General features: G+C 61.1%; 109 protein-coding genes and 5 pseudogenes (1 of these 114 running past the window's edge). 63 read left to right on the top strand and 51 right to left on the bottom strand.

Translation table 11 applies throughout. The features are described from left to right. The 3 genes in view from U1739_RS18765 to U1739_RS18755 are tightly spaced (each overlapping or abutting the next) and all read right to left on the bottom strand, a layout consistent with a single transcriptional unit that may run on beyond the window. Positions 1–1,410: the beginning of an error-prone DNA polymerase gene (locus U1739_RS18765; protein WP_332710126.1), read on the bottom strand. Its footprint begins 1,923 nt before the window's first position; 1,410 of the gene's 3,333 nt are visible here — the first part of the coding sequence; it begins with the start codon at positions 1,408–1,410; its stop codon lies beyond the left edge, outside the window. Then, a complete protein-coding gene (locus U1739_RS18760) occupies positions 1,407–2,960 on the bottom strand; it encodes a DUF6504 family protein (protein WP_332710125.1) in 1,554 nt (517 codons plus the stop codon). The genes U1739_RS18765 and U1739_RS18760 overlap by 4 nt, the downstream gene beginning before the upstream one ends. Next, positions 2,881–3,612, bottom strand: a complete 732-nt coding sequence (locus U1739_RS18755) for an ImuA family protein (RefSeq protein WP_332710148.1) — start codon at positions 3,610–3,612, stop codon at positions 2,881–2,883. Before U1739_RS18755 ends, U1739_RS18760 begins: the two co-directional genes overlap by 80 nt. A 381-nt stretch (positions 3,613–3,993) precedes the next feature. On the opposite strand from U1739_RS18755, the gene U1739_RS18750 reads away from it, so the two are divergent. Then, the gene (locus U1739_RS18750; protein ID WP_332710124.1) at positions 3,994–4,251 is read left to right on the top strand and encodes a hypothetical protein; all 258 of its coding nucleotides are present in this window, start codon (positions 3,994–3,996) and stop codon (positions 4,249–4,251) included. A 30-nt stretch (positions 4,252–4,281) separates the two neighbouring features. Here U1739_RS18750 and U1739_RS18745 read toward each other — a convergent pair whose 3' ends face one another. The 5 genes from U1739_RS18745 to ligD all read right to left on the bottom strand — a co-directional run bounded on the left by U1739_RS18745 (position 4,282) and on the right by ligD (position 8,965). Beyond that, on the bottom strand, positions 4,282–5,301 hold the full coding sequence (locus tag U1739_RS18745; RefSeq protein WP_332710123.1) for an ATP-dependent DNA ligase: 1,020 nt from the start codon (positions 5,299–5,301) through the stop codon (positions 4,282–4,284). Between the two features lie 219 nt (positions 5,302–5,520). Beyond that, positions 5,521–5,763, bottom strand: coding sequence for a DUF6582 domain-containing protein (locus U1739_RS18740; RefSeq protein WP_332710122.1), 243 nt, complete (start codon positions 5,761–5,763; stop codon positions 5,521–5,523). Positions 5,764–5,788: 25 nt separating this feature from the next. Then, positions 5,789–6,268, bottom strand: a complete 480-nt coding sequence (locus U1739_RS18735) for an NUDIX hydrolase (RefSeq protein WP_332710121.1) — start codon at positions 6,266–6,268, stop codon at positions 5,789–5,791. Further along, positions 6,265–7,065, bottom strand: coding sequence for an exodeoxyribonuclease III (gene xth / locus U1739_RS18730; protein WP_332710120.1), 801 nt, complete (start codon positions 7,063–7,065; stop codon positions 6,265–6,267). The genes U1739_RS18735 and xth overlap by 4 nt, the downstream gene beginning before the upstream one ends. Before the next feature lie 10 nt (positions 7,066–7,075). Further along, positions 7,076–8,965: a DNA ligase D gene (gene ligD / locus U1739_RS18725; RefSeq protein WP_332710119.1), complete on the bottom strand. Its 1,890-nt coding sequence runs from the start codon at positions 8,963–8,965 to the stop codon at positions 7,076–7,078. A gap of 136 nt (positions 8,966–9,101) precedes the next feature. Between ligD and U1739_RS18720 the strand changes: the two genes are divergently transcribed. The 3 genes from U1739_RS18720 to U1739_RS18715 all read left to right on the top strand — a co-directional run bounded on the left by U1739_RS18720 (position 9,102) and on the right by U1739_RS18715 (position 10,227). Then, positions 9,102–9,278, top strand: coding sequence for a DUF3606 domain-containing protein (locus U1739_RS18720; protein ID WP_332710118.1), 177 nt, complete (start codon positions 9,102–9,104; stop codon positions 9,276–9,278). A 669-nt stretch (positions 9,279–9,947) separates the two neighbouring features. Then, positions 9,948–10,046, top strand: a complete 99-nt coding sequence (locus U1739_RS21290; protein ID WP_443025610.1) for a hypothetical protein — start codon at positions 9,948–9,950, stop codon at positions 10,044–10,046. Beyond that, complete coding sequence (locus U1739_RS18715; protein WP_332710117.1) at positions 10,036–10,227, top strand: hypothetical protein; 192 nt, start codon at positions 10,036–10,038, stop codon at positions 10,225–10,227. Before U1739_RS21290 ends, U1739_RS18715 begins: the two co-directional genes overlap by 11 nt. A 916-nt stretch (positions 10,228–11,143) precedes the next feature. Here U1739_RS18715 and U1739_RS18710 read toward each other — a convergent pair. After that, entirely contained in the window at positions 11,144–11,662 is a 519-nt protein-coding gene (locus U1739_RS18710) for an RcnB family protein (protein ID WP_332710116.1), read from the bottom strand. A gap of 499 nt (positions 11,663–12,161) precedes the next feature. On the opposite strand from U1739_RS18710, the gene U1739_RS18705 reads away from it, so the two are divergent. The 3 genes and pseudogenes from U1739_RS18705 to U1739_RS18695 all read left to right on the top strand — a co-directional run bounded on the left by U1739_RS18705 (position 12,162) and on the right by U1739_RS18695 (position 13,818). After that, positions 12,162–12,449 carry a hypothetical protein gene (locus tag U1739_RS18705; RefSeq protein ID WP_332710115.1) on the top strand — a complete coding sequence of 96 codons (288 nt, stop codon included), beginning with the start codon at positions 12,162–12,164 and terminating at the stop codon, positions 12,447–12,449. Between the two features lie 947 nt (positions 12,450–13,396). Continuing rightward, a pseudogene (locus tag U1739_RS18700) lies at positions 13,397–13,573 on the top strand (transposase domain-containing protein); the annotation flags it as partial. Next, positions 13,573–13,818, top strand: coding sequence for a hypothetical protein (locus U1739_RS18695; RefSeq protein WP_332710114.1), 246 nt, complete (start codon positions 13,573–13,575; stop codon positions 13,816–13,818). The pseudogene U1739_RS18700 and the gene U1739_RS18695, both read left to right, overlap by 1 nt. A gap of 190 nt (positions 13,819–14,008) precedes the next feature. Here U1739_RS18695 and U1739_RS18690 read toward each other — a convergent pair whose 3' ends face one another. Next, positions 14,009–14,587 (bottom strand): TetR/AcrR family transcriptional regulator, encoded by a 579-nt coding sequence (locus U1739_RS18690; protein ID WP_332710113.1) that lies wholly within the window; start codon positions 14,585–14,587, stop codon positions 14,009–14,011. A 148-nt stretch (positions 14,588–14,735) separates the two neighbouring features. Between U1739_RS18690 and U1739_RS18685 the strand changes: the two genes are divergently transcribed. After that, the gene (locus U1739_RS18685) at positions 14,736–15,098 is read left to right on the top strand and encodes a darcynin family protein (RefSeq protein ID WP_332710112.1); all 363 of its coding nucleotides are present in this window, start codon (positions 14,736–14,738) and stop codon (positions 15,096–15,098) included. Positions 15,099–15,313: 215 nt separating this feature from the next. Here the strand turns inward: U1739_RS18685 and U1739_RS18680 are convergent, their stop codons facing one another. Both U1739_RS18680 and U1739_RS18675 read right to left on the bottom strand, forming a co-directional pair. Continuing rightward, a complete protein-coding gene (locus U1739_RS18680) occupies positions 15,314–16,228 on the bottom strand; it encodes a sensor histidine kinase (protein ID WP_332710111.1) in 915 nt (304 codons plus the stop codon). After that, positions 16,122–16,427 (bottom strand): hypothetical protein, encoded by a 306-nt coding sequence (locus tag U1739_RS18675; protein WP_332710110.1) that lies wholly within the window; start codon positions 16,425–16,427, stop codon positions 16,122–16,124. Before U1739_RS18675 ends, U1739_RS18680 begins: the two co-directional genes overlap by 107 nt. Positions 16,428–16,577: 150 nt before the next feature. Here U1739_RS18675 and U1739_RS18670 point away from each other — a divergent pair, with 150 nt between their 5' ends. Then, complete coding sequence (locus U1739_RS18670) at positions 16,578–16,964, top strand: response regulator (RefSeq protein WP_332710109.1); 387 nt, start codon at positions 16,578–16,580, stop codon at positions 16,962–16,964. A gap of 249 nt (positions 16,965–17,213) precedes the next feature. Further along, entirely contained in the window at positions 17,214–17,501 is a 288-nt protein-coding gene (locus U1739_RS18665; RefSeq protein ID WP_332710108.1) for a DUF6894 family protein, read from the top strand. Positions 17,502–17,553: 52 nt separating this feature from the next. Here the strand turns inward: U1739_RS18665 and U1739_RS18660 are convergent, their stop codons facing one another. After that, entirely contained in the window at positions 17,554–18,321 is a 768-nt protein-coding gene (locus U1739_RS18660) for a Crp/Fnr family transcriptional regulator (protein ID WP_332710107.1), read from the bottom strand. 258 nt (positions 18,322–18,579) lie between these two features. Here U1739_RS18660 and U1739_RS21285 point away from each other — a divergent pair, with 258 nt between their 5' ends. Continuing rightward, complete coding sequence (locus U1739_RS21285) at positions 18,580–19,080, top strand: BLUF domain-containing protein (protein WP_443025605.1); 501 nt, start codon at positions 18,580–18,582, stop codon at positions 19,078–19,080. A 1,257-nt stretch (positions 19,081–20,337) separates the two neighbouring features. Further along, positions 20,338–20,523, top strand: a pseudogene (locus tag U1739_RS18655) (D-glycerate dehydrogenase); the annotation flags it as partial. 1 nt (position 20,524) lies between these two features. Here the strand turns inward: U1739_RS18655 and U1739_RS18650 are convergent. The 3 genes from U1739_RS18650 to U1739_RS18640 form a co-directional block, all read right to left on the bottom strand. After that, complete coding sequence (locus U1739_RS18650) at positions 20,525–21,016, bottom strand: hypothetical protein (protein ID WP_332710106.1); 492 nt, start codon at positions 21,014–21,016, stop codon at positions 20,525–20,527. An 11-nt stretch (positions 21,017–21,027) separates the two neighbouring features. Next, positions 21,028–22,008: a M15 family metallopeptidase gene (locus U1739_RS21310; RefSeq protein WP_503647080.1), complete on the bottom strand. Its 981-nt coding sequence runs from the start codon at positions 22,006–22,008 to the stop codon at positions 21,028–21,030. A gap of 220 nt (positions 22,009–22,228) precedes the next feature. Further along, a complete protein-coding gene (locus U1739_RS18640) occupies positions 22,229–23,008 on the bottom strand; it encodes a M48 family metalloprotease (RefSeq protein ID WP_332710104.1) in 780 nt (259 codons plus the stop codon). 627 nt (positions 23,009–23,635) lie between these two features. On the opposite strand from U1739_RS18640, the gene U1739_RS18635 reads away from it, so the two are divergent. From U1739_RS18635 to U1739_RS18615, 5 genes are all read left to right on the top strand, one after another. Continuing rightward, entirely contained in the window at positions 23,636–25,045 is a 1,410-nt protein-coding gene (locus U1739_RS18635; RefSeq protein WP_332710103.1) for a serine hydrolase domain-containing protein, read from the top strand. A 337-nt stretch (positions 25,046–25,382) separates the two neighbouring features. Continuing rightward, positions 25,383–25,805: a VOC family protein gene (locus U1739_RS18630; RefSeq protein ID WP_332710102.1), complete on the top strand. Its 423-nt coding sequence runs from the start codon at positions 25,383–25,385 to the stop codon at positions 25,803–25,805. Between the two features lie 170 nt (positions 25,806–25,975). After that, positions 25,976–26,821: an arginase family protein gene (locus U1739_RS18625; RefSeq protein WP_332710101.1), complete on the top strand. Its 846-nt coding sequence runs from the start codon at positions 25,976–25,978 to the stop codon at positions 26,819–26,821. A 964-nt stretch (positions 26,822–27,785) separates the two neighbouring features. Further along, a complete protein-coding gene (locus tag U1739_RS18620) occupies positions 27,786–28,373 on the top strand; it encodes a hypothetical protein (protein WP_332710100.1) in 588 nt (195 codons plus the stop codon). A 167-nt stretch (positions 28,374–28,540) separates the two neighbouring features. Further along, the gene (locus U1739_RS18615) at positions 28,541–28,927 is read left to right on the top strand and encodes a hypothetical protein (protein WP_332710099.1); all 387 of its coding nucleotides are present in this window, start codon (positions 28,541–28,543) and stop codon (positions 28,925–28,927) included. A 230-nt stretch (positions 28,928–29,157) separates the two neighbouring features. Here the strand turns inward: U1739_RS18615 and U1739_RS18610 are convergent, their stop codons facing one another. After that, on the bottom strand, positions 29,158–30,282 hold the full coding sequence (locus U1739_RS18610) for an alpha/beta fold hydrolase (RefSeq protein ID WP_332710098.1): 1,125 nt from the start codon (positions 30,280–30,282) through the stop codon (positions 29,158–29,160). A gap of 577 nt (positions 30,283–30,859) precedes the next feature. On the opposite strand from U1739_RS18610, the pseudogene U1739_RS18605 reads away from it, so the two are divergent. Continuing rightward, a pseudogene (locus tag U1739_RS18605) lies at positions 30,860–31,333 on the top strand (transposase); the annotation flags it as partial. A gap of 473 nt (positions 31,334–31,806) precedes the next feature. Here the strand turns inward: U1739_RS18605 and U1739_RS18600 are convergent. Together U1739_RS18600 and U1739_RS18595 are read right to left on the bottom strand one after the other, a co-directional pair. Then, entirely contained in the window at positions 31,807–32,220 is a 414-nt protein-coding gene (locus tag U1739_RS18600) for a hypothetical protein (RefSeq protein ID WP_332710097.1), read from the bottom strand. Between the two features lie 136 nt (positions 32,221–32,356). Then, a complete protein-coding gene (locus tag U1739_RS18595; RefSeq protein WP_332710096.1) occupies positions 32,357–32,692 on the bottom strand; it encodes a hypothetical protein in 336 nt (111 codons plus the stop codon). 386 nt (positions 32,693–33,078) lie between these two features. Between U1739_RS18595 and U1739_RS18590 the strand changes: the two genes are divergently transcribed. From U1739_RS18590 to U1739_RS18580, 3 genes are read left to right on the top strand one after another with little or no spacing between them, the layout of a single operon-like run. Further along, positions 33,079–33,903, top strand: coding sequence for a chromate resistance protein ChrB domain-containing protein (locus tag U1739_RS18590; protein ID WP_332710095.1), 825 nt, complete (start codon positions 33,079–33,081; stop codon positions 33,901–33,903). After that, positions 33,900–35,297, top strand: coding sequence for a chromate efflux transporter (chrA, locus tag U1739_RS18585; protein ID WP_332710094.1), 1,398 nt, complete (start codon positions 33,900–33,902; stop codon positions 35,295–35,297). The genes U1739_RS18590 and chrA overlap by 4 nt, the downstream gene beginning before the upstream one ends. Continuing rightward, positions 35,297–36,643: an alginate export family protein gene (locus U1739_RS18580; RefSeq protein ID WP_443025604.1), complete on the top strand. Its 1,347-nt coding sequence runs from the start codon at positions 35,297–35,299 to the stop codon at positions 36,641–36,643. Before chrA ends, U1739_RS18580 begins: the two co-directional genes overlap by 1 nt. Here the strand turns inward: U1739_RS18580 and U1739_RS18575 are convergent. After that, complete coding sequence (locus U1739_RS18575) at positions 36,640–36,951, bottom strand: DUF3147 family protein (protein ID WP_443025609.1); 312 nt, start codon at positions 36,949–36,951, stop codon at positions 36,640–36,642. The genes U1739_RS18580 and U1739_RS18575 overlap by 4 nt on opposite strands. Before the next feature lie 478 nt (positions 36,952–37,429). On the opposite strand from U1739_RS18575, the gene U1739_RS18570 reads away from it, so the two are divergent. After that, the gene (locus U1739_RS18570; protein WP_332710093.1) at positions 37,430–38,083 is read left to right on the top strand and encodes an SOS response-associated peptidase; all 654 of its coding nucleotides are present in this window, start codon (positions 37,430–37,432) and stop codon (positions 38,081–38,083) included. A gap of 304 nt (positions 38,084–38,387) precedes the next feature. On the opposite strand, the gene U1739_RS18565 is transcribed toward U1739_RS18570, so the two are convergent. Continuing rightward, on the bottom strand, positions 38,388–38,876 hold the full coding sequence (locus tag U1739_RS18565) for a hypothetical protein (RefSeq protein WP_332710092.1): 489 nt from the start codon (positions 38,874–38,876) through the stop codon (positions 38,388–38,390). 312 nt (positions 38,877–39,188) lie between these two features. On the opposite strand from U1739_RS18565, the gene U1739_RS18560 reads away from it, so the two are divergent. Genes U1739_RS18560 through U1739_RS18550 form a run of 3 tightly spaced genes read left to right on the top strand, consistent with a single transcriptional unit; the run spans position 39,189 to position 42,086 of the window. Beyond that, positions 39,189–39,881, top strand: coding sequence for an HAD family hydrolase (locus U1739_RS18560; RefSeq protein ID WP_332710091.1), 693 nt, complete (start codon positions 39,189–39,191; stop codon positions 39,879–39,881). Between the two features lie 31 nt (positions 39,882–39,912). After that, positions 39,913–41,139: a ferritin-like domain-containing protein gene (locus U1739_RS18555; protein ID WP_332710090.1), complete on the top strand. Its 1,227-nt coding sequence runs from the start codon at positions 39,913–39,915 to the stop codon at positions 41,137–41,139. Continuing rightward, complete coding sequence (locus tag U1739_RS18550) at positions 41,136–42,086, top strand: alpha/beta hydrolase family protein (protein WP_332710089.1); 951 nt, start codon at positions 41,136–41,138, stop codon at positions 42,084–42,086. Before U1739_RS18555 ends, U1739_RS18550 begins: the two co-directional genes overlap by 4 nt. 582 nt (positions 42,087–42,668) lie before the next feature. Here U1739_RS18550 and U1739_RS18545 read toward each other — a convergent pair. The 5 genes and pseudogenes from U1739_RS18545 to U1739_RS18525 form a co-directional block, all read right to left on the bottom strand. Then, positions 42,669–43,175 (bottom strand): Ros/MucR family transcriptional regulator, encoded by a 507-nt coding sequence (locus U1739_RS18545; protein ID WP_332710088.1) that lies wholly within the window; start codon positions 43,173–43,175, stop codon positions 42,669–42,671. A gap of 387 nt (positions 43,176–43,562) precedes the next feature. Continuing rightward, positions 43,563–44,150 (bottom strand): annotated as a pseudogene (locus U1739_RS18540) (IS630 family transposase); the annotation flags it as partial. A 512-nt stretch (positions 44,151–44,662) separates the two neighbouring features. Then, entirely contained in the window at positions 44,663–45,010 is a 348-nt protein-coding gene (locus U1739_RS18535; RefSeq protein WP_332710087.1) for a hypothetical protein, read from the bottom strand. Positions 45,011–45,183: 173 nt separating this feature from the next. Then, positions 45,184–45,993 carry a MipA/OmpV family protein gene (locus U1739_RS18530; RefSeq protein ID WP_332710086.1) on the bottom strand — a complete coding sequence of 270 codons (810 nt, stop codon included), beginning with the start codon at positions 45,991–45,993 and terminating at the stop codon, positions 45,184–45,186. Positions 45,994–46,218: 225 nt separating this feature from the next. Further along, complete coding sequence (locus U1739_RS18525; RefSeq protein WP_443025608.1) at positions 46,219–46,467, bottom strand: winged helix-turn-helix domain-containing protein; 249 nt, start codon at positions 46,465–46,467, stop codon at positions 46,219–46,221. Positions 46,468–46,601: 134 nt separating this feature from the next. On the opposite strand from U1739_RS18525, the gene U1739_RS18520 reads away from it, so the two are divergent. Both U1739_RS18520 and U1739_RS18515 read left to right on the top strand, forming a co-directional pair. Further along, a complete protein-coding gene (locus U1739_RS18520; RefSeq protein ID WP_332710084.1) occupies positions 46,602–46,934 on the top strand; it encodes a helix-turn-helix domain-containing protein in 333 nt (110 codons plus the stop codon). Beyond that, on the top strand, positions 46,931–48,217 hold the full coding sequence (locus U1739_RS18515) for a type II toxin-antitoxin system HipA family toxin (RefSeq protein WP_332710083.1): 1,287 nt from the start codon (positions 46,931–46,933) through the stop codon (positions 48,215–48,217). The genes U1739_RS18520 and U1739_RS18515 overlap by 4 nt, the downstream gene beginning before the upstream one ends. A gap of 557 nt (positions 48,218–48,774) precedes the next feature. Here the strand turns inward: U1739_RS18515 and U1739_RS18510 are convergent. From U1739_RS18510 to U1739_RS18495, 4 genes are all read right to left on the bottom strand, one after another. Beyond that, positions 48,775–48,900, bottom strand: a complete 126-nt coding sequence (locus U1739_RS18510; RefSeq protein ID WP_332710082.1) for a hypothetical protein — start codon at positions 48,898–48,900, stop codon at positions 48,775–48,777. 410 nt (positions 48,901–49,310) lie between these two features. Further along, a complete protein-coding gene (locus U1739_RS18505) occupies positions 49,311–49,835 on the bottom strand; it encodes a hypothetical protein (RefSeq protein ID WP_332710081.1) in 525 nt (174 codons plus the stop codon). Then, a complete protein-coding gene (locus U1739_RS18500) occupies positions 49,832–50,350 on the bottom strand; it encodes a T6SS effector amidase Tae4 family protein (protein ID WP_332710080.1) in 519 nt (172 codons plus the stop codon). Before U1739_RS18500 ends, U1739_RS18505 begins: the two co-directional genes overlap by 4 nt. 1,374 nt (positions 50,351–51,724) lie before the next feature. Continuing rightward, a complete protein-coding gene (locus U1739_RS18495) occupies positions 51,725–52,615 on the bottom strand; it encodes a DUF2279 domain-containing protein (protein WP_332710079.1) in 891 nt (296 codons plus the stop codon). Positions 52,616–53,347: 732 nt separating this feature from the next. On the opposite strand from U1739_RS18495, the gene U1739_RS18490 reads away from it, so the two are divergent. The 4 genes from U1739_RS18490 to gmhB are packed head-to-tail and all read left to right on the top strand — an operon-like array spanning position 53,348 to position 55,935. Continuing rightward, positions 53,348–53,989, top strand: coding sequence for a D-sedoheptulose-7-phosphate isomerase (locus U1739_RS18490; protein ID WP_332710078.1), 642 nt, complete (start codon positions 53,348–53,350; stop codon positions 53,987–53,989). Then, positions 53,982–54,935, top strand: a complete 954-nt coding sequence (rfaE1, locus tag U1739_RS18485; protein ID WP_332710077.1) for a D-glycero-beta-D-manno-heptose-7-phosphate kinase — start codon at positions 53,982–53,984, stop codon at positions 54,933–54,935. The genes U1739_RS18490 and rfaE1 overlap by 8 nt, the downstream gene beginning before the upstream one ends. Further along, positions 54,932–55,411 carry a D-glycero-beta-D-manno-heptose 1-phosphate adenylyltransferase gene (gene rfaE2 / locus U1739_RS18480; RefSeq protein WP_332710076.1) on the top strand — a complete coding sequence of 160 codons (480 nt, stop codon included), beginning with the start codon at positions 54,932–54,934 and terminating at the stop codon, positions 55,409–55,411. Before rfaE1 ends, rfaE2 begins: the two co-directional genes overlap by 4 nt. After that, positions 55,408–55,935, top strand: a complete 528-nt coding sequence (gene gmhB / locus U1739_RS18475) for a D-glycero-beta-D-manno-heptose 1,7-bisphosphate 7-phosphatase (RefSeq protein ID WP_332710075.1) — start codon at positions 55,408–55,410, stop codon at positions 55,933–55,935. The genes rfaE2 and gmhB overlap by 4 nt, the downstream gene beginning before the upstream one ends. 49 nt (positions 55,936–55,984) lie before the next feature. On the opposite strand, the gene U1739_RS18470 is transcribed toward gmhB, so the two are convergent. The 7 genes from U1739_RS18470 to U1739_RS18440 form a co-directional block, all read right to left on the bottom strand. Beyond that, positions 55,985–57,238, bottom strand: a complete 1,254-nt coding sequence (locus tag U1739_RS18470; protein ID WP_332710074.1) for a glycosyltransferase family 4 protein — start codon at positions 57,236–57,238, stop codon at positions 55,985–55,987. 32 nt (positions 57,239–57,270) lie between these two features. Further along, positions 57,271–57,951, bottom strand: a complete 681-nt coding sequence (locus tag U1739_RS18465) for an ABC transporter ATP-binding protein (RefSeq protein WP_332710073.1) — start codon at positions 57,949–57,951, stop codon at positions 57,271–57,273. Beyond that, positions 57,948–58,742, bottom strand: coding sequence for an ABC transporter permease (locus U1739_RS18460; protein ID WP_332710072.1), 795 nt, complete (start codon positions 58,740–58,742; stop codon positions 57,948–57,950). Before U1739_RS18460 ends, U1739_RS18465 begins: the two co-directional genes overlap by 4 nt. A gap of 6 nt (positions 58,743–58,748) precedes the next feature. Next, positions 58,749–59,879, bottom strand: a complete 1,131-nt coding sequence (locus U1739_RS18455) for a KpsE/RkpR family capsule polysaccharide export protein (protein WP_332710071.1) — start codon at positions 59,877–59,879, stop codon at positions 58,749–58,751. A 168-nt stretch (positions 59,880–60,047) separates the two neighbouring features. After that, on the bottom strand, positions 60,048–61,256 hold the full coding sequence (locus tag U1739_RS18450) for a polysaccharide biosynthesis/export family protein (protein ID WP_332710070.1): 1,209 nt from the start codon (positions 61,254–61,256) through the stop codon (positions 60,048–60,050). A gap of 84 nt (positions 61,257–61,340) precedes the next feature. Then, positions 61,341–62,480 carry an FkbM family methyltransferase gene (locus U1739_RS18445; protein ID WP_332710069.1) on the bottom strand — a complete coding sequence of 380 codons (1,140 nt, stop codon included), beginning with the start codon at positions 62,478–62,480 and terminating at the stop codon, positions 61,341–61,343. A 123-nt stretch (positions 62,481–62,603) separates the two neighbouring features. Further along, positions 62,604–64,307 carry a glycosyltransferase family 9 protein gene (locus tag U1739_RS18440; protein ID WP_332710068.1) on the bottom strand — a complete coding sequence of 568 codons (1,704 nt, stop codon included), beginning with the start codon at positions 64,305–64,307 and terminating at the stop codon, positions 62,604–62,606. 602 nt (positions 64,308–64,909) lie between these two features. Here U1739_RS18440 and U1739_RS18435 point away from each other — a divergent pair. Next, positions 64,910–66,136 (top strand): glycosyltransferase family 9 protein, encoded by a 1,227-nt coding sequence (locus U1739_RS18435; protein ID WP_332710067.1) that lies wholly within the window; start codon positions 64,910–64,912, stop codon positions 66,134–66,136. A gap of 161 nt (positions 66,137–66,297) precedes the next feature. Continuing rightward, on the top strand, positions 66,298–67,047 hold the full coding sequence (locus tag U1739_RS18430) for a class I SAM-dependent methyltransferase (RefSeq protein WP_332710066.1): 750 nt from the start codon (positions 66,298–66,300) through the stop codon (positions 67,045–67,047). Between the two features lie 30 nt (positions 67,048–67,077). Here U1739_RS18430 and U1739_RS18425 read toward each other — a convergent pair whose 3' ends face one another. Beyond that, a complete protein-coding gene (locus U1739_RS18425; protein ID WP_332710065.1) occupies positions 67,078–67,782 on the bottom strand; it encodes a fatty acid desaturase CarF family protein in 705 nt (234 codons plus the stop codon). 95 nt (positions 67,783–67,877) lie between these two features. Here U1739_RS18425 and U1739_RS18420 point away from each other — a divergent pair, with 95 nt between their 5' ends. Next, the gene (locus U1739_RS18420) at positions 67,878–69,104 is read left to right on the top strand and encodes a glycosyltransferase family 4 protein (RefSeq protein WP_332710064.1); all 1,227 of its coding nucleotides are present in this window, start codon (positions 67,878–67,880) and stop codon (positions 69,102–69,104) included. Here U1739_RS18420 and U1739_RS18415 read toward each other — a convergent pair. From U1739_RS18415 to U1739_RS18390, 6 genes are all read right to left on the bottom strand, one after another. Then, complete coding sequence (locus tag U1739_RS18415; RefSeq protein WP_332710063.1) at positions 69,090–70,340, bottom strand: capsule polysaccharide biogenesis protein; 1,251 nt, start codon at positions 70,338–70,340, stop codon at positions 69,090–69,092. The two genes, U1739_RS18420 and U1739_RS18415, sit on opposite strands and share 15 nt — an antisense overlap. Further along, positions 70,327–70,947: a hypothetical protein gene (locus tag U1739_RS18410; RefSeq protein ID WP_332710062.1), complete on the bottom strand. Its 621-nt coding sequence runs from the start codon at positions 70,945–70,947 to the stop codon at positions 70,327–70,329. The genes U1739_RS18415 and U1739_RS18410 overlap by 14 nt, the downstream gene beginning before the upstream one ends. Before the next feature lie 101 nt (positions 70,948–71,048). Next, positions 71,049–72,656 (bottom strand): capsular polysaccharide export protein, LipB/KpsS family, encoded by a 1,608-nt coding sequence (locus U1739_RS18405; RefSeq protein ID WP_332710061.1) that lies wholly within the window; start codon positions 72,654–72,656, stop codon positions 71,049–71,051. Then, entirely contained in the window at positions 72,649–73,269 is a 621-nt protein-coding gene (locus U1739_RS18400) for a histidine phosphatase family protein (RefSeq protein WP_332710060.1), read from the bottom strand. Before U1739_RS18400 ends, U1739_RS18405 begins: the two co-directional genes overlap by 8 nt. Then, the gene (kdsB, locus tag U1739_RS18395) at positions 73,266–74,111 is read right to left on the bottom strand and encodes a 3-deoxy-manno-octulosonate cytidylyltransferase (protein WP_332710059.1); all 846 of its coding nucleotides are present in this window, start codon (positions 74,109–74,111) and stop codon (positions 73,266–73,268) included. The genes U1739_RS18400 and kdsB overlap by 4 nt, the downstream gene beginning before the upstream one ends. Beyond that, positions 74,083–75,045 (bottom strand): KpsF/GutQ family sugar-phosphate isomerase, encoded by a 963-nt coding sequence (locus U1739_RS18390; protein ID WP_443025607.1) that lies wholly within the window; start codon positions 75,043–75,045, stop codon positions 74,083–74,085. The genes kdsB and U1739_RS18390 overlap by 29 nt, the downstream gene beginning before the upstream one ends. A 190-nt stretch (positions 75,046–75,235) precedes the next feature. Here U1739_RS18390 and kdsA point away from each other — a divergent pair, with 190 nt between their 5' ends. From kdsA to U1739_RS18350, 8 genes are all read left to right on the top strand, one after another. Then, positions 75,236–76,066 (top strand): 3-deoxy-8-phosphooctulonate synthase, encoded by an 831-nt coding sequence (gene kdsA, locus U1739_RS18385; protein ID WP_332710057.1) that lies wholly within the window; start codon positions 75,236–75,238, stop codon positions 76,064–76,066. A gap of 871 nt (positions 76,067–76,937) precedes the next feature. Further along, entirely contained in the window at positions 76,938–77,354 is a 417-nt protein-coding gene (locus tag U1739_RS18380; RefSeq protein ID WP_332710056.1) for a BLUF domain-containing protein, read from the top strand. 378 nt (positions 77,355–77,732) lie between these two features. Further along, the gene (locus U1739_RS18375; RefSeq protein WP_332710055.1) at positions 77,733–79,262 is read left to right on the top strand and encodes a tyrosine-type recombinase/integrase; all 1,530 of its coding nucleotides are present in this window, start codon (positions 77,733–77,735) and stop codon (positions 79,260–79,262) included. A gap of 742 nt (positions 79,263–80,004) precedes the next feature. Continuing rightward, positions 80,005–80,925: an ArdC family protein gene (locus tag U1739_RS18370; RefSeq protein WP_332710054.1), complete on the top strand. Its 921-nt coding sequence runs from the start codon at positions 80,005–80,007 to the stop codon at positions 80,923–80,925. Then, on the top strand, positions 80,922–81,266 hold the full coding sequence (locus tag U1739_RS18365; RefSeq protein WP_332710053.1) for a sigma-70 region 4 domain-containing protein: 345 nt from the start codon (positions 80,922–80,924) through the stop codon (positions 81,264–81,266). The genes U1739_RS18370 and U1739_RS18365 overlap by 4 nt, the downstream gene beginning before the upstream one ends. 68 nt (positions 81,267–81,334) lie before the next feature. After that, positions 81,335–82,258, top strand: a complete 924-nt coding sequence (locus U1739_RS18360; protein ID WP_332710052.1) for a HEPN domain-containing protein — start codon at positions 81,335–81,337, stop codon at positions 82,256–82,258. Positions 82,259–82,490: 232 nt separating this feature from the next. Then, entirely contained in the window at positions 82,491–84,371 is a 1,881-nt protein-coding gene (locus U1739_RS18355) for an acyltransferase family protein (RefSeq protein WP_332710051.1), read from the top strand. 398 nt (positions 84,372–84,769) lie between these two features. Continuing rightward, positions 84,770–84,964: a hypothetical protein gene (locus U1739_RS18350; protein WP_332710050.1), complete on the top strand. Its 195-nt coding sequence runs from the start codon at positions 84,770–84,772 to the stop codon at positions 84,962–84,964. Positions 84,965–85,013: 49 nt separating this feature from the next. Here the strand turns inward: U1739_RS18350 and U1739_RS18345 are convergent, their stop codons facing one another. Next, entirely contained in the window at positions 85,014–86,036 is a 1,023-nt protein-coding gene (locus U1739_RS18345) for an EpsG family protein (protein WP_332710049.1), read from the bottom strand. 139 nt (positions 86,037–86,175) lie between these two features. On the opposite strand from U1739_RS18345, the gene U1739_RS18340 reads away from it, so the two are divergent. Continuing rightward, positions 86,176–87,372, top strand: coding sequence for a glycosyltransferase family 4 protein (locus U1739_RS18340; protein ID WP_332710048.1), 1,197 nt, complete (start codon positions 86,176–86,178; stop codon positions 87,370–87,372). A 59-nt stretch (positions 87,373–87,431) separates the two neighbouring features. Here U1739_RS18340 and U1739_RS18335 read toward each other — a convergent pair whose 3' ends face one another. The 3 genes from U1739_RS18335 to U1739_RS18325 are packed head-to-tail and all read right to left on the bottom strand — an operon-like array spanning position 87,432 to position 90,624. Then, positions 87,432–88,544, bottom strand: a complete 1,113-nt coding sequence (locus tag U1739_RS18335; RefSeq protein ID WP_332710047.1) for a glycosyltransferase family protein — start codon at positions 88,542–88,544, stop codon at positions 87,432–87,434. Next, the gene (locus U1739_RS18330; protein ID WP_332710046.1) at positions 88,541–89,245 is read right to left on the bottom strand and encodes a hypothetical protein; all 705 of its coding nucleotides are present in this window, start codon (positions 89,243–89,245) and stop codon (positions 88,541–88,543) included. Before U1739_RS18330 ends, U1739_RS18335 begins: the two co-directional genes overlap by 4 nt. Before the next feature lie 2 nt (positions 89,246–89,247). Then, positions 89,248–90,624: a lipopolysaccharide biosynthesis protein gene (locus U1739_RS18325; RefSeq protein WP_332710045.1), complete on the bottom strand. Its 1,377-nt coding sequence runs from the start codon at positions 90,622–90,624 to the stop codon at positions 89,248–89,250. A gap of 1,652 nt (positions 90,625–92,276) precedes the next feature. Between U1739_RS18325 and U1739_RS18320 the strand changes: the two genes are divergently transcribed. The 5 genes from U1739_RS18320 to U1739_RS18305 all read left to right on the top strand — a co-directional run bounded on the left by U1739_RS18320 (position 92,277) and on the right by U1739_RS18305 (position 98,343). Continuing rightward, the gene (locus U1739_RS18320) at positions 92,277–92,795 is read left to right on the top strand and encodes an LbetaH domain-containing protein (protein ID WP_332710044.1); all 519 of its coding nucleotides are present in this window, start codon (positions 92,277–92,279) and stop codon (positions 92,793–92,795) included. Next, entirely contained in the window at positions 92,792–94,024 is a 1,233-nt protein-coding gene (locus U1739_RS18315; protein ID WP_332710043.1) for a glycosyltransferase, read from the top strand. The genes U1739_RS18320 and U1739_RS18315 overlap by 4 nt, the downstream gene beginning before the upstream one ends. Before the next feature lie 35 nt (positions 94,025–94,059). Next, on the top strand, positions 94,060–95,145 hold the full coding sequence (locus U1739_RS18310) for an NAD-dependent epimerase/dehydratase family protein (RefSeq protein WP_332710042.1): 1,086 nt from the start codon (positions 94,060–94,062) through the stop codon (positions 95,143–95,145). Continuing rightward, positions 95,124–96,056: a glycosyltransferase family 2 protein gene (locus U1739_RS21275; protein ID WP_443025601.1), complete on the top strand. Its 933-nt coding sequence runs from the start codon at positions 95,124–95,126 to the stop codon at positions 96,054–96,056. Before U1739_RS18310 ends, U1739_RS21275 begins: the two co-directional genes overlap by 22 nt. 394 nt (positions 96,057–96,450) lie before the next feature. After that, the gene (locus U1739_RS18305; protein ID WP_332710041.1) at positions 96,451–98,343 is read left to right on the top strand and encodes an acyltransferase family protein; all 1,893 of its coding nucleotides are present in this window, start codon (positions 96,451–96,453) and stop codon (positions 98,341–98,343) included. Between the two features lie 2 nt (positions 98,344–98,345). Here the strand turns inward: U1739_RS18305 and U1739_RS18300 are convergent, their stop codons facing one another. Further along, positions 98,346–99,335 carry an acyltransferase family protein gene (locus U1739_RS18300; protein ID WP_332710040.1) on the bottom strand — a complete coding sequence of 330 codons (990 nt, stop codon included), beginning with the start codon at positions 99,333–99,335 and terminating at the stop codon, positions 98,346–98,348. A 342-nt stretch (positions 99,336–99,677) separates the two neighbouring features. Between U1739_RS18300 and U1739_RS18295 the strand changes: the two genes are divergently transcribed. From U1739_RS18295 to U1739_RS18260, 8 genes are all read left to right on the top strand, one after another. Beyond that, positions 99,678–101,627 carry an acyltransferase family protein gene (locus U1739_RS18295; RefSeq protein WP_332710039.1) on the top strand — a complete coding sequence of 650 codons (1,950 nt, stop codon included), beginning with the start codon at positions 99,678–99,680 and terminating at the stop codon, positions 101,625–101,627. A 505-nt stretch (positions 101,628–102,132) separates the two neighbouring features. Next, the gene (locus tag U1739_RS18290; RefSeq protein ID WP_332710038.1) at positions 102,133–102,492 is read left to right on the top strand and encodes a hypothetical protein; all 360 of its coding nucleotides are present in this window, start codon (positions 102,133–102,135) and stop codon (positions 102,490–102,492) included. A gap of 563 nt (positions 102,493–103,055) precedes the next feature. Next, positions 103,056–103,796, top strand: a complete 741-nt coding sequence (locus tag U1739_RS18285; RefSeq protein WP_332710037.1) for a DNA -binding domain-containing protein — start codon at positions 103,056–103,058, stop codon at positions 103,794–103,796. A gap of 120 nt (positions 103,797–103,916) precedes the next feature. Further along, positions 103,917–104,192 (top strand): helix-turn-helix transcriptional regulator, encoded by a 276-nt coding sequence (locus U1739_RS18280; RefSeq protein WP_332710036.1) that lies wholly within the window; start codon positions 103,917–103,919, stop codon positions 104,190–104,192. Continuing rightward, entirely contained in the window at positions 104,189–104,719 is a 531-nt protein-coding gene (locus tag U1739_RS18275; protein ID WP_332710035.1) for a DUF2840 domain-containing protein, read from the top strand. The genes U1739_RS18280 and U1739_RS18275 overlap by 4 nt, the downstream gene beginning before the upstream one ends. Next, positions 104,716–105,312, top strand: a complete 597-nt coding sequence (locus U1739_RS18270; protein WP_332710034.1) for a S26 family signal peptidase — start codon at positions 104,716–104,718, stop codon at positions 105,310–105,312. Before U1739_RS18275 ends, U1739_RS18270 begins: the two co-directional genes overlap by 4 nt. Beyond that, positions 105,296–105,640 carry a DUF736 domain-containing protein gene (locus tag U1739_RS18265; RefSeq protein WP_332710033.1) on the top strand — a complete coding sequence of 115 codons (345 nt, stop codon included), beginning with the start codon at positions 105,296–105,298 and terminating at the stop codon, positions 105,638–105,640. Before U1739_RS18270 ends, U1739_RS18265 begins: the two co-directional genes overlap by 17 nt. Next, positions 105,640–106,347 (top strand): lytic transglycosylase domain-containing protein, encoded by a 708-nt coding sequence (locus U1739_RS18260; protein WP_332710032.1) that lies wholly within the window; start codon positions 105,640–105,642, stop codon positions 106,345–106,347. Before U1739_RS18265 ends, U1739_RS18260 begins: the two co-directional genes overlap by 1 nt. Before the next feature lie 193 nt (positions 106,348–106,540). On the opposite strand, the gene U1739_RS18255 is transcribed toward U1739_RS18260, so the two are convergent. Continuing rightward, positions 106,541–106,999 carry a hypothetical protein gene (locus tag U1739_RS18255; RefSeq protein WP_332710150.1) on the bottom strand — a complete coding sequence of 153 codons (459 nt, stop codon included), beginning with the start codon at positions 106,997–106,999 and terminating at the stop codon, positions 106,541–106,543. 468 nt (positions 107,000–107,467) lie between these two features. Between U1739_RS18255 and U1739_RS18250 the strand changes: the two genes are divergently transcribed. The 7 genes from U1739_RS18250 (at position 107,468) to trbE (ending at position 115,276) form a co-directional block, all read left to right on the top strand. Next, complete coding sequence (locus tag U1739_RS18250; protein WP_332710146.1) at positions 107,468–108,331, top strand: DUF3363 domain-containing protein; 864 nt, start codon at positions 107,468–107,470, stop codon at positions 108,329–108,331. Between the two features lie 9 nt (positions 108,332–108,340). Continuing rightward, the gene (locus U1739_RS18245) at positions 108,341–110,320 is read left to right on the top strand and encodes a conjugal transfer protein TraG (protein ID WP_332710031.1); all 1,980 of its coding nucleotides are present in this window, start codon (positions 108,341–108,343) and stop codon (positions 110,318–110,320) included. Then, positions 110,317–110,736 (top strand): CopG family transcriptional regulator, encoded by a 420-nt coding sequence (locus U1739_RS18240; protein ID WP_332710030.1) that lies wholly within the window; start codon positions 110,317–110,319, stop codon positions 110,734–110,736. Before U1739_RS18245 ends, U1739_RS18240 begins: the two co-directional genes overlap by 4 nt. Positions 110,737–111,320: 584 nt before the next feature. Then, positions 111,321–112,247, top strand: a complete 927-nt coding sequence (gene trbB / locus U1739_RS18235) for a P-type conjugative transfer ATPase TrbB (RefSeq protein ID WP_443025600.1) — start codon at positions 111,321–111,323, stop codon at positions 112,245–112,247. Then, on the top strand, positions 112,244–112,573 hold the full coding sequence (locus U1739_RS18230; protein WP_332710028.1) for a TrbC/VirB2 family type IV secretion system protein: 330 nt from the start codon (positions 112,244–112,246) through the stop codon (positions 112,571–112,573). The genes trbB and U1739_RS18230 overlap by 4 nt, the downstream gene beginning before the upstream one ends. Beyond that, complete coding sequence (locus U1739_RS18225) at positions 112,573–112,851, top strand: VirB3 family type IV secretion system protein (protein WP_332710027.1); 279 nt, start codon at positions 112,573–112,575, stop codon at positions 112,849–112,851. Before U1739_RS18230 ends, U1739_RS18225 begins: the two co-directional genes overlap by 1 nt. Before the next feature lie 7 nt (positions 112,852–112,858). Further along, positions 112,859–115,276 (top strand): conjugal transfer protein TrbE, encoded by a 2,418-nt coding sequence (trbE, locus tag U1739_RS18220; protein WP_332710026.1) that lies wholly within the window; start codon positions 112,859–112,861, stop codon positions 115,274–115,276. Here trbE and U1739_RS18215 read toward each other — a convergent pair. Continuing rightward, positions 115,248–115,343 (bottom strand): annotated as a pseudogene (locus U1739_RS18215) (IS5/IS1182 family transposase); the annotation flags it as partial. The gene trbE and the pseudogene U1739_RS18215 sit on opposite strands and share 29 nt — an antisense overlap.

Here is a 115,343-nt window from a genome sequence, read left to right as displayed (position 1 = left end):
TCGGTCGCCGAGATCGAGGTTCAGCTCCTGGGCGTGCTTGATCTCCACGCCTTCCCGGCTCCAGCCCCACACGGACGACGCAAGCCCCTTGGTCATGTCGTCGGACAGGCCGAGCGCCTTGCCGACCTCGTGCACCGCGCCGCGCGCGCGGTAGCGCGTCACCACGGCCGTCAGCGCGCTGTGGTTGCGGCCGTAGGTCTCGTAGATCCACTGGATCACCTCCTCGCGCCGCTCGTGTTCGAAGTCGACGTCGATGTCGGGTGGCTCACGGCGCTCGGCCGAGACGAATCGCTCGAACAGCAGTTCGGAGCGGACCGGATCAATTGAAGTGATGCCAAGGACATAACAGACTGCAGAATTGGCAGCCGATCCCCGTCCTTGGCACAGGATGTCTCGGCTGCGCGCGAACGCGACGATCGAATGGACAGTCAAAAAGTAGGGCGCGTAGTCGAGCTGAGCGATTAGGCGCAGTTCGTGCTCGAGCTGTTCCCGCACCCTGCCGCCGATCCCCTCGGGATAGCGGTCGGGCGCCTTCTCCCAGATCAGGCGCTCAAGCTCCTGCTGCGGCGTCCGGCCGGGCACGCGGATCTCGTTGGGATACTGGTAGTCGAGGTCCTTAAGGCTGAACCTGCACAGAGCCGCGATCTCCACGCTGCGCGACACCGGCGTCGTGTCCTTCAGGTAGCGGCGGAACAGCCGGTGCATCTCGGCGGCATGCTTGAGGTGGCGGTCGGCGAACCGCTCGCGCCGGTCGCCCAGGGCGTCGATGGTGCACTTCTCGCGGATGCACGTCACGACGTCCTGCAGCAGCCGCCGGTCCGGCGAATGGTAGAGGACATCGCCGGTGGCCACGGTCGGCACGCGCGCCGCAGCGGCGATCCCCGCCATGTCGCGCAACCGCACTGCGTCCCGCGGATGCCGGCGGATCGACAGGGCGAGATGGGCGCGGTCGTCGAAGATGCGCTTCGTCCGGGCCAACGCGGCTTCGGTCGTGGCGTCGGCCCGATCCGGGCTGAGGATGGCAATGATGCCTTCGTTCCATTCCTCGACGTCGGTCCAATCGAGGTGGCACGCGCCCTTGCCGGCCCGAGCCTTGCCGACGCTCAGCAGCCGGCACATCCGACCGTAGGCGGCGCGGTCCGTCGGATAGAGCAGGAGTGCAGTGCCGTCGGTCAGGTCGAGGCGGCAGCCGGTGATGGCCCTAACGCCGGTCGTCTTCTCGGCATCCCAGGCGCGCACGATCCCCGCCACCGAATTGCGGTCGACGACGCCTAGTGCGGGGAGGCCGAGCAGCGCCGCGGCGGCGAACAGCTCCTCGGGAGACGACGCTCCGCGCAGGAAGCTGAAATGCGTCGTCACCTGGAGCTCGACGTAGCCCCCGCCGTCACTAGCTCGGTCTGGGCGGGTCATGCGAACGCGCCATGGATGAACCAGCGCATCGATCCGCTCGCCGCGTTCTCGCCGTCGCCGAGGCGGAAGATCCAGTAGCGCCCGCCATCAGTCGTCTCGACCTGGAAGTAGTCCCGCACGGTATAGGGACGCTCGGCCTCGACGCCGGCATCGCGCCACCATTCACCGTGAATCCGTTCCGGCCCGTCGGCCTGGGTAACCCGGTGGCGCTCCCGCCGCCAGATGAACATGGCGGGCGGGTGGTCGGGCAGCATCGCGGTGACGTCGATCGGTTCGGGCGCGCTCAGCATGCGGCACGGACGCGGCAGGTCGACGTTCCAGCCACCGTCGCCGACGGCGGACAAAGCGGGCGCCGGCGCCACGGATCGTTCGGGCATCGCGCTGGGCACGGATGCCGCGCGGTAGAGCTGGAGATGCCCGAAACGGTTGGCGAGCGTATCGACCAGCCCAGATAGGTCGGGACCGCGCCGAGTGAGGTCGGCCAGGCCTTCGCCTTGGTGGCCGCCGAGAGCCTCCACGAGCGGCGCGACCAGCGTCATCGCCTCGATCCCGAGCCCGGGATCGATCGTCTCGATCTTCGTGGCGAGCAGCTTGGCCATGTGGGCCGCGTCACGGGTGGGCGCGGCGGTCCCCACGCGGATCGCCTGGTTGTGCCCGTCAACGCGGTGGAAGTGGCAGTCGAGCCGTCGGGCGCCCTTTCCGATGCCGGTCAGCTGCCGTGCGATGTCCGCCGTGAGGTCGGCGATGACCTGCGCGAACGCCTCCGCGGTGGCGAGCGGTTCCATGAACCCGAGCCGGGTGCGAGGCTGCTCCTCGGGGAATATCGGCTCGACGGGCTCCGGTACGTGCCCAAGCGCCTGGTCGATGCGGCGATGTAGGGCGCGGCCGAACCTCTTAGCCAACGGACCACGCGGAGTGCCGAGCAGCTGCTCGATGCGGTCGAAGCCGAGCTTGTGTAGCCCCTCCACAACCTCGGGGTTGAGCCGCAGCGCGGCGATCGGCATCAACGCAAGCGCTTTGCGGTGGTCGCCGGGTTCGATCGTGACCGGCCGGCCCGCGGGAACGTGCCGGGCGACCGCATGCGCGCAACCGGCGGTATCGGCAATGGCGATCTGCACCGAGAGGCCGAACGCCGCGATACGGCGATGCAGGTCCTTGACCATAGCTCGTTCGTTGCCAAACTGCGCCGTGCAGCCGGTCACGTCCAGCCACAGGCCATCCGGTGGATCGGGCGCGACGATCGGGGAGTAGCGCTGGCTGGTCCAAAGCGAGAGGCGTCGCAACCCTTGAGCGTCGGCGTCGGGGTCCGCGTCGACCACGTCGAGTTCCTGCGTGAACAACCGCGCCTTGGTGACGGTCATGCCGGGCCTGATCCCGAGAGTGCGGGCGTTCGCGTCTACTGCGGCGACGACGCGCCGTCCGTGGTCCGGGATCGCGGTGACGAGCGGTGCGGCGGGGGCGCCGCCGCTGTCATGCGGCGGCTTGGCGGTCGTCCGCCGCAGCCGGTCGGTCGACCAGTGCGGCAGATAGACCGATACGACCCTGCGCATCGCATCCCTCCACTATCCAGTTGCAAGGGTTACCGCCCCGCACGCGTTCGAGCGCTACGTGCCAGCGTGGCCGAGCCAGGCTCGGTATGCCGAGCGTCTCGCTGGGTGCCGCGGCAATGCGCCAGCGCGTGACCGCGGCGGTCCCCTCCGCGCCGGCGTCGGGCCTGGACGCGCGGCGAAAAACGAAGGCGCTGACGCCGGAGCTCTCGGCCGCCAGCTGCAGGCGTTTGGAGGCCGTCGTCGAATATCTGCCGACCTCGCCCACCACACCGGCGATTCCGCGGTACCGAAGGCACTCCTCCATCGCCAGCAGGACGTTCGCGTCGTTGCCGGCCTCGACGTAGATCACCCGGTCGGGGTGCAGGCCCGCCAGCTGGAGCGCGGGCGCGAACAGGTCGCGCCAGCGCAGGCACCAGAGCACCGGCCCGTCGATCCGAGCCAGGATGCCGGCGAGGAAGATCGTGGCGCTGGCGTCGTCGGCCAGGCGCGGACTGCCGGCGACCTCGTGCAGCGCGCCCGAGGCAAGTCCGCCGCCGGGGAGCCGGTCGTCGAGGCAGTCGACCTCGAACGGGACGACCGCGTGGCGTACGCCCGCGCTCTCCATTTCGGCGATGCGGGCCTTCAGTTCGGCTATGACGGCGACGTGGTGCATGACGCTCAACAGACTCGGAAACGGATGATTCGTTCCGTGTTTGTTCCCGTCATCGGGTGCAGTCAATTGGCCCGTGGGCCCTCTGGTTCGTCAGAACGCCGCTCTCGGCGAGGAATCCGCCATTCCTATGCGGAAAAGAATTATGCCAAGCACGTGTCGGCCAGCGTAGCCGCACGAGGTCGCGGATGCGGTAGCTGCTCGTCGTTCGTCCCAAGTGTTCCGCCTCACCGGTGTCCTAGCCAATGCTGCTGGCAGGGGCCTCGGGCTTTCGACGTCGTCGTAATACCTTGGTTCTGCCCTGCCCGCAGCGCTCGTTGGCGACTGCGAGCGGCCAGAGTAGGAGACGACCAGGGCCAGGCACGCCCAGCGATGGAGGTTCCGATGTCCGACGACTACGCCCATGGCCAACGCGACGGGTTGCGCCTCGCCTTGGCGGTGCTTGCTGCGGAAGAGGCGAAATGGTCTGCGCTGCTTGGCGAGGCAGCGTCATGGCGAACCAACGTGACCCGAGAGGTGCGGCACAAGACCCTGCAGGTCGCTCAGAAGCGCGTCCAGACGGTGCTGAACCGCCTTACGCCCAAAGGCGACAGGTCAATGGACCCCGAGGTGGCGGCGGCGCTGGAGAAGGCGGGGCTCTGATTCGCGTTCGAGATCATTGGCGCGCGGCGTCTATGCGACAATCCTGGTGACCTCGGAGGGGCGGACCTCGTGCTCCAGCTGCTCCATCCGACACTGCGCGGTCGCCTTGTCAGGCCGCCACCGCACGAGCTTGGTTCCATGGCGGAACCGGTTCTCCGTCACTTGGTCGTAGGTCACTTCGACGACGAGCTCCGGTCGCAGCGGGACCCAGTCGGCGGACCGGTTCGTGCTCCAGCGGCTCGGGCCGCCGGGAGTCTTGCCGTCGAACCCGACGCTACCCTTTAGCCCCTCAAGTCTTTCGGTGAGTTCAAATCGCTCCGCATTGGATATCGCCGAGGTGAATCCCACGTGATCGAGCTTGCCGTCGTCATTGTAGAGACCGAGCAGCAGCGATCCCACTTGGTTACCGCCGGTCTCGTAACGGAACCCCCCGACGACGCAATCGGCTGTTCGGTGCTGCTTGACCTTGAGCATCGCACGCTCACCCGGACGGTAGGTCATGTCGAGCCGCTTTGCGATGACGCCGTCCAGCGCGCCGCCGCTCTGGCCAAGCCAAGATGCCGCCTTGTCGGGGTCCGTCGAGGCCGGCGAGAGCAGTACGGCGGGATCGTCCTCAGTGCAGACCAGGCGCTCCAATACCGCACGCCGCTCGACCAGGGGCCGATCGATCATCGCCGTCCCGTCGAACTGCAGACAGTCGAACAGCATCAGCTGTGCAGGCGTTTCGAGGGATAGCTTGGCAATGCGGCTCTCCGCTGGGTGAAGCCTTGCCTGGAGCGCTGCGAACGACAGAACGTCGCCGATCGGGATGATCAGTTCTCCATCCAGTACGAAGCGGTCGGCCGACATGCCAGCGACCAGAGCCACGACTTCGGGAAAGAAGCGCGCGAGCGACTTGCCCGATTTGGACATCAGCTCGACGTCTGCGCCGTCACGGAACGCCAGGCAGCGGAACCCGTCCCACTTCGGCTCGAACTGCCAGCCGGCGTCGGTCGGCAGGGCGACGGCAAGTTTGGCTTCCATGGGCGACAGCTGGGCGGGATCGATCATATGAGTCATGCGCCTGGAACGCATGGGTGGTGAAAACGAACGCACCTTACGGCTGCAGTGGCACCCGAACCTCGGGAGATCAGCTCTCGTCTAGCGGACGGCGAAAGCGGTTGGCCGCCGCGTCGGGCGAGCGCTACGCCGCGGGTGCGTCTTCCTGCCGAGTTCCCGGCGCTCATCCCGGCGCCGTCGGTAATCGCGCGTACGCGAGCCTCGCTCCCGCTAGCCTTTGCCAATCTCGCGCCAACTCTTCTCTGTCACGTCGACGTCGAACTTTTTCGCTGCCGTCTTGATCCGCTTCCATGCGGCATCGCGTTCTTCATCGGTGACGTCCTTGACCTGATTGAAGCGCGCGATGGCGTTTCGCACGTGGCTTGCATTCTCGAGCGGCTCCTTGCGCTGCTTGGTGAAGGCAAAGGATCCCTTGCTCAGTTCGTTGCGATCCTCGCTGCTGAGCTTTGTCATGGTCGTCTCCCTAACTGACCGGATCTCAACGCTCATCGGGGGCCGGTTGCTCCAGCTCGGCAAGACGGTCGAGCAGCGGCGATTGGCTGATCAGCATGTAGTGGCGCGCGTCGTCGAGGCTGAACCACCGCGCTTCATCTATCTCCGGCACCGTCATCTTTCGGCCGCTGCGTGGAGGCCAGGCAATCTCGACCGTATTGCTGACAATCGCGGATGGGTCGACGTCGCGTTCGACGGCATAGGCAATGACCGTTTCCCCTCCCGCTTGCCGTATTTCGCCGAGCGGTGAGAGCGGCTCGGACACGTCGATTCCGAGCTCCTCGGCCACCTCGCGTCGTGCCGCCGTCTCGTCATTCTCGCCGGGCTCAATCATCCCTTTCGGCATTTGCCAGGCGCCAACGTCCTTGTTCCGCCAGAACGGCCCGCCGGGATGGACGAGCAACACGTCGAACACGCTTCCTGCGCGGCGGTAGAAGAGGATGCCGGCACTGCGCGCCGGCATCATGAACGCTTCGCGCGTTTCGCCTTGCTGTCGGCAAGTTCGATCCACACCGGCGCATGGTCGCTGGTCTTCTCCCACCCACGCACGTCGCGATCGACTTGTGCGTCAACCAGTCGGTCGGCGAGCGCCGGGCTGAGCAGCAGATGGTCGATGCGCAGGCCCGCGTTGCGGCCATAGGCGTTCCGGAAGTAGTCGAAGAACGTGTAGATGGTCTCGTCGGGGTGAATCGTGCGCAAAGCATCTGTCCAACCCTGCGCGGTCAAGCGGAAGAAGGCGTCGCGCACCTCGGGCGCGAACAGTGCATCGTTGACCCAGCGCTCGGGTTTGTAGACGTCCCGTTCCGTCGGCATGACGTTGAAGTCCCCGGCGAGCATTACGGGCAGGCCGGACTCGAGCAGACCGGCGGCATGGTCGATCAGCTTGTCGAACCAGCGGAGCTTGTAGTCGAACTTGGGGCCGGGGCGGGGGTTGCCGTTGGGCAGATAGAGCCCACCGATCAGGATGCCGTTCACCGCCGCCTCGATGTAGCGGCTCTGCGCGGGATCCGGATCCTCGGGCAGGCCGCGGCGCGTCTCGTGGATCTCGCCGACGCGGCTGAGCATCGCGACGCCGTTCCAGCTCTTCTGGCCGTGCCAGATCGCGTCGTATCCCAGATCGCGGATCGCAGCTTCGGGGAACTTGTCCTGCGGCGCCTTGAGCTCCTGCAGGACGACGACGTCCGGCTGGCTTTCGGTCAGCCAGCGCAGCAGCACGGGCAGCCGGCCGTTCACTCCGTTCACGTTGTAAGTGGCGATCTTCATGCGGGCGTTCTCACAGGGCCGGCAGCGTCTGGTCGGCGCGTCCCCAGCCGGCAAGCGCCTTCGACTCGGCGCGCTTCACCAGCTCGGCGGCGTCCCCGATGTGGTAGTGGTTCGGGGCGTCGATAGTCTCCATCTCCTTCCAGGTGATCGGCGCGGCCACTGGCGCCTCAGGTCTGGCGCGCACCGCGTACGGCATGACCGCGGTCGCGCCGCGCTGGTTGCGCAGATAATCGACGAAGATGCGGCCCTTGCGCTGCGCCTTGGGCAGCGCGGCGGTGAAGTTCTCGGGATCGCTCTGCGCTACCGCGCGCGCTAGGCGGTGCGCGAAGTCCTTCACCTCCGGCCATTCGGCCCGGGGCACCAGCGGCGCGATCACATGCACGCCCTTGCCGCCGGTGACCATCGGGAACGTCTCGAGCCCGATCTGCTTCAGGATGTCGCGGAAATGGAACGCGGCCTCGCGCACCGCTTCAAAGTCCAGCCCCTCGTCGGGGTCGAGGTCGAATACCAGACGGTCTGCCTTCTCGACGTCCTCGATGCGGGCTCCCCAGCCATGGAACTCGATCGTGCCCATCTGCACGCAGGTGAGCAGGCCGTCCGCGGTGTCGACGAACAGATAGGGTTCCTCATGGCCGTCCTTCTCGAGGATGCCGACGTGCTTGACGGTGTCGCCAAAGCTCCCGGCGTCGTGCTTCTGGAAGAAGCATTTCTTCGCGCGCCCCTGCGGACAGCGCACCAGGCTGATCGGGCGACTGCCGACCCATGGCAGCATGACGGGCGCGACGGCGGCGTAATAGTCGGCAAGCTGGCCCTTCGTGATGCTCGATTCCGGGAAGATCACGCGCTCCGGGTTGCTGACCTTGACCTTGCTGACGGCCGGCGCGGCAATCTCGGCGACCGGCGCCTCCTTCTCCAGCACCACGGCCTCAGCCTTCTTGTCCTCCCGCAGACCCAGATAGCTCGGGTGGCGAAGCGTGCCTTCGTTCGTCATCTCGGTGTAGGCGATCTCCGCGACGAGGACCGGCTTCAGCCAATGCGCGCCTCTCACTTCGGCGCGAGGCGCCTTCACCGTCGGGGCGTCCTGGGCGAGCGGGATCATCCGCTCCATCAGGCGCATGATCTCGTCCATGCCGAACCCGGTTCCAACCTTGCCCGCGTAGCGCAGGACGCCGCCGTCGTGGATGCCGAGGATCAGCGAGCGGAATGCGCGCGATTTGTCCGAAGGCATCCATCCGACGACCACGAACTCCTGCCGCTTGATGCATTTCGTCTTCAGCCAGCCGCCCGAACGCGCGCCGACGTAGCGCGCGTCCGCCTTCTTTGAGATCACGCCCTCCAGCCCCGCGTCGCAGAAGCCGTGGAGCAGACCTTCGCCGTTCCCGAGGATGTGATCGGAATAGCGGATTCGCGATCTGCCCTCCGGTAGAATTTCGCGTAGCTTCGCCTTACGCTCAGTGAGCGGCAGGCCAGTCAGGTCTTCGCCGTCGAGCTCCAGCAGGTCGAAGGCGACGAAATCAATGCTGGCGGGCGCCCCCTTCAAGGCGTTCTGCAGGGCCTGAAAGTTCGAGCGGCCGTGCTCGTCCATGACCACGGCCTCACCGTCGAGCAGGGCGGAACGGACGTCGAGCGTCACCGCCTCGGCGACGATGCCGGCGAACTTATCCGACCAGTCTAGACCTGAGCGCGTGTAGGCGCGCGCGGTTCCGGCACCGACGGCCAGTTCCAGCCTGTAGCCGTCATACTTCATCTCGTGCAGCCAGCGGTCGCCGGACGGCACGCTGTCGACCAGCAGCGCAAGTTGGAGCGGTCGAAACGGTGGCGGGGCCAGCGCTGACGCAGTCGCCGCGCGGGGCGTGCCTTTCGATGTCTTGGATCTGCTCGTCGAGACTTTGCCTGTCATCCGACATAGACTCGCATTGGGGCGGACTCGTTCCACCGCGGCGGAGCCGTCTGATCGCCCCCCCGGCTCCGGTCGGCGTGATGGCAACAACCCGGGGGGACCTGCGTTAAGGCGAATGGATCAAAGGAGAAATAGGATGGCCGACGACAAGACCGCGCGCGGGCCGCAGGATGCCTCGCGCATCGCGATGGGCGAGGATTACGAAGTGACGTACTGGACCGGCAAATTCGGGGTCAGCCGCGACGAGTTGAAGAAGGCGGTGGAAGCGGTTGGCAGCAGTGCCGCGGCGGTCGAGAAGCACCTTAAGGGCTGAACCAAAGGCTTTCTCTTTGCGCGGCGGGAAGAGGAGACTGATGTTCCCGCGTGACTGCCGGCCAACTCGAAGATGCGCTCATCGCCCGCCCGACCGCAATTCGGGCGATACTGGCCGCGGTTGGCGCATTGCGCTGTGTCCCGTCAAGGTCTGCGACGCCTTCACGCATCCGCACTGCAACTGAGAGGTCGAGCCGCCGGGCACGCTTCCGGCCAATCCGTTCTAGGCACGGGCAATTTGGGGACGGTGGGCGATGACCCTACCACATTGGCTCAGTTTTTCCGCTGTTTATAAGGCTTTCCGATACAGCCAACTGGCCAAGTGCCCCGCGCATGCCCCCGGCAAATATCCGCTCCTGCCAGACCGTCTCTGAAGCTTTTAAAGGTTTGGCAGCGCGGGTCGTTGGCGCACGACGCCCCTATCGCTTATGCGAGACCGCGACGTTCCAATGCGGGACAAGCCAAGCGGCGCACCCTTTTGGTGGAGCGAGCAAAGATTGAGGAACTGGTTGGGTCGCTGTCTAGAGGCGCTGCACACTCATTCCACCATAGATACCTATTTGGGGGCGCATGGTCGACCGAAGTCGAGACAATTTGTTGCGCTTTACTGAAATGACTTTGCGAACGAAGATATCCAGCGCCGGATTGACGCCGGCAGTTTCCTCGGCCGATTCAACTCAGTGCGGGGTTGGTCGCTTGGTACGAGAGCGATATAGATCGCGGGGTAAGCGACCCGATGGGATGGCACCAGGAACCGTATGAGCAGTGACACCGCGGCCCTATGGGCCGACGCGATGATCTATCTTGAGATACACGGTGAGGACTGGCAGGACCGCGCCGGAACGCACGCGAAGCTCCTGGCTTCACGGCGAGATTACAAAGGCATTCGGCGGTGGCAGCAGATCATCGACCTGCTGACCGAGATCCACCAACAGCGGACGCAACACTAGATCCGCAGGAGCAAGCATGATCGAGGATCCTGACAACCAACATGTTTGGCCTATGCTCAGCGTCCACCTCGCCGGGCTAGCGATGACGGTCATGGGTGCCGTCGGCCTTTATGGCACGGTCGTGAACGGGATGCGGGTCCGCGACCGAACCTCGGGTGGCTATTGGTCGCCGTTCGAAACCCTACAATTGGAGTGCGGTCTATTTGCCGGCGGCGTTTTGCTAGCCTGGCTCGGGCAAAGGCGGCCGAGCGCTTAGCCGGCAGCGCGATCACTACGCACCCCTGTCGGTTTATCGCAATCAACTCTGCAAGATGCTCGGCATCGCCCGCCTACGGGTCGCTTCGAACTCTTTGCGTAGCGGTCCGATACCAAGCCGCATGCGCGTTTCCATCGCCTCGGTTTCCCGGCGAATAGCCGCGCGCGTTTTACGTTTGGCCGACTTTCAACGATGCTGCCAATAGGTGCTCGATTGCATCAATAGCGATGGTTGAATTTATGCAAGCGTGATGTTGGCCGTCCACCTCTTTCTCGAAGACCGAAAGCATGGCTTGGAAGAACCCGCCGATGAGTCAGCTCCTCTTGTCGTCGTAAGATCCGTGTCCAGGAGGCACTCGCCTCCAATCCAAGCTTTGTGCTTTACCTGAGTTCGCGGAACGGGCCAATTATACCTTTAGGGCCTCCGACGAGGCGTCGGTCGGCCCGACAAAACGTTAATCATCCGTGCTGCTTCGGATCGGGTGTGAAACACCACATCAAGCCACCGCTGGTCCTCTTTGCAATAGATACCCCAACGTCCGGCAAGGCCAACTTCGGGCCGAACTTGAGCAATGTAAACCTTGCCAATCATTCGCATACTTACGCTGACAGTCGCCCCACTTGGCCAGCCCGAGCAGTGAGCCCGGGCCGGTTGCTGATCTTAGCGGAAGTGGCGATTACGCACTTGAATGACCCGACCCGACCGTGTGTCGACCAAGACGACATCACGGCCATAGCGAACCCAGCGCTGGTAGCCGAAGCGTGGGCGCGTCAACTGGTAGCGAGAATAATCGTTCACCCAGTAGTTGCGACCATAGTAGATCGGCGCGAAGCGATGGCCGATGCTCACCGGCCGGTAGCGATAACCTTGGGGACCACGATAGGAGCCGCCGCGATAGGCGTACCCGCCACGGTTGCCAACGCGCCGGTCCTGGCGGAAGTCACGGCGATCCTGCCGGAAGTCACGGCGATCTTCACGCAACTCCTGCCGCGCTTGCCGGACATCGTTACGCTGGTCGCGGATCTCACGGCGGTCGCCGGTCCGATAGGCACGGTCCAGCTGACGCTGCTCCTGCCGCAGGTCCTGTCGATCACGACGAATTTCGTGACGGGATTGAGCGCTGGCCATCGCGGGAAACGCCATGGCGGCCATCAGCGCCGTGATGATAAGTTTTCGCATTTTTGCTCTCCTGATCCTGATCGAGAGCCGTGGCGGCTCTGTCGGCCGTTATGACAGCACCCACTGAACGGTGCGCGAACAGGCCGGTCAGGAAAATGAAAGATTGGATCCGCCGCTATTAGAACGGACCGCGAAGGGAAATCGACGTCGCGAATCGTGTGACTGGCATATCCTAAAGCGCACGGTTGCATTCAGACGTCGCAAGCTCAATCGCGCGATCGATGAGTTCGGCTGCAACTGTTTCAGTAGCGACCACGGCTAGCAGGACGCAGTGTTCGATATGCCGTTGGCATCGCGCGGCGTGATCTGCGCGCGCCACCCCCAAGGTGACTTTCTGCTGATCTTGAACCATTTACGTCTCACACTCGGCTACAATCGGGGTAAGCTAAGCACGTGAGGCGGCCAGCAGTCTCGACAATTCGAGCTTAACATATGTTTGGTATGATCGAAACGGCGAGCCTTAGTTGCGAATCGATCCGCCGGGGTGCACGATCGCGACATGAGCAACACGCCCTCCAACGACCAGCTATTTGAGCTCGACTGCGCCCTGCTCGATGAGCACGGCCCCTCGTATATCGAGACAATTTGCGATTTTGCGGCAGGCATGCGGGCCGAGGGGCGCGACGCGGACGCTGACGACGCAATGAAGCAGTGCGATCGCATGCGCGCAATCTTACTACAGGATCGCGAACTGCTGGCGCACTATGCGGCGACCGACGGTGAACCAGGCGATCAGGTCACCGAGGCGCTCCGCGCAGAGATCCACCGGCGTGGGCTCGATACGTGAGCGATGGCTGGGACAGCCGATCTTACCCCCGATCGCGAGCGCTTTGCCGAGGCGCTTGAGGTTGAGCGGATCCACGGAGAACGCGCGCGCGCCTTCATCGCCGAGCGAGCGCGCTTGCGGCGGCCGGCTGACGGGCCGCTACGACGATGTTGTCGCCAGTAGACGGTCCTACCTCGCTGATAATATGTCCTTGGGGGCCGGTGTCCTCGCGCCGCAGTCGAAGCTAAGCTGATGCCTGCGCGACGCGGCGAAGCCTGGAACGACAAAGACGATGCGTTGCTCCGCAAATTGACAAACGAAGGCGTGAGCGTGCCTATGATTGCTCGAAGGCTTGAACGGACACAGGCCGCGGTACGGTCGCGGGTGCATTTCATGGGAATGAAGCTTGCGCCCCGTTGAGCGACCCGCCCCGGAAGACCTTCGCGAATCTGCTGGTTCAAATCTTGCCGTCGCCCACCGCTCGCGCGTCACCGGCGTGTGAGAGCTGGCCTGCTGCCGCCGCGCTACCTCGGCATGCCGGAACACGATCTGTGGAAGGGTGATCAGCTAGAGGTATTACCCAGCAATTAGGAGTGGAGCGGACGGTCGGCAGTCGCCCTGGCGTTGCTTTCGTGTGACGAAGTTGCCAGGTCGTAGCAAGGCTGACCGGATAACCGAGGACCAGCGCGACTTAGCGTTGCAACGAGCGCTCGCCTTCCAACACCTGATGCCGTCTTTGAGCTCGTAAGGTTCAATGACTGGGCGGGGCCACCGGCGTTTCGATCGCACTAAGCGAACTTGGCGCAAAAGCCGACGTGGCATCTCTGGAGCGATGGCATATGCGTGCGCTGGCCTCATACCACGGCGGCTACAACGCAGGGAACGCGTTGCTTCTGAACGACGGCAGTTATCCAGCAGCTCGGAAACGACTCGAACTCGATTATCCGGGGTTCGGCGAGGAGAGCCACGCACAGGCCGTCAGTAGCCTGATCGGCACCGCAAGGATCAACGGCGTCGATCCGCTCGCATGGCTGACTGACGTGCTTGCCTGCATCGCCGATCTGCCGCAGTCCCGCCTTCACGAGCTGCTGCCGTGGGAATGGATACGCCTACGCAGCGCGCCACTCATCAAAAAGGCCGCCTGATGACTGAGCCCCACCCTGAACTGATCGAGTCCCCGCTCAACCGGTCCATCGAGCAAGGCGGCAGGCGACTGGAGGTCAACATCGTCCGCCTGGCTTCCGAGCGGGGCTGGTCCCTCGAAGTGGTCAACGATCACAACACATCGATCGTCTGGGAGGACCAGTTTAAAACCGACCGCGACGCGGATGCGGCCTTCCGAAGCGCCCTGGCAGAAGAAGGCTTCGAGGCCTTCCTAGACAAAGACTGACACAACAGCCCGCTGCCCAATGCCCCGACACGCGGCCGCTATCGGATGCGTACTCCGATTGGCCGTTTCGGGAAAGAGCAATTGGGAACAGATTTTGAGAAAGCGAAACCCGCAAGCGTCCGTCAGCGCGATCGGGGCGGCGAGGTTCCCGCCAGACGTTCCTAATTGGGAAAGCTGTATCGGCGCATGTTTATCTGCGTCCAGCGGTTGAGAGACAGGCCTCAGCGCTGTCGGGCATCGACAGATATCCAAGCACGGCGCGGCGAACCCGCACTATGAGTTGTGCCTGTTGTTCCTCGCCGCGTTCGCCTGCGGCATCGATCATTCCCCGGATAATCGCTAGAACATCGCACGTAGCGGATTCCGTGTCAGATTGGTGGGGAAGGTCCGGCCGGGCAAGAATGCCTGCCAGAAGGGTGACGATCCTGGCCCTTACAAACTGAGTGTCGACATCGAGAGGAAGGCGGGCTTCCTCGAAATCGAGCAGTCGTGCCAGACGAGGGCGACGCATTTGGTGTCGAACAGCGGCTTCAATCACGGCATTTAGAGCGCCCCGCCCGGCAACTACGATGCTCGCGGTCTCAACCTCCTCGACAAGACGGGATGTTTCACGAGCAATCAACGCACCGAGCAGCGCATCCTTGTCAGGGAAGTACTGGTACAGCGTCCCAATGCTGGTGCCGGCTAATTCAGCCACCGCATTTGTGGTGAAGCCACCGTGCCCCTGCTCCTCCAAAATGCGAGCAGACGCTTCGATGATTGCAGTCACGGTGTGCTGCGCACGCGCCTGCCTTGGCTGTTTCCGTGGGCGCGTGCGTTGGTCTTGAGGCTGTGCAGTCATGGTGGCCAATGCGAGTAGCTAAAGTGAGCGTATGCTCGCATCCTAATGACGTCAATCAACGACGCAAGGATGAATCATGGACGCCCAACCCACCCAGTTCGAGACCGCGCTCACGACCTTCTTTATGGTTAAGACCTCGCCGGAATGGCTAGGCTTCACATTCGAGACGCGACTGGATCATGCCCGAGACACCTTCCAGCCCATCCTTGATGAGTTCAAGGAGCGGGTCCGGCTTAAGTGGTACGATGTTGAGTTCTACACGGCGAAGATCAGCGATATCTGGATGATCGAATCAAAGGACCATCAAAGCTATCAACTCTTCTGCGAGAAGCTGCGTGAGACGCCGTTCTGGGACCGCTTCTTTCTCGTTCACGACATTTTTCCAGGTGAGCTGAACGCGTGGGCCAAGAACTACGAGGTCGAAGCTCTCCAGTCTTGAAATATCAACGGGCGGCGTATGCCCGCTCGGTGGCACTGCTCCGCTCCACACGCTTTGCGGGTGGAGCGGAAGGCCAGCGTTCTTCATGCCCCTCTAGCGGCCGTTCCCAAAACAGCATCGCCGAGAACGCGCCGGCTTGCTCGATCGCCGTTCGTTTGCGGGAAAGCTAGGCAGTAGGCGGCTGTCCAGAAACGTCTCGCCCTGACCGATCGAGCCTATTCGTTCTTGAACTCAAGGCGTAGCCCGGTGCCGGTCTCGGCTTCCCAGTGCACCTCGGCGCGAAGTTGCCGGGCAAGGCCTGCGATCAGCCCCATGCCCGTCCCCGAGGCCGGCCGCGTCCGCAAGGGCTCAGGTGGCAAACCTCGCCCATCATCGGCGATGGTGATGCTTATGCGCGTGTCGCCGACGCGCATGGCTCGCACTGTGATTGTACCACCGGCTTCATCGAATGCGTATTTGAGGCTGTTGGTCGTGAACTCGTTGAGAATGAGCCCAAGCGGGATCGCACGGTCGCTGCTGATGTCCATCTCTTCGATCTCGGCGTCCAGCTTCACCGTGATTTCACGGTGAAGATCGAGCAAGCCCGTTAGGAGCGCAGTAACATACTGGCAAAGCTCCAGATGATCGACACCGCTCCCGGCGTGGACCTGCTCGTGAACGAGCCGAAGGGTCTCGATCCGCTCGCCTATGACCCGTAACTCCCGGCGCGCGTCTTCCGTGTCGGCCGCATCGACCCGCAACCGGACAAGACTGGTGATCGCCGCGATGTTGTTTTTGATCCGGTGTTGCAACTCGCGAAGCAATGTCCGGTTCGCGTCGAGTGCCTCCTGCAGGTCGTGGACCTTGAACAGCCGGTCAATCACCGGACCCAGGATCATCGCGTACGTGCGCAGGAACTGAATGTCCTCTTCGTCGGGATGCCAGGCCTCGCGGCTGTCCACCTGCAACAGTCCGTAAGGCGTGCCGCCGGGCAGCAGGATCGGAACGTTAATAACGCCGACGACGCCTGCCTCCTTCAGGAACTCAGGAAAGATGAACCGCTCCTCGGCGAATATCGGCGGTGATGACAGGCTCGCCGAGCTTGATCGCGTAGGTTTCAGACGAGCGTTCCGACATCGGCAGTCGGACATGCCCGACAACGCCCGGTTGCCAGCCGCATCCCGCGCGCACGAACAGCGTGTCGCCTTCCTCGACCTCGATGACCTTGGAGAGATCGGTGCCAAGCGCGCGGCCGATCAGCCGGCACGCCTCGTTCAGCACCTCGTCCAGATCCTCGCTCCGGATTGCCAGTTCCCCGAAATCGGCGAGCACGCGCTGGCGCTCAATCATCTCTTTACGACCCGTCATGCTGCTCCCCGATTGTGTGGTGAGGACAATGCCTAGCAGCTTTTCCGGAATGCAACGGAAACTCTTGATACCCTGGCTGTTTATCCTCGTGGGTCATGAGACCATTTACGAGTGCGCCGGTTGGAGTAGCTTTTGAAAACGTCGCTATTAGCTGGCCGTCGCGTGCTGGTGGTCGAGGATGATTACCTGCTTGGGATCGACCTCGCGGCAACGCTGCAAGGCGCCGGGGCGGAGGTGATAGGCCCCGCATCGAGCGTGGCCGAAGCACTGGACATGCTCGATCCGCTACCCGATGTCGCCAGCCTCGACGTGCAACTCGGCGACGAGACGTCGTTCCCAATCGCTGACGAACTAGCGCGGCGCGGCATCCCATTTGTATTCGTGACCGGGTCGGCCAATACGATTCCAACTTCACACGGCACGCGTCCGATATGCCACAAGCCCGCGCCGGGTCATGCTGTGATGTCGGCGCTTGCCGATGCTCTGACACAAAGTGCGGGCGCTAATTCAAGCATATAGAGCGGCAGTTAGTTCAATCAACGATCCTTTGCGAGACGATCAGGGCAAGGCCTCAAATGACGCAAGCGCAATCGAAGGCATCAACCTCCATCGGGGTGCAATTCCTTGGGCTGTTCACCATCGGTGCCCCGCTTGCGCTCAGCCGACGGCGCTCGTTCGATAAGCTAGCCGAGCTGTGAGCGGCCCGTCCGTACAAAACATTGCGTAAACTCGCCGTAGCGCGCATCTTCCGACGCATAAGGAGTTGCGATGCAGTGTTTTTTCAACCTCGCCGGTGCTGTCTACGACCCTGATGACGAGGGTACGGAAATGGCCTCATTGGGCGATGCTCGCATCGAAGCCGCGCGCTATATTGCCGGACTCATCCGCGACCAGCCGGACGTGGTCTGGAGCGGCGAAGAAGTTCGGGTCGAAGTGACGGATTCTGACCAGCAGATCCTATTTACAGTAATCGTCATAGGCGTCGACGCCCCGACAGTATCGGAATGCGATTGGACTAAGGAAGACCGACACGATGTTGGCGGTGCGACGCGCTAAACATGGGGCCGGGTGGCACCCATCGAGCCAAGACCGCTAGTTTTCCCTCATGTCATAAGGCGAGATCGAGCAAACGTAATGGTTGGGTCTCCCGCATGCGCATACCGAGGTAGCTCGCATCAAATTGACCTGCTAATCGCAGCCCGTTCCAATCCATTATCTCTACTTCTTTTAGCTGCATCCGAACGAGCCCGGCGTTGCGCAACAACTTCATCGTCCTGTTCACATGAACGCCCGTCAGCCCAGTCGCGTCCCCAAGGTGGTCTTGGGTGACCGGGAAACGATATGAGCCTGCCTGGTCTAGCGTCGCGCCGTAGCGAACGGCCATCTCGCAGAACAAGTGCGCCAATCGCGTACTAGCGTCGCGCCGACCAACGTTCACGACCCACTGAGAAAGCATGGCGGCCCCAATCATGCATTCCCGCCAGAAGGCTTCGGCTACACCAGGGAAGCGCGCCGCAACCGACCGAAGCTCTGTGTGAGGAACGAGCAAAACCGAGGTGTCGGTGAGGGCTTGGAGAGCGGACGTCGCATTCGGCAAAACGACAGAATGTAAGTCCGCCATGTCGCCAGGTATATGAAAAGCCGTAATTTGGCGCTCGCCGTTTAGATTTTGACCGAACCGACCGGCAATACCGTCTACGATGAAACATGCGTCGTTTGTCTGGGTGTCAAGCCGCACGATGTCGCGCTGGGCCTTCACCTGAAGCGGCCGGGCAGAGAGGTTGCTCAATGCCTGCTTTTCCAGATCGGACAGAATTGAGTGGGAGCTAAGGCGGTCAATAAAAGGGTGCAAGCCGGTGATCACGTAATCCGCCACGATAAATATCCCGTATTGCAAGCGGGAGCATATCGTGTCTCTCGGCCGCCAGCGCCTGCAGAAGGTTGCTCGCGATTGACGTTCGTAGCACGTCACGCAGCGGTCGGCAGGTTTAATGATAATTATCAATAATCTCAAGGGGCGGCGCGATGCAGCGCCGGCGCTGCCTGACAAATGTTCGCTTTTTGCGATTGATCCGGCCCAAGGACACGAAGCAAGCGACCATTTAGAGCCAGCTCGGCACAAGGGCGAAATAGCATGCGGCAAGTGTTATATGTGAGTATCAGTGCGAAGCCTGGCGACGCGGCTGATCTAGTAGGCATCCTACGGCAATCACGGCGAAACAACGCCGCCGACGGAATTACCGGCATACTCTGGTCAGATGAGCGCCGGTTTCTGCACGTGTTAGAAGGACCGCGAGCAAGCGTCGCGCTGACCTTTGCACGGATTGCAGTTGATCGACGGCATCACTCACTCACCGTTCTGGAAGATAATCTTATCGGACGCGCTGAGTTCGGGAGACGGGCGATAATGCACCGTCGAGCAAGCGACGCGCCCGACGCATATCTCGGGCAAATGACACGGGCCTTGCTAAAGGCGTCCCCCGCTATTCGTAAGCACTTCTTCGGCTTGCTCACTGCCGATGCTCCAAACCTCCCGCGGGGCAATAGTAGGGAGCTTAACAGCCTGCCGCCCCGATACGGCCGCCGCCGGTCAGGTCGTTTGGCCACTGCAGCCTCTCGACCTTTCCAAGTTTGAATTTCACCGCTGGGAGAGCCGCTGTGTTCGACGATCAAGATAGAGCATATTTTGCACGCCGCGCTGACGCGGAACGTGCGATGGCCGAGACGCCAATGGATGAAGCCGTGAGACGGGTTCACACAGAAATGGCCTTGGAATACGAGCATCGGGCCCGAGGCCATGCGCCGCTGCCTCCGCAAGCCGGGCAGGCATAAGCTAACTATATCTTGTGTAACCGCCGAACCCTGCCAGCGACTGCTCCGCTGGCGGCCCATTAGGTCCCCTCGCTATCGGCCGAGCGTACCCGGTCAGTGAAGCCATCCGCCTACCTTGAACAAGGGTCCGCTTATATCTTACGGCGCCCGATAGCGGCCCATCAGCTTTCCACCATCTATCGCCGTCCACGATGAGCCAAAGAGCTCGGAGCGCCTGAAAGCCGACTGGCGGCAATCGGGCAGAATAGCAGCTGAGCAGGAAACGCCCACCTTCCGGACATTTCGGTTTCGGGCCAGACGAGCAAGAGGGAGACTGTTGTGTTCAAAGCGATAGCAGCGTTAGCGTTGGTCTCGTGGGCACCCGCACAAGCTATGACGCACGTCACACCGCAACAGGCGCATGCGGATGCGACTGGGCCGTCAACAATGTGCGGCGTCACGAGACGCGATGCGAATGACTTGATGAGGCTCGTTCGGCAGAACCGCCGTTTTAGTCAGCAACCGGTCCAATCACCCCGGTTCGAGGTATTGCAAACCAAAGACAGCAATATGCAGTGGGTTTTCACCAAACCTTCAGAGCCCGCCTACCCTTCGGTATCATGTCGCGAGTTCTACCGGGACGAGAGCGGGGGAAACCAGTCAGCGCAGAAACCTGAGATGCGATGCCAGCAAGGGCGCCTGCGATAAACTATTTCAAGAGCTCAGCGACCTTGACGAGCGGATGATTAGGGCAGTCAGGGGCGGCTAACCGCCATCGCGCATGCCCCTCAAACGTCCGCTGTCCACGGTGGGTTCAACGGGTGGTAGCAACGCATCATTCTCATGATGAGAAGGAGTGGTGCGATGAAGCAGCGTCGTCGGATATAGGTGCGGGCGACCTTGATCCATCGTTCCATCAAGGATCAATTAGATCAGGTAAGCGCCCTCGCGGTTCTGTGGCCTAGGCTTACCAATGTTGCCGTGCTCGGCTCGGATTAGGTCCTTACCCCGCAGACCACTGTTGAAGCGGAAGCGAAGCACCTCCAGCTCGATGCCCGTGTGTTCTGGCCATTGCCGCAGCGTTTGGGAGCACTAACCCCGCATCAACCCGCGCCTGCTCGTGCTGCCCAATGTCGTCATGACGCCGCACATGGGCTTTGCCACCTACGATGGCCGCGTCGCCTCGGGCGAGCGCGTCATCCAGAACATTCGCATGTGGGCCGGTGGCCATCGCCCGCCCGACCAGTTGCTTGACGGCTCAGCTTAGCTCACTCGAATGGCGGCTCCCGGTAATCGTGCGCCATCTTGGCATAAAATGCAGCCGAACTGCGGTTTCCGCTCGCCCGGAAACGCTGGGCGGCGGCCTGCGCGCCCGCAGATGCGATGCGGAACACGCCCTCTATCTCGCCCGGCTTCAGCCCGTCCGTGTGCACCGCGCGGAGGGCGGAGTCGAACCGCACCGCATCCATCAACTGCGATCGGTTGAGCACCAGCACGCCGGTAACCGGGCGGCCCGCTTCCACACGGCCCAGGAAGAACTGATAGGGTGCCCGCGCACCAACGCGCAGCACGCCTAACGCCTGCGCCCGACCCCGCGCGCACGCACCCAGCCACACCGCATTGCCGGAGCCGAAATCAGCCGGCACCTGCACCCGGCAACTGGGCGTCCCGGCGATCCGCGGAGCGGCCGACGCAGATGCAGCAATCAGCCCGATCGCGGCGGCTGCCCATCCCCCAGCACGAGCAAAGCGCATCGTCATTACCTGATCCTTCATAAGCCGAAGCTGTCCAGCAGGGCGGTGCCGCACTCAAAATGCATGGCGTCGTTAGGAGAAAAGGTGGCACCCCAGACCCAGCCCGCCCGGTTAAAGAAAGGCGCCAACGTATCGAGGCCACGAGTCGTACCCCGGCCCTGCTGCGTCAGGACGCCTCCGATGGTGAGGTCGATCGCGGTCCCGAACGCGTGATTTGACAACTTGGTATTGCTGCGCCGTTGCAGCCGATTGTTTAGCATTCCTGCAGTTCCGACCACTCCGTACAGCTCGGGCTGTTCACGGGCGACGGCTGCCAAGACGGCACGCAGGCTGACAACGGCCGGTCGCAATCCCGAGACGCGGAAACGCCCGACCGACTCGGTTACCATCAACGCTAGAAGCTTCTTATTGGTGATAGGTCCGCCATCCCGGTACAGCTTCTCGCTTGGTTTTCCGAAGCGCGCGATCTGTTCGGCCGAGCGCGGAGATGACAATCCGCGATTGACGGTACCGGGTGATGGCAGCTTGGTGGGCGTACGCCAAAACTCCTTTACGCCAGGTGCGGACGGCGCTGCGGTGGGGGGCGGTGCGGCGGTTGGTTGTCGTGCGGCGGCGGTCTGGCGCACAGCGGCAGGAGACGCATGACGCGCAGGCGCAGCATGGATGGGCGCCGGTCGCGACGACGGCATTAGCTTTTGCGCCGGTGCGGGCAGGTGACGGTGCAAAGTTCGGGCGGAGGCCGGCGTCACCAGGCGAACGGGCGACTTGGTAGCCGATGTGAGATGCCGCCATGTCGGCCCGTTCACGTCGACCCGGCCGTCCGGCGCGGGGAGGAACGCCACCTGAAACACCTCTATAGCGTGCATCGTTAGGCGGCCGCAGCGACCGTCTACGGGGCCTGGTGAAACGCCCGCACTGTCCAGAAGCTGTTGAACTACGGCGACATCCTGACGCCGGTTGTGCCCAGCCAACCCAACCGACCTTTGAATATGCGGCATCCTCAGCTCTCCTGCTTTGACGAAAGCGATCCGAGACTTCCCTTATCATCGACCCGCGCCCTCGTTCCCGTCAAGCGCGTTGCGCCGTTCAATCTCCAATACTGATACGCTCCATCAACTGTGCAATAGCCGTACTCTACGTATTACACCAAGCACGAAGCAGCTCGATCGTTCTATTCAGCTCTAATAAAGCGACATTCTTGCTTGCTCGAATAAACAGTTAACTGATCTTCGCGCGCATCCGCTTTGCCCGCTTAGCTGGATCGGGATGAGTTTTCAGCAGTCCAATGCCGCCGCCGCCACCGAGAGCCGCCAACTTGTCCATTGCGGCCGGGCATGCTTGTTGCGGATATGCCTTCGCGGTCATGAAGGCCAGCGCGTAATCGTCGGATGCTGTTTCGGCGGCCTGTGAATGCTGGGCGGTGAGCACGTTCTGGATTAATCCACCAAGCTCAGAACTTGCGATGCTGCGTACGCCGGAGCTGGCTGTGCCCGCTACGCTCAGCGCGGCGTCTTGTTGCAGCGCGCGCTTCAAGCGCTTCTGCCCATGTTGAAGTTTCACATGCCCGATCTCGTGGCCGATCACGCAGCGCACTTCATCATCGGTAAACTTGTCCATCAATCCAGAATATACTCGTACGGTGCCGTCACCCATCGCGAATGCATTCACATCGTTAACCTGATAGGCCTTGATGTCTAGCTTAAGCCCGTCATAGCTGCCCAGTCCCTTGGTCAATTTGGCCAGACGGACAGCATAGCTGCTCTTGGGTGGCGCGACGGGGTTCTGCCGGTCCATTTCGTCAGACATTTGCGAGAAATAGGCGACGACCTGCTCATCTGTAACACTTGCAGCCTGCGCCACCTTCTTAGCCGATCCCATCAAATCGCCCAAGCTCTGCGAATGGGCAGAAGTCCCCAAAGCGAACGCTGCCAATCCGGCCATCGCGGCACTGGTAAGCATCAGCGAGCCGGCACTTAGAGGTTTTCCATTTTTTCGCATAAATATCCCCTAATTCGTTTTTGATTTCTGTCTGCTGCTTCCTGCAAATGCGGGATTTGCATCTTTCGAATAACATATTGATGACAGATTGTGCTTAGAAAGCAGTTATCTTTAAATTCTCGCATTCTTTCCCCGGAGCACTGTCGGGTCCTGATCCCTTCAAGTGGTGTTCAACACCTCCACTTTGGCACATCGATGCCGTCGGGGGCGTCCGCCCCAGCACCACTTTTTCCCGTTCAGGATCCCACGGGCCGATCGACCCTACCGAAAGCGGCCGATAGCTAACGGGGCGAAAAGCCGACGGGCAGGAGACGCCGATGTCGGACGCTCAGGCTGGCGATCCGCGAGTCCGAAAGTCGCCATCCGTTAGTCTCATCATTCCGTTTGCCCTTTTCCAGACGGCAACTTGAAAGTGCAAATGGGAACGAGTTTTGGGAAGGGGATGCCTCGGACGGCCATCCGCGCGATCGCCGGCGTGACTGTAACGCTATGGGTTCCTTTGTAGGAAAGCGGCTTTGGCGGCGGGCGGTCGTTCATGGACAATTGAGTTGCGGCAGCGCTATCGCCCTTTGCGGTCATAAACGTGTCCGCTTGATCCCGAAGCGAGCTAGAAAAATGTTATCAACGATGCTTGCCGCCGCGGCTTTATGTCAGGCTGCCGACCCCCCGGTCGAGCTTACCGTGGCGCAAGTTCAGCGGATCGATCGCTATGTCGAAGCGGAGATGTCCCGGCAGCAGATCCCCGGGTTGACGCTGGGCGTCTATCGTCATGGTCGAGCCGTGCTGCTGAAGGGATATGGCTTTGCCAACGTGGAGCATGGCGTGCCAAACACGCCTGACACGGTCATGCAGTCCGGCTCGGTCGGCAAGACGTTCACTGCGGCCTTGGTCATGATGCTGGTCGAGCGCGGAAGACTGCGGCTGAACGACAGCGTCCGTGCGCATCTTAACGGACTTCCCGAGGAATGGCAGGCCATCAAGGTGGCCAATCTGCTCTCGCACACATCCGGCCTCACCGATTATGACAGCCCGGACATGACCAGGGCCGGCGGGCCTTTCGACATACGGCGCGATTTTACCGAGGATGAGCTCGTCAGGCGCGTCGCGGGCATGCCCCTGGAATTCCGCCCAGGATCACGCTGGGCCTATCGAAACGCCAACTATCTCCTACTCGGTGCGCTGATCCGGCGCGTGACGGGCGCATTTTACGGCGACATGCTGAAGCGCGAGATTTTCGGGAAGCTGGGAATGACGGCGTCGCGGCCTATCTCCGATCGGGAGATCGTACCCAACAGGGCGGCAGGGTACGAGCGTCGCGGCGGGAAGCTCTACAATCAGGAATGGGTGTCCCCGACGTTCAATGCGACCGCCGACGGAACGCTCTATCTTACTGTACGCGATATGGAACTGTGGGACCGCGCGTTGTGCGAGGCATCGGTTCTGAAGCCGTCGACCCTGCAGCAGATGTGGACGCCGTTCGCCGTTGCCGGGACCGTTCCCACGGAGGGTTATGGTTTCGGCTGGTTTGTAAGGCGCGCGGGGTCGGAGACCGTCGTGGAGCACGACGGGGCTTGGCAGGGCTTCACGTCATACTTCGCCCGCTATCTTGGCGCAGGGGTAAGCGTTGCCGTTCTGACCAACCTCGATGCAGGCCATAGTGAGCCGCAATTGATCGGGCATGTGGTGGCCGGTCTGGTGGAGCCCTCGCTGATGCCTCCCCGTTCCGCCTCCGCGCAGGATGATCGGCCGGAATGGTCGAAGCAATTCTGGACCGCACTGCAGGGAATCATGGCCGGAAGCATCAGCGCGGGAGCGTACACCCCGACGCCGGAAGCGGTCGCCGACCTGACAGCGCTGGTTCCGGAGGGCTGGGACCGGACCGTGCCCACACTAATTTCCCGAAATCGGGAAGATGCGCACTGGATATCGATCTACAGGATTGGGTCTGAGGAAAACGGTCGGCGCTTGATTGTGATCAGCGACACAGCGGGCCGGATGACGGATCTCGCCATTACGGCAGATCCGGACAATCGCTGACCCCGCCGATAGAAACTGCCAGTTATCACGGTGCGTTTCAGGCCCGCTGAGCGTTAGCTACCACCCAATTTTCGCCGTTCCCGATGCGCGGTGGTGATCGCCCCTCCCGAAGACGAACAGCAGAAAACGGGGTGAAAAGCAGACTGGCGGAAATCGCCCCAATACTGGACGTTGTTCGGCTACGCAGTTGATGCTAAAAACAGACGGTCAAAAAAGGGTAGATCGGTGCGGTTAGCCCGGTCCCTACTGCGAAGTAGGCCCTGACCTTCGCTCTCGCGTCGAGTCCCGAGACCTTGAACGGTGTCTGCAATGGTGCGGCACCGATGGGGGCCTTTAGATGCAGCAACAGATTTCGGTGATTACGCTCGGCGTGAGCGATCTGGTTCGGTCGCGCAGCTTCTATTCAAACGGGTTCGGGTGGAGCCCTGTCTTCGAAAATGACGAGATCATCTTCTATCAGATGAATGGCTTCGTCCTCGGCACCTGGCTCATATCTGCGCTCGAAAGCGACATGGGACGCGACGGGCTGAGGAGACCTGGTGCATTCGCGTTGGCCCATAACGTCGTCTCCCAGGAACAGGTGCAACCACTGCTCGACAAACTCGTCTCTGCGGGTGGTAGGTTGCTCCGCGCGGGCGATGCCCCCGTCCACGGCGGCTTCCGCGGCTACGTCGCAGACCCAGACGAGCATAGTTGGGAAATCGCGTGGAACCCGGCTTGGATGATCAGCGAGAGTGGCCACGTAACGTTCGCTGTATGATTTCCTGGTCCGCTTTCCCACTGATATGCCGGAAAGCGGACTGGTATCCACGTATCCACTAACCCTCGCTGTTCTGGGACTGATAGCCATTTCCTAGTAGAGAGCCTTGAAGCACGACTTGGGGTTGGCTTAGGCGTTCGCAGCGATGCCGTTTAAGAGTTGGAGAGACGATGCTTCCCATTGATGTCATTGTCGTACCCTTTCACGCGGGCGCTCGCGGCGATCGGGTGGGCAAGGGACCACATCGGCTGCTTAAGGAAGGGCTGGTCGAGGCAGTGCGTTGCACTAGGCGGCAAGTGACCGTGATTGAAATCGAGCCGGCAGACGCTTTCGAGGGCGAGATTGGCCGTACCTTTGAGTTGAAGCGACGGGTGGCAGCAGCGGTGTCGGGCGCTAAGACCAACAACCGGTTCCCGATCATTCTCGCTGGCAACTGTAACACGAGTGTGGGCGTCCATGCCGGTCTCGGCGATCCGGAAACGGGCGTCGTTTGGTTTGATGCTCACCCAGATTTCAACACGCCTGACGAAGTAACCGGCGGCTACTTCGACGGTATGGGGGTGGCGACGCTTGCCGGGCAATGCTGGAAGAAGCTTGCGCAATCAATCCCAGGACACCACCCCGTCAATCTTTGTCATTTGGTATACTGCGGCATTCGCGATTTCGAGCCCGGTCAGCGTGAGAAGGTGGAGGCACACGGCATTCGGGCGGTCTATGGCGGATCAAGCGGCATTGACTTCGCTGGCGAGCTAAACTCGTGCCTCAAGACCATCCCGTCTAAAGTCCTGATCCATCTTGACCTCGATTGCTTGGATACCTCTGTCGGGCAGGCCAATGTGTACGCGGCACCGGGAGGTCTCAGTGTCGACCAGCTGAGCGCATGCATGACACGCATTGCGAATAGCAAGTTTCCCGCCGCCATGACCATTGCGTCGTTCGATCCTGACCTTCCTGGCAGTGGCGCCATTGCGGCAGCAGGCATCAAAGCCGCACAGATTATAGCGCGATCCGTTTAATGCAGCGGCGCGCAAGCGGCGGCTAACCCGGTTCATGTGCCCTAAGCCCGCAGGACTGCATTCCACCCACTTATCGCTGTTCGCGATCCGCCTCGCCGATGCCCAAGGCAGACGGTCCGAAATCGCTCATTCTCTGCCATTGCAGTTGAGGTCCGAGTTGCGGCATCAAAACGTCGCTGAATCCAGGGACGTATCGACATGCTTTCCGTCATTTCAACTTTCGCGGTCCTCGCCCTTATGTATGTTGAGGACGCCGGCGAACATGAAAAGCGGGCGATTTTTTCCAGCAATGCCGCTCGGATGGTAGCAATAACCGACACCCAGTTCTCGATATGCTATCTGCGTTATCATTCACGGTACGGTGATCGCGACGCTACCCGGATAAGGCTCCGGCAATGCATGATTGATCGAGGGCGCCGGCCAGAGCCCTCTGAGCATAATCTTCGCAGAGCTTCCCAAATCGTTGAAGTGTGGAGGGCCGGGCTTGATGGCGTGAAAATTCAAGCGCCGCGCTCTTCTGAATCGGATCAGTGCAGGACAACCAATTCCTCAATCATCTCCAGTTATTATTCTGCATTCAAGCTACCAAACAAGGGCGGACAGACGTCGGGCACGTGCTCCGATTACGAGTACGACTACGGCTTTAAAGTATTCTATCTTGCGGTCTGCGCTCAGGCAGGGAATCGACAACTGGACGATGGATTTCTTAGGCGCAGTTTACAGCTGCGGCTAACATGCAAGCTCCTCAGACCGAGTCTAAGCTAACACGAGCCGAGCCACGTCGCCACGCTGCTAAGGCAGCTATCGCAGCTATCGCAGCTATCGCAGCTATCGCAGCTATCGCAGATATCGCAGCTATCGTGCAGAAAGCTGTCGGGCAGTTTTCGGCCAATTGCAGCCGATCCGCGGCGAGGGTATCAGAACGAAAGCGATCCTTGTTGCGGTCGTACATAGGAAGGTTGCGATGCTGTCGGTCTTGATCGCAATGACGACTTTGGTTCCGCAGGCTCAGACGGTGGCGCAGGTCTCCCCAAGATGCAGCGAACAGCCCCTGCCGCCCGCTATCGACTCGGCGGGTGAACCACCAACAGCGTCAGGGGTGATCGAGTTTGCAGCCACACCATCATTGGAGCATCCGGGTAAGGCTTGGGTCATGCGCATCTCCCGGCGAGGAGACGCCGAAGCCAAGATCGATGTCCTCCGGTTGCGGCGTCAGGAGTACTGCAATCGTTACGACATAGAGGCCCGGTGGCAAGCACCGCTAAAGCAGGAAGAGTATGTTGCCATAGCTGCAGGAGTGGCGCCGCTCACTGTTCCGACCCCATCCGTCTTTGTCCCGTCACCCACGGACCAGCTGCCCGAAATTGTAATGGATGGGACATCGATCGATCTGCGTCTTTTCAGCCACGGGTGGCAAGTGACTCGCTCGCTTAATCACTACAGCGGGGCCGGAGCCGCAATTTCCGCAATCTTCCGGAATTTGGCTTCGAAGTACGTGCCCGCGTCTGAATTACCTACAGAAGATTGGCGCACCCTCCCTGCATCTGAATGACGCTCTTAGCCGCCCGTTGTTGTAAGCCCCGGCCGCTTTCCAGCACCTTTCGCCGTTCAGGACCCGCTGGCCCGATCGCATGGCCCGAAAGCCCACCGGCAAGAAATCGCCACTTGGGGGACATTCAACTGAGATATGTGAGATAAATGCGAGCCGTAGCTCTCCTGATGCTGCTTATCGTGGCGGCGTGCTCGACGCCCGACCCCACCTGCGCGAGCCAAAAGGCGTCCGGGATCGCTGTGGTTCAACGGCTTATCACCGCAGCGGAAGCGCAGGATGTAATGACCTTCGCCAAGCTCACGCTCAAGTCGAAGACCTTTCATGATTGGCAACTTCCGAAGGTCCATGAAGTTGATCGGCGCGATGAAGGCTGCAACGTCAGGGATATGGATGCGATTAGTGCCAGAATTATCCTGGTTTACTGGATTTGCTCCAGAAAGGATTACAGGTATCTCACTGAGCGGACTTTCCTACTTGAGAGCGGGCGCGTAATTTACATGTATGATGATTGGCTGCGGGAAGTCAGCGTGCGAGATGAGGCGGACGGCGGCTGACCACCAGGTCGCCCCGTTCGGTTCACCAAGTCATGAAGCGGTGGAATACGCGACCTGCGAATGGATCGACTGATTCAACCATCGCCGGCTGCTGCAGCTCATCGGGAACATGCTGCTTGCGGGGGTCGAGATGGATACCATCCGGCCCAAGCAATATCGATATGGTTTAGCTCACATCCCCACGGCGTCTGGCGGACTTCGGGACGGTTCAAAAACGTGAATATCAGCAGTCAGGCAGGAGCCGTTAAGAGCGGCCCTGCAAACGCAGCAATCGCGTCGTTGTAAAGATCGGCACGCTCCACAGGGCCCATATGGTTTACGCCCTCGACCACCATCAGTCGTCCCGAAGTCGCCGATGCGATGGTGCGCGACGCTTCGAGCTTGGTGAGGATGTCTATGTCGCCGCCGATAACAAGCGTGGGAACATCGGCATCAGCCAATGCTAATTCCGAATCCCAGCGGAACATCGCGAGGTCCCCGCGGGCGGAAACCGCTGGCGAGTTGACGGTCATCATCCAAGCGCTGGCGTCCAGCTGCGAGCGCGTGACATATTTGCCGAAGCCAAGCCGAGTCGATACGTGCGTTGATCCGCTAAAGTAGCTCTGCCACGAACTCGCCCACGCGAACGGCAGCAGCAGGATATTAAGCCGCATCATCGGTTCGAGGATCGGCCAGCGGATTGCTCGAGCGAGTCCGCTTAAAACCATCGTCTTCAGCGGATTGACATAGGTAGTGTTGCAAAGAACGACCCCCATGACCTCGCGTCCAAACAATTCCGGGCGGTCTCGTGCTAGCGTTTGAATGGTCATGCCGCCGATGCTGTGGCCAACGACCACTGCGGGCCTTCCCGCAAAGGCAACCACGGCTGCAAGATCCTGCGCAAAGTTCGACAGGCAGACGCGTCCGCCGGCGGGCCTCTTGGATTTGCCCAGGCCGGGAAGATCCCACACGATCACACGGAACTGCCGCGCAAGATCGCGCTTGGCGTAGAACCACATGCGACTGTCCTGAGACCAGCCGTGGACGAGGACAAGCGGGGGTGCATCCACAGAACCGAACGTTTCGACATGCAGCCGCGCGCCGCTTGGGCTGTCGAGCATCTGTCCGATGCCGCGCTCGACCCGCATTGGATCCTGGTCGGTCCTTGCGAGCAGCAGGCGGACGACGAAGCGACCTAGGAGTGACCACGCCAGCAACGCTGCCCCCGTCCACAACATCCAATCGTGCCGGACCTTAACCAACGCCCCAGCGGCATCGCGTACCCAGTCCCCCTGATACCAAGTCCACAGCAGGTATCCGGCTGCCGCCAAGATCAGCAAGGAGAACAGTGCGAAAATCTGACGAAGCAAAAACATATGAATTCCCCCAGTTGCAGCGGTTCAACGAGCCGCCCCGGCTCGATCGTGCTCGCCGTGGTGCTGCCCCCCCAACCGTGGGCATGTGCGGACGTTCCACCGCTGCGCTAACTGCCAAATATATTTTCGCTCACACAGATAGATGAGCAGTTTCAGGACCGGCACAGCCGCTATGGTCGTGCGAACACGCATAAGCAGCAGGCCGTCAGCGTCCAGAAGCGGACAGTAATTTTATGGCTCGGATAGCCCGGGCTTGCTGCTAGACGCCTCCTGAGGCAGCGGCGGCGTGATGGCCAAAAAGGACCAAAACGTGTTTTCGATATTTAACGGGAGTGCGGCCCCGCCTAATGCGTTGCGTAGATTACCCAAGAGGCGACAAAGATGGGCACAGTCCACCCCGCCTATTGCTCGCCTCATAGCGCAGTGCGGCAAGAAGCACCTTCGCACGCTCTTCAATGGCGTCCAAGGGCGCGCATTCCACAAAATCACGCAATAAAACGAGCAGGGCAATTTTGCCGGCATCCTACGAGCGTGGTTGCAGGACTTGACGGCTGCTGGTTGGCAGCGCCGTACGTTAATGCGCCAGCAGCTGGCCACGCTCCACAAGATGCTCCTCGACACGGTCCGGCACGATCCGGTGTGCCGGCGGTTGATGGCCGCGCCCGGCGTCGGCCCGGTGGTTGCGCTCACCTATCGGGCCTCGATCGATCAGCCGCAGCGCTTCGTCCATTCCAGAGCAGTCGGTGCGCATGCCGGGCTGACACCCCGGCGGCATCAGTCGGGCGAGGTCGACTATGACGGCGGCATCTCCAAGTCCGGAGACACCATGCTGCGAACCATGCTGTACGAAGCGGCGCAGATCCTGTTGACCCAGAGCCGGCACTGGTCGTGGCTCAAGACCTGGGGGATGAAGGTTGCACAGCGCCGGGGCATGCGCCGCGCCATCGTCGCCGTCGCGCGTCGCCTGGCCGTCGTTCTCCACCGCATGTGGACGGATGGCACCGACTTCCGCTGGGGCAGCGAACCCGGTACCGCGCCCGCGGCCGCTTGATACGATCTCAGACAGGAGCTTTAGCGGTTCTGCCTCGGCAGGAAGAGGTCCTCACGGGGACGAAGGTGGTGTGAGATCGTAACGGCTGCAGCCCTGTCGCTAGCGACAAGGGCGCCCAAAAGATTGATCCACGCCGCTTTCTCTTACCCCATCATGGGGCGGCTACGTGCCGACCCCGGAGAGAAGCACGAACCCCGTGTGGCGATCTCAAGCGCGGCAAAAAAACAGTATTTGTATTCCGTCGCCTACCATTCGTCAGACCGGCGCACTCGCGGCGGCGGAGAGTGGCCTGTGCCTGTTGACTTAAGCCGCGATAGAGAAGCGGCCGTTCCGCTTCCCACCCACTTTCAGTCGTTCAGGACGCGCTGGCCCGTTCGCGAAGCCCGAAAGCCGACCGGCAGCTAACGGGTTGAAAAGCAGACGGGCCGGAGCCGCCCATTTCCGGACGCCAGGTCTATTTTCAAAAGCTGCCGCTAGTTATTGCGCGCGGAGGGCGCTGGCTTGGGGAGCGTTACACCCAGCGAGGCGGCACACCACCGGATGGCTGCTTGGTGAGCGTCGGAAAGACCTCCCCGCTCTCGGCGTATCCGGCAAACTGTTTCAGCAGCGGGAGAATAGTAAACCACCACTTCGCGACCGTTTCCGGCCTGGCGAGACCTGTATGCCAATGTCGCACCCCGCGGCGAATTGATCGGTTCCATGGCTCTCCAAGATGTCAGCCCTTCCGCCTCAACCAGTTTGTCGGCGAATGCCTCTGGCGAAACGTTGGCGGGTTTTTTGATCTGCTCTGCTACCATCCCATCCGGATTGGCCGCCGGCGGAGTGAAGGAAGCGACGACCAGCTGTTGATCGGCGGCCGCAGCGAGCATCAGGACAGCAGTCAGCACGTCACATCTCCGAACCGAAAGGAAAGTTGTAGCAGACGGCCACTCTGGGCAAGCGCCGCTTTCCCGCTCCCCAACCCAAAGCTGTCGTTCCGCTTCCCGCAAACGATAGCTGCTCGTCTGCGTATCGAAGCTCGACTTATTGATATCCGTAGGATCGCAGCAGATAGGTCGTGCCCAGCATCCCACCGAACCCAGCCACGGCGCATGCTAGAGCAATCGCATTGCCGAAGAGAGTCAGGCGCTTCTTCTCCGCATCACGCGTCAACGCTTCGGTTCTCGCTCCGAAGATCATCAGCGTGAGACCGATGATGATCAGCGGCCCCACCAAGGCGGAAGTGACTGACCAAGTGTTGATCTGGGGGATACCCTGCTCTGCCAGCCGGAGCCGATCAAAGATTGTAGGCCACGATATCGCAGCGCCGGCCACAACGCAGCCAAAACCGCCAAGGCGGGTTTTTACGTCGGGACTCATCGAGCTCTCCTGCAACGCCCTGGTCAAGCCGTGATATAGACGGACAATAACGTCAGCAACTGGTTTGCTGATAGAGCTGCCGGACGCCTACCACCACTCTTCCCCGTTGATGACGTGCAGGGGCCATCAACATACCTGAAAGGCGACCGCCAGCTAACGGGCTGCAACGCCGCCAGTCGCGAATCGCCCATTCTCAGCCATTCGTTCGGCCGCCGCGCACTCCCAAAAGCGGCCCCAGGGTTAGGGTAAGCCGATCATCGGTTTTCCCGTGCGGAATAATTGACAAGGCTTATTGATCGTGGCTGACTAGGCGCATGGGGATCGCGATCTCCCCACGAGGCGTCAGCTAAAGAATCGCGTCCAGCTCCATATGCCAAGGACGCGCCGTGCCTGCTCATAACGCAATCACCCCCGATAAACTTGCCCGCCTCATCGCGCTGCCAGGGGTGCCGTGCATCCTCGACCTGCGGGCTGCTTCCGATAAAGCGATTCCCGGATCCCAGTTCACTGGCTTTGAAAGTGTTCTGGCTTGGAAGCGCGAGCCGGATAGGACCGTCATCATAGTCGATGAGGACGGCGGTGCTTCGGCGGCTGCGGCCGCCGCGATGCTGCGAAGCGACGGCGTTGCAGCGGAAGTTCTGGAAGGAGGCTTCGCCGCGTGGACAGCGGCAGGACTGCCGGTGCTCTCCCTCGCTCATGTGCCGGCACGGCACGACGACGGTCGGACATGGTGGGTAACGCGGGCCCGGCCGAAGGTCGACCGGATCGCGTGCCCCTGGCTCATTCGCCGCTTCGTCGATGCCGATGCCCGTTTCCTGTTCGTCACGCCTGCCGAGGTGCTGCCGGTCGCGCAGCAGCACCAGGCTGAGCCCTTTGATGTAGGGGGCGATGGTGTGTTCTGGAGCCATCGCGGTCATCTTTGCACTTTTGACGTCATGGTCGAGGCGTTCGGACTCGGCACGCACGAGCCGTTGAACCGCCTCGCGGCGATCGTGCGAGGTGCCGACACCGACCGGCTGGATGTCGCGCCGGAGGCAGCCGGACTGCTGGCGATTTCGCTGGGCTTGTCCCGCGTGCACAATGACGATCACGCCCAACTCGATGCGGGCTTGGCAGTCTATGACGCGCTCTATCGATGGTGCCGCGACGCGCAGGGCGAGAAGCACGACTGGACCTCGCACCAGCCCGCACGCGGCAGGGTGTCGGCATGACTATGGCGGCCGCTGGCGCGCTCGCGCGCCCTCGCCCCGATCCCGTCACACTCAGGCAGGCGTTCTGGGTGTGGCTGCGGATCGCAATGCTGTCGTTTGGCGGACCCGCCGGACAGATCGCGGTGATGCACCGCATCCTCGTCGAAGAGAAGCGCTGGATCGGCGAGCAGCGATTCCTCCACGCGCTCAACTATTGCATGTTGCTGCCTGGGCCAGAGGCGCAGCAGCTCGCCACCTATATTGGCTGGCTAATGCACAAGACGAAGGACGGCATTCTCGCCGGCGTGCTGTTCGTCATCCCCGGCGCAATAGCAATCATGGCGCTGAGCTGGATCTACGTCCTCTACGGTCGCGTCGGCATCGTCTCGGCGCTGTTCTTCGGCCTGAAGGCGGCGGTGCTGGCGGTCGTGGCGCAGGCCGTGGTGCGGATCGGCGGGCGGGCGCTCAAGAGCACCGCGTCGCGCCTGCTTGCGGCGGCCGCGTTCGTCCTCATCTTCTTCTTCGGCGCACCGTTCCCGCTGATTGTGCTCGGTGCGGGGCTGATCGGCTGGTGGACGGGCAAACAGGGCTCTGCCGCGTTCCGTGGCGGTGGCCACGGGGCGTTGAAAGGCGCGGTTGTCGCAGATGCCGACACGTTGCTGGGCGAGGAGCTGCCGGCGCATGCGCGGCCGACGTGGCGCGAGACGGTTCGCACGGCGCTGGTCTGGCTGGCGCTGTGGCTGGTGCCGGTCGCGGCGCTGCTGATCGCGCTCGGCCCCGACGACGTGTTCAGCCGTATCGCGACCTTCTTTTCGACGATGGCGACGGTGACGTTCGGGGGTGCTTATGCCGTCCTCGCCTATGTCGCGCAGCAGGCGGTCGAGAATTACGGGTGGCTCAGACCGAAGGAGATGCTCGACGGGCTGGGCATGGCTGAAACGACGCCGGGGCCGCTCATCATGGTCCTGCAATTCGTTGGCTTCCTCGGCGCCTATCGCGATTCCGGCGCGCTGTCGCCGCTGCTTGCGGGAACGCTGGGCGGGCTGCTCGCGACGTGGGTGACGTTCGTGCCGTGCTTTCTGTGGATCTTCCTTGGCGCACCGTTCATCGAGCGGCTGCGCGGCAATGCTGCGGTTGCCGGCGCGTTGTCGGCGATCACCGCCGCGGTGGTCGGCGTGGTGCTGAATCTGGCGGTGTGGTTCGCGCTGCACACGCTGTTCCGACAGACGGCGACGATCGGCTTCGGTCCGGTGCGTTTCGATGCACCCGTTCTTGCCAGCATCGATCCCTGGGCGACGCTGCTCGCCGCGGGCGCGGTCGTGGCGGTGTTTCTGCTGCGCGCCAATGTCATCGTCACGCTGCTCGCGACGTCTGCCGCAGGCATCGTGCTCCACTTCCTCGGGCTGGTGGTGTGATGCGCGGCCATTGGTGGACAGCCGCTCTGGGCGCGCTGAGCTGCGCCGCGCCTGCCGCGGCGCAGACCGCAGCAGCGCCGGACGTTCTCGACTTTTCCGGCACGTCCCGGTTGCGCGTGGAAGCGATCGACGGGCAGGCCCGGGCCGGGTTCAATGAATTCGACGAGCTGCTGAACCTGCGCACGACATTGATGGCGCAGTACCGTGACGGCCCTGTGCGTTTCGTAGCGGAGCTGTGGGACAGCCGTATCTATGGCGACGATCGGGGGACGCCCGTCACAACTGGCGAGGTCAACGCGCTCGAGCTTGTCCAGGCGTTCGCGGAAGTGAAAATGCCGGGCCTGCTGGGTAAGGGCAGCGGCGCGACGATCGCGGCGGGCCGGTTCGTGATGAACCTCGGCTCGCGTCGGCTGGTCGCGGCCGATGATTACCGCAACACCACCAACGGCTATACGGGGCTGCGCGCCGATCTGACGTGGAGAGCGGGCTGGAACGCGACGCTGATCTATACCCTGCCCCAGCAGCGCCGGCCCGACGACCTGGCGCGGCTGCGCCGGAACGCCGTCGGCTTCGACCATGAAGGGTTCGATCTGGTTCTGTGGGGCGGGCTCGTCAGCCGCGCCCGCGCGGTCGGGGCCGCAACGCTGGAGGCATCGCTCTTCCACCTGGGCGAGCGCGACCAGCCGGGACGGGCGACCCGTGATCGTTCGCTCCACACCGGAAGCGTCCGGCTCATCCGCGATCCGGCGCCAGCCCATATCGACGGCGAAGTGGAAGCGATCCTGCAGCGGGGGCACGTGTCGAGCAGCGTCGCCGCAAATGCGCAGCAGCAGGCGGTGCGATCGTGGTTCATCCATGCCGATACGGGCTACACCTTCACCGATCCGTGGAAGACGCGGGTGTCGGTCGAGTACGATCACGCCAGTGGCGACAAGCCCGGTGGTGCGAATAGGCGGTTCGATACGCTGTTCGGGATGCGCCGCGCCGATCTTGCGCCTGCCGGGCTCTACAATGCAATCTCGCGCAGCAACGTCATCAGTCCGGGCGTGCGGATCGAGGCCGTGCCGGACAAGCGCACCGACCTCATGATGACGCTGCATCCGATGTGGCTCGCGGCGCGGGAAGACAGCTTCTCGTCGACTGGCGTGCGCGATGCGAGCGGCCGTTCTGGCAGCTTTGCTGGCACGCAGCTCGAGGGCCGCATCCGACATCAACCGATGTCATGGCTGCGGCTCGAACTCGATGCCGTGCTGCTGGCGAAGGGCCGGTTCCTTCGAGAGGCGCCGAACGCACCGGCGGGGCGGTGGACCCGCTACCTATCCCTGAATGCCACCGCTACCTTCTAAAGCCGGATACCGAAGCGCGGCGCCGCCCACGTCATCAGCAGATACAAGCTGATCGTGACGGCGCATCCGGCGATGAGGGAAGGCCAGAAGCCGACGCCACGCCGGAGCAAGGCAGGGATCAGCAGGAACATCGGGAGCGAGGGGAGCACATACCAGAAGGTAGCGCATGCGTGCAATGCGACGTTCTCCGCGTCCGCACGGTCGCGCCATAGCCAGATCATGCCGAGTGACAAAATGAATTTGGTTGTGCGCCGGGTCACCGCCAGCGAGCAATGAGAAGTCGCGATCGCAGCCAAGCCCACAAGCATCGGCAGCAGCCATGCTGCCTGCGTTCGTCCCCGATACTGTGCGATGAAAAAGCCGAACGCAAAGAACGGTGCGAACGTAAGGCCAAGCGTAAATAAGCCCAAGAACTCAACATCCGGCGCCCCTTGGATCGACCACAGATAAATCTGTTGGCCGGCCAGGAGTGCACAGCACCAAGCGAGAAGGCCGATCGGCTCAGGCCTGTCAAAAGCAAGATGCTGATCGGCAACAGAAAGTAGAACATGATCTCCATGCCAAGCGACCAAACGCCGGCCGATGACCCAAGGCGATCGGGAGACGCAAGGCTGAACAGGCCTGTAGAAGTATGCGCTACCCATGAGATCGCGTCCGACGGCCCAGGAGATCCTAGCGATCGAGCGCCTTCTCGACGCCGTGCGCTTGGAACGCCCCTTCATCATCGGTGGTTGAGGCGACCGGAAAAGCATTTCCGCGCAGCCCCGGAACTGGTAAGTTCGACCGATGTGCAATCTGTATACCGTAAGGAAGAGCGCGGCTGAAGTCGCCGCACATTTCGGGGTCGCCGATCCCGCTCAGTCGAATGCGCCGGATGAGGTGTATCCCGGCTATCCTGGGCTCGTTGTCAGGGAGGCGGAAGGCGCCCGCGTCCTACAGTCGATGGCGTGGGGGTTTCCGTTGCGCCTGAAGGGCATGTCCCCCGCCGCCAAGCCCCGCCCGGTCAACAACATCGCGGACCTCGCCAAGCCGATGTGGAAGGGGCTGGCTGCGAAGCCGCAGTGGCGGTGCCTGATCCCCTTGACCCATTTCGCCGAAGCCGAAGGCCCCAAGGGCTCGAAGACGCGCACCTGGTTCAGCGTGAAGGACCAGCCGATCTTCGCCTGGGCGGGGCTCTGGCGGATCAGCGATGAATGGGGCCCGGTCTACTCGGGCGTCATGACGGACTGCAACGAGGCGATCCGGCCGGTCCACGACCGCATGCCGGTGCTGCTCCATGCCGACGAATACGACCAGTGGCTGCACGGCGGCTTCGACGACGCGCTGGCGTTCCAGAACCGCTGCTTCCCGGACGATCTGATCGCGATGGAGCGGACCGACGAGTTATGGGTGAAACGCTCCGCGCAATCCTCTCCTGCTGCTTCCCCCTCCCTGCTGTAAATGCATACCAGAACAGCCGCTGAGACCGATCCTCCGACATCGCCAAAGGCCGGCGCGAACTCTGCATCGGCGAACGCTGGGATGATCCTCACGGCTATGATGCTGGCGTCCATCCTTGCCTTTATCGACGGCTCCGTCACGAACGTCGCACTGCCTTCGATCTGTCGGGATCTGCACGGCGACGCCGCCTCGATGCAGCCGGTGATCAACGCATACCTGCTGCCGCTGTCCGCGCTGACGCCGACCTTCAGGGTACAATCTGCTGATCTCCAGACTTCGGAACGGCATCCAATCAGCGGGAAACTCAGCCCGATCCGGGACGCTCTTGCTCGGCTTCGTAGGAAGCGTCGGTGCCCACCTTGCCATGCACTTCTGCCTCGGCAATCCCACTCGCTTCAATGATTCCAAAGCTGCGATCGCCTGCCGCAACGACGCGAGGCTCAGGATCCTGCGTCGCCTGCGATAGGCCATCGCTTTCCACATCATTTGATCGGCGAGCTCCACTGAACCCGCCAGATGTCGCGCCACCTTGGCCAACACGGCCGATCTTATCGGTGTCTGCCTTCTTCCCATCCGCCTGGCCTGGGCCAAAGTAGCCTTGTACGCTCTGCCCGCCTTCGAAGGCAGCACTCTCGCCACGCTCCTGCTTGCCAGTATGGGGGTTATCATAGCTGCCACCCCCGGACTCTCCGCCTGCGCTGCGACCATGAGTCTCGCTGTCACCGACACCATCCGAGTGTATTTTTGTGCTGCCTTGCCCGCTGGCGGGCATTGGCACCTTGTCGTTGTCCACGGGATCTTCCTTATTCTGACGGGCAGCAAGCAGGCGAACCCGTAGGCTACTCAACTACCAACGCGCCACGGCTCCCTCCGGTGCCGCTCCTAATCACCGTCAGGCGCTTTCTGTTATGCAGGGCCCACAGGAGCGAACAGGGCCAGCCACAGGTCAAGCAAAGGCCGTAGGGCAGTCGGACCTACGCCGACCGCCATGTTAGCTTCGTCCCGGCTATTTTTTTGGCGGGGGCGGGGAGCTTGCGAAGGTCCGGATTGTTGGTGGGTCGCATTGCATGCTCGACTTGCGCACCAAACAAACTGGAAGAAGATCATGTCAGACGCTCGAGGCCCTGCTGCCCGGCAGTTCAAAGCAATCTTCTTCGATATCGACGGCACTCTGATTGACAGCAACGACATGCATGTGGCGGCCTGGGAGGAAGCGTTCGCAGAAATGGGCGCCAATTTCGACCGCCAAACGCTGCATGATCAGATGGGGAAGGGGACAGACATGCTTGTGCCCACCCTGCTCCCCGATATCGACGAGGACGCGCAGGAAAAGCTGGGTGACGCGCATGGCCGGATCTTTAAGGCGAAGTTTCTGGACAAGGCCAAGCCGTTCGTCGGCGCGCACGATCTGCTCGCCCATGCGCACGCGCTCGGGCAGCAGGTCGTGCTGGCGTCCTCGGCATCGGCAGCGGAGCTCGATCACTATCTCGACCTGCTCGGCGCGCGGGCGCTGGTCAGCGCGACGACAAGCAGTGACGATGTCGAACAGACCAAGCCGGCGCCCGATATCTTCGCCACCGCGCTCGCCAAGCTGCCGGGCATTTCGGCCGCCGAGGTGTTGGTTGTCGGCGACACGCCATACGATATCGAGGCGGCCATGAAGTGCGGTATCGCTGCGGTGGCGTTGCGGTCCGGCAAGTTCACCGACGCGGTGCTCGGCGCGGCCGGAGCGACCGCGATCTATGACGATGCGGCCGCACTCCTGGCCGACTATGGCAACTCGCCGCTCGGGCGCTGAGCCGGTGCGGTCACAAGCGATTATCGAAGACGTGGCGGGCCAACCAGTGGTCCTCGGCTCGCGCGAACAGCTGCTCCATCTGCTCGCCGAGGCTTCCGAGATCGAACATACCTTGATGTGCAGCTATCTCTATGCCGCGTTCAGCCTGAAGCGCGAGGGCGACCCCGGCGTTTCGCAGGCAATGGGGGAAAAGCTCGAACGCTGGCGCAGGGCGATCATGGACGTAGCGATCGAGGAGATGGGGCATCTCGTGATGGTTGCCAACCTGACCGTCGCGGTTGGGGGGCGGCCGCATTTCGGGCGGCCCAATTTCCCAGTCGCGCCGGGCTATTTCCCATCGGGCGTCGCAGTCCGGCTAACCGGGTTCGACGCAGAGACGCTCAAGCATTTCGTGTTTCTCGAACGGCCACAGGGCGCGCGCGGCGAGGACAGCGAGGCATTCGAGCAGGACACGTATCGCCGCGTCCAGCCGCATCTCGGTTTGATGCCGAGCGTGCAAGAATATGCGACGATTGGCCATCTCTACGAAGCGATCCGCGCCAATGTGATCGCGCTCGATCAGGACCTTGGCGGCGAGGGGCTATTTCTGACCGGCGCCACTAGCCAGGTGTCGCGTACGGTGATTGATCTTGAGGGCGTGGAGCCAATTGTCGACTTGGCTGGCGCAAACCGTGCGATCGATATCATTGTCGAGCAAGGCGAGGGCGCTACGGCCGACCGCGAGGAATCGCATTATCGCAGCTTCCTGCAGATACAGGACGAGCTCAATGCGGCCGCCCTAGCCGATCCGGATTTCGCCCCCGCCTGGCCGGTCGCCGACAGCCCGGTATTGCGCGAGCCGCCCGAACCGGGAGGCAAGGTGTTCATCGATAGCCCCGTGGCCGCCGAACTTCTCGATTTTGCCTGTGCGACCTATGGCCTGCTGCTGCGCTGCCTTGTCCAGTGCTTTGGTCGCACAGGCGGGGATGTGGAGCGCGAGCAGACCGCATTGATGGGCGCAGCGATCGAACTGATGCATGCGCTCGGGGCCGCATCAACCGCGCTTGCGCGGATGCCCGCCAGCGATGCCGCGCCCGGCGTGCATGCCGGTATGACCTTCACGATGCTTCGCGGTATCGAGCCGCTGCTGCCAGGCTCCATCGAGCAGCGCGTCCTGCAAGAGCGGATCGATGCGCTGTTGCGCACGCGGTGCGATCTGCCGAAGCACGCGCGGCAGGCAATCGGGCGGGCGGCTGAACGGATCGCGACGCTCGCATGACGGGCCTCCCTGCCGCGCTGTACGGCGACCCGCCGCCGTCACCGCACGCGCCGGCCACGACGCTGGCACAGGCAATTCCGAGCGGGGGACACAACCTCAACGCCTTGCTCTATACGGCCGCCGGCGAGGGGCCGCATCCGACCATCCTTTTGCTTCACGGTCTTCCTGGCAACGAGCAGAATATCGATTTGGCGCAAAGCCTGCGCCGCGCCGGTTGGAACGTGCTGACCGTCCACTATCGAGGATCATGGGGCGGGCCCGGGCAATTCAGCTTCGAACATTGTGTCGAAGATGCGGCGGCGGCGCTTGACTGGCTGTCGAGGACGGGAGCGGGGCACCGGATCGATCCAGCGCGGATTTTAGTCATCGGGCATAGCATGGGCGGGTTTGTAGCGGCGCAGCTCTGCGCCGCGCAGGCCGATGTGCTCGGTGCGGTGCTACTCTCTTGTGTTGATCTCGGACGCGCTTTTGGAAGCTCCGACATCGAGCTATCGGCCGCAAAGATCGACCAGAATGTCGGGACCAGTGCGGGGCTGCACATCTTGGCAGGCACATCGCCGCGCTCACTCGCTGAAGAAGCGCGCGTCAATGCCGACCGATGGCGGTTAGCCGCTATCGGCGCGCGTCTTGCTGATCGACCCTTGCTGATCGTGACGTCGGACGACGGGTTTTCGACCGCAGGCAAAGGTCTCGCCGCGGCGGTGCAGGCAATTGGAGGCGGTAGTCTGTCGGTGGCCCACTTCGCGACCGACCATAGCTACTCGGACTGCCGGATCGCATTGCAGGCGCGCGTGCTCGATTGGCTGCAGCAACACTATCCGTTCCCGCCCGCACCAATACGCGAAAGGAAGGGGACGCTGAACGATCCCGAGCGGAACGACTTGGCGGGGCCGCGCTGTAGCGGCAAGAGCATTCAAGTTCACGGAATGGCAGATGGATCACAATAAGACCGCGATATTGTACCGTATGGCCCTACCTGCCTGCCTGCCCACGCCTGCCCGTATGGCGTTCGCGCCAAGCAGATGATTGGAGAAGCCGGGTTCAAGGTCGATGAACGCATCCTGGGCTCCTAACCCCTGTGCTCCATAGCCCATTGCTGCTGGAATAGATCGTGCGCAAGGCGTCCTGAGGAACTTCGTTACCGGCTGACGCTTTTCGTCCACAAGCCGGAAGGCGCCGGCGCGCCGGGCGCAACCAGCGAAGCGGTCCCGCAGGTATTGGTTGCGATCTACGACAAAGCCGCCATTTTCGTGACGGCCGAGCTCGTGGAAACGCGCTCGGCCCCGCCGCAGCTAGAGCATACCGAGCGCAAAGGGTAAGACCGGCCAGCCTGTTGGGCTTTGCAGTGGAGCGTCCATGCGGACAATTAGGCCGACCACTACGCTTGGCCGCCGGCAAGCGCTCAAAAAGGGGCCGACCATAAGGCCGCCCCCTTTCCCGGAGTTGTTTATGCGGAAACAACAAACACAGAATTCTACGCGACTGGTGGCTCGTTAACCAGTATCGTATTGATCCAAGCTGCAGACCCGTTATTCGCCTTTAGAAGCCTCTACAGGCGCTTTCGCGGCTTTAGGTTTCTTTGCGGCCTTAACGGGCGCCGGAGTCCTCTCCGCCTTCGATTTACGGCCCTGTCCAAGGCCAATCTGACGCGCTATCTCACGCCGAGCCTGTGCATACGTAGGTGCGACCATAGGGTAATCCGACTTAAGATTATAACGCTCGCGATACTCGGCTGGCGTCAGACCATTCGTCGTCAGGTGGCGTTTCAAAGCCCTGTAAGGCTTACCGTTGATCATAGAAATAATGTGGTCAGGCGACGACAATGATTTCCTAGCGGTCACTGCCGGCTCATGGACCTCTTCCTGTACATCGGCAGGGGCCGCAGCGGCAGGATTGGATAGGCTCAAGACCGCTTCATGCATCGACCTTAAGAAGGCCGGAACGTCATCTACGGCGGCGCGAGTGTTCGTATTCGATAACCAGGCAATCGTCAGTTCAGTAGCAAGCGAAACACTATCGGGCGAATTGGCATCCATAATTCAAACACTCCATTTATTTATTCCGGGGCGTTACTGCGGACGCACTGATCTGTAAAGTGACCGATCGGATTATCGGTTCCACAGAAATGCCGAATGAGACGAATTATCTTCTAAGCGATCAAGTCGGCGGTGACCTTTTGCACGTACCGATACATATCCAAATACATCCTTGACACCTTGCCGGCCGCCGCCCGTATCGTGACGCAGCCTTGGCATGTAAGGATAGATTTTAGATCAGATGCTTACTGCATGAACCGGAACAGCGCCACCACTGTTTTCTCTAGGACTTCAGCTATTTGCCAAGTGACCCTAGATACGGTCGGCACTGGTGGCTAACTCCCCAGCATCCAGATTTTGGAGCGCGCGCTATAAAGCGAATGGCAGCTAGTGGATTGATTCCAACGTTTGAAACCCTCGGTTTCGAGCCGTGATGATTTCATCGGGATGCCCTTCCAGATGAAGGGTCTGGGATCTGCGGCGTTGTATTTGCGGATGAAGCGATTGATGGGGCCTGGAGATCGACGATGGAATGGAACACGCCGTGCTTGAGCCGGCGCCGGGTCAGCTTGGCGAAGAAGCCTCGACGGCGTTGAGCCATGAGCACGAGGTCGGCGTGAAGTGGAAGGCCCAGCGGGGATGGCGGGCGAGCAATTGCTGGACCTTGTCCTTCTTGTGAGCGGCCTAGTTGCCGAGGATCACGTGGATCGCCTTGTCGGAAGGCACCTCACGCTCGATGCGATTGAGGAGCCGGATGAACTCCTGATGGCGATGACGCTGCATGTTCGGGTCGATGACCGTTCAGTCCAGTGCATTGAGCGCGGCAAACAGCGTGGTCGTGCCGTGGCGTTTGTAGTCATGGGTCATGGTGCCCGCGCGCCCCTTCTTCATCGGGAGGCCGGGCTGGGTGCGGTCAAGCGCCTGGATCTGTGACTTCTCATCGAAGGATAGCACCACAGCGTGAGCCGGCGGATCTCCTTCCGACTCATGTGCACGCTATCCCGATGGAGGGGTGGAGAGCCGTCCACGTCATCAATTGCGGACGTTTGAATTTGTAGGCAGGTTAGCCGAGAAGCTTCGGCGCACGTATATTTTGTGTGATATTGCTGACAGCGATGCTAATCAGCCAAGTAGATATTGGGCCCGCTGAATGTGTGCGGCCGAGCGCCGATGACGTGCGGCCATATACTTTATGCCTCGCAGAAACCGCCGAGAATGAGGTCGAGCAGCGCCTACAATCTCGGTTAAAAATCACCTTTGCGCATCTGCGTGCCAGCGACGATACGAGTGGTGCTTTACGCTTAAGTATTGAGCAGCAGCGATGGAACGCTCAGCGAAACCGCTTATGCGCCGCTGAGGCTAGTGAAGCTTTGGTCCCGGAATACGTGCGGGCTAAACTAACCTGCCTCGCCATGGCTGCTGAACAGCGGATCACCCGCCTGGTGGCGATCGCGACGGCAGCTAGCCACGAGGTGGCGCCGTTCGGTTCACCAAGTCATGAAGCGGTAGAGAATGACGACGGTAGCTATGAGCCACAGAGTTAAAGCGAACCTCCTTGCTGCGCGACCTTGCAGCACTCGTCCATCCCGCAGCCGAATAGCCTTCCTGTTCCAGCTCCACCATGTGAAGGCAGCGAACGGAAGGGTCACATACACCAGACCGACCGTATAGGTTGTCCACGCTGGTGCGCCAAACTGATTGATCAACCAAGACAGTAGCAAGGCAATGCCGCAAGCCGGCACGACCATGCACCCCAGCACCGGGCTGTAGGAGATGAAATCGTCTACGCCAACGATGTCCCCGTCTTCGGTTTTCTCTTCTTCGTTGCTATTCACGTCGTCAGGCTACTGATGACGCAACTTTCTGCAACACCTCGGTCGCACTTCCGTCCGCTTCTACCGCGCGATGCCAAAAAAGCGGTCGGGCCGCCAACCACCAGATCGTGCCGTTCCCGTTCGCAAAAGCGGCACCCGTAAGCGGACGGTGTGAATTGCTCGCACGCAGAGGGTCAACTGCCGCCGAAGGTATAGCTTAGCGCGACACCACCTGAGAGCTGGTTGCGCGTGCCAAATGCGCGCACCACGGGCGACCTACCCGGGTCGGCAACAAGCCGATCATACTTAGCGTAAGTGTAGATCCCCCAGCGGGTGCTGATCTGGCGGATGGCGCCTGCGGTCATGCCGACCGCCTGCAAACCACCGTTTGCGCGAAAGGCGGGGAGCGATGCGGTCATCGCGGTCGCGGGATCAATGCCGAAGTAAGCGCGGCTGTAGCGACCGTTCACAACGGTGATGCGTGGACCGACGGAGAACAGCCAGCGGTCGGCGTCGCGGATAACATAGTCGGCACCAACTGTTCCGATCAGCCCCTTGTGACCACCGATGCCCTGACGCCCTTCGGTTCGAAGCCGGAAGTTCGGTGCGAGTTGATATTGAACAAAGCCGCCCAACTCGAACGTAAATCCGACTTTGGGCAGCATTCCATTAGTGTTGTCGCGCGAACGCTGTCCTTCGAAGCCGAGGGCGGGGCCGAACTGCCATTTGCCCGTGCGGGCCAAGCTGAAGCCAAAGCTTTCATCCGGTGCCTCGAAGGCGAACGGCTCGTCGCCCCTCGCGCGTGCAACATCGACGAGCGGCCGGATACCGACGCTGTCGGCACCAGGAAAACTCGGCACAATCTGGGGCCCCAGAGCGATACGGGTTCGCCGGGCAACGCTCGTGTCGTTCTCCGCCTGTGCGTTGGCGGGCGGAGAGCACGCTACGAACAGCGCTGAGGCGAGCGACGCGGTTGTGAGAGTGATGAACGTTCGTGCTGTCATGGAAGGATCGTACAGCATTCTATGACGAATTAAAGATAACGAACGCGCATCGCGCTCTACGCTTGAGACTCCTAAGCGGCCGCGTATCCTAGGTGTTTGATCCCACGGTTTGATGGTGCGATTCTGTCGTTGGAATGGAACGAAGCCATATGGGGCCGGTTCGTCATGGGAGCGCCACGACCACGCACGCCGTCAGAGCAGCAATACAGCGATCGCAAGCTTCGCTCACGGCGTTTCGATAAGGTGCTGGTACAGCTCATCGCAGCGGGGATGGTTGCGCAGCTCCACGCCCTGGCGCTCGCACCTGATCAGGCCCGCCTCCCGCAGCATCTTGATGTGCGCGGAGAGCGAGGACCTCGGGATCAAGCGGTCCCGCGCGTGGGCGTTGGCAGAACACGTCCCTCCGGAACCCTCGCCACCGATGCGCGCGCAGATCGCTCCGCGCTCCGGATCGGCGAGCGCATGGAGAATCATCTTGGGTCGGATGTCCTCGACGGCAGGGTGGAAGAGCGGCCTCATCGCATCTCGAACCCACAAGCTCGACTGTTAAACCAAGGTCGTGTATAACGCACCGTATTAGCCCGATGGCCGTTTATATGAGACACTAAATGCGATCGACCATCGCTGATACTCTCCCGCCCCGCGTGCGGCGCAGCTTGACGAAGCTGGGCGCCGATATTGCGCTGGCGCGCAAGAAGCGCAGCCTCACGGTCGTCATGATGGCTGAACGCATCGGTGTGGCCAAGAGCACATATCTCAAGCTGGAAAAAGGCGACCCGACCGTCGCGTTGGGTACATACGCCATGACCTTCTTCGTTCTGGGTTTTGGCGAGAGCCTTGGAGAGATCCTCGACGCCAGGAAAGATGAGCAGGGTCTGTTGCTCGACGTGGAACGCATGCCGCAGCGCGTCCGCAGACCCAAACCGCCGGTTTCGCTGTGAGGCGGACGATCGGCATCCAAATCGGCGATGAAGCCCGCGGCGTTGGGTTGCTGCACTACAATCAGCAGGGAAGCCGCGAGAGCGCCGGCTTCGAATATGATGCCACCTGGCTAGTCGGCCCCGACCGCTTCGCCCTTGAGCCCGCGCTACCCCTCGTTGCCGGCCCGCAGTTTCATCGCAAGGTGGGCATCGGCTCTGTCTTCCATGCCGCTATCGCCGACACCGAACCGGACGGCTGGGGAAAGCGGGTCATCCAGCGCGACTATGCCAAGCGGCGGCAGGACGCCCGCCGCCGTGGTGAAGAGGTCGATGCTCCGGCACTGAACGGCCTCGATTATCTGCTGGCGGTCGATGACGCCAGCCGGATTGGCGCGCTGCGTCTTGTCGATGAGCAGGGGATTGCTCAGCGGGCAACCGAAGATGGCCGCCGCACTACGCCGCCGTTGATCGAGCTAAGCCATCTTCTCGCCGCCAGTCGAGCGGTTGAAAAGAACACAGAAACCTCCGCCGATCTCGCCTACCTGCGCGGTCGCGGCACGTCGCTCGGCGGACTGCGCCCAAAATGCACCGTCGTCGATGATGAAGGACGCTTGTCGATCGGCAAGTTTCCGAGCGTCGCCGACGAGCGCTCGGTTCCGCGAGGGGAGGTGCTGGCAATGCGGCTTGCCCGCCGCGCTGGGATCGACGCAGCCGACGCCCGGTTGGTCGAGAGCGATGGCGACGCGATCGCGCTGATCCGGCGATTCGATCGCCCTGCAGGAGGCGGGCGCCTCATGTACGTCTCCGCGGCGACGATGATCGGCGCGGAGCCGGGCGATGCGCAGGAGCACGCCTATACCGAGATCGTCGATGCCCTCCGGGTTAATGGAATCGCACCTACCGCCGATATCGAAGAGCTATGGCGCAGGATCGCATTCTCGATCCTGATCACCAACGTCGACGATCATCTGATGAACCACGGCTTCCTGCACGTCGATCGGGGCCTGTGGCGGCTGGCGCCGGCGTTCGATATCAATCCATTCCCCGAGCGAGTGCGCGAACTGAAAACCTGGGTCTCGGAAGAGGTCGGCCCTGAGGCGACGATCGACGCCCTGATGTCGGTGCTGCCGTATTTTCGCATCACTCTTCCACGCGCTAAAGAGATGCTGGCGCAGGTCGAGCAGGCTGTAGCGGGCTGGCAGGACGAGGGACGTGCACTCGGCATGACCAATGCAGGCTTGGACGATTTTGCCGAGGCGTTCGAGCACGGGGAGCGCACGGCGGCTCAAGCGGTGCTGGCATGATTCAATGATCGACGTCCTGAACTGCAGCCATCAGAATGACCGGTGATACGCGCGATCCACACCGCCAACGACAAGCTCAGCAGGCTAATCGCGCTGATGCGCAGTAGTGATAGTCACACATGAGGGTTTGCAATCCGAATCCAAATTATCGCGGTTGGAACGGTTGCTCTTAGGGTGTTTCGGACAAAACCCAGAACAGCCGGTTTGGAGTGCCAGACCTGTTTAGCAGACCTCCGATCAGGCTTAGACGATCGGCTGCTTCATGCCCGTATTGTGGCAATCGTGGTAGCGTTCGCCTTGTCCGAGGTCCTCCCAACACCCCTCTTTTCGTTTATCGGTGCGAGATCGGCGCTGCGTTCAAGAGCCCATGCGCCCGAATGCACGTAAGATGCCCGAAACTGCAAGAATGGCTAAGTCGCCTGATCTTGCGGACGATAAGCGGCTAAACGGACGGCGCGGCGCGTGAGCTAGGCCGGGTCTCTTGGCACCTGCACGATGTCGCCGCCGGGCCAATGGCTCGCCGCTACCACACGGCCCCCTAAAGAAACGACCGCGGATTAGCTGCGCAGGACGCCGCGCGCCTTAAATACCGCGTTCGCTTCCACCTCGAGCCTCAGCCGGGTGGTGTTGGTCAGCGGGCCGGCGTGTCCGATTTCGATCCGGATCGCGTGTAGCCGGGTCATCGTCGCCTCGAACAGCGCCTTGGGTCCAAGACGACGCCGAAGACGTCGCGCCGCTGGTCTTTCCTGACCATGATGTCGAGCAGGTCCTGGAAGTCGGCACAGTATATCAGGGCCAGCGCGAGGCTGCCCTTCGAGACCGACGCCTCCTGCCGGAAGCGCCAACCGGCCAGCCTATCTGCCGCAACGTAGGTCCGGGCCCAGTTCGCGTCGGCGCGGGCCGTCAGCGTGCTGTTGACGAAATGCCGGAGGTGGCATTCGACCGCCGTGATGGGCCGCGTCCGCCGGATCGTGGAACGCGCTCGTGCACGGGCCACCACCTTCCATCGAGCGTTCAGCCGTTAGCCATGGTATGCCGCTTCTTATCTGCGTGCCGGTGCTGCCACACATTGCTGCGGTATAGTGTATTACAGTTACTCTAAAGAGAGCCAGATCTGCGCCTCTATCGGTGTTTTCGCGGGGCTTCTTGGGCAATCTCCCGCCGGTCCGTCGGACAGGAGCACCGTTTCCAAGCTCACGCCGCGCAGCTTCCGCCCCGCCTTGGCAAGCGCATGGGAAACAGACGGCGCAAGGTTTCCGATCTGCAGCGCGTCACGGAGCGGCACACTGGCCGCGTTGCTGTCAATCGATGCGGCCCAGCGCGGATCGTTGGCAAGGTGCCTCATGACCGCGCAGCGATCGAATGCGCCTGCTGTGCCAAACGGAGTGCGTCCGAGCGCGATCTCTTTGCTGGATTTCAGAATGCCAGGTGCTCGTTCGATAGCCGCCGCTATGCCCTCAGCGTCGCGCGTGCAGTCGCCGGTCAGTTTCGACGTGCCGTCCGGAGATGCTGCAAGATCAAGTGTGCAGCTATTTTTGATCTGCCGGCTTGAATTATTGTTCTCGCAGGAGGAAGTCGCGAAACTCAATAACGCAAAGGCAACTTTGCATAATCTCATCGCGGCATTTCCCAGAACCATACGGAAGCCGAACGATCCATATACCCATGTGTGCCATAATTATACTGGATCGATCGCGACCAGATATACCCGAATAGGCCGCGTTCGCTGACGGTGCCGTCGATCACGTCGATGTGACCGCCATCACGTCCGCCAACATTATAGCCGGCGATCCCGAAAAAACTGACCACGCCGTCACGTCCGTTGATCTGTCTTTCAGCATCCTTGGCGCTCATTTTCAACGGCGCGCCCCATCGCTGTTCAAGATGGCGTGAGATGGCATCCTGGCGAACCTCGATCGGCGAACCTCTGACGCCGCCAGAAAGCGCCTTCATGCCCTGGCTGCTCCTCACCGGTTGACCGGAGGCAGCCAGGCAGATGCTCATGCGGATCGCGCAAGTATTTTCGTAACTTGGATTTCCGATCATGCCGTCCCAGCCAATGCCGCGCAGAACATTTTCAGGTGAACCGCGCGGATAGTGGGACCATAAAAGCCGAAAGCTTGGTTTCACCATGTCTTGCTCCGGTTACGAAACTAGGCGAGCTTACGTTAACATGGCGAAAAACTGACTGGTCCGTCAAGGGGATCACACGTTCCTAAATCCCGATCAACCATAGTTATGGGGAAAAGCGGCAGCACCACTGCAATGTCGGCTATCGCAAGCTGCCCCGCCCGCAGCGGCCCATCCGCAGTCTATCCATGGCGGAAGTTGGCGACTTGTCGGCCAGGCCTCCGCCGCCAGCCGCCTGTTATTGCAGACCTTCACATTCGCGCACCCATCTAGGATCGAGTTCTCCCTATGAAGTCACGCCAACTTTAGAACCGTAGTCATCATCGTTCTCAGGTGTTTAAGCAGTCGTTTCGGTGTTCAAATGATGGTTCGACGATGCGGCTAACCCCTTGAGCCGGCGTCGCCGAGCAGGAACGGCCCGCCGGACGCATTGGTGTCACTCAGACGGGCCGTTTTTCAGCAGCACCAGCAATATCCGTTGCGACCACCGCTAATTCCGAGATGCGAGCGTGTTGCGCCCGCCGTGTTGAAAACCGTCAACATATTGTTGCTCCCTGTGAACAAAGTATCGGACCGGTGCGTAAGGATGTCCGGCAGGTCGCTTGATTCGAACCGCTTCTTGAAGGGGCCTGTCAGCTACGGCGGCCCGCTCGGTATGGCTCAATTCGGGCGGGCCGTTTCGGTCTTGAAATGCGCTGACCCTGGTGGTTTGATGACGGTGCGGTAGCGCCTTCTCCCCCGAGTCGAGCGCGCCAAACAGGGGCGGCCCGCTCGATACCCCCATCGTCGGGCGGGTCGTTTCACTATGAAGCCGGGTCGGCCTTCACGCTTATTGCCTGTTGCAGGGCAGTACGCCCCACGGTCACCACAGTCGAAACGTGCCGAACCCTTCTCAGTCGGCGCAGATGCCATGCGATCACCCCACCAAGGTCAGTGAAAATTAACTGCAACTGCGTCGCCTAGCGAGCCGAACGCGGGTCGCATCGTCAGTTCGACGATGTCTGCCGACCGCCGATCGCGACGCCCCGCTCGTATCTGCTCAAGTCTACTGATCTGACCGGACCAAATCGCGAAGAGCATCAACCAGAACGAAGGCCAGTTGCCCTTGAAGTTGATGGCTGCACCGCCGTGACCGCGTCGATACCGACGCCCGTCATCGCAAAACCCAGACTGACAATCAACTGCACCTTGGCAGCAGAGTATCGGGTCTACGGAGCGGCCGGGAAGTTGTCATTGGACGGTAGGGAATGCACTCAGAGGTGAGGTCAGCCGGGTTCACATGCGGAGTGCGCGGTCACGTCGCTCCTAAGTGCTAGCACCGAGTACGTCGGCAATGCGATATCTTGCCCACCCCTGCGGCTACCCGACCCCGGCCGCTTACTTCAACCTGAGCGTGGTATAGGGCAGCTGGAAATAGTGCGTCGCCGATCGTATCGCGCGACCGACTTTAGACTGGCTGTTCCGAAACACGAGTTCGCCGAAATTGATTCCGAATCCGGCGAAGATCTTACGCTGGGGGACAACCCCCCTGGCGCGGTCTTCGTTGAGAAAGTTCTTACCATAATAGCCGAGATGCAGTTCGAAAAGACGCAGCGGCGTACGCGCCAACCGATCAAACCCAGCCAGTTTCACGGCGAAAAGATATCGCTGCTGCTGGTAGTGTTTCTTGCCCTTGAACGTGTACAACTCGTCGTTGGGTACGATCGACAGGCGGAAGTCGAGTTTGTCTTTCATGCCCGGCACGCTGTTGCGCAATACGGAAAAACCGCCGCCCGCGACGTTGAGGGCGAGATCGTGGACTGAAAACCCGCTGCCCTGATGCAGCCCGTCGGTAACCTCTCCTAATAATTGCAGTCCCGTCGCCAATGCCGCTGCGGTCAGTGCGCTTTCGACCCCCGTGCCAGCCTTGCGCGCGATACGATTATACAACACGTCCGAATAAACATAGGTGTTGAAGCCATGCGCAAGCTTGTCGAGCCCCAAATTGTTCGTGTCGCGCCCGAAGAACCCCTCATTTTGGAAGCGGAATTTTTGAGGGTCGCGGATTGCAGTGCCGACATGGATGACAGAGAACAGTGCCAGCATCCCGCCGAACTCCCACTTCACCGCGCCAACCTTTGCTCCGAAACTGTCGTATCGGTGCGGCGTAGCGTCCGCCCCTCCGCCCCGAACGTCGATCAACGGTGCGCCGACCAGTGCCTCAGCGGCAGGTGTACCCTCCCTGGCGGCAGGTGCTTCGGGCAAGGCGATCTTATAGGCGGTCGGCACCAGCGCTGGCGTCGCAGTCGTAGTCGAGGCTTGGTCCTCCACTACCTCCGCGCGCCGCGTCGCCATAGCGGGCCAGCTTGCGGCAGCAAGCATTGCCGCGATTACACATCGCACCCAGCGCACACGGCGTCGCGCATGCACTGCTTCTCTCGATTCACGCATGCAAACGCCCCAACAAAACACCATCTCGTCCTAGCTGTAATCATCGTTCCGCTGGAGCGCCAGAACCGTCCGACGGCCTTAGCCGGCATTCGCCTGGGCATCCTGTGCTGAGCATAGTGTTTTGTTTGGACCGGGCTTGACAGCGCCGCGTTGCGTGATGCCCGCGGGGAGCAGACCTACCTGCGCAGCGTGATTGTCGAAGCAGGTATCGCGGTAAGCATCGCTAAATGTATCGGCCCCCTCCTGCGGCACTGCTTGGCGGCCCACCCTTCCGAGGATGGCCTTATCGCAGATTTTGTTCAACGTTCTCCAAGCCGCGGCCAAACCTGATCGGTGCGTCGGCCCTAGTGGGCTCAGCTTCATACGGGATGGCGTCGATCAACGGTATTCCTCAATCAAGCGCTTGGATTGAAGATGCAGAACTATGACTTATTGGATCGGGCGACTTGATGCGGCGCCTGAGGAACGCTGTCGGCGCTTGCATTCTGATCTCTACTGTTCGTTAGCTGCGCCGCATGCCAATTGGCAACATCAGTCCGTGAGCCTTTATAATCGTTAGTAAGAGGACGTTTGCTCTCGCCTTCGGGGCGGGGGGGTTCTAGAGCGCACAAAACCAAATTCGGGGTTAATGTGGCATATTCAGTCGTTGATGATGTGGCTATCGCCGTCGCCGGGCTGCAGCGGGCGCTTACGCCGGAGTTCGCTGCGACAATCGTGCCGGTGGCGGAAGCACTGGCAGCGGCGCTGCAGGCGGGTAGAAAAATCCTGATCATGGGCAACGGCGGGTCCGCCGCTGATGCACAGCATATTGCCGCGGAACTTGTTGGTCGCTTCAAGATCGAACGTCCTGGGCTCGCGGCGATCGCACTGACAACCGATAGTTCGGTGCTGACGGCGTGGAGCAACGATTATGCCTATGAAACCGTATTCAGCCGGCAGGTGGAGGCGCTTGCCCAGCCGGGTGACGTGGTGTGGGGCATCTCGACCTCGGGCAACTCAACCAATGTGATGCGCGCCTTTGAGGCCGCACATGTCGTCGGCGCGACAACGCTCGGGCTGCTCGGCCGGTCGGGGGGGGCGTTGGCAGCGATCAGCGACCTCTCGGTCATCGTGCCGTTGGAGCATACTGACCAGATACAGACGGCACATCAAATCGTTTACCATGCAATCTGCGGCTATCTTGATAACGTCTTCCAACCCACCAATGCGTAATCTGGTCGCAGGCGTTCGCGTCCTGATCGTTGGTGACGTAATGCTCGACGAATATTGGTTCGGCGACGTTCGGCGGATTTCGCCCGAGGCGCCAGTGCCGATCGTGCATGTGACACGTAGCGACGAGCGTCCTGGCGGTGCCGCCAATGTCGCACGCAACGTCGTCTCGCTCGGAGCACAGGCTACCCTGCTGTCGGTAGTTGGTGCCGATGCTACCGCCGACCGCCTCCGTACCGCACTTGACGGCGCCGGGGTGAAGCATCAGTTTAATATCGATCCAACCATTCGGACGACGTTAAAGCTGCGCCTGATCGGCCAGAATCAGCAAATGCTGCGGGTCGATTTTGAGGAGCCGCCGTCGTACGACTCCCTGGCGGCGAAGCGCGCCGATTTCGAAGCGATTATCTCCTCAGCCGACATCATTATATTATCCGATTACGGCAAGGGCGCGCTGCACAGAATTGAAGAACTGATTGCGATCGCACGATGCCATGGCAAAACGGTGCTCGTCGACCCAAAGGGTCGCGAGTATCGACGCTATGCCGGTGCTACTGCCGTTACCCCTAATCGCGCCGAACTGTCCGACGCGGTTGGGGGGTGGAGCAGCGATGCACAGATGGACGAAAAAGCCGAGGCCTTGCGCTCTCAACTCGGATTAGACGCGTTGCTCCTGACGATGAGTGAGCAGGGAATGAAGCTGTATCGCGACGGTCACATGCTGCACCAGCCGGCGCGTGCGAGCGAAGTGTTCGACGTATCGGGTGCAGGCGACACGATGATTGCCGGTATCGCAGTTATGCTTGGTAGCGGGAGAAGCTGGGAGGAGGCGGTCGCCTTTGCCAACACCGCGGCGGGCATCGCCGTCGGCAAGCTCGGCACCTCGACCGTGGAGTTTGACGAGGTTATGGACGCAGCACCGTCCCTACCGGCCAGAGAGCGAGAATGAACCCGGCCGACAAGATCGTCCCGCGTGCGGCGTTGGCGGAGCGTCTTGCAGTGATTGCGCGTCCGCTAGTATTTACCAACGGCGTGTTCGATCTCCTTCACCCCGGACATGTGGAATATCTCGCGCGCGCGCGGAGTTTGGGCGAAGCGTTGATCGTTGGGCTGAACGCCGATTCGTCGGCGCGTTCGCTGGGCAAAGGCGACGATCGGCCGATAAATCCGGAGGAAGACCGGGCATGGATGCTTGCGGCGCTTGAATCAGTGACATTGGTGACGTTGTTCAACGAGCGCACGCCGATTGAGCTGCTACACGAGGTTCGACCAGACATTTATGTTAAGGGCGGCGACTACGACATCGATGCGCTGGAAGAGACCCGCTTCGTTCGATCCTATGGCGGCGAGGCACGGGCGATCGCCTTTCGGACGGGCTATTCCACCACCGCGTTGCTTGATCGCATCCGCAAGACGACCCCGTGACTATTAGGCGCTGTGCGATATTCCTTGACCGGGACGGCGTCATCAATGTCGATCACCACTACGTCTTCCTACCCAGCAAATTTGAGGTGATAAGCGGCGTGTTCGATGCGCTGCATCGCGCGCGGTCTCTCGGTTATGCGCTAATCGTGGTGACTAACCAATCGGGCATCGCGCGCGGCTATTTTTCGCCTCTTCAGTATCTCGAGCTTGAAGCGCATATGCGCCGTGTGTTCGCGGCGCAGGGACTCTTTTTCGACGGTATCTATCATTGCCCGCATCATCCAGCTGGCAGTGTCGCACAGTTCGCGATCGCATGTTCGTGCCGCAAGCCGCAGCCGGGCATGATCCTCCAAGCCGCCCGCGAGCACGACCTTGACCTAGCCGGTTCGGTTATGGTGGGCGACAAGGACAGCGATATCGCCGCCGCTCGCGCTGCGGGCGTGGGGCGTAGTTACCTGCTCGATCCGCCGCGCCTGACGCTCCGGGATGTTGTGCTCGATTTGAGCCGCCTTGAGCCGAGTTGAATCTTGATAGTTGTTTACAACAAATAGAAAGCTTGCCCCGGCTTTGCGTTTAAGAAGTGACGGCGGCAAGGAGGATTTGCGCTGCTTCCCGCCACTGGCTGCGGGGTGTTCGCACTACCACCACCCCAGCACGAATTGCCTCACGCCACTGGAGGATGTGGTCGGCGAGCACCTCCGGTGACGCATCGACGGGGAAGTAACGAACGCCCTCGCCTGCATGCTGTTGGAAAACTGGAAGATCGCGCGCCAATACCGGCTTACCGTAGCCGAGCGCCTCGATAAGCGTTAGGCCGAAACCCTCGGCCAGCGAGGCAACCAGCACGCCCTCGCAGGCACGATATGCCTCCATCAATGTCACGTCGTCGATATCGTCCAGCCAAATCAGCCGGCGGCCATATTCGAGATGGTCAATAATCGTTTTCTTCAAAGCTTCTACCCGCCAGCCCAGGCGCCCGATGAGCACGAGCCTCTGATTTGATCCTCTCTCCCATATCAAATCGAACGCGCGGATTAGCTCTGCATGGCCCTTGCGGGGCTCAAGCGTGCCTACCACCAAGAAGAAGGGCCGCCCGGCCAGCGCGCGGATATGGTCATGTGCGGTCGCATAGCCGGGTGCGGCGGGTGCCTGTAGCGCGTCCGCAATATTGTAGCCCATGGGCAGAACACAGGTCTGGTACATGCTAGGATGCAGACCATAATGACGCAATTCTGCCGCCAGATCGGCCTCAGTCTGGTATGAATTGCATAGAAATCCATCGCCAAGCGCGGCGACGGCGTCGAGCCAGATACGGTTGCGCAGCACACCAAGCGGGGAGAACCAGTCCGGCCGATGAGCCGGCAACAGATCGTGGACGAGAAACCAGAGCTGTCCGCCCATACGGCGGAATAATGAGAGCTGTGAACGGTGCCATCGTACCGTGTCGAGCGCATAGTCAAGCCCAACAAAGACGTCGCCCGGTCGAGCACGCATCATCATGGGGACCGTGGAATCATAGCGTGATCCACCCCACGATATGCAGTGATAGGGTTGCGTGCGGCTGGCTCCGACGAAGCGAATGTCCCACCCTTCTGGCTCCTCTCGCGCCAATATCAGCGCCAGTGCACGTACCACACGCTGTATGCCGGTTCCGGCATCATCGACGCTGATCACGCTCAGGTCGATATAGAGCGTACGCCGCACTCCCGGCGTTGCGGCAACGCGCGCGACACGCCGCGAGCGAAGCGCTTGCGGTATCACCGCGCGGCGCACCCAATGTATCGGCAGATCGAGCCTGGCACGCAGGGCAACCCATCGGTTCACCATGGACCGAATGGTCGGATGCGAAGATGCTGCGATCACGCCGCGGGAAACTGATAGCCTTCAATATGCATCGCATCGAGATGCACTTGATGAGCGGTTTCAAAATCCTCAAAAAATTTCAGATGTCCCTGGTGGAGGACGGCGAACCGTTCGCAATGCGCTTCGATATACTCCAGGTCATGCGAGACGATCAGCATCGCTCTGTCGCTGCGTCGTTCGAAGAGCTCGATTTCGCATTTTTCGTGGAAACGTACGTCGCCTACCGCGCTAATCTCGTCGATAAGGTAGCAATCGAAATCGATGATCATCGAAATTGCAAATGCGAGCCGCGCTCGCATGCCAGACGAATAGGACCGTACCGGTTCGCGCAAATACGTCCCGAGATCCGCAAAGTCCTGCACGAAAGCGAGATTATCGCGAAAATCCTGTTTGTAGATGCGGCTTATGAACCGGACATTGTCCTGTCCGGTCAGGCCATTTTGAAATGCGCCGCCGAAGGCCAGTGGCCAGGAAACAGACATTGTTTGTTCGACCGTGCCTGAGGTCGGATTCTCGGAACCGCTGATTAAACGAATGAGCGTCGATTTGCCGGCGCCATTGCGGCCGAGCACACCGAGCTTCTCGCCCCGCCTGAGTGTGAAAGAAAGGTCGTCAAGAATTGTCCGATCACCTAGGCGCGTCGGGTAAACTTTGCTGACATGGTCGAACCGTATCATTGCGGCGTTATGTTGCGCGAAATTTGCGCAAGTAGCGTGAGAGCGGCGAAGGACAGCACTAGGCAACACGTTACCATGTACGACACGTCATAATGCGCGCGGACCAGGTGGCCGAAATAACCGTCTCGCACCATTTCCACGCCGTTCACCATCGGGATAAACAGGGCATAATATTGAAGTTTCTGAGGAAGTGCGTCGACCATGAAGGCTGCGCCGGACAGTGGGAAGATCAGATAGGCGAGAGGGTGCCAGATCTTGTCGACGAGTTCGCTCTTTTCCGCGAGTGCGCCGAGGAACACCGCCAGAGACGCGCCAAACCAGGTGAGCAGAAGCCAACCTTCGATGAGGGTCAGCACATCGACCGGGGGGTCGAGCCACCCGATATAGATATAAAAGAGCGATAGCGTCATGAAAGAGACAGTCGCCCCGGCCGCTTCCAGCAGGAGCCGCGACGCGAAAATATCCATCGCGCGCACATTGCGGTGAAACATCAGCCCGAGATTAGGCTCGATCGCATGAATGCAGCGAGCCGGCATGTTGCGCCACAGCAGTACGCTTGAATAGCCCGTCAGCGCGAACGCCACGATCGGCAAGCTCGACCCGTGCCCGGCTCCGGAAAAACTCCACAACGCGGTCACGCCCGCCGTGAAGGCCATCGGCTCAACGAACAGCCAGAGGAACCCGATATTGTGGCGACCGTAGCGCGTCAGGATCTCGCGCATGAGCAAGGCGTGGATCACCCGCCACTGAACTGCGGCGCTGCGACCGATCGAGCTTAGCGAAGCGGACATGGCATCTCAGTCCCGATGTTCCATGATACCGGCAAGCAGCAGCGAAAGGGCACCCCAGGCGATCAACCCCAGAATAAATACCGACAGCACGCCCCGGACCCGGCGCGGCTCGAGCGGGTAATCGGGAAGATTGGGCTCGACCACGCGTTCGACATAAGCGTGCTTGCGTCGTGCTTCGCTCCGTGCCTCCTCAAGCGAGGCCAGCGCGCTGGCGAGCTGCTTGTCCCCAATCTGGTTTTCGAGTGCTACGCGCTGATACTGGACGGCAGAGGCGGCGAGCGAGCGGGTGCTACCGGCGACCGCGCCGGTTTGCCGGTCGATCTCGGTCGACAGACCGCGCTGGCGCGCCTGTAGCACCGGGATCTGCTCGCTCGCCGGGGCAAGCGTCCGCAGTTCGAGCAACTGCGTTTTGGTCGTGATCAGCTGGTCCTGCAGCTTGGAGATCATTTGCATTTGAATGGTCGCTTGCTTCTCCGGGTCAATCAGACCCTGGCGGTTGCGCAATTGCGCGAGCGCGACGGCCGCGGCTTGCGACTTTGCCTTGGCGGCATCCACCTCCCGCTCTGCGACCGCAATCAAATCACGCCGTCCGCGGTCGCTCATCCGGTTGACCGTCTGCTCTGCCATCTCGATGAGCTGTTCGTTGAAGCGCCGGGCGACGGCCGGGTCATATGCCCGAACGATCAGCGTGGTGATCGAGCTCGACGTTTCATATTCGACCTTCACCTTGGTATCGTAATATTTGAACAGCGATTCGAAGGTGCCGTTCGTGCCCAGGCCATTAAACCGGTCGAACATGGAGATCGTCGGCGCGCTGTAAGCCCGCTCGAACGCATGTCCTCGATTGACTGCGCGCAGCGCGTCGCGCGAGGCCAAGAAATCCTGCACTGCATAGATTTCGTCGCCCGAGGTCGACAGGCCCGAGCTTTTGACGAGCAACCCCAGTCCCGACATGGCCGGCTTGTCCGGGCTACGCACGACGAAGCGCGATTCGGAAATATACAGGTTAGAGGCGAAGAACCCATAATACAGGATTGCCAGGATGGTTGGCAGTACCACCGCAAGCCAGAATAACAGCCGACCGCGCGGCAGTCGGGACAGAAGCGGTCTTGATGTGTCAGTAGCCGGCAAAATCATGATCACTATTTGTTAGAGCTTCAAAACGTTTGCGAAAACCGCGTTGCGATGGGTTGCCCGATGCTAAGCGCGCACTATCATCGTGTCCACGGCGGTCGAGCCGATCTCCGACGGCGGGTCCGTTCCACATTGTATCGCGCGAGGTGGGCGGATGCCTGAGATTGGGTACTAAAATCCTGCGGCCTGCACCGTCACGAGTGGGTAGATCGCCGCCCCGATGATGTTGACGAACTTCTGCAGGTCAGCCGAGGGTGCGCTGGTCACGAATACGACATCGTGATCGCGCATGACGAAGTGCTGCGCCGCAAAGAAGGTCACGGGATCGCGCAGGTCGACGCGGTAGATCACGGGGATCTTGCCGTCGGGGGCCCGCGGCGCGGAGGCTAGCCTGGCGGGCTCGATCGCCGCGGGATCTTCGAGCCGGAAGATAAACACGCCATGCGGATTGGCGCGGTCGTCGCGCACCCCGCCGATTCGCCCGAGCGCCTGCGCGAGCGTGATGCCCTGCGCCTCGAACTTGACCTCCTCGTTCTTGCCGGCCGCGCCGAGCACAGTGAAACTCTGCGACTGATAATAGGCCGTCACGATATCGCCCGGGCGTAGATAGACGTTCTGGCGGGGATCGCGAATGACGGCTTCGAGCGGCATGACGGCCACCATCGTGCCACGGGTGATCTGTACCGAGACCTTATCGACCCCTTCGCGCGTACCGCCCCCGGCGGCGATCGCGTCAAGCAACCGTTCGCCCCTGGGGGTCAGCGGTAGGCGCGCGCTGCGCGACACTTCGCCTACGACAGTCACCGCCGCCGCGCCATTCTCGGCGAGGCTGACCAGCACCTGGGGGCTGTGCGCCTTGCCGATAAGCCGAGCCGCGATATCGCGTGCGAATTCTTGCGGCGAGCGACCCGTGGCACGAAGCCGCCCGGCAAAGGGAATGTCGATCGTTCCGCTCTCGGACACTTGCAGCGGAGGAAGCTCGCTCGCGCGTTGCGATGAGCCCGCCGAAAGGGAATTTGCATCGAGCGCCGCGGCGCCGAACAGGACTGCGGGCGGCGCCTCGTAGATCGTCACGCGCAGCGTATCGCCGGGGGCGATCACCGTGCCGAAAGGTTGGCCTTGCCCGAAAACATCGGCGATACTTGCCGGGCGCACCGCGTCACTGGCGCGCTGCGCCGTCTGGTCGTTCATCTCGACGAGGAGCGCGCCATTGCCGGGCCCGCGACCAGTCCTCTTGATCTGGCTAGTGGAAGGGCCGTCGGCGCCAAAGAACACGCCGCCGCCGCACCCCGAAAGCAAGACCAGCATAGACACCGACAGCAGGTTGCGTCGCACGAGCTCGACCGACCGGCCAGGACGACGCCGAGAAACTACGTGCATGCAAAGACCTTGCTTTGCGGGCCCGTCGCCCGCCAACGGGGCCGCTCTATCGCGCGGGGGTGGCCGCCGCAAGATGGGCGGGCCTTACCGGACAGCATAGAAGAAGCCATTGCCGGTTTTGGGTGATCGATCGATCACGGTGAACCCGGCCGCTTTCAGTGGTGCGATCAGGTCGGCCTGATTCTTGCCAGGAAATGCGTTGTGCCACTCTACCATGAAGGTGGAGACTTCACCCAGCAGCCCTTCGGCAGCGAGGTTTTCGAAGATGCCGAATTCGGCTCCTTCGCAATCGACTTTCATGACGATATCGCAGTCGGGATGGGCCGCGCGAACACGGCGGACAACGTCGGACGCCTTTTCCAAATCGAGCTCGACGACAATACCGCCTTCATGGACTTCGACCGTCGAACGCGAACCAGAGTCATCGGTGTCGACGACGTTGAGCGCGAGCTTGCCGTTCCTATCCGATACTCCCGCGCGTGTCGCGACGACCTTGCGCGCGAGGTCAGCATTCAGGCTCAAATTAGCCAACGCTCGATCGAAGGTCGATTGGAAAGGGTCGAACGAATAGACACGCTCGACGCAGGGATTCTTCGAGAATTGCATTGCTACGAGACCAATGTTCATCCCAACGTCAATGACGACAGTCGCCGCGGACTTTTCAAACCTGTAGACCTGCTCAAGAAAGATCTCTCCGACGAGGTTCATATCGTCGGCGCAGCGGGCATAGAAACTGATATCGTCCTTCGTCAGGACAACATCATCGCCGCTTACCGAGACATGAAAGCCCTGCTCGAACAATTCGCGGAAACGATCGGGATGATGGCGTGCTATTTCAGGCGCATTGCCATCGATCCTGGGAAACAGAATTCTACTGTCGTCGTCGCTGGACTTCCCGCGTGGACAATATCCGTCAATACGCAGCCGCGCATTGCCAAATACACCAACGCGGTATTCGGTCAACGCCTTGTCGGATAACGAAAACGGGAGGCAGAAAAGCGACTTGCCGGTCCGCAGCTCGCCTGCCGTAATGTAGAGTTCAGCGGCAATTGATTTGGCGTAGTTCAGGCTGACGTCAAGGCAAGCAACGATGTCATGGTCTTCGCAGCCGCCAAGATCGATCGGAATAACATTGGCGAAAACCTTATAGTCTCCGGGCGCCACATATTCGTACGGACCGTACACAGCATGGCCGCTTTTGCCAAAGCTCGTCTCCGCAATCACGGCGCCATTTATAGTGCTGCCCGCACATACGTTATAATTTAACATACAACCTCATATCTACGGTAATCGACGCCCCGGAGAGACGCCCACCCCGGCCAATTCGGATAATCGCGCGCTACGGTTTTATAGGGTGGTGGGCGTTGAGACCAAGCTCACTCCATGGTTTTCAGGCGTAGTCGCGCCGTCGTGCAGCAAGGTCTTCACCTCATGCAAAACTTCGTCGACACGAATGAGTTTGATGCAGGCGACGTCCTTGGCACATTCATCGCTCGCGTGGTGGAGATAACATCCAGCGCAGGGTACCTTCCGACTGAGAATAACGCCGCCCATCTCCTGGCCCCACTCGTTCCAGTCGATCCTAGAGGAGTGAATGGACACGACCTGCGCGCCACGTAGCGCTGCAAAATGCTTCGGCCCCGAATCGTTGCCGACGAAGACGCTGCAATAGGAAACGAACGCGTCGAAATGGTCGAACGCAATCTTGCCGAAGGTCGCGACGATGCGATCGGGGTAGCGGGCCGCAAGCGCGGCGATCTTCTCGTCCGGCTTGTCCGACATCAAAACGATCTTTAGCCCGCTTTCCGCGAGCAGCCGCTCCGCCAATTCAAGATAGCCGTGCCAGCGCGTGAACTGAATCCGCGCGCCGGTGTGGAGCACGACGAAAACGTCGTCGTTCGTGATCCCATAACTGTTCAGCACCGAGCGATCGAGGTCAGGACGCCGCAGCGGTGCCGCGCCGCTGTCCAGCCACGCGCCGAACGCCTCGATCAGCAGCCGCGTCCGCGCCGAGTGGCGCAGCAGATCGCTACCGCTCTTGGGATCGCGCGTGGTGAGGCCAAGATTAAGGGTCATCCAGCCATCGCCACCAAATCCCATCGTCACGGGCGCGCCGGTGAGGTGCAGCAGTTTGTACGACACGCCGGAAACAGCGAGGTCGATCGCAACGTCGAAACGATGCGGCTCAAGTTGCCGCGCAAGATCGATCTGCCCCTGTTCATCCAGGACGCGCCGTTGGTGCATATCGTCATCTGGAATGTCTACGACGATGACGTCGTCAAACAGGCCGAGCGTCCGGCCCAATCCCTCGTTCGCCGAACTCAGCAAGCCCGTGATATGGGCGTCCGGCACGATCTCTCGCAGGCGGCGCAGTGCGGGTACCGACACCGCCATATCGCCCAGCTGATCAATACGCATTACCAAGATCCGTTTGACCACGATCGGAACGGAATTGGACGATGCCTTATGGACCGAGGTGGGCAGGGCGTTGATCCGCTCCTCGAGGGTAGCCCCGGGCATATCGGGGATCTTGGAGATTACCGCGTCGCTGGCGTTCCAGCGATCTTCTGAGAGCGGCTCTGCAACGATGATGGCACTGCGTAACCACGTCTCCCCCTCGTACGCTCGTCCATCGACGGTTGTTGCCCGCAGAATCAGTTCGCGCTTGCCGCGCTTTTCGTGCGTGAAATCCAGCCACGCATTGAACGCGTACTTCTTCATGTCAGGGTTACTTCGCTCATTCCGTAGCGCCGAGATTAGCGGCGTGCACGAACAGAGCAGCTCTGAGTCGAGATAGATCTCAATCTTTAAAATAGGCACGTCGGAGACGAAATAGCCACGCACCGCATCGATCCCAGCGACAGTGGCCCCGTCGCCTAAGTGCGTCCGACGGCGGGTGCCGGCTTTGGTCACGCACACCGCCGGACGGTGATCAATTGTTAAGCTTGTCCGGCTCTGGCGCGCGAGAGTCTGATCAACATAGACAAGATCGTTCTCATACGCTTTGGCATCGCTACCGAGATACGTCGCCCCCTCCGCGTTTGCGGCCAAGCGCACTCCTTCTGCGCCCGACTGGCCTTGCGTGGTTTCATAGCGACGGATGAACCCGTGGAGCAGCCTTCGGTCCGCCAAGGTCTCTTCCCGAAACTTCCCCAGAAAGATTAGCCCCTTAAGGTAGCTCTTAATTCTCACCAGCAATTCCCGTATCTGTGCGTTCCGGCACCAGTGACGCATCGGCCAGATGACCTTTAGCGCAAGCAGCTGGTATCGATCGATCGTCGGCCGACTTCACGCAATGCAAGCTTCGACAAATCGAGAAAAGCCGATCAGGTAAACCCCGCCAATCAGGCGTTGCGGCCACACAACCACAGCCGCCTTCATATATGTCTCAGTTCTCGCGGTCGTATAAAGGCCTCGCGCCGACCGAAGCAACCCCGCTCAGAACCACTCGCGCTCTTTTCAACCCATTTCTGCCCGATGCGTCACTTCGCTTTCGCCTGCTAAAAGAATGCTTTGACGCTTTGCAGCATCGATGGAAATGAGCTTGGGCGCGGGTCGCGCCCGGGGCAGCTGCCGCCACCCGCGGCCCGCCGATGGAAGTACGTTCACTACTCTGACCTAAGCGGTTCTTAAAATTCACGATGAGATCGACCATGTTTCGCAGACTGAAAAGAGCATTTTATATTCTTTTTATACCGCGGGCGGTTCGTCAGCGACGAATGAAAAGAAGAGCGTTCGCGGCAGTCCTGTCGACGGCCTCAACGCCCGTTTCTGGGAACGTTGCCTTACCGGTCAAGGTCTTGAACGAAAAAATATCTATAAATACGATACTGATATTGAAGCTTGATCACTTGGGTGATTTTTTCACTTCAATAGAGGCAATGTGCAGATTAAGGGCGGCATGGCCGCATGCCGGCATTACCTTGGTTTGTGATCCGATGTGTCATAATATAGCCAAAGCGCTTAATATATTTGACAGGATCGAGACGTACAGATTCTTTTCGGAGAAGTTTGAAAGGGAAACGGGTAAAAGGATGTCGGACGAACATCGCTGTTCCGCAATCGCGACACTAAATCTCGGTGCTTATGACCTAGCAATCGATTTGCGTCATGACTTCGATACGAGGCCATGTCTAAGTTACGTGAGCGCCCAGTTTCGGGTTGGATATGCAAAAGCTGGTCGGCGACCGGCGCACGCACCCACGCTCGATCTCGCGCTGGCGGAAATACCTCCTGAAGGCCCGGAACAGCTGCATGCCGAGACGCGCATCAACATGCTGGTTGCGCTCGTAATCGATACGTTCCTGCCGCCGCCTGCGCGGCAAATTTCACGGTTGCTCGATCAATCGGTCGACAAAGGATGGGACGGACGGGACTATATCGTCGTTGCGCCGTGCGCCCGGTCGGGTAACCGAACCTGGCCGATCGACAACTTCGTCGCTCTTGCAAAACGGATCGTTGCCGAGCGTGATTTCGGCATCGTTGTGCTTGGATCGGACGCAGAGCGCAGCCACGTCGCTGGCTTCTGCCGGTCTTTTCGCGACGAGGACTGCGTAAACCGAGCAGGCGCGCCGTTGGAGGACGTCCCGAACATCGTGGCAGGCGCTTCGCTCTTCGTCGGCAACGATACCGGCACGACTCATCTAGCCGCGCTCCTGGGTGTGCCCACGCTGTGTCTTTACGGTGGCGTAAGCGATCCTCGTGTGTGGCAGCCAATCGGGAACCGCGTGAGAATCGTGCACTCGAAGACGCCGTGTTCCTATTGTCATATCAACGTCAAAGAAGATTGTCCCTACGATCAGCGATGCATGCACGAGATCGACGTCCAGCGCGCGTTCGACCATGCGTTGGGCTTATTACAACCTCATGCGCTTCTCTGAGGGGGGGCTGTTCTCGGCTGGGGGGCAAAGCCAAGCCCAGGCGCGACTACGTCGCATACCAATAGGGAGTGCGCTACGCGCCCTCGTGCGCGCGAAATCGCACGTTTTCACGTCCCCATATTCCTCTAGGCAACCGAACGGCTAGGTTTATAGCGCCCTGCATGGCCAATAGTGATCGTAACTGGGAAATCTGGGGTGAACGGGATCCATACTATGCCGTCCTAACTGAACCCGATTTTCGGGGCGGCATGATCGAGGCGAACAAGCCTGCATTTTTTGCCAGCGGTGATGCGTATATAACGAGCATGATTGCCTTGCTGGAGCGGCATTTCGGTAATCTTCCGCGAGATCGAGCATTGGACTTCGGCTGCGGCGTCGGACGCCTGACGGTCCCGCTGTCCGACACGTTCGCATCGGTCGTCGGCCTTGATATTTCGTCGGCGATGCTGCGCGAGGCGAGGCTGAACAGCCAAGGGCGCGCAATCGAGTATCTGCATTCCGACGATACCCTGTCGCGCGTGGAAGGCAGTTTCGACCTCGTTAACAGTTCGATCGTGTTACAACATATTCCGGTCAACCGGGGCATGCGTATTTTGAGAAATCTGCTGGAGCGGGTGCGCCTTGGCGGCGGGTGTCTCATTCATATTTCGATCAAACGGCGACGTAGCAAGCTAAGTGAACTTCGCTACCGGCTGCGCCACTCCCTGCCGGGGGGGCAAGCATTGCTCAACGTACTGGCAGGCGAGGCACGCGATACACCTGTAATGGAAATGAATGAGTATCCGCTGAGCGACGTGCTGCGGCTTTTTCATCAACTTGGTTTTGAGGATCTGCTGGTGCGCTATGGTGATCATGGCGGTGTTGATACCGTCCTGCTCCTAGCGCGCAGAGGCGGCGTTGTTCCACCATGATGGTTCCGGCCTAAAGGCTTCATTAGGACCTCAGGCGTTTGGCACCAAACCCTTGTCGCAGAGATACCCCCGCGCCCGAAGCGCCAAAAACAGCCGGTTAATTACCGGGTTGGACCAACCGCAATTGGTTGCGAAATCGCGTTGCAGGGTGTCGTGATGCGCCTGGTGCGCGGCCGGCGTCATCAACAGACGGCTCGCGCGCATCCAGCCGATGATCACCGGGTTGCGCTCGCGGTGCAACGTGCCGTGGAAATATTGCGCGAAGGCTCCGCCGATTATCACGGCAAGCGAAGCGGCGGTCAGCCAGCCTGGCACCGCCAGCACTATCACCGCCAGGTTGAGCGCAAGGCTGATCGGTAGAGCCGCAAGCAGCACGGTGGAACCGATCAGGCGCCAGACCGGGCGGCGGCCGAGCGCCATCGGGCGGGGGTGGTGGTTCTTAAAGTCATAGACCAGCCGGTCGAACGCGCTCACGCTTGCCATACGCTCTCGTACGAGCGTGAGATAGTCTCCGGATTCGCGCGAGCCGGCGTAGAAATAGAGTTCGTCCAGCCGCTTTCCCGCCGGCGTCGGGCGGTAATCGAGTAGCATGTGCGTCAGCCCCGAAGCTAGGTCGGCCAGATACCAACCGACGATCAACGCCGGGATGCAGGCAAGCGATAAGTCGGCGAACATCGCGGCAACGTTCACCGCAACGGATATGAGAAAGAGCCCGAGGACGATCCGCTGGGTCATAGGCTGGCAACGTCTTTCGGCTCTAGAGGTCAGCGCAGTCATTGGTTCTGGCGGGCCTAGCGGGGTGCTCTATACTAGCGGATATGACATCTACGTTGCAATCAACACTTGAAATCCCGAGCAACATCGCTCTGCAAGCGCGTGCCGACGGCGCCGGGCAGGCCACGCCGCTCGCGCCCATGATCGATATCAGCCGGCTGATCTGGCGCTTGTGGACAGGCCGGCTGCCGACCGGGATCGATCGGGTCTGTCTCGCCTATGTCGAGCGGTTCGGCGCCAAGGCAGACGCCGTGCTTCAGTGGAACGGGCGGCGGGTGGTATTGAGCAGAACTGATTCGCGGCGCGTGATGGCGCTCTTACTCGACGGGGGGCCGCGTTTTCGTCGCCGCCTGGTCGCAGCGCTGGGCCGCGCGCTACCGCGCGCTTTCAGGAAGCCGAAGTACGGGCAGCTCTATCTCAATATCGGCCATACAGGTCTCGACGATGCGGGCCTCGCGCGTTGGATCGCGCGGTATGGCGTTCGCGCGGTCTTCCTGATCCATGATCTCATTCCGATCGATACGCCCGAATTCTGCCGCGCCGGCGAGGCCGAACGGCATGTGCGGCGGATTGCCACTGCGCTGACGAGCGCGCACGGTATTATCGTCAATTCGAACGCCACGCTGGAGAGCGTGCGGACTTTCGCGGCAGCCCGCGGCTTGCCGTTCCCGCCGTCGGTCGCGGCATGGCTCGCCGGGGATACTTTGCCCACGCCCGTCTCGGCCCCGCCTGGGACGCGTCCCTATTTCGTAACCGTCGGCACGATTGAGGGCCGCAAGAACCACATCCTGCTGCTGCGGCTATGGAAGCGCTTGGCCGAGCAGATGGGCGATGCCGCGCCGCAACTGTTCATAGTCGGCCAGCGCGGCTGGGAGGCGGAGCATGCGCTGGCGATGCTCGATCGCTGCGCGGCGCTCGAGGGTGCGGTAATCGAGCGCGGCCGTTGTGACGATGCTGAGCTGGCGCGGCTGCTGGCCGGCGCGCGCGCGCTATTGATGCCGTCGTTCACCGAGGGGTTCGGAATGCCGGTGATCGAGGCGCTGCAGCTCGGAACACCGGTAATTGCGTCGGACTTGCCGGTGTTCCGCGAGATTGCCGGTGGCATCCCGACCTATCTGCCTTCTTTCGACGGGATCGGGTGGGAAAGCGCGATCCTCGACTTCTGCGGCACCTCGTCCGAGCGTGCGCGCCAGCTCACCGCGATGCGCAACTATCGCGCGCCTGACTGGCCGGGCCATTTCGCGCGGGTCGGACCCTGGCTCAAGACGCTAGCTGAGCGTTGACCGATCTTCGTCAGGATTCGACGCGGTCAACCGGCGCGCCGATTCCGACACGAGGAGTTCGATGCCTACATTGCTGAGAAAGGCGCCATGGATCAGGCAGCGATCCGCGAGCACGCGGCAAAAGGCGTCGTAAAGCTGCGGCGTCGGGGCTTGCGGCGCGCCCCAGAAAGCGTCGAGCGGCTGCGATGCGGTCAGCCCGGCAATATCATAGACCGGATTGCCCAGCGCCTTGACCGGCTTGCCTCGCGCAAGCGCGAGAGTGCCGCTGGTGCTGTTGACAACGACCATGCCTCGCGTCGCATCGACCATCTGCAGCAGATCGCCTTGGTCGACGAAGACCACACGGTCCGCGATCCCGAGTTCGGTGGCGCGCGCGCCGATCACGCTGCGCCAGTGATTGAGACCTGAATCGAGCGGATGCTCTTTGATGATCAACCCGACTTGGGAGGGCGCGGCGCGCGCGAAGCTTTCCAGTACCACGTCGATCGCGCGGTACATTGTACCGAAGGGCGAATGAATGCGGATCTGGTAATCCGAGTTGAGCTGCAACGGAAACAGAAAGAATGGCCGATCCGATATCCGAAGAATATCACGGTTCGCGCGCGCTGTGTTAGCCGCGCGGAGGCCGAAGCGACGGGCAAAGGTCAGTCCTTCGAGGACAGGATCGCGGTCGCGATGTGTGCGGTGGAACGGAAACCGCCAAAATTGCAGCACGGCCTCAGCATAATAGAAGAACGCCGCCCAGCCGCGTCCGGTTGCGAAAGAGGGGACAGGAGGATGATCGCGCACAGGCGGCAATGCTTCGGCCTCCTGCAGATACCAGGCCGGGTCGCGCGGCAGGCGTGAATTGCCATTCACCCCGTTGCGCTCGAGCGTGATCCAGTCGGGTCGGATATAGCCTTCTTCGAAGACATGCACGCGGACGCCAGCGGCGGCCGCCGCTGTGATCGCTGCGGCGTGGACCGGGCGGCAATCGCCGAACACGATCAGGTCGGTAACCGAGTAACGGTTCAGATAGCGCGCGACATAGTGCGGCCACGCCCGTTCGCGCTGCCGGAACGCATCACCCTGCGGCCAGGTCGCTCGGTCGCCGCCGTTGAAGTTGATCCGCCGCACGCGGTGCCCGCTTGCCACGAGTGCAGCGCCTAGTCGCGGGAAGAAGGATCCGTGCGGCCCCTGCAGGAACAGGAAACAGCGCGTAGGATCGGGCAGCGTCATCCGATCAGACCCGGACATTGGCGATCGCCTCGCGGTCGGAGAGTGCCAGGACGAGACCGAGCGTAAAGGGAAGGGCGGCCGGCACCAGCAGCACCGCGACGATCACGGTCGGCGACGCGTCGAGCCATAAGGTCAGCAGCCCGAACAGCCACAAGGCGACATGCCCCGCATAAGCACGGACTCCGACCAGAGTGCGGCGGAAGCGGCTGACGCGCTCGGCATAAAGCGACCAGGGGCAGGTCGCTACGCCATAGCCCCACAGCCAGTGCAGCACGCCGGGCGCCGCCGATGAGCGCTCGAGCACGCCGCACAACGACAGGATTTCGGCGGCGAAGATGACGAGCACCGGCAGCGCACCGCTGATGCTCGCGGTGCCATAAGCGCGGCCGCGGTGCCCGCGCGCAAGCGCGAGCGCCGCGGCATGGTCGATGGCGATAACCACCTGTTCAAGCAGTCGCGCAAGTGCCGAACAGAACAGGATAGCAGCGACACCGAACAGCATCGCAGCCCAGTCGCCCGACACGAGCAGCAGCACACCTGCCGCGATGCTCGCAATGCTCAGTACTGCCATCGGTATCGTGAGCAGGCCTAACGTAATTCCGACCGTGTCGGACCCCGACTTCACGCGATACTCTCCTGTTTGCCCCGGTATCTGACCCGCACCCCATATGTGTTGGCTTGGCGCTCCATAGAGAGGCCTTCGTCCGCTGTAACCCATTGTTCGTATCAGATGAACTGTGTCAGTCGCCCCTGCAGTCGCCGCAGGCGGACGAGCAGCCCGGGGCGAGCGGTTGGCCGTTCGGCGATTCGTGCGATCAGCGTCTCGGGCTTGCAGGGCAGCATCGTGACGGGGTCGAGATAGCGCGGATAAAGGATTAGCGTCGCCGCAACGAGCTCGTCCAAGGTCACCCGCCGCCCGCGGCGCGCGGGCGCCGCGGCGAGATCGCGGGTCAGCCCCCAGCCGGCGAAGAAGGGCGTGCCGTGGCACACCACTTCGCGCCCGCGCAGCAGCGCCTCGAAGCCCGTGAGCGAGGTCAGCACATGCACTGCATCGACTTCGCCGAGCAGGCTCGCCATGCTGCCACCACGCACGACGCGGTCGGCATGAGCGAGCGCTTCGACATCGCGCAGCCCACCACGGCGATGTCCGGCATCGACGTCGGGATGCGGGCGGAACCAGATCTCCGCCTCGGGCTCAGTTGCGCGCACACGGCGCAGCAGATCGAGATTACCCGCCACCTCGCCGCCGCCAAGCAGCACGGAGCGATCATCCTCGACCTGGCCCGGCACCAGCACAAGGCGGCGCCCGGTCAGGCGGGGGGGGGAAGGGGTGTCCTCGGCCCCGCCGTATTTGCTGATCCGGTCGACGACGATACGAGTGCGCAAGGCGGCAGCGCGCTCCAGCAGCGCGGGGGGGAAAGGGCCCTGCTCTAGCCGCGTTTCAAGCTCGCTTGCGCCGGATGGGTCATAATGGATACCGCGCCGATCGACCGTGACCGATAACGGCGGCACGAGATTGGCCCCGAGCCCGACCGAGCGCACGAAGCCATCTTCCACCTGAACCAGCGGGACGCGTCGTGCGCCGGCGTCGGCAATCGCCGCAGCGGTAACGCGCGACGGCCAGATCGCGACGCTGCCGCCACCTTTAGCGGCATGGCGGATCGCCTTTGCCGCGGGCAGGAAGCGCAGCGGTGCCTGCGGCGTCCACAGGAAGCGGCGGATCTCGGCGCGCTTCCACCATGCCATGCCAGCGGCCGCAACGATCCCACGATTAGCGGCAATCACGTCGCGCCACAGCATAAGGATCGCCAGAGCCTCGTCGAGCGAGCACGACGCTTGCGTGAAGGGATCACGATAGCGGCAGCCGAGCAGGTGCATCGCCACGCGTCGACGCAGCGTAGCATGATCCTCGCCCGGCGCGCCGAAGGCCCCTGGCGAGACGATCCGGACGCTCGCGCCCGCGAGCAGCGCAATTGCGGCCCATTCGTCGTCACCATCGGCGAACAGCGTCACGCCGGGGCGCAGCAACGACCATGGGTTGATCGCGCGCCGCGCGCTGCGATCGATTTTTCGGTCAAGGCGCAGGGCAGAGAGCGGAATGTCCGGCGTGTTGCTATGTGACGGGACACGCAGGACGACTTCGGCCGGCGTGGCCCGCACACCCCAGAAGGCCCCGCCGAGCGCCGCCCCGCGAACGGCGGCCAGCACCTTTTCGACGACCGCCTCGTCAAGCGATGGGAGATCGCCCAAGGGCGGCGCGCTGACTGCAGCGACGGCGACGGGCACCCCCGCGAAAGGTGGGGAGCGAAGCAGCGGCAAGATCGACTTAGCCATCGTACGTCTCGTCGGGGCGCCGGTCCCAGGCCGCAATCCTGCTCCGGCCATCCGCAACGACGATTTTCCCCCAGGCACCGGTTCTCAGCTTGAGCGACGCGAGCGAACGAGCCTGGTGGGCAAGTGCCGGATCGGCCTTCAGTACAAAGCGGGCGGCACCCGCGCTGGTGATGATCAGCATGTGTCCCGTCGCGGTCGCCAACACGCCGCGCCACGCCGCGAGACGGCCAGGGGCGTCAACTATCCACCCCGCCGGCGCGACCAAAGCCTCGTTCCAGCGCGCCAGCGCAGCCGCACCTAGCCGCGCCAGCACCCGATCCTCGGCCTGGTCCTCATCGGGGCCATGGTCGATTTCCGCCAGCCATGAACAGGTCTCGACGCTCGGCGGCGCATTCGATTCGGCCAGGATCAGCTCGGCGGTGTGCTGCGTGCGGCGCAGCGGCGAGACGAGCACGCGGTCGAACGTCTCCCTGGCAAACAGTCGACCAAGCGCGCGGGCCTGCGCCTCGCCGCTTGCGACGAGCGGCAAGTCGGTCTTCGCACCGATCCGCCTCGGCGCTTCACCAGGCGCGAAAGTATCGCCATGTCGGACAATGGTCAGCGCAAGCGTCATGCGCCGAACGGATCCCCGAGCTGCGCGATCAGCCGCTCAGCCAGCACCACGTCGGTAGCGCTGTCGACCCCCGACATCGGGTGGCGTGGCGCTGCGACCTCGACCGTCAGCATGGGGATATGGTTTTCTAAAAAGCGCAGCTGTTCCAGTCCCTCGAGCTGCTCATAGCGGCTCGGCGGCAGGCTTTCGAATTGCGCCAGCGCCTCGATGCGATAGCCGTAGATGCCGAGATGACGATAGATTGGCGACAAGGGGGTAGTGCGAGTCTCGTCGCGCAGTTGCGGGATGATTCCCTTGGAAAACCACATCGCCCGCCCGTCCGCCGCACGCGTCACCGTAGTGCCGCTGGCTGGACTCTCGCATTTGTGGCTGCGCAACAGATCGAGTTCGGGCCAGCCGAGCTGCACCACCGGCGTCGCCACGTCAAACGCCGACTCCCGCAAAGCGCCGAGAAGCGCCGCGACTGCAGTCGCGGCTACGAACGGCGCGTCGCCCTGCAGATTGACCACAATGTCCGGAGCAATGGCCCGTGCCATGGCCGCGGCGTACGCACGCCCCGACCCCGACTGGATCGTCGGCGCGGTCATCGCAACCGTGCAGCCGAGCGCCGCGGCATGGTCCGCGATCCGGTCGTCGTCGGTCGCCACGACCAGCTCGGCATGGCCTGCTAGCGTAACAGCACGCCGCCCGATGTCGACCACGCGCGAGAGCAGGGTGCGCCCGGCAATCTCTACCAGCGGCTTGCCTGGCAGCCGGGTCGAGCCGAACCGCGCGGGAATGACGATCAGGTCGCGCGAGCGCCCGACCGGCAGGTTAGCCGACACCGGCACGCAGCACGTCATGAAGGTGGATCACGCCGATCGGCTTAGCGTCATCGCAGATGAACAAGGCCGTGACCGTATGAGCGTTCATGATCCGCAGCGCTTCCGACGACAAGGTATCGGACGATATGGTCAGGGGCCCCGGCGTCATATGCTCGCCGACCGGGGCGTCGTTACGGCTGTTGGCAAAACTGCGGCGCAAATCACCATCGGTGAACACCCCGACCATCTGTCCAGCATCGTCGATCACCGCGGTGCAACCGTAGCGCTTGCGGCTCATTTCGACTGTCGCCTCCATCAACGTCGCATGCTGAGCGATCACCGGCACGGCATCGCCCGTAGCCATCAGTTGCGCCACCGTGGCGAGCTTGGCGCCCAGGCGGCCGCCGGGATGGAGCTGTCGAAAATCGCTAACTCCGAACCCACGGCGGCGGATCAAGGCGACTGCCAGCGCATCGCCCATCGCAGCCTGGACGGTGGTCGATGCGGTTGGAGCGAGCTGGTGCGGGCATGCTTCGCGTACGGCAGGCAATGCGAGGCAGATATCCGCGGCGCGTCCCGCTGCGCTCTCGGCGTTTGAAGTGGCGACGATCAGCGGCACGCCGAGACGGTGCGCATGATGAATGATCTCGGCCAGTTCGGGCGTTTCCCCCGACCAGCTTAGCGCCAGCACCACATCGTCGGCGGTAATCATGCCAAGATCGCCGTGATTGGCCTCGCCAGGATGGAGATAGGCCGAAGGCGTGCCTGTCGACATCAGGGTTGCGGCAATCTTGCGCGCCACCAGCCCACTCTTGCCGATGCCAGTTGCGATCACCCGCCCGCGCATCGCGAGGATCGCATCGAAAGCTTGGCCGAACGCACTGCGCAGCGGGGTTTGCTCAAGCGCTTGCTCGAGCGCAACCAACGCTTCTCGTTCGATCCGTATAGTGTCGTCCGCTGCTTGCAGCATCATGTGGGCATGATGCTGGTCGATCGCTTGCCTGTTCTGGAGCACGGGGCCTCGCTATTCCGGCCGGTGAGAGATCGGGTACGCCATAATGCTCGTCATCGCCCTTTTCCATGTCTCGTGGCATCGCTAATGCGCCTTTGATAGGCGGTTCGTCCACACCGGAAGATCGGCGAAGTATCGGAAAAGATTGATCATGCAGTTTTGCCAGCATCCCGTAGGGGCCGACCAACCGCTTTTCGTGATCGCCGGGCCGTGCGTGATCGAGAACGAGGCGATGGCGCTGCGGACGGCCGAGACGCTGCGCGTCCTGGCCGACCGGCTCGGCATTTTGCTGATCTACAAAAGTTCGTTCGACAAGGCCAATCGCAGCTCGGGACGCTCGTTTCGCGGTCCCGGTCTCGACGAAGGCTTGCGCATTTTAGAAAAGGTGCGCGCCGAAACCGGACTGCCGGTGCTGACTGACGTGCACACCAAGGACCAGGTTGCCGCGGTCGCGGAGATCGTCGATGTCCTGCAAACCCCGGCTTTCCTCGCGCGCCAGACCGATTTCATCGAAGCGGTTGCCGCCTCGGGCAAGCCAGTCAACATCAAGAAGGCGCAGTTCATGGCACCGGGTGACATGCGCAACGTCGTCGATAAGGCGCGCGCCGCCGCCGAGGCAGCCGGGCACGATACCGACGCATTTTTGCTGTGCGAACGGGGCGCCTCGTTCGGCTACAACAACCTTGTCTCCGACATGCGTTCACTAGCAATCATGGCCGAGACCGGCTGCCCGGTCGTGTTCGACGCAACGCATTCGGTGCAATTGCCAGGCGGGCAGGGCGATCGCTCCGGCGGCGAGCGGCGCTTTGTACCTTTGCTCGCGCGCGCGGCCGTGGCGGCGGGCGTTGCAGGCCTGTTCGTCGAGACGCATCCCGACCCTGACCAGGCGCTGTCCGACGGTCCGAATGCTTGGCCGCTTGACCAGCTACCCGCGTTGCTCGAGCAATTGCTGGCGATCGATGCAGTGGTGAAGCGGGGCTAGCCGAAACCCGTACAACTAGCATAGGCGGATGCTAATTCCGCCCTTGTAGGCTTGGCGCGAACTGCGCTGGCTATGTTGTAGATAATCGTAATGCGCGTTGTCGTAGAGGCCCGAGTCGGACCCTGACGCGGTCGCCGTCAAAACTCGACATCGCCGAGTTGATAGCCGTCCGTGTGTCTAAAGGACGTAGCCGAGTGGCGTCCCGGTCGCCGAGGCAACGCGGTTGCGCTGCGCCTCGGTAACATAGCCCCCCTCCCGAACACCGAAACTGCGGTGCGACCTCCACGTCCGCGCGCACGACGACCACGCCAAACCTAAATGTGGTGGCGAGCTCCGACTGTTTCGGCGGGCGGCTGCCCGCATCGTTAATCGTTCGCCATTCGTAACGAATAAGTGTTAGAAGGACAGATCGTCACCGATAATGCTGCGAGCAGGATGACGACCGAGAGCCGTGATAGCTCCCGCTTGCAGGTGTGAGCAGGCAATGACTGACCTGAAATCATGTGTGTGGACGTGGGCGCTTGTTCTCGTCCGGTCGGTGTAGGATGACGCCCAAGAGCAAGTTGCTCGCCTTGGTGCGCGATTTCGTCAATTTGTCATACGAAGCGCCTACCGAGCAATACGACGCGGTACTGCTTGCCGCGCGGCGATATGAGACCTCTATCGTCGTGGGCGGGGTCGACTGCGCTCATCTGTGTCATCAGCTGGGCAACCTCCGAGTGGCACTGGGCGGTGCGGTGCTTCCGTCAAACATGGAAAACACCGTGTGGTCACTCTTGGGTACGGAACCAGCATTACAATGAGCAGATGTACGCACTCCTGTGACGAGGCGGCCGCGCCTTGTGCCGCGCGGCGGAACTGGAGGTAAAACGTGCGACAGATACTTTATGTTAGCCTGAGCACGGTGCCGGGGGATAAAGCCGATCTCGTCGGCATCCTGGATCAATCGCGGCACAACAATGCGCTTGACGGCATTACCGGCCTGCTATGGTCGGACGGGCGTAGCTTTCTTCAGGTTTTTGAAGGGCCGCAGGCGAGTGTCGCGTCAACGTTCGCCCGTATATCGGCCGATCGCCGCCATCATTCGCTGACCATTATCGAGGACCGCGCCATCAAAGCGCCGGAGTTTGGCACTTGGACGATGATGCACAGGCGAGCAAACGACGCGCTAGATGCCTATGATGCCCGGATAGGGCGTATTTTGTTGAGAGTAACTTCCCCCATCCGAATGCAATTTCTGGCGCTGGTTGCGACCGGCCGGCCGGCTGCCCAAATCGCCAAAAAATAGAACGCTTATCGCGTCGACAAAGGTTCTTGTCACAACCAGATCCGTCGCCATGGCTCGAGCCGATCATTTGACGAAGCGTGCTGCATGCTTGGTGACGAGTGCAGGTAACGCGCCCGAAATATAGAGCAACATATCTAGTATCCACAATCTAAAATTAGAGTGCTCCCATGTATTCGATCCGGGCATTGACCGAAGCCTTACCAATTATGCATCCTGACTACGATAATCTTACCAATACTACGATTAAGGAGATGCATCCTTGATCTATTAGGCCGGGCGCGCCATTATCTATCCAATCGATATCCCTATGCTGTGCCCAATGCGTGTCCGATGTTCGGAACAGGAGGGATAAGCTGATATTGCGGTGGAGATGGATTGATGGCGACTATCAGGATCCGCATTACCAAGCGGCTGGTGGAATCGCTTGAGCGTGATGGGAAAGTGCAGCTTATCCGGGATACGGATGTGCGTGGTTTTGCGGTACAGATGTCGCCCGCGGGATTGATCACGTACACGTTACGCTATCGGTTTGACGGCCGTCAGGGCAGGTGGAAGATCGGGGTTCACGGAGAACCGTGGACGCCCGACACGGCGCGCACCGAGGCCCGAATACTATTGGGCAAGATCGCAAAAGGAATCGATCCCCGGCAGGAAAAGATCGATCATCGCAATGGGTTGACGGTAGCAGAGCTCGGCGACCTTTATCTCACAAAAGGTCTGTATGCGGCCAAGGACAGCTCGGTCAGCCAGGCGCGGCGCAACATAGAGAATCACATCAACCCGTTGATTGGCGCACGGCGCGTCTCTTCGATCAAGCGTTCCGATATCACGCAGCTGTTATGCGACGTCGCCGACGGACGGACGCGGAGAACGCGCAAGACTGGCCATCGCGGCCTGTCACGCGTGACGGGGGGCAGGGGCGCCGCCAGCCAGACGGTCACGACATTGAGTGCCATGCTTGGCTTCGCGGTCGATGAGGGGCTGCGCGACGATAATCCCGGGATCGGTATCAAAAGGTTTCAGGGCAAGAAGATGGAGCGCTTTTTGTCGCCGCCGGAGCTGGCGCGCCTCGGCGAGGCGCTGGCCGCCGCCACGTCCTTGGGGGTGGAGAGCATCTTTGCGATCGCTGCATTGCGCCTGTTGATCCTTACCGGCTGCCGCAGAAACGAAATCCTGACGCTCAAGCACAGCAATATCGACGTCTATCACCGGTGCCTCCGGCTGCCTGACAGCAAGACCGGCGCGAAAACCGTGCATCTCGGGGCGCCGGCCTTACGGGTCATCGCTCAGCTTCCGCAGGTCGAGGGAAATCCCTATCTGCTTCCCGGAAAGAAGGACGGCACGCATGTGACTAACCTTCAAAAGGTATGGGCGCGCATACGCGAAGCTGCCGCGCTCGAAAACGTCCGCATCCATGACCTACGGCACAGCTTCGCGTCCGTCGGCGCCTCGGCCGGCGACAGCATGCCGATCATTGGGAAATTGCTTGGCCATCGCAGTGCCAAAACGACCGAACGGTATATGCATATCGCAGATACGTCGGTCACCTCCGCCGCCGAGCGTATTTCCGACGAGATCGCCAAACATCTCGGTGAGGCAGTACCGCTGCCGACGGCACACGACTTTAACGAACTCGACCCCTTCGGGACATTCTGGACGCTTCAACAAGAAGGCGAGGCGCGCCCATCAAATCCGCAGCTCGGTATGGTCGCTCGCACCAAGTGGCTGGACACGCGTGCTGCAGCAGCGATGTTGGGCTACTCGCCCGATACGTTGCAGAACTATCGGACGATCGGCATCGGTCCGGCCTTTCGCAAGGTCGGAAGGCGCGTCGTCTATGCGGCGGAAGCGTTGCAGGCGTGGCAGGCCGTCCAGTTCGCCGGTCGAAGCGCTACCCACGCCTCGTAGGCATCGACGGCGTCTGCAATATGAGATGCGCCGTCCAGATGCAGGCGATCGAGCGCTTCCTCGTGGGATCGATGATTCAGGAGGATCGAACGGTCTAACGCCCATAGCGTAGTATCAACCCGACAAATTGCTGTCTGGGGAAACAGGGTAACAGGTGAGGTTGGGCATCTCCTGGCTATGGCCAGGCCGCGCTCTACGTCGCCAACGCGCCGCCGAGCCACCAGGCGTCTCGGTCCATTCGGATGACGATCACTGACGCAGGAAGCCGGCAGGGCCGGGCCTAGCGGAACGCGCGGATCAAATGAGCACACGCTGGCAGGCTTCTGCGAAGCCGCCAGGGGGTGCAGCTTTCGTGTTCCCGCGTGGCACACTCGATCCGGCCGGAGGGCACGGCGGCGGCTAGCCCCCAGGTCCGCGCGCACGCCGCCGCGCCGGCCGTCCGGATTCGAGAGTGCGTGTTGGTGGGCTCCGGTTGGGAGCCGGGCAGCGCTCGCGCGCTGCAGTTGCCGCGGTCGCCGCGCTGCGCGCGGCGGCGTTGTGCCTCCGGCTTTCGAAAAGGCGGGGGTGGGCGTCGCTACCCTCTAGTCCCGCCGCGGCAGGTCGCAACCTGAGCTGCGCTCAGGTCCTCCTCTGCGTTTCGGCCTTGCCGGTGCCGCCCGCCGCTCTTGCGGGACTGCCGGTTCGCTCCTGCCGCCCACCCCCGCCATTCCGGCGCCGGTTGCGGTGGTTTGGAGTAAGGAAGATGCAGGACAGGACCAATACCAATCAGCCAAGCCTCTATGCCGAGGTGACGTCACGGGTGATCGCAGAGTTGGAAGCGGGGCGATTGCCCTGGGTGCAGCCGTGGGACGGGGCGGGGTGTGGATGTTCGATGCCTCAAAATGCCGCCACCGGGCGGCGCTATTCCGGAATCAACGTGCTGATCCTGTGGGCGGCGGTAATCAGCGGGGGCTATCAGTCGCAACGCTGGCTGACCTATCGGCAGGCGCAGGCGGCGGGCGGCAATGTCCGGCAGGGAGAGCGGGGCACGACCGTGTGCTATGCGGATCGTTACACCCCCAAGAGCGAGGAATTGCGCGCGCAGGACGAGGATCGCGACGCGCGGCAAATTGCATTTCTCAAACGCTTTACCGTGTTCAATGTCGATCAGTGTGAGGGATTGCCTGAAGCACTGACCAACATGGTGGAAGCCCCAGCAGAAGCGGAAATCCTGCCGGAGATGCAGGCGCTGATTGACGCAAGCGGGGCTGACTTCCGGATCGGCGGCAGCGTTGCCTTTTATGCGACGGATGCCGATTACGTAGCAGTGCCACCGCAGGCCGCGTTCGGTAAACCGGTCAACTGGTACCGTACGGCGTTGCACGAGCTCGGCCACTGGACCGGACATCGCAGCCGTCTTGATCGCAACCAGCGCGGTGTTTTCGGAAGCGCCGACTATGCCCGTGAGGAACTGGTGGCCGAGCTGGCCAGTGCGTTCGCCTGCGCCTCGCTGTCGATCCAGCCGACCGTACGACATGCCGATTACATCGGCAGCTGGCTGGCGGTGCTGCGCGAGGACGAAAAGGCGATCTTTCGCGCGGCGAGCGCTGCCAGCAAGGCGGCGGACTGTCTGCTCGGATTTCGCAGTGAGGGTGGCGACATTGAGCAGGGGAGGGCGGCATGACCTACGCTCCCAAACAGCCGAACCCAGACCAGCGGGCCACCCCTGGCCGCCCGACCGGCCGCGAGCTGCGGACATTGGGCGGCGCAGTTCAGCCGGACGACCTCGCGCGAATAGAGCGTGCGATGTCGGCGTTGCCGCGGACGACACGGGAGGTCTTCCTGGCGCACCGCCTCGACAGCTACAGCTATGACAAGATGGCCAGGATAACCGGCATGAGCATCCATCGTGTCGAGCGTCATATGGCGGCAGCGATCCATCATCTGTCGCGCTTCATGGACGGTGACGAACGCTCGCCGTGGCAACGATGGTGGCAATCGCTTTTGCCAAGATGGCGACGCTAAAGCTTGGCCTCGCCGGCGCTGCCGGCGAGGCTGTCCGAACGCCCACCAAGCGGTTAGGATGATGCGCGATGCAAACCAGTCTTGATCACTTGCCACCGGCCAAGCAGCGCGAGCTCGAGCGCGTCGTGCGGATCCTGTTCGAGCAGTTCGGCGACGCGACGGCGATAGCCACGTCGGACTGGAAGAAGCAGGCGCGCATTCTGAAGGTGATCCTGTACGGCAGTTATGCGCGCGGCGGCTGGGTCGACGAGCCGCATACTGCCAAGGGCTACCAATCCGACTTCGATCTGCTGGTCATCGTCAATCACGAGAAGCTCACCGACCGTGTCGAATTCTGGTCGACGGCCGAGGATACGCTCAACCGCGAATTGGCGATCACCAAGACGCTGCGCACCCCGGTCAACTTCATCGTGCACACGTGGCAGGAAGTGACCGCCGGATTGTCCGACGGGCGCTATTTCTTCATCGACATCGCGCGCGACGGCGTCGCGCTTTATCAAAGTGACGACACCGAGCTTCCAGAGCCTCAGCCCAAAACGCCCGATCAGGCGCTGGCGATGGCGCAGGAGTATTTTGACGATTGGCTGCCGAGCGCCAAGAGTTTCGAACGAGGATGCGGATATGCTCGGCGCGATGGCGATCTAAAGAAGGCGGTGTTCGATCTTCATCAAGCCGTGGAGCGCTACTACCATTGTGTGCTTCTCGTGTGCACTTTCTACACGCCGCACGTGCACAATCTCGGCTTCCTGCGAACGCAGGCCGAGCGGATCGATCCGCGGCTGATCGACATCTGGCCGCGCGAAAGCAAAAGCGACCGCGCCCGCTTCGAAAAGCTCAAGGAAGCCTATGTGAAGGCGCGCTATTCAAAGCATTACCGGATTAGCGAGGAAGAGCTGGGCCGGCTCGGCGAGCGCGTCGAAGCACTCGGCCATGTCGTGCAAATAATCTGCGAAGAGCATATCGCCGCGCTCGAGCGCAGCGTCGCCGCCTGATCGTCAGGCGCGCGCGCCGGTCAGTACGATCGTTCCCTCCCGAACATGGTTCCTGCAAGATCTCCATTTTCCAGCAGCGATCTATGCACGTCTGCTCGGCGAACCCGACATTTCGCCATAGCGTTGGGAGGCTCGCTTCCCCCTTGGGGTGCGGAGAAATTTCTTTCACGCGAGGGCCAAAGCCTCCGGAAAGCACTTGCAGGCGCCATACGCGGTCAATAATGGCCGGTAAATGCAACAACCGCAAAACCGCTTGCCGGTCGTCGATGGACTACGGGCCTTTGCGGTCGTCGCCGTGGTACTGTTCCACGGCTTTCCGTCGCTCGTCACCGGCGGCTTTATCGGCGTCGATGTCTTCTTCGTGATTTCCGGCTTCGTCATCGCGCTGAGTTATTTGCAGCCGATGATCCGCCGCGACGTAACATTCCGAGCGTTCTTCATCCGGCGCATACGGCGTCTGGTGCCGGCCTACTTAGCCGTCTTATTGGTCACGACCGCGTTCGCATTGTGGCTGCTCAACCCGAAGGATCTGGCCAATTACGGCGCCAGTCTCGCCGGGCAGGCCTTTTACGCGCAAAATATCGTCTTCTGGAATCAGGGCGACTATTTCGACGGCCCGTTAACCAAGCCGCTGTTGCACACTTGGAGCCTCGCGGTCGAAGAACAATTCTATTTGTTCTTCCCGCTTGCGATCATAGTGCTGCGCTGGCGCCCCCGGCTTGGGCTCGCAATGTTGGTCACGGCGGCGCTTGCGTCGTTGACCGCTGGGGCTGTGATCGGTCCGATCAGCCCTAAGACGCCGTTCTATTGGCTGCCTTTCCGGACGTGGGAGTTCTTTGCCGGCATCTTCGCCGCGATCCTGTTCCAGCGCCCGATCATCCAGACTATGCCGATTGTGGTTGGGAGCGGTGCGGCGCTGGCCGGACTCGGCGGTATCTTCATCGCTTGCTTCGGGTTCGGGGAGCGGGCGGACTTTCCGGGCGTGCAGGCGCTACTAGCGGTCAGCGGTACCGTCCTGATCTGCTTGACGCAGATGCGTTTGACGCCCTTGGTCGCAAGCCTGTTCACGAACCGCGTCGCGCAACATGCCGGCCGCATCTCCTACAGCTGGTATTTATGGCATTGGCCGCTGATCGTTTTCTTTTTCGTCGTGATGCATCGCTCGCCCGTTTTTGGAGAGGCCTCGATCATCACGATCATTGGCTATGCCCTCGGGGCGCTGTCGTTCGCAACGATTGAGCGGTGGGGGCTACGCGCGCCCATCATGAAGCGCCGCACGGCGCCGATCGCGCTGCTAAGTGGCTTCTTAATTTTTGCCGCCTCGGCCGGGTTCTTCATCGTGGCAAATAACGGGCTGATCGGCCGCTACCCGGCGGCGGTACAGCCATTGTACGCCGCACAAATGGAACGTGCGCCGTACCGTTGTCCGCTGGTGCGACGCCTCCGGGCATGGGATGCGGAAATCTGCCAGCTCAACGATGTCCAGGGCCTAGGCGGTGTGTTGATTGTTGGCGATTCGCACGCCGACATGATGAAGGCGGCGATCGTGGCGCTGGGTGACAAGCGCGCCGTGCCGGTCTATCTGGTCAAGCAAAATTGCCGGCTAGTCGATTTTGGCGTGGACAAGAATTGCGCGCGTGGTTTGTTGCGCAAGCTAGCACGCGACATACGTGCCAACCGGATCGCGACCGTTCTGGCAATCTCCCATTGGCCGAAGGCAATCAACGAGCACGCGCTCTTCACGGCCGCAGACGCGATCCTCGCAACTGGGGCCCAACTGGTTGTGCAGCGATCCACCCCGGAGGGCGCGATATTCGACCCGGCGGGCCGGATGGCGAACGGGGCCACCGGCAGCGATCGGAGCGGCTATAGCTCCGCCCAATTTGCCAAAAACCGTCGAGCCAACGATCTACTGTTCGACCGCCTCGACAACAGGGATCGCGTGCAAGTGCTCGATCCGGCACCGATTCTGTGCCCCAACGGTGATTGTTCTTTCGCGAGGAACGGCGTGCCGCTTTACAGCGACACCAACCATCTTACCTCAACCGCGGCGCGGATGATCGCGCCCTTATATCCGGCAATCTTCGACCGCACTGAGCAGGCCGCCAGATAGAGACGATCGGCAGTAAACGTCGCCGTGGGGTCTATCGTAACGGTCAGCTACAGCTTTTACTTACCGGCGGTAGGCATCAGACACAGCATTTCGGCAAGCGGCCTTTCATCATTTTGAGCTGCCCCCAACCAAACTATACTCGTTGAGATCCAAGCCTGGATAATCGGTGATCGAAGCGAACTGAATCGTTAAACAGCTTTGAGGAAACGGGGAAAATTGGCCCGACGGATTGGACAGATCGCATAATGTAGCATTTGGCGGGCATGGAAGCGCGCCAGCATGCGTGCTGACTAGCGCCCCATAGTCCCAGCATAGCCCGTACCGTCGTCGGGGTTCTGTAAGTCGGCGCGCGGTGAACCTGGGGACGCAGCGGACCTCGTGACCTCGTCCAAAGGCGTGTGCCGATCAACCGGCTGGACAGAAAACAGAACCCCGACGCATTGGTTATCTTGCTGCATGCGCTGCGCCATCGCCAGCGCGCCAAGCAGGAGCGCGCTATCGGCTCAGCCGCCGTTGCTACCGAACAGGCCGCCCTGCCCGCGTTCATTTCGTCTGCGCATGGCGCGGCGGCAGGCAGGGCCTTGACGAGGTGAAGATGGAAGTGCGATTCTATTTCTAGAGCGAAGAACTTTACGTTTCGACCTATATATTTATGGAATAGGGCACCCAATTTTCTGCATGTGACGCGTAGTTTAGCCAGACGAACTGCACAGAAACACAGTAAAATATTATAAGTATGAGTATGGAAGGATTAGTGGCGGCTTTACCACGGCCGAGAATTTGAGGTAGTCGACTGAAGGTAACAAGCTGAAGAGGTATGAAATACAGAGATATCCGGTCGAGGCCCGAGGTAGCTGAGGCGACAAAAAAGATGGCAACTGATCCAATTGATAGAATCGAGCAAACCATCCAAAAACTCTTTTGGAAATCCTCGATCTCAAATTTTGTCCGGAATGCAATAAAAATACCGGCAGCCAAAACATTCATAGAAACTCGAATCATAGCTCCCTGGGAATCGTAATCTCCCTGCACATAATTGGTAATCAATCGATCTGAAGAGTCTCTCAGAATCAATACAAAAAGACTAATAAATAGAACTGCTCCTATAAATCCGAAGATAAAGTTCCTACGTAATATAGGAACGAGGGCGATTGGCAGTATCAAAATGGCAGTTTTGTGGAACAGCGCGGCGATTCCGATCAAAGACACTAGCCTAACAAGTTTTTGATTCGAGGCATCAGCGATGGCAAAGCAGACGATGCCGATCGCTGCCGCTTGTCGCGTATACCCCATCGCGACGACAATGATTAGGTACGGGACCGCCACGAGCATCGCCAGGGCAGGGTTCGGTTGCTTCCACGCCAAACGGGCTACCCCGCCAGTGAATAATCCGCCACAGATCAGGTTAACAGGGGTCACCCCCAAATCGAACTGCGCGCTGAGCCAATTTAACGCGCCATAGGCTGGATCCGACCTCTGCAACGCATTAGGCAACGTCAGAAAGACGATGTCCTCGTAGGTTCTCATGTAAGCGACCCAATCACCGCCGACTTCGAACCTTAATCCGATCATCAGCATGGTCACGGTCGATGCAACGACGAAAAAAACTAACCGAGCATCCCGGGCCTGGCCGCGCCGTGTCTGGATCGCGCCCGCGGCCCACATCGTGAATAGCAACCAATAGGGTAACACAAGCGCTCCATCCGCGGCAGCGCCGCCCCTAGGGAAAGACAGCCGATATAGCCCTCGTCATGGCACGGTCCAGCGCATAAAGGATGCGCGTGGCACGGAGGCGCGGATACGCATGAGCAAGACGATTGTCCTGTCGATAAACACGAGTTGGAATTTGGTCAATTTTCGCAGCAACTTAATCAATAGGTTGCAACGCGAGGGGTTCGACGTCGTTGCGCTTTCGCCGCCTGACGAACATGTCGGCGCACTCGCCGCGCTCGGCGTGCGCCACATCCCGATCGATATAGATGCCAAAAGCCTGTCGCCATTGCACGACCTGAAGCTGCTCGCGCAATACTGGCGAATTCTCCGACGGTTGCGGCCGGCCGCGTTCCTCGGCTGGACGATCAAGCCCAACGTCTATGGGTCGCTCGCTGCGCACGCACTGCGCATCCCGGTGATTAACAACATCTCTGGGCTGGGCACGGCGTTCATCAAGGTCAATCTGCTGACGCGATTGGTCAGAATGTTGTACCGTGCGGCGCTCACCCGCTCGGCTACCGTCTTTTTCCAGAACCGGCACGATCGCGCCATGTTTGTTGCGCAGCGATTGGTCCGGCCAGAAAGTACTGTCTTGCTGCCCGGATCGGGGATCGACCTTGTCCAATTCGATCCTGAAAGGTTCCCGCCCGCCACCCAGCCGTTCGTGTTCCTGCTCGTCGCGCGGCTCATGCGCGATAAGGGCGTGATCGAGTTCGTCGATGCGGCGCGGACCGTGCGCGCGCAGCGGCCTGACGTAGAATTCCATATACTCGGCTTTCTCGACGTGGTGAACCGCACGGCAATTCTGCGTGAAGAGGTCGAGGCGTGGGAGAGCGAGGGCGTGATCCGCTATCTCGGTGCCGCCTCCGATGTCCGTCCGGTGCTAGCAAGTGCCACCATCGTCGTTCTGCCGTCGTACCGCGAGGGGATGCCGCGCTCACTGCTGGAAGCAGCAGCAATGGCCAAACCACTGATCGCGACCGACGTACCGGGCTGCACAGAGATCGCCCGCGCCGGTGAGAATGCGTTGCTATGCGCGGCGCGCGATGCTGGATCGCTGGCCGAGGCAATGCTCGCGATGCTGGCGATGAATCCTGCCGAGCGGATGCGTATGGGGCAACGCAGTCGGGAAATTGCAGAACAGGAATTTGACGTATCGGTGGTCGAGGCGCGCTATCTCGAGGCAATCGAACGGGCCGCGTCGGGGATATGCACCGCGGTTTTGGAAGCGGGGTCTGCGGCGCCCACACCACCCAGCCCGGACGCCTCCGTAGCGATCAGCAATTGACTGAGCTTGGCAGGGCTGATCGTGGAAGCTAGGCGGTCGGTAATATGTTTAAACTCCTGCTAGCCGAGGCCGGACAGCACCGAGCGTGCTCGCGCATCCCATGTATAATGTTCAATCAGCATCTGCCGCGCCGCCCCACCGATCCGCTGCCGTAAAACCCGATCGTCGCGCAGATCGCGTAGCGCGATGACCCAGGCATCGACATTATCGCCATCGCGAAGCAATGCCGTCTCACCGTCGGTTAACACTTCGCGCAGAACGGGCAACGCAGTGCTGACGATTGCGCGGCCAGCCGCCATATATTCGAACATCTTGAGCGGGGAAAAGTATTCGGCGATGTCGATCTTGTCGAGTCCGATGCCGACCTTGCTCTGATACGGCGCGAGCAACGCATGTCCCGACGCGAGCAACGCCGGCACTTCCGACGGTGGGCGCCGGCCGATCAATTCGACGTTTGCGATCCCCGCAACTTTGGCCTGCCACTCCGGCAGTACATCGGGATGGCACCCGGCCAACTTGAACCGGATGTCGGGTGCCCGGCGAGCGATTGCGAGGGCGAGCTCGACGCCACGCCCGGCAAAAAAGCTGCCAGCGTACACTGCCGTAAACGGCGCCGATTCATCTTCCGGAGACCAATTCTCGTCGGCATCTGCCCCGTCATGAGCGACATAAAGCAGATCGTCCAATCGCGCCGAGTCGATCTGCTCAAGAAACAACCGCTTCAACGCCTCTGAAATGACCGTCAGACGTACTAGATGCTTGCTGCGCAACAGTAGCGTCAGGCATTGCATCTCGGTCTTTCCCAGAACGGCCGGGGGGCCATGCGCCTCGAAGACGGTTTCGATCCCCATCCGCGTCGCTACCACGGCGGTCTGGATGTTCCGCGTATAGACCAGGTCGGGACGCGCTTTCAGCAGATGCGCACCGGCAGCCAGGGCAAAAAGCCAGCTATTGCCTGGTACCGGCAGTCGTTTCCACGCCCGCACGATCTCGAAGACCGGTTCGACGCCATAGTGGTCGAACGTCTGTCGGCCACCATTCTCTCCGCCGTGCGGCACGATCAGGCGGACATCATGCCCGGCGCGCCCAAAAGACTGACACATTCGCATTACATGAACGGTATTCGCCCAAGGCATCGGCACCGGCATCGGATGAACATAGGCAAGCTTCATCGGTCTTCGCCGTATTCCGCAACGCCCTTCCGGCCCAATAATTTGCGCGCTGCCTTGCGCAACTCGCCAGATAGCCTTGCCCAGCCGCGCGGTGCCCCGATCCACGTGCCAGCATGACGCGGTAGCTGCGTCGATGGAAGCCTCCCCGCCCATTTCGCCGGATCGCGGACTCCGAGTGCAGTGACATAAAGGGCGGCATCCTTGTGGTCTGTCACCGAACAGTAAGCCAACGTCATGCCTTCGCGTTCGAACAGGCGTCGCATTGCTTGCGGAGTGAAGCGCCAATAGTCGCCGAAACTTTCCTCAAAATGCTCGACCTGCGCGAATGGCACGATGATCAGAACGGCATCGCGCGACATCTCACAAATGTTGTGGAACGCGTCGAACAACATGAAGACGTGCTCGAGCGTCGTATGATTGAACGCGAGGTCAAACCTATGCTTGAGCTCGGCGGGCAATGTCCGCTCCAGATCGAGCGGAATCTCGCCATCCGCACCCTCGCCGTGATCTCCGCCATAATTAGTGATGGCATAGGACTTCTTGTTCGTGAAATACGAGCGGTAGACCCCGCCTTCCTTGTCGCGATCGTCCCATCCCGACACGTTAACAATATCCCCATCAAACAAAGGACCTAGCGTAGCGATTTCCCGATTGGACCATTGTCGGGCCGACCGAAAGCGGCGATCTGCTGTAGTCGACATGTTTATTCTCCGGCCTGTAGCGATGGTTTGGTATGCACCGCGCGCGACAAAGCGCGGACGATAAGAAATGTATTGGTCAAAAACCACACCAGGTTAAACACGAGTTGTGATGCACCCGCACCAACAAGGCCATAGTTGATGACGGCCCATGGCCCGATCGCCATCATGGCGGCAAAGGCGACGACGTAGGTATAAAGGTGCTGCACCGCTCCGATGACGTTCATCGCCGCCGCCCGTATCCAGAAACCGGCAAGGAAAATGGCAAAGGCCGCCATTAGCCAATAAAGCGGCGTGGCGGCGTGCTCAAAGCCCGGACCGGCGACTGTACGAATCACGAGCGGCGCGAAGATCAGCGTTCCCAGCACGAACACGATGCCAGCCCCGAGGCCAATCAGGAAGAAGCGCGACAATACGCGTTTGAGCCGCGCCGGCGACTCGGCCGCTGCGAGCCGCGAAATCTCGGGATAGGCCACCTGTCCGAGGGGGTCGGCGACCCGTCCGGCGATCGAGCTAACCCGCTGTGCAATGGCATACAAGCCAACAGCTGTCGGCCCTACCAAGCCCGCCAACATGAACACGTCGGCGCGACTACGCAACGCGTTGATCGACGACATGACAAACGAACTGCTCGATATCTTGCCAAATTCTGGCAACTGGGTGCGCAACGCGCCGATCGCGAAACCGGATCGCAAAGGCAACCCGCGCCGGCGCCACAAAACTAGCGCTACAACGCACATCGCAAGGTTAAGGGCGACGGTCAGCGCTGCAAAGGTCGCGACATAAGCGAACAATTCAGCATGGAACACCATGAGCAGGATCGACGCAGCAAGCCGCACGAGGGCATCGGTAATATTGAGCGCCGCCAATACCGAAAATCGATCGAACAGGCGCAACAACCCGGTGGTGGCGCCGCTTACCCGGAAGAACAACGATAACGACATCAAATCGAGATAGACTTGCTGTTGAGGCGCGACGCCGAGCCAAGGGCCGGCCACCCGCACGAGCAACAGGCCCAGCATGCCGGCACAAAAAGCCGCGGCGAGATCAAACCCGACAGCCAGTGCCAAAGCGTCGCGTAAGCCATGATGGTCTTTACGGTCGAGCTGCCGCGCGCCGAGCGTGATCAGCGGTTGCCAAGTGTCGAACGTGAACAGGCGCTCGAGCACCATCGCATAGGTCTGCGCTAGGACCAGGAGGCCAAGCAGGGCTGGTCCCAGCGCGCGCGCATTGATCGCTACCTGCAGGATTCCTGCCAGAACCACAACACCGGTACTGCCGAGCAAATAGCCGGCATTGCCGGCCACGCGGCGATAGATCGCTCGGTAAGAAAGGTTCGGCGTGTCCTGCCCGCGCGGCTCGGTCACCGGCTTGCCGGGCATGCAGCAGGTTTCGTCATACAGGCCCGCACCGGTTCACGCAGATCGCGCATGGCATTGCTTTGGACTGTCGCATACCGAACGAGCTACGGTGTAATTCAATTGAGTTCCCCGATTGCGACCGACAGCGTACCTCGTCGACCGCGCAGGCGCATAGCGCGATGACCTGCGGCGTTCAAAGTAAAACAATGGCTTGTTAAATTCCGATCGGTAATGGCGGATGCGCCATAATCGCGAGGGCGTTTTTGCTGACTAGCAATCGCGTGCCGCAGCCTCGTCCACTGTGCTCACAATCCCTGCGTCCGTATCACCGGAGACAGGTATGCCGACGCGATGCCCGGCGATGAACGAGACGCCCTCGCCGCTGTCGCCGTTGGCGATCACCGCGACACGACACCGGAGCCGAGCGCCTTAGCCGGCGAGGTGGGCGAAGCCGGCCTTGTCGCATAACGGCACGACGTGCGTTTGCCGTAGCTGTACGCACGTCTGCGGCGCCAACGGTCCGATCACCACGCAGTAATGTCGAAACCGTGTCCGGCCGCAGCTTGGCGCAAAGCATTCAAGTCCTCGCCGGAATGCAACGCTACCTGCACGTTGGCACCTTTGAGCTCACCGCATTGATCCAAGAAAACAAAATATTGCACAGTACCACCCGCTGAGTAACGTGCTCGGCGAGACGGTCCCTAGCGGTTGCTGCACTACCAGTGCCGCAGGGAGGTGATAGCGCTCGAATAAGTATCGGTCGGGATCAAAACGAAATCTGTTCTCGGAGCCAGGAGCGGTTTTTCGAGCGGATGATAGTCCGCTGCGGCAAGGCGCAGGGACACAATGCACGTATCCCGGCGCATGGCTGGTCGGCCGCGACGCGGTGAACCATAGACCCTCGCTTTAGCCGCCCGGCGCCCGCCATCCCCTTCTGCGGAAGGCGCTAATTTCGTATATGAACCGGATAAGTGTACCCACGCTGAGCAAGAGGCGGCAACGGCAAGGATATATGTGTGCGCGTGGATCAGATCGGCGCCGATGCGGCGGTTGGCCCCGTACCGTTCATGTCAGCGCAATGCAGTCCCAAGCGGTCCCAATCAGTCTTGGCTGCCGAACGCAGCGCCCGGCAATCCAATTAATGCCGAAGGCTTCGCATGTCCGGGGGCTATCCTCATCAGAGTTGGGGTGTTGAGATCCTCCGTCTTGTAATCGCCATCAGCGCAAACGACGGGGGGCTTCCAGAAGTGTCCGATATCCACGCACCTGAGGCATGCCTGAAGGTTCGCCCAGTCCGATTTATGAGCGACAGACGATGCTCGTGGGAGGTCCGGACTATTGAATGGGGAGCAACGTTGACGCTTGACGAATGTCGAATGACCGTTGGCTACGGCAAAGGCCGTTCCCGTGCTTGCCGTACCATGATGCACCGGCTACGTAGCACGCGCTCGTCAACCATAGTGATTATTGCTTCATATGAAAATAATCGTGGCGATCAAGTATTGTGGTCGAACGGGAAGTGCTAGGCAGAGTCTATTGCAATATGTACCGTATTCGATACTGCCGGGATACAAGTCAACGGCCAGTGCTTTGCCGTCAGTTCTACTTGCGTGGTTTTGGCGCGCTTCATGGCTCCGGTTTGCCGGCCCCCGATTTTCGGCGCGGGACCGGGAATGCGCGGCTACATCGGCGCCGTCCTGTCTGGCTGGTTCAGCACGGATTGGCTGGCCAGTGAAATTCGTGTCGCAGTCGCTTGCGACCCGACTGCACGGTTCCAGATCGTGACCCGCAACGATGCCGCTCGCGCGCGCACTTCTCTTAGCCTTGCAAGCGCGTTGGCGGGAAGGCTCAATATCGATTTGCAGCCTCTGGGGGGAGCGAACGCCGTGCGCGGTGACGCGCTCCCGATGTTCCTTTATGCCGGCGGCGAAGTGCCCGAGGTAGGACGCTCGCCGACGCGAACGGACGAGGTTCTGGGTTGCTGGCCGACCGCAGTTGCGGACAACGGCGTCGGTGACGTGGCTTGCATCGTTTGCGAAAACAATTTCGGTGAGGTTATTCTTGACAGAGTTACAATTGACGAGGGCGCAGTGATTGCCGCAGGCGCAGTGGTAGATCGCGACGCTGCTCTAAGAACCGTTGTTGTCGGGTTTTCAGCACGTCTGGTTACCGAACGGAGTGAAGTGATGTGACTTCGGTGATCTATATTTCTCGCACCGGCATGCTTGAGCCGCTCGGGCAGAGCCAAGTGCTTGCCTACCTAAAAGGCCTGTCAACAAAACACGAGATTACGCTTATCAGTTTTGAACGTGATGCCGATCTTCTCGACCGCGCCCATTTATCTCAGATTGATGCCGCATGCGCTGAACACGGCATACGCTGGATCAAGCTGCGTTATAGGCAAAAGCCCAGAATTTTAGCGTCCACATTTAATCTCATTCAAATAATATATCATACGGCACGCGAAGTTCGAAGCACGCATGCGAAGTTGATCCACGCCCGATCCTACATTCCAGCGGCCGCTGCCTGGGCAGTATCACGCATCACAGGCACACCCTACGTTTTCGATATGCGATCATTGTGGCCTGAGGAACTCATCACCTCCGGTCGGATGCGTCGCGGATCTTTCTTACACAAGTTGATTTTCAAGGCTGAGCGGCGCCTGCTCTCTGATGCAAAGATAGTCGTATCGTTGACGCAGGCCGGTGCGCGCTATCTACAATCGGTGCACCCAGACACTTTTTCTAACGACCAGCTCCGAGTGATTCCCACCTGCGCCGATCTTGACCGCTTCACGCCCGCGCCGGAGGCTAAAGGTCCCGCGCCCTTAATTGGCTGCCACGGCTCGTTGAATAACGGCTGGTTTCGGGTTGATTTACTAGCAAAGATGTTCGATCTGCTTGCGGCGCGCCTTCCTCAGGCGCGCTTCGAAATTATCACCCGAGAGGATCCGGCGGCAGTGCTCGCGGCGCTTAGCTCAGCACTTGGCGTGGTGCCGGATTGGTACGCACGGCTGACAATCAGTAGGGCGAAGGCCTCGGAAATTCACGAGCGTCTCCAACGGCAGAGCCTGTCGATGTTCTTCTATGCCTCCGGCGCCGCCTCTGAGTTAGGTCGCTCACCAACACGAATGGGGGAATCTCTAGGCTGTGGCGTTCCCGTTTTGGCTAACGAAGGGGTTGGCGACGTGGCTGAGACGATACGTCAAAGCCAAGTCGGCTACGTTATCGATGGCGAGGATGAGGCCGCTCTCAGGCGGGCCGCTGATGCTGCGATCGTGCTTTTGCGTGACCCTGATATCGCTGAACGTTGCAGACAGGCCGCCGAGAAAATCTATTCCCTCGATACTGGTGTTCAAAGCTACCAATCTATTTACCATCAAATCGAGTCCGATGAGAACGCGCGAGTCCAGGTTCTTTAATTTGGGCTCGAAATAGAAGATACGGGAGCAGAAAATTGTCCGATATACTGATCACTGGCGGTGCCGGATTCATAGGCAAGCGCTTGGCACTTTCGCTCGGCAGGGCGGGACATAGCGTAACCGTGTTTGACAACCTCCATCCACAAGTTCACACAGATCCGGGCGGTACGATTGTTGAATTGAAAAATTCACAAATCGAATTTATACAAGGTAATATACTGGACCGCGAAGCCTTGCTCAAAGCGATAGTCGTCGCTCGAGCTGAAATCATCGTTCACTTAGCTGCGGAGACCGGCACTGGTCAGTCTTACGATATGCCGGCGCATTACTGCGACGTTAATGTTACTGGAACGGCTCGACTGATAGAGGCGGTCAGGGCCGCCGAGATCCAAGGAATAGGTGTCCGCAGGGTGATTCTTGCCGGCTCACGTGCCGTCTACGGCGAGGGCGCCTGCCGTAATCGCAACGGGGTCGAGGTAACCGCCTTACCACGCCTCTCGGCCGACCTAGCTGTCGGTGACTACGGCCCCAAGGACGCCGCGGGCACTTCTCTTCAGCCCATTGCTAGCCGGGCCTCGACAACTACACCGGCGCCCGCGTCAATTTACGCCTCAAGTAAGCTCATGCAGGAATATTTGCTGCGGCAAGGGTTCGAGCAATCTGTCGTCAGGGTCTCGATTTTGCGCTTGCAGAATGTCTATGGAGCCGGTCAGTCGCTGCACAATCCCTATACAGGGGTGCTTTCGATCTTTGCTCAACAATTGCTCGAGGGTAAAACCTTGAATATTTTTGAGGACGGCGAGATCGTGCGAGACTTCGTGTACGTTTCTGACGTGGTTGCCGCCTTTCATCGGCTATGTGAACTCGAACAAGCTCCCGAGGAGACCGTTGATGTGGGTTCAGGTAAGGGGGCATCAATCATCGAGGTTGCTCGGACGATGATCGACGCGCTTGGCCTTTCGGGCAATCTTATAACGGTCACTGGCCAATACCGCCCCGGAGATGTCCGCTTCGCGGTGGCTGACATTTCGGCCGCGGAACGGGTCCTAGGTTGGACTCCCCAAATTGGCCTAGGTGACGGGATCCGTGCGCTGGTTGAATGGGCTCGCAACACCGCATGAATGGTCAGGTCGCTATCGCTATCTCGGCCTTTCGCTCAGATATCGCAGTCATCTCTCTTCTCGAGGCTATTAACGCTGATCCCCATCCCGAGGTTCGAGCGGTCATTGTGGTCGACTCGCTAGGGAGCGGTGCAATCGCGGAGACTGCGGCGATACGGCGGTGGCCACTACTGTACGAAAATGCGAATGCCAATCTTGGGTCGGCCGGCAACCTTGCGCGACGCATGGAACTTGCAGCGGAGACTGGCGCTAGTTGGTGTTTGTGTCTCAATCATGATGCCAGTTGGGAGCCTCACCGGCTGTCAGCGATGCTCTCGGCCGCGACTTCTCGTCCGTACGTAGGCGCTGTTTATCCTATGCTCGACCATAGTCCGCGGAGCCCACGCTGGGAAGACGGTCGGCGGCAGTTCACGCCATCCGCTGGCAGTAGGTTGCTTGAAGTGCCGATAGACGAACCCACCGCAGAAGTCCTATGGAGCAGTTCCAATTCGGCACTCTATTCTATGGGGCCATCTGCAGACAATATTGTTGTGATGTCTGATCTTTGGATGGGATACGAGGACCTAGCCTACGGTATTGCTTTGCATAAAGGGGGGTGGTTACAGCTCTCTTGCCGATCCGCCTTTTTGACCCAGGTTTTCGATTACGTTCCACGTAAATTCTTCGGGCGCACCCTGTATATCCCTGACAAACCGGTTTGGTACTCATACTACAATATCCGTAACTTGATCTTGATCCGTTATGAGTATGGTTCCCGAGGGGTTTCCCTCGGTGCAATTGTATCAAAGCTGGTACAGTCGGTATTGAGAACCTTGCTTCTAGAGGACAAAAAGATTGCGCGCATCGGCATGTTCTGCACGGGTGCCTTAGCCGGAATTCGAAACCGAAGGGGAAAGGGGCCCCATCCATGACTTTCGCGTAGACTCTGTGCTCCCCGTGGTCAGGTCGCTCATGGCTAAGCTTCGATAGTCGTTTGAGCCTGGCGTGGTCGGTTCGGGAACTCGAGGGGCGCCGCCCTGCCAATGGTGGCGTGCGGGCGGAGGTAGGGCGGGAAGCATGGCGGAATAGGCTGGCGTAGCGGCGGGCAGCATTGCACTGTCACGATTTGTAGGTTTGTAAAAAATTAGAGCTGTTCTTGCGGGTCATTCAACGCAAGAGAGGATTTAGGGGGGGATGTCCGTGTTACCTTTGAGTTTTGCAGCTCTGGCTGGGTCTCGAGGTGATCCGGTAGGGGAAGGTGCGATCGAGTGGACGGCTGCCGTGTGGCGCTGGCGCGACGTATTTTCATTTTTATTGGCAGCCTAGATGAACCCTCATCTACGTTATCGCCCCGATATTGACGGGTTGCGTGCAGTTGCGGTCATACCTGTGCTGCTTTTCCACCTTAGGGCCGGCCCTCTTACGGGTGGGTTCATCGGGGTGGATGTATTCTTTGTAATTTCGGGATATTTAATCGGCCGAATAATTCTCGAAGGCGCGCAGAACGCCACGTTCTCGGTCACGCAATTCTACGTGCGCCGTATCCTGCGCATCTTGCCCGCAATGCTCGTAATGATCGCTTTAACGACTATCGGTGCCGTGCTGATGTTGATGCCGGTGGAGCTGGAATCCTATGGATCCTCGCTTGTCTCGGCAGCCTTGTCCTATTCCAATATTCATTTCTGGCTTACAGCTGATTATTTTGGCACCGACGCGGATACTGCCGCTCTTCTGCATACCTGGTCTTTGGCGGTTGAAGAACAGTTCTACATAGTGCTGCCTCCACTGGTATTTACTGTCATGGCGATCGCGCGTCGCCGGCTTGGCGCGGCGCTGATCGGGTTAACGCTTTCATCGTTTCTGTGGAGCCTTTGGAGCGTTTCCAACACGCCGGACGCAGCATTCTATCTTCTTCCATCGCGGGCATGGGAACTAGGCATCGGCGTGCTTTTGGCACATGGCTATGGTGATTGGAATTTTCGGCCGTGGCAACGCCAGGCGGTGGCATCGGCCGGGTTTGCCGCCATAATGGCATCATTCCTATTGGCCACGTCAAAGACGCCGTTCCCGGGCCTTGCTGCGCTACCAGCGTGTGCCGGGGCCGGCGCGATTATCCTCGCAGGCCGGTCCGGTAGCACATGGGTCGGCCGTTTTCTTGCGATCCGCCCGATGACGTTTGTCGGCGCGATCTCGTATTCGCTATATCTCTGGCACTGGCCGATCATCGTGGCACAACATGTTTGGCTAGTCTTCGGAGACGGTCTAACCACACAAGCGGAGAAAGGCCTTTTGATATTTGTCTCTTTTGCAGCGGCAATCCTGTCATGGCGCTTCGTCGAACGCCCGTTTCGCCGCATGGCAGATACGGCGCGACCGGCCAAGGTGTTCGCAATAGCCGCGGGCATTGTTGCGACCTTCGGTGTGATAGGCTTCGCTCTGGTCCGCGCGAAGGGTTTGCCGAACAGAATTCACCCAGAGATTGCCCAGGTGGCAGCGTACCTTGATTACGAAAAGCATGATTTCTTCCGTCAGGACAGCTGTTTCGTGGCCGCGCAGCGGCCGGCAGAGTTTGACGCCGCAAGCTGTTTGCGTCGTAGTCCCATAAAACCGAACTATCTTGTGCTGGGCGATAGTTATGCCGCCCACCTGTGGTGGGGTTTGGCACGCGCAATGCGCAACGCTAATGTCATGCAGGCGACGGCTGGGGGCTGCCCGCCGGTCCCAGGAGGAAGCTACCCTCGTTGTAGAGCGCTGATGCAGTTCATGCTCGACGACTATCTCGCTAAAGAACGTCCCGATGGCGTTTGGTACGCAGCGAACTGGGTGGAGACGCCAAGCGAGACGATTTTCGCCCAAATTGATCGCCTGAGCCGCCGCGGGATTCCGGTCGTGCTGGTCGGTCCCGTGCCGAGGTATGACAAACCATTGCCACGCTTGTTGGCTTTGGCTCAAATGCGTAGCGATCCGGCACTGCCAGAACGCCACCTACTGCCGAAATTGGCTAAGCTCGACCGCGAACTCTCGACACGAGCGGCAATGGCCGGCATTTCGTATGTCTCACTGTACAAGACGCTCTGCCCTAAGCAAAAGTGCCTTACGCGACTGCCAGGCGGGGTGCCCACGCAGTTTGACGAAGGGCATTTTACCTATGCAGGCTCTGCCGCCGTCGCACCGGCGCTCATAGCCGCGATGCAGGAAAACCGTTTGGCAGCTCGCTAGTTTCAGGCAAATGGACGGTGTGACCGGCGGCGTCTAATCACCTCGTCGAACATGCCGAGAAACCAAGAGCCAACTAAGAAGACCGCGCCGAGCACGATGCCGCTCCACGGATTGTAAGCGCTAAGATCGATACCGATGTGGTCCGCGGTATTGTCTATTAAAGACGTGAGTGGCTTGTGAACGGCGTATAACGCGTACGATGCAAGGCCGAGTGCATTAGCCAGCCAGATACCAGACCGAATCTCGTTTTTTGCAGCGAGTACCAGCAGCATCGGAAAAACGATCATTACGAGAGTCAAATCGTACGCCGGGCCGAAACTGAGCAACATGAGCGGATAAGGCAGCAAGACCAATATCCAGGCTGGGAAGGTTACTCGGCCCAACCTCGGATGAATGCGATGCAGCAGGATCCCCAACGAAAATGAAAATGTGACGCGAGCCAATCCGGTGTCTAACGTAGCAAGTGCGAATCCACCTTCGAGATTACCGTCCCTAAAAGCAACAGATATTAGCGCGACAGAAGAAATGGCAAGCAGGATTAGCAGGTTGCGGATCGTCGCTGCGCGCCAAGTCAGTACGAAAATCAGATTGGCTAACAACTCTAGGCCAAGCGACCAAGCGACTTTGTTTAATGGATAAAGATGCGTTATTCCCGACGGAAGCATTAGGCTCGCGCCTATCGCTTGGGGTGCTAACCACCATGATGGTGTCGCGATAGCGGCGACTAATATGCCGATGCACGTTCCCAGCATGTATAAGGGCCAGAATCGAAAGACTCGTTGCTGCATGAATGCTTGTGCAGTCAGCCCAGCGGCAAAGCGAGGTTCGTAAATGCGCGCGATGATGAAACCCGACAGGGCAAAGAAAAGATCAACCGCTAAATAACCACCTGTTGCCTTTAATGGGCCGAACCAACCGGAGCCGTGGAGCATGACGACGCAAAATGCTGCGACGCCGCGCATGGCATCGAGCGTGTGAAATCTAGATTCCAATTAAAGGCCTCGAGCTTTTGTTGGGAACAAACGAGGCCCGGCGCTATACCATGGATTTTCCATGAAGGAAGTACCCGTCGGGCGCGCCGTCTGGGCAATATCTGCTCTCACGCGCTACGATCGCCGCTGCAAGCTGACGGCCATAGACCGCGTTGCCTTCTTGCGTAAAGCTCCGCGCCCAGCTGTTCAGGCACAGGATGTCTGGCACTTAGCGAGCGGATCAGTGGCAACCGTTTTGGAACATGTAGCTGCGGAACGGACAAGGAATACCGCGGAGGGTAGGCACCTCCGCCGACCGCACTTTCCGGCAAGCGAAGCGAGCGGAAGGATAAATGGCTCACATTGACCGATCATATGGCTCGTCATAAGGCGGCGGCACCCGGGGGGCGACATTCGACCATGCAGCATATGAAATATCGACCCGACATTGACGGCCTCAGAGCGTTAGCGATTTTGCCGGTCCTATTTTATCATGTCGGATCAACCCTGGTTTCTGGTGGATTTATCGGCGTCGATGTCTTTTTCGTCATCTCCGGCTATCTAATCACCCGCACGATACGGGATGAGATCGACAGCAACAGCTTTTCCATTATCGCTTTTTATGAACGGCGCGCGCGTCGTATTCTGCCCGCATTATTTGCCACTATCTTCACAGTTTTTATCGTTGGCGCCCTTGTGTTGATGCCGGACGAATTTCGAGAGCTGGGGTCCCGTATCGTTGCGGTCGCGTTCTTCGCGTCGAATATTCTGTTTTGGCAGCAGGCTGATTATTTTGCTGGTCCAGTAGAGCTCGAGCCGCTCGTGCACACGTGGTCGCTGGCGGTAGAAGAACAATTCTACATCGTTTTTCCACTGTTACTGCTGGCCCTCTCGCGATTTTTTAAACGCCGCTATTTCGGCCCTACCTTGTGCCTGGCAATTGTCTCGTTCTTACTTAGTGTAGCGATGATGAATATCGACCGCACCGGCGATTATTACCTGCTGCCTACGCGGGCGTGGGAACTGCTCGTTGGGTCGCTGCTCGCGTTCGACCGGCTCGGCACCGTAAAACGAGGTTGGTTCGCAGACGCCCTGTCCGCGGGCGGTGCGGCACTGATTTTGGCGTCGTCGATGTTGCTGACCAAGAACAGCGACTTTCCGGGTGTCAACGCGCTGTGGCCGGTATTAGGCGCGGCGGCGATCTTGTACGCGAATGCCGGGGGACGGACCGTGGTCGGGCGGGTGCTGGGGTCGAAACCGTTCGTGGCGATAGGCCTAATCTCTTATTCGCTGTACCTCGTGCACTGGCCGATCATAGTCTTCTTCAGATATGTCCTTTTACGTGATTTCACGGCAATTGAGAAGGTCGCGCTGATCAGCTTGATGTTCGCGCTGGCCAGCTTGTCATGGCGTTTCGTCGAGCGGCCGTTCCGCAACAAGCACCGCGTTTCGCGCCGCCAGATTTTCGTGGGATCTGGAGTCGTGATTGCGCTCGCCACTATATGCGGGCTGGTAATATTCCTCACCGACGGCGTACCGCAGCGGTTTCCCAAGCTGGCGAGCTTGGTCAATGAGCCACGAAAGCAACTTCCTGGGCCGCTCTGCATGATGAGTGGGCTAAAGGCCGAACAGTGGGCTGGAGAGGACTGTTATCTCACTCGAGGCGGCGGGGCGCCTACGACGTTGTTATGGGGCGATTCCCATGCCAGCCAATATCGGAATGACTTTCGGCAGGTGCGCCCCGAACTGGTGCCCAATCTCCTGATGTACGCGACGATGGGGTGCATTCCTGTTTTCGATGTGAATGTGTCGAGTCGTCCGGCGTGCCGCGCTAGCAACGACGACGTGCCTAACATCATTCGCGCTTACGGCGTCAAAACGGTCATCATGTCAGGCAATTGGGATTATGCGATGAAGAGCGATCACGTGTCGATCGCCATGCTGGCTCGGACGATAGATCGCTTGAGAGCACTAGGGGTGCAGGTGAAGATCATCGGCGACAATCCATTCTACCCGTTCGCGAACCCCAAATTTCTGGGTTATCGGCTCGGCCAGCGGCCCCACCCGGAAGAGCCCTTCTATATGACCCCTAGCAATGACTGGGCGGTGACCCCGCAAATTCGTGAACTGGTGCAGCGCTCCGCATTTTTCGACCCAATGGCGATGCTGTGCAATAAGGCGAAACGCGAATGCTTGGTCTATGAACAGGGCAAGCTGATCAATAAAGACGTCGGCCATTTGTCTCCTTACGGCAGCAGCAAGGTGATGTCGCAGATGCGACCCTTCCTAGCATCGAGGGCGGGTAAAAATTGAGCTACTGCCGCCCCGCAATTGCGCGATAGCGCGTGCGAACTGCGGCCCATAGCTGACGTCCAGGGCGAAACTGCTGGATTATCGCGCTTGATCGGGCGGTGGGAGGGATGCGGCACGTCTATGTATCGGCCGGCATCCGCACAAGCCGCGCAGCGCGGAGAGGGAACTGTCGCCGCGTTGCCTCGGCGTGCCGGATGCGAACGTGGAGTGCCCTATCTGTGCACGCCTAGCTGATCGGCCGGCGTCCAAGCTTAACTCGGGCAGCCCGCCAGCGGCGTACCCGTCGCCAACATCGCAGCGGTTCAGCGGGCTCGAGCTTCCCTCCCGCCGCGCCGGGGGTGCCCGGCTAAATTGCACTGCCGCGTCGGTCAACCGTTCCAAAACCTCACTGCACTAGCCCTTATCGACGGCCACCATTTCGCCTGGCTTCCGCCAGCTGAATGGCGTCAGCCGTTCGACCTTGGTCAGCCCAGGAACAGCGTCGGCCCCTTGGTTCGTGCGATCGATGCTGGCGTTTAGCTGGTGGCGCAAGCCGTCGACGGAGTGGCAAGGAGAGGATTGCCAGGAGGCGCATGCAGAACGGCATCAAGTTAATTGCGAAGAGCTTAAGGGTGGCCTGAACGGCAATCGTGGAGAGAGCATCAGCCCGGGTGACGCGGCGACCGATCGAATTGTCGATGGCTCCGGTGGTGCGCGCGTCCGCGCGCGTCTTGCCGATGCGTTCCGCATGCTAGCGCCCACCTTGATGGAGACCTTTGCCGCGCCCCCTGCGCCCGCCGTCGCGATGGATGACTGTGGCGAAGGTGGCAAGCAGGAGACACCTGCGATGATGAGCCGGGCGCAGGTCATGCTGGCAACGACTTGACGACCAATTCTTTTGATAGCCCGGGATTTGAGGCACGCCGGTACACTCGTAATAAACGTCGCCGACATGCAAGCCGACCAGTGCTTCGCAGCGATAACCGCGATCACTTGCGCCTCACAATCGGTGCCGTACTTCCCGCGCCAACCAAACGCGTCCATCACGCTCCCGCTGGTCGACATCAACCTAAATAAAGTCTCGCATCCGGCCTCTCCGAAGCTTGGCGTGACGGTCTGCGGTTGCCGCCGTTGGTGGGATGTAAACTCGAGTGTCCCTTCAAATGGTCAAGCTTCACGATCCTTTCCGGCGACAAAAGTAGCCACGCGTCCAACGTGGTCTGGCCGCGCCCGGCGGGTTCAAGCAACGATTGACCGATCGCGGCGCTCCCGCCTGACCGGCAGGGCACCTTGGTTGGGCGGGCCGTGCGCCGGCGCTGGCCGTTGTCCTCAGCGGGGAACAGCGGCGCGACGCCAGCGGGACTTCGATCGATACCAGCAACATGGCGAACTGGCTTCGGTAATAACCGAACCGGAGCGTCCGCCATCGCCATCCGCCCGCCGCTGCCGGTGCACAACACCGCATCGGTCGCGAAGCACGATCGCGCCGATTTCGCGCAGGAATTTCTGCGGCGAAACGCGAATTATCGCGCAGCTTGGGCGGCCTTTATTGATGTGCAGGAGACGCCGAAACCGACGCAAAAAACGCACGCGGAAGCACACTACTGGGGCCTGGTACGACTGTTCGATCCAGATCGCCCGGTGCAATCTGCGCCCGCAATCTGGCGTGCCGACAGCGCCTCACAGATCGTCTCGCTGACGCCCGTACCAGCAAATTTTCCCGATGCCGCGCCGCTTCCGCACGCCATTTCATCGGCCGATTTCGTGATCGATGGCGCGTGTCATCTCGTGCTCGATGTCGCCGGTGTAAGGCACCGGCTGCAGGTTAGCGCGACCGCGAAACGCGCGCCGCTTGCGATCCTCTTGCCGCCGCTTGGCGATCCGCTACGCGCTGCTGCCTGCGACGCCGCGCGCAGGATGTTCGCGCACCTTAGCCCGGCTGAACCGGCTCTGCTCATGCAGCCAAGAGTGCTGCAGCGACAACGCCTGTCGTTACTTCTGCGTGTCCTTGACGCGTCGTTGGCGGGTGCCAGCAACCGAGATATCGGCGTTGGTATCGTCTATCCCTGGCGTAAGGGAACCGAGGCGCTGGCGTGGAAAGCGAGCAGCGAGCGCCGCCGGGTCCAGCGGCTTATTGCGGAGGCCCACGCCCTAGCCGCGACAGGATATCGCCAGCTGCTGAAACTCTAGGGGCGACATTTTCTGGGGTGCGCTTTTGACCGCTCCCTCCGGGCCGCCATTCGTCGCCATTGTAGGCCAGTGATTAGAACGGCCCGCCGCATTTGCCGGGCCAGCACCCGGAGCGCCTAAATGATCACCCAACCCCCGCAGCGTCTGCTTCGCACGCCCGATGCTGCGCTCCTGCTCGGCCTATCGGCGCGTACGCTCGAAAAACACCGCTGCTCAGGAACGGGGCCGACCTATCGCAAGCTCGGCGGTCGCGTCGTCTATGCGGTCGCGGACCTGATCAGCTGGGCCGACCGCGGTATTCGCCGCTCGACCTCGGACACTACGGCCAGCGTTATATCCCCGCCGCACCGAATCGATCCGAAGGTTCTCGATCGGAAGGGCGTGGTGCGGCGATGAGTGGCATCAACGCCTTCCAGCAATCGGATGCCGTTGTCCCCCCAGGGGGACAACGCTCTCCCCGTGCGGGTATAACCACGCTTGGGTTACCCCCGCTCGCGCCAGCGGCAGGGTGCTGGATACGCTTTGGTGCGCCGGTCTTTGTCCATGTTTTCGAGGGTCACTGCCCTTTGCTCCGCTTCGTTGCGGACAGCATTTTCGCTTTTGTCAGCCGAGGACCGCACGACACTGGAACAGCGTTGGCGAAGCTCCATATCGTGCGCGTGGTCTCGCCCGGCCAGGGCTATACGACCTTACCCAACCTCGTTCCCGGCGGGGGGTTGCTTCGTCATCTTGGCCGCTCGCAGAAGACCCGCGCCTGCCAAAAGCTTATCCAAGCGATCGGCACTCTCGGTGTCGATCCTTGCGCGGTCGCACTGGATTATTGGCGGCACGTGCACAATCGGCTGATCGCGGGACATCGCGCGCATGCTCATCCGCTCGCGCTCCATCGTCCCCAGCTGCTGCGCCGGGGTCTCCGCGCATGAAGCGGTTTGGCATCATGCTCACCGCCTGTTGTGCAATCTCGGCCGTGGTCGCCCCCGCATCCACGGGGACAGTGCCACGGCTCGTCTGGAACCTCAGCGCGAGCGTGCCGATAGGTCTTTACGCCGCGCGCGTCACAAACCGCATCGATCGTGGCGAACTGGTCGCGGTGTACCCACTGGCACCTATCGCCCGACTGATGGCCGATCGCCACTATCTTCCCTTGCGCGTGCCCATGTTGAAGCGGGTTGCCGCAGTGGCCGGGCAGACCGTCTGCCGAACCGGCACCGCCATCCTGATCGACGCCAGGCACGTCGCCGAAGCGCTGCCACGCGACCGCATGGGCCGCTTGCTGCCACGCTGGAGCGGCTGTCGGACGCTGCCCAAAGGTCAAGTTTTTCTGCTCAATCCCGCGTCCGCGACGAGCTTCGACGGGCGATATTTCGGACCGGTAGCGACGCACAGGATCGTCGCCGTCCTGCGTCCCCTCTGGCTTCCCGGCGGCCGTGCAGCGGTTCCGGCAAGCGCGCCTGCCAGGCGCGAATCCACGCCCCACCCGAACACAAAGGAGCCCCGTGATGATAAAGATCGGTGAATTTACCCCGCGCGACGACGGCTATTTTGGACGGCTCGTGACCCTCGGAATCGACGTTGCGCTGACGATCGCACCTGCGACCCATAAAGATGCGAATAACGCGCCCGACTACCGGGTCTATGCGGACGAGGACGCCAACGGCCCGGAGGTTGGAGCAGGCTGGAAACGCAGCAGTGAGCGCGCGGGTGAATATGTCGCCGTTGTCATCGACGACCCGCAATTCTCCCGCGCCATTCGTGCCAATCTGTTCAGCCCGACGAGCGAAGGCCAGCCGCATCTGCTGCTGTGGCAACGCGATCAGACCCGCCGCGACAGCGAGCAGCAGTAATGCTGAGTGCGATCGGCCGTCGACGGTGCCGCCTCATTGCCGCGCTGGCGTGCTGCTGCGGGCCGGCGTCGAGCGCGCAGACACGCCCCGCAGGGGCACCGTGCAACGCGTCTTCATCACTCGACGAGCCGATCGCCCAGGCCGCCCGGCGTTTCGCCATTCCTGACGCCCTTATTCGCGCGGTGATCACCGTCGAAAGCCGCGGCGCGGTCTTTGCTGTGTCGCCCAAGGGTGCGATGGGACTGATGCAGTTGATGCCCGGCACCTGGGGCGAATTGCGCCTGCGTCACGCGCTCGGCATCGACCCATTCGACCCTTGCGACAATATCCTGGCCGGCACAGCCTATCTTCGCGAGCTTCTCGACCGCTACGGCGATCCCGGCTTCCTCGCGGCCTATAATGCCGGCCCGCGCAGGTACGAATCCTATCTCGGCGGAAGGGCATTGCCTCGCGAGACGATTGCCTATGTCGCCAGGTTGTCCGGGCAAATGGTCGGTGGCAGCAGCGCGCCCTCCGCCAGTGCATTGCTCGATGCAGAGGTCTGGCGACGCGGCGACCTGTTCGCGCGAGCGCCGCGATTGGCGACCGGGACGGCGGATCAGCAAGGTGGGCCAGCGTCCGGCGGATCCGCAGCGAACGCCGATACACGACAGTCCGTACTGTCGCGTGACTCGGTATTTGTACCTCGGACGAGTGTTCCGGAATGATCGGATCGTTAGTGCCCCCGCTAATGCTTTCTCCTGCTGGTGGAGAGGCAGGGGGATGGGTGTGGGAGGCAGCAGAAAGGGGGTGCCGGTTATGGCAAGATAAAAGAGCCGCCGTCTGCAAGCGCGTAAAGGGTTGTGAGCATTACAGAATTTGCGCCGTCGCTACCGTAAGCCTGCCGTCGCCGGACGAACTTTATCTAGATAAATCAACACTTGGTGCGCTGGCAGCACCGCCGGGAGCACCATGATGACTGGCGAAGAGGACGATCTTCGGGTCACGCCGGGGAAGATTGGGAATCGGGGCGCCGGACGCGTCAAGCCGCCGAGCTTTGCCGCGCAGGCCAAGCGTGCCGCGGCCCGGTCCGGCTTTGTCCATCATGCCACCCGGCGCGGTGGTACCGGGCATCTGGGGCGAGGTCGTGGCGCCGCACTTGGCGAACGCCGTTCGCCGGTAACGCGTCGTGTGATCGTCAAGGCGCGTCCTGTCCGCCAAAGCAGGCAGCGATTTGGTAGCGGACCACTTGTCCGGCACATCGCCTATCTCGAACGCGACGGCGTCACGCGGGACGGCCGAGACGCTGCGCTGTTCGATGCACGATCGGACCAGGCCGATCGTGGAGCGTTCGCCGAGCGCTGCGCCGATGATCGCCATCACTTTCGGGTGATGGTGTCACCCGAGGATGCCAGCGAACTCGCCGATCTCAGGACGTTCACTCGCGAGCTGATGGGGGACGTCGCCCGCGATCTGGGCACCGAGCTCGATTGGGTCGCGGTGGATCACTGGAATACCGACAACCCTCATATCCACATCCTCGTCCGTGGCGTCGCCGATGACGGCGTAGATCTCGTAATTGACCGAAGCTATATCTCGCATGGGATGCGCGATCGCGCAGAAGCACGCGCGACGTTGGAGCTCGGCCCACGCAGCGCCCGCGACATCGAGCGAACGCTCGACCGTGAGATCGAAGCGGATCGTTGGACCAGTCTCGATCGAGCGCTCACCGCGCGGACCGATAGTGACGGCATTGTCGATCTCCGACCTGAAGCCGACGCAGCACCGGCACGCCGCGATCTTCGCCTGACCGGCCGCGCCCAAAAGCTCGAACGGCTGGGAGTCGCGGTGCCGGTAGGGTCCGCGCGCTGGATGCTCAAACCGGATATTGAAGCGCGGCTCCGTGAGATTGGCGACCGCGGCGATATCATCAAGACGATGCACCGGGCCATGCGCGAGGCCGGATATGCGATCCATGAAGGACGGCTGGCAATCCATCCGTCCGCCACAACGGAACCAGTGGTCGGTCGCCTGGTGGCCCGCGGCCTACAGGACGAATTCGCTGGCACGGCCTACGCGATCATCGACGGGATCGACGGCCGACATCATCACCTGCAACTTGACGACATCAACCTTACCGCCGACGCCGGGCGTGGAGCGATCGTTGAGCTGCGCCCTAGGAATAGCGGCGGCACGGTGCGCCGCGACCTCATTGTCCATAGCGACTTGCCGATCGATCGACAGGTCACTGCGCGCGGGGCAACCTGGCTCGATCGGCAATTGCTGGCGCCAGACGTGGTGGCCTCGAACCATGGCTTCGGCGGCGAGGTCCGCGAGGCAATCGCGGCCCGCAAGGAACACCTTATCGGCGAGGGACTGATACCGCGCCACGGCGGTCGGGTAATGCTCAATCCAACCCTGATCGACACCTTGCGCGCGGCCGACCTGCGCGCCGCGACAGCGCGCATTGCACAGCGTACCGGGCTCATCGCCTATGAGACAAAGCCGGGGGGAACAATCGCAGGAACGTACCGCGAGCGCGTGACGCTCGCCTCGGGACGCTTCGCAATGATCGACGACGGCCTCGGTTTTCAGCTCGTGCCCTGGCGGCCCGAGCTCGAGCGCTCACTCGGGAGCACGGTAACAGGCACCACGGCGACGGACGGCGGGATCGGCTGGACCCTCGGTCGCAGCCGCGGCCTCAGCATATAGGAGATAGACGTGCAAGCGACCAAGATCCTCTGGGGCCAAGTCATCATCGTTCTGCTGATCGTGCTCGGCACCGTGTGGGGCGCAACTCAATGGACCGCCCATGCGCTCGGCCACCAGGCTGCGCTTGGTCCACCCTGGTTCATGCTAGGCGGCTACCCGATCTATCCACCGCCCGCCTTTTTCTGGTGGTGGTTCAGCTATGACGCTTATGCCCCGGCCATCTTCGTTCACGGCGCCTATATCGCAGCGTCGGGTGGTATCGCGGCGGTGGTCGTGGCGATCACTATGTCGGTATGGCGTGCGCGCGAACTCAAGGTCGCGCAGACCTATGGCTCTGCGCGCTGGGCGACACCGTGCGAAGTGGATCAAGCGGGCCTGCTCGGCGAAGATGGCGTCGTGCTTGGTCGGCTCGACGGCGTGTATCTGCGTCACGACGGACCAGAGCATGTGCTCTGCTTCGCGCCTACTCGGTCGGGCAAGGGTGTGGGCCTGGTTATTCCGTCGCTGCTTACCTGGCCAGGTTCAGCGATCGTCCACGACATCAAGGGCGAGAATTGGACGCTGACGGCAGGTTTTCGCGCGCGTGTCGGCGCCGTGCTGCTGTTCGATCCGACCAACCCGGCCTCTGCTGCCTACAATCCATTGCTCGAGGTGCGCAAAGGCGAATGGGAGGTCCGCGACGTACAGAATGTCGCCGATGTGCTGGTCGATCCCGAGGGCTCGCTCGAACGCCGCAATCATTGGGAAAAGACCAGCCATGCCCTGCTGGTGGGCGCCATCCTTCATGTCCTTTATGCCGAACCGGATAAAACGCTCGCGGGTGTCGCGGCCCTCCTGTCCGATCCTCGACGCCCGATCGAGGCAACGCTCGCCGCGATGATGTCGACGCCGCATCTCGGCAAGGCAGGCGTTCACCCAGTTGTTGCCTCCGCCGCTCGCGAGCTGCTCAACAAATCCGATAACGAACGGTCCGGCGTACTCTCGACAGCCATGTCGTTTCTGGGTCTTTACCGCGATCCGGTGGTCGCGCAGGTGACCCGCACCTCCGAGTGGCGCATCGCCGATCTGGTTGAGGGTGATCGGCCAACGACGCTTTATCTGGTCGTGCCACCTTCAGACATCAGTCGGACCAAGCCGCTCATTCGTCTCCTGCTCAACCAGATTGGCCGGCGGCTGACCGAGGAGCTGAAGCCGAGCACAGGGCGGCACAAGGTGCTGCTCATGCTCGACGAATTCCCGGCGCTCGGTCGCCTCGATTTCTTCGAGTCCACGCTCGCCTTCATGGCGGGTTACGGGTTGAAGGCATTCCTGATCGCCCAGTCGCTCAATCAGATCGAAAAGGCCTACGGCCCTAACAATGCGATCCTCGACAATTGTCATGTCCGGGTGAGCTTCGCGACCAATGACGAACGCACCGCAAAGCGGATCTCCGATGCGCTCGGCACCGCCACTGAGCTCCGCGCGATGAAGAACTATGCCGGTCACCGGCTTTCGCCTTGGCTTGGTCATCTGATGGTGTCGCGCACCGAAACCCCGCGAGCGTTGCTGACGCCGGGCGAGATAATGCAGCTACCGCCGGACGAGGAGATCGTCATGGTCGCCGGTGTCCATCCGATTCGGGCGAACAAAGCCCGCTATTTTGCCGATCGACGTTTGACCGCCCGCGTTATCGAGCCGCCGTCAGCGGTGTCGCGTCCTCCGCGCGCAAACGATTGGACCGACGCGCCAAGAGCAGACCAGGCGCAGGCTTCCACTACGGCCGAGAATGGCACCGAAGATGCGGCCAATGGGGGCGTGCGGCGGGAACCAGAATTACCTGTCGAGCAGGACATCGCGCGCCCGACGCCGCCGCCGGCACCGCCGCGTAACGAGTTCGATTTCGATGACACTGCATCCGAGGATGCGAGCGTCGCAAAACGCACCAGTCGCCGCGTGCGCAATACTGCTCGCCTGGCGTCACTCGATCCTCAGGACGGGATCGACTTGTGAGCGCCCTGCGGATCAAACACACGTTTCGCCTGCCGCCAGCGTTGTCGGCACAGCTGGCAGACTATGCCGCACGCAAGCGCGTTACCCAAGCCCTCGTCGTCGAAACCGCGCTATCGTCCTTCCTGTCGGGAAACAGCAGCGAGCATCTCGAGGCCGTACTGGGCCGGCGACTCGATCGGCTTTCGCGACAGGCGGATCACCTTGCCCGGCATGTCGAACTTGGCAACGAGGCTTTGGCCTTGTTCGTGCGCTTCTGGCTTCTCAACAACCCGTCATTGCCGGATACCGCGCTGCCTGCTGCAAAGGCGATGGGCAACGAGCGCTGGGCGCAATTCCGCGAAAGTCTCAATCGCCGGATGGAGGTTGGTCCGCGGCTGCAGGACGAAATCTCAGACGATATCGACCCCGCCGCCTAAACGCGTATGGCCTAACCCTCGGTCAGCTTTTTAGCTTACTTTAGCCGTCATCAAGTCTTTTGTGCTTCACCCTTCGATGTCGCGCCCCATCGTCCGCCCGCAGCCCCGCTTCGACACCCGGATGCTCAGGTCACCTCCCCTATTGGCTCAGTATGGGAAGCTTCGCGGTGCGTCCGGTCCTATCAGGGGCGCCGCCGTAGCGTCAGATTATCCTAAGGTGGGCCGACAATCCAAATTCCTCGAGTGTGTACTGTCCACTTCATGTGTCGTGGTGATAGAACGCTAAAGCTCCAGCTCACCGCACCGCTTGCAAACCCAGCATTGAGCTACGCCTGATTCGGTCAAGCGAGTGATAGATCACGCGGAGAAAGCTTTGGCGGCAGCATGAGCGGGATACCAGCCGCGCCAATACTTTCTTATTCTACGCTATGCTGCGAAGGCACCAATAAGTTGTTGCAACAGTAAAAAGCAGGTCTCTTTAGTCAGCCCTGTCGCCGGATCACTTTGCTCCGGCCTGGAAAACAGGGTCCACACCGGTGAGTGCAGCTCCATACCGTTCTGAAGCTTCGCGGCGCGGCGCGCGCATGTTGCGCACCGCGCTCGGTGCCTCGATCGCCACATGGCTAGATGATGCCGAGGTGGTGGAGATTATGCTCAATCCGGACGGCCGGCTCTGGATCGACCGGCTCGGCACCGGTCTTGCGGACAGTGGCACTATAGTGTCCGCGGCGGACGGTGAACGCATCATTCGCCTGGTCGCGCACCATGTTGGTACCGAAGTCCATGCCCGCTCGCCGCGTGTGTCCGCCGAACTTCCGGAATCGGGCGAGCGCTTCGAGGGCCTGTTACCCCCGGTCGTAACCGCACCCGCCTTCGCAATCCGCAAGCCCGCGATCGCGGTGTTTACCCTTGATGACTATGTTCAGTCCGGCATCATCTCCGCAGCGCAATGTGCGTTACTTCGTATTGCGGTGACCGGGCGCGACAACATCCTTGTCGCTGGCGGCACGGGTACCGGCAAGACCACATTGATCAACGCGCTGCTTGCCGAGATTTCAGGCACCGATGACCGCGTCGTTTTGATCGAGGACACGCGTGAGCTGCAATGCACGGCGCCTAATCTTGTCGCGATGCGCACCAAGGAAGGCGTGGCGACGCTCTCTGACCTGGTCCGGTCGTCGCTTCGTCTGCGTCCCGATCGCATTCCGATCGGCGAGGTCCGCGGCGCGGAAGCGCTTGATCTCCTGAAGGCCTGGGGCACCGGGCACCCCGGCGGTTTTGGGACAATCCATGCCGGCAGCGCGCTCGGTGCGCTGCGCCGTCTTGAGCAGCTCATCCAGGAAGCCGTCACTACGGTTCCGCGCCCGCTGATCGCCGAGACCATCGGCCTGATCGCGGTGCTGGTCCGCGACGGCGCCGGCCGACGCCTTGCCGAACTTGCCCGCGTCCAGGGCCTCGATCCCGCCGGCGACTATCGCCTCCACTTCCTCACTACTGGAGAGTCCGAATGATCGTTTCGCTGTCCCCCGTCCGCACCCACGGTTCGGCGCTGTTTGTCTCCGCGCTGGTCGCGCTCACCGCCGGCCCGGCACACGCTTCGGGATCGTCGATGCCCTGGGAGAGCCCGCTGCAATCGATTCTGGAAAGCATCGAAGGGCCCGTCGCCAAGATCATCGCGGTGATCATCATCATCACGACCGGCCTGACGCTTGCGTTCGGTGAGACCTCGGGCGGATTCCGCCGGCTCATCCAGATCGTGTTCGGGTTGAGCATCGCCTTTGCCGCGAGCTCCTTCTTCTTGAGCTTCTTCAGCTTTGGCGGCGGGGCGCTGATCTGATGGATCATATCCATCCCGGCGCCGCCATTCCCGGCTATTTTGCGCCAGTTCACCGCGCATTGACCGAACATATCCTGCTTGGCGGTGCACCGCGTTCTGTCGCCATCGTCAACGGCACGATAGCCGGCGCCGTCGGTCTGGGTCTGCGCCTGTGGCTGGTCGGCCTGGCGCTCTGGGCGGTCGGCCATGCCGCCGCCGTCTGGGCTGCGCGCCGAGATCCACAATTCCTCGAAGTCGGGCGACGCCACATGCGCTACCCCGCCTTCCTGCGTGTGTGAGGCAATCATGATGTTCCTCCGCGAATACCGCGCACGCGGTTCGGCCCTAGCCGACTTCCTGCCCTGGGCGGCGCTGGTCGCGCCCGGCGTCGTACTCAACAAGGATGGCTCCTTTCAGCGTACCGCCGCGATCCGTGGACCCGATCTGGACTCGGCGACGCCTGCCGAGCTGGTCGCCACTGCGGGCCGTCTCAACAGCGCACTGCGCCGGCTCGGCTCCGGCTGGGCGATCTTCTTTGAGGCGCAGCGCGTTTCGATACAGGATTATCCTGGCGACGCCTTTCCCGATCCTGTGTCAGCTCTGGTCGATCGCGAGCGCCGCGCGCAGTTCGCCGAGGAAGGCGCGCATTTCGAGAGCCATTATTTCGTCACCTTGCAATGGATGCCGCCCGTAGAAGATGCGGCACGTGCCGAGGGCTGGCTGTACGAGGGTCGATCGCGCAGCGGCGTCGACCCAAGCGAGCTGCTTGCCGATTTTAACGACCGCAGCACACGCCTGCTCCAGTTGCTCGAAGGCTTCTTGCCGGAGGCGCACTGGCTCGATGATGGCGAGACGCTTACCTATCTGCACTCGACGATTTCCACGAAGCGTCAGCGTGTCCGTGTCCCTGAAACGCCAATGTATCTCGACGCAATCCTGGCCGACGAACCGCTTATCGGTGGGCTCGAGCCGCGGCTGGGCGGTCAGCATTTGCGCACCCTGACCGTCACCGGTTTTCCAAGCGCGACCTTTCCCGGCCTGCTTGACGATCTCAACCGGCTGGCTTTTCCATATCGCTGGGTCACGCGGGGGATCACGCTCGACAAGACCGATGCGACGAGGCTGATTTCGCGTATCCGCCGGCAGTGGTTTGCCAAACGCAAGTCGATCACCGCCATCCTCAAGGAGGTGATGACCAACGAGGCATCGGTGCTGATCGACAGCGATGCGTCGAACAAGGCGGCCGACGCCGACCTCGCATTGCAGGAGCTCGGCGGCGATAGCGTCGGGCAGGCGTATGTGACAGCGACGATCAGCCTGTGGGATGCCGATGCGGCGACGGCAGCCGAGAAACTGCGGCTGGTCGAGAAGGTTGTTCAAGGTCGCGACTTCACCGTGATCGCCGAGGGCATGAATGCGCTCGAGGCATGGCTCGGCAGTCTGCCGGGTCAGGTCTATGCCAACGTCCGTCAGCCTCCGATCTCAACGCTGAACCTCGCGCATATCGTGCCACTGTCCGCGGTCTGGGCGGGGCCGGCGCGCGACGAGCATTTCGACGCATCGCCGTTGTTCTTTGCTCGGACCGAGGGCTCGACGCCGTTCCGCTTCTCGCTTCACGTCGGCGATGTTGGCCACACCCTGATCGTCGGGCCAACTGGCGCAGGCAAGTCGGTGCTGCTGGCACTGATGGCGTTACAATTCCGCCGCTACGACAACGCGCAAATCTTCGCATTCGATTTCGGCGGATCGATCCGCGCCGCGGCACTGGCCATGGGCGGCGACTGGCAGGACCTTGGACACACACCGCAGGACGAGGCTGCGCACGGCGTTCGGCTACAGCCCCTTGCCCGGATCGATGACCTCGCCGAGCGCAGCTGGGCTGCCGAGTGGCTGGGCGCGATCCTCGCCTCCGAAGGTGTGCCACTTGACCCGCAGGGCAAGGAGCATCTTTGGGCAGCCCTGAACTCACTTGCGTCTGCGCCGGTGTCGGAGCGAACGATCACCGGCCTCGCGGTGCTACTTCAGTCTCAGCCTCTCAAGCAGGCGCTCGGTCCCTATTGTGTCGGCGGCCCTTACGGGCAGCTTCTCGACGCTGAGACCGAGCATCTTGGCCAAGCGCGAGTCCAGGCCTTCGAGACCGAGGGGCTGATCGGTACTGCCGCCGCTCCCGCTGTGCTGTCCTATCTTTTCCACCGGATCGAGATGTATCTCGACGGTGCGCCAACGATGATCATCATCGATGAAGGCTGGCTTGTTCTCGATAGCCCCGCTTTTGCCAATCAGGTGCGCGAATGGCTGAAAACGCTGCGCAAGAAGAATGCGAGCGTCGTGTTCGCGACGCAGAGCCTGGCCGATATCGAGACGTCGACGATCGCTCCGACCATTGTCGAAAGTTGTCCGACCCGCATTTTCCTACCCAACGAGCGCGCGTTGGAGCCGCAGATTGCCGCGATCTATCGTCGGTTCGGGTTGAACGAACGCCAGATCGAGATCCTTGCTCGGGCCACGCCCAAGCGTGACTATTACTGCCAGTCGCGCCGCGGCAACCGCTTGTTCGATCTCGGACTTGGCGAAGTCGCGCTCGCGTTCACCGCCGCTTCGTCGCGCGCTGACCAGCGACGCATCGCCGATCTTCTTGAAGTCCATGGCCGCGCTGGCTTCGCGGCCGCGTGGCTAAGAGTCCGTTTGAGAATGTTCACGGATGGACAATTCTCCGGAGCATGAGGCTGCCGAGAGCGACATGGATCATGGCCTCCGAGACGTCGATCCGTTGCTCGTAATCGCGAACGAG

The organism is Parasphingomonas puruogangriensis, assembly GCF_036663635.1.
GTDB lineage: Bacteria > Pseudomonadota > Alphaproteobacteria > Sphingomonadales > Sphingomonadaceae > Sphingomonas.
The sequence above is the reverse complement of the archived record's forward strand: the minus strand, read 5'-3'. Positions and strand labels throughout refer to the sequence as shown.

Coding starts and splice junctions, on each gene's coding strand:
- U1739_RS18760 (WP_332710125.1), bottom strand. CDS start 2,960: ATGCGCAGGGTCGTATCGGTCTATCTGCCGCACTGGTCGACCGACCGG.
- U1739_RS18755 (WP_332710148.1), bottom strand. CDS start 3,612: ATGCACCACGTCGCCGTCATAGCCGAACTGAAGGCCCGCATCGCCGAA.
- U1739_RS18750 (WP_332710124.1), top strand. CDS start 3,994: ATGTCCGACGACTACGCCCATGGCCAACGCGACGGGTTGCGCCTCGCC.
- U1739_RS18745 (WP_332710123.1), bottom strand. CDS start 5,301: ATGATCGATCCCGCCCAGCTGTCGCCCATGGAAGCCAAACTTGCCGTC.
- U1739_RS18740 (WP_332710122.1), bottom strand. CDS start 5,763: ATGACAAAGCTCAGCAGCGAGGATCGCAACGAACTGAGCAAGGGATCC.
- U1739_RS18735 (WP_332710121.1), bottom strand. CDS start 6,268: ATGATGCCGGCGCGCAGTGCCGGCATCCTCTTCTACCGCCGCGCAGGA.
- xth (WP_332710120.1), bottom strand. CDS start 7,065: ATGAAGATCGCCACTTACAACGTGAACGGAGTGAACGGCCGGCTGCCC.
- ligD (WP_332710119.1), bottom strand. CDS start 8,965: ATGACAGGCAAAGTCTCGACGAGCAGATCCAAGACATCGAAAGGCACG.
- U1739_RS18720 (WP_332710118.1), top strand. CDS start 9,102: ATGGCCGACGACAAGACCGCGCGCGGGCCGCAGGATGCCTCGCGCATC.
- U1739_RS18715 (WP_332710117.1), top strand. CDS start 10,036: ATGAGCAGTGACACCGCGGCCCTATGGGCCGACGCGATGATCTATCTT.
- U1739_RS18710 (WP_332710116.1), bottom strand. CDS start 11,662: ATGCGAAAACTTATCATCACGGCGCTGATGGCCGCCATGGCGTTTCCC.
- U1739_RS18705 (WP_332710115.1), top strand. CDS start 12,162: ATGAGCAACACGCCCTCCAACGACCAGCTATTTGAGCTCGACTGCGCC.
- U1739_RS18695 (WP_332710114.1), top strand. CDS start 13,573: ATGACTGAGCCCCACCCTGAACTGATCGAGTCCCCGCTCAACCGGTCC.
- U1739_RS18685 (WP_332710112.1), top strand. CDS start 14,736: ATGGACGCCCAACCCACCCAGTTCGAGACCGCGCTCACGACCTTCTTT.
- U1739_RS18680 (WP_332710111.1), bottom strand. CDS start 16,228: ATGTCCGACTGCCGATGTCGGAACGCTCGTCTGAAACCTACGCGATCA.
- U1739_RS18675 (WP_332710110.1), bottom strand. CDS start 16,427: ATGATTGAGCGCCAGCGCGTGCTCGCCGATTTCGGGGAACTGGCAATC.
- U1739_RS18665 (WP_332710108.1), top strand. CDS start 17,214: ATGCAGTGTTTTTTCAACCTCGCCGGTGCTGTCTACGACCCTGATGAC.
- U1739_RS21285 (WP_443025605.1), top strand. CDS start 18,580: ATGCGGCAAGTGTTATATGTGAGTATCAGTGCGAAGCCTGGCGACGCG.
- U1739_RS18650 (WP_332710106.1), bottom strand. CDS start 21,016: ATGACGATGCGCTTTGCTCGTGCTGGGGGATGGGCAGCCGCCGCGATC.
- U1739_RS21310 (WP_503647080.1), bottom strand. CDS start 22,008: ATGCCGCATATTCAAAGGTCGGTTGGGTTGGCTGGGCACAACCGGCGT.
- U1739_RS18640 (WP_332710104.1), bottom strand. CDS start 23,008: ATGCGAAAAAATGGAAAACCTCTAAGTGCCGGCTCGCTGATGCTTACC.
- U1739_RS18635 (WP_332710103.1), top strand. CDS start 23,636: ATGCTTGCCGCCGCGGCTTTATGTCAGGCTGCCGACCCCCCGGTCGAG.
- U1739_RS18630 (WP_332710102.1), top strand. CDS start 25,383: ATGCAGCAACAGATTTCGGTGATTACGCTCGGCGTGAGCGATCTGGTT.
- U1739_RS18625 (WP_332710101.1), top strand. CDS start 25,976: ATGCTTCCCATTGATGTCATTGTCGTACCCTTTCACGCGGGCGCTCGC.
- U1739_RS18620 (WP_332710100.1), top strand. CDS start 27,786: ATGCTGTCGGTCTTGATCGCAATGACGACTTTGGTTCCGCAGGCTCAG.
- U1739_RS18615 (WP_332710099.1), top strand. CDS start 28,541: ATGCTGCTTATCGTGGCGGCGTGCTCGACGCCCGACCCCACCTGCGCG.
- U1739_RS18610 (WP_332710098.1), bottom strand. CDS start 30,282: ATGTTTTTGCTTCGTCAGATTTTCGCACTGTTCTCCTTGCTGATCTTG.
- U1739_RS18595 (WP_332710096.1), bottom strand. CDS start 32,692: ATGAGTCCCGACGTAAAAACCCGCCTTGGCGGTTTTGGCTGCGTTGTG.
- chrA (WP_332710094.1), top strand. CDS start 33,900: ATGACTATGGCGGCCGCTGGCGCGCTCGCGCGCCCTCGCCCCGATCCC.
- U1739_RS18580 (WP_443025604.1), top strand. CDS start 35,297: ATGCGCGGCCATTGGTGGACAGCCGCTCTGGGCGCGCTGAGCTGCGCC.
- U1739_RS18575 (WP_443025609.1), bottom strand. CDS start 36,951: ATGCTTGTGGGCTTGGCTGCGATCGCGACTTCTCATTGCTCGCTGGCG.
- U1739_RS18570 (WP_332710093.1), top strand. CDS start 37,430: ATGTGCAATCTGTATACCGTAAGGAAGAGCGCGGCTGAAGTCGCCGCA.
- U1739_RS18560 (WP_332710091.1), top strand. CDS start 39,189: ATGTCAGACGCTCGAGGCCCTGCTGCCCGGCAGTTCAAAGCAATCTTC.
- U1739_RS18550 (WP_332710089.1), top strand. CDS start 41,136: ATGACGGGCCTCCCTGCCGCGCTGTACGGCGACCCGCCGCCGTCACCG.
- U1739_RS18545 (WP_332710088.1), bottom strand. CDS start 43,175: ATGGATGCCAATTCGCCCGATAGTGTTTCGCTTGCTACTGAACTGACG.
- U1739_RS18530 (WP_332710086.1), bottom strand. CDS start 45,993: ATGACAGCACGAACGTTCATCACTCTCACAACCGCGTCGCTCGCCTCA.
- U1739_RS18525 (WP_443025608.1), bottom strand. CDS start 46,467: ATGATTCTCCATGCGCTCGCCGATCCGGAGCGCGGAGCGATCTGCGCG.
- U1739_RS18520 (WP_332710084.1), top strand. CDS start 46,602: ATGCGATCGACCATCGCTGATACTCTCCCGCCCCGCGTGCGGCGCAGC.
- U1739_RS18510 (WP_332710082.1), bottom strand. CDS start 48,900: ATGACCCGGCTACACGCGATCCGGATCGAAATCGGACACGCCGGCCCG.
- U1739_RS18505 (WP_332710081.1), bottom strand. CDS start 49,835: ATGAGATTATGCAAAGTTGCCTTTGCGTTATTGAGTTTCGCGACTTCC.
- U1739_RS18500 (WP_332710080.1), bottom strand. CDS start 50,350: ATGGTGAAACCAAGCTTTCGGCTTTTATGGTCCCACTATCCGCGCGGT.
- rfaE1 (WP_332710077.1), top strand. CDS start 53,982: ATGCGTAATCTGGTCGCAGGCGTTCGCGTCCTGATCGTTGGTGACGTA.
- rfaE2 (WP_332710076.1), top strand. CDS start 54,932: ATGAACCCGGCCGACAAGATCGTCCCGCGTGCGGCGTTGGCGGAGCGT.
- U1739_RS18470 (WP_332710074.1), bottom strand. CDS start 57,238: ATGGTGAACCGATGGGTTGCCCTGCGTGCCAGGCTCGATCTGCCGATA.
- U1739_RS18465 (WP_332710073.1), bottom strand. CDS start 57,951: ATGATACGGTTCGACCATGTCAGCAAAGTTTACCCGACGCGCCTAGGT.
- U1739_RS18460 (WP_332710072.1), bottom strand. CDS start 58,742: ATGTCCGCTTCGCTAAGCTCGATCGGTCGCAGCGCCGCAGTTCAGTGG.
- U1739_RS18455 (WP_332710071.1), bottom strand. CDS start 59,879: ATGATTTTGCCGGCTACTGACACATCAAGACCGCTTCTGTCCCGACTG.
- U1739_RS18450 (WP_332710070.1), bottom strand. CDS start 61,256: ATGCACGTAGTTTCTCGGCGTCGTCCTGGCCGGTCGGTCGAGCTCGTG.
- U1739_RS18435 (WP_332710067.1), top strand. CDS start 64,910: ATGTTTCGCAGACTGAAAAGAGCATTTTATATTCTTTTTATACCGCGG.
- U1739_RS18430 (WP_332710066.1), top strand. CDS start 66,298: ATGGCCAATAGTGATCGTAACTGGGAAATCTGGGGTGAACGGGATCCA.
- U1739_RS18425 (WP_332710065.1), bottom strand. CDS start 67,782: ATGACCCAGCGGATCGTCCTCGGGCTCTTTCTCATATCCGTTGCGGTG.
- U1739_RS18415 (WP_332710063.1), bottom strand. CDS start 70,340: ATGTCCGGGTCTGATCGGATGACGCTGCCCGATCCTACGCGCTGTTTC.
- U1739_RS18405 (WP_332710061.1), bottom strand. CDS start 72,656: ATGGCTAAGTCGATCTTGCCGCTGCTTCGCTCCCCACCTTTCGCGGGG.
- U1739_RS18400 (WP_332710060.1), bottom strand. CDS start 73,269: ATGACGCTTGCGCTGACCATTGTCCGACATGGCGATACTTTCGCGCCT.
- kdsB (WP_332710059.1), bottom strand. CDS start 74,111: ATGACGTGCTGCGTGCCGGTGTCGGCTAACCTGCCGGTCGGGCGCTCG.
- U1739_RS18390 (WP_443025607.1), bottom strand. CDS start 75,045: ATGATGCTGCAAGCAGCGGACGACACTATACGGATCGAACGAGAAGCG.
- kdsA (WP_332710057.1), top strand. CDS start 75,236: ATGCAGTTTTGCCAGCATCCCGTAGGGGCCGACCAACCGCTTTTCGTG.
- U1739_RS18375 (WP_332710055.1), top strand. CDS start 77,733: ATGGCGACTATCAGGATCCGCATTACCAAGCGGCTGGTGGAATCGCTT.
- U1739_RS18370 (WP_332710054.1), top strand. CDS start 80,005: ATGCAGGACAGGACCAATACCAATCAGCCAAGCCTCTATGCCGAGGTG.
- U1739_RS18365 (WP_332710053.1), top strand. CDS start 80,922: ATGACCTACGCTCCCAAACAGCCGAACCCAGACCAGCGGGCCACCCCT.
- U1739_RS18360 (WP_332710052.1), top strand. CDS start 81,335: ATGCAAACCAGTCTTGATCACTTGCCACCGGCCAAGCAGCGCGAGCTC.
- U1739_RS18355 (WP_332710051.1), top strand. CDS start 82,491: ATGCAACAACCGCAAAACCGCTTGCCGGTCGTCGATGGACTACGGGCC.
- U1739_RS18345 (WP_332710049.1), bottom strand. CDS start 86,036: ATGTGGGCCGCGGGCGCGATCCAGACACGGCGCGGCCAGGCCCGGGAT.
- U1739_RS18340 (WP_332710048.1), top strand. CDS start 86,176: ATGAGCAAGACGATTGTCCTGTCGATAAACACGAGTTGGAATTTGGTC.
- U1739_RS18335 (WP_332710047.1), bottom strand. CDS start 88,544: ATGAAGCTTGCCTATGTTCATCCGATGCCGGTGCCGATGCCTTGGGCG.
- U1739_RS18330 (WP_332710046.1), bottom strand. CDS start 89,245: ATGTCGACTACAGCAGATCGCCGCTTTCGGTCGGCCCGACAATGGTCC.
- U1739_RS18325 (WP_332710045.1), bottom strand. CDS start 90,624: ATGCCCGGCAAGCCGGTGACCGAGCCGCGCGGGCAGGACACGCCGAAC.
- U1739_RS18320 (WP_332710044.1), top strand. CDS start 92,277: ATGCGCGGCTACATCGGCGCCGTCCTGTCTGGCTGGTTCAGCACGGAT.
- U1739_RS21275 (WP_443025601.1), top strand. CDS start 95,124: ATGGGCTCGCAACACCGCATGAATGGTCAGGTCGCTATCGCTATCTCG.
- U1739_RS18305 (WP_332710041.1), top strand. CDS start 96,451: ATGAACCCTCATCTACGTTATCGCCCCGATATTGACGGGTTGCGTGCA.
- U1739_RS18290 (WP_332710038.1), top strand. CDS start 102,133: ATGCTGGCGTTTAGCTGGTGGCGCAAGCCGTCGACGGAGTGGCAAGGA.
- U1739_RS18280 (WP_332710036.1), top strand. CDS start 103,917: ATGATCACCCAACCCCCGCAGCGTCTGCTTCGCACGCCCGATGCTGCG.
- U1739_RS18275 (WP_332710035.1), top strand. CDS start 104,189: ATGAGTGGCATCAACGCCTTCCAGCAATCGGATGCCGTTGTCCCCCCA.
- U1739_RS18270 (WP_332710034.1), top strand. CDS start 104,716: ATGAAGCGGTTTGGCATCATGCTCACCGCCTGTTGTGCAATCTCGGCC.
- U1739_RS18265 (WP_332710033.1), top strand. CDS start 105,296: ATGATAAAGATCGGTGAATTTACCCCGCGCGACGACGGCTATTTTGGA.
- U1739_RS18260 (WP_332710032.1), top strand. CDS start 105,640: ATGCTGAGTGCGATCGGCCGTCGACGGTGCCGCCTCATTGCCGCGCTG.
- U1739_RS18255 (WP_332710150.1), bottom strand. CDS start 106,999: ATGGCGATCATCGGCGCAGCGCTCGGCGAACGCTCCACGATCGGCCTG.
- trbB (WP_443025600.1), top strand. CDS start 111,321: ATGTTGCGCACCGCGCTCGGTGCCTCGATCGCCACATGGCTAGATGAT.
- U1739_RS18230 (WP_332710028.1), top strand. CDS start 112,244: ATGATCGTTTCGCTGTCCCCCGTCCGCACCCACGGTTCGGCGCTGTTT.
- U1739_RS18225 (WP_332710027.1), top strand. CDS start 112,573: ATGGATCATATCCATCCCGGCGCCGCCATTCCCGGCTATTTTGCGCCA.
- trbE (WP_332710026.1), top strand. CDS start 112,859: ATGATGTTCCTCCGCGAATACCGCGCACGCGGTTCGGCCCTAGCCGAC.